Here is a 114755-nt window from a genome sequence, read left to right on the forward strand (position 1 = left end):
CAGCATCAGCCTGAATGCGCAGCACCGGCTGACCGTCCTGCTCGACCAGGGTCCTTACGGACGCTTTGAGTTTGGGAATATCCGCCAGGCGCCAGGGCACCGACCATTCGCCGCCGGGCGGGCCAGCCGTCCAGGGCGTCAGTTGGTTTTCGGCCTGGGCCAGCGGCGTCAGTACCAGCAGCGCCAGCAGTAACCCGCGCATCAGCTGCGGCGCCAGGTATGGAAACGCTCGACCAGGCGCAGCAGGCCTTGCGGCGCATGGGCGCGTTTCCATTCGCCGGCTGCGTATTTGTTGGCCTCGGCCATAGTCGGATAGGTGTGAATGGTGCCGAGAATCTTGTTCAGGCCCAGGCCATGCTTCATCGCCAGCACGTATTCGGCGAGCAGCTCCCCGGCGTGTTCGCCGACGATGGTCACCCCAAGAATCTGATCCTTGCCCGGTACGGTCAGTACTTTGACAAAGCCGTGGGCGGCCTCGTCAGCGATGGCTCGGTCGAGGTCATCGATGCCGTAGCGGGTCACCTCGTAGGCAATGTTCTGCGCCTTGGCTTCGCCTTCGGAGAGGCCGACGCGGGCGACTTCGGGGTCGGTAAAGGTGCAGGCAGGAATCACCCGGTAATCCACCTTGAAGCGCTTGAAACCTGAGAACAGCGCATTAACCGCCGCATACCAGGCCTGGTGCGCGGCGACGTGGGTGAACTGGTAGGGCCCGGTGACATCGCCCACCGCGTAGATATTGGGGAAGCGCGTAGCCAGGTATTCGTCGGTTTCCAGGGTGCCGTTAGGCCGCACCGTTAGGCCCAGTTCCTCGACGCCGTAACCCGTGACATTGGCCACCCTGCCGAGGGCCAGCAGCAGGCCATCGAAGGCGATGGTCACCTCCTCGCCGGTGTCCATGCGGCGGGCGACCATGCGCTGTTCACCATCCACCACTTCAAAACGTTCGGCGCGATGTTGCAGGCGCACATCCACACCGTCGGCACGCAGACTATTCAGTACCAACTCGCTGGCATCGGCATCCTCGCGCGGCAGCAGGCGCTCGGCCAGCTCCACCTGAATCACCTGGCTGCCGATGCGCTGGAAGGCCTGGGCCAGCTCGCAGCCAATCGGCCCGCCGCCGAGCACCAGCAGCCAGCGCGGCTGTTCGTGCAGGCTCCAGATGCTGTCCGAGGTGTAACTCTGCACCTGCTCCAGGCCAGGAATTTTCGGCACCAGTGGCCGCGCGCCGGCGGCGATAACCAGGTTGCGGCTGGTCAGGGTCTGGCCATTCACTTCCACGCTCCAGGGCGAGAGGATCTTCGCTTCGCCCTGAATCACCTCGACGCCCAGGCCGGTGTAACGCTCCACCGAATCATGCGGTTCGATGTCGGCAATCACCCGCTGGATGCGCTGCATCACGGCCGGGAAATCCACCGTGCCCTGCACGCCGGTAAAGCCCAATGCCGGGCCCTTTTTCAGTTCATTGGCCAGCTTGGCCGAACGCAGCAGCGCCTTGGATGGCACACAGCCGGTGTTCAGGCAGTCGCCGCCCATCTGGTGTTTTTCGATCAGGCTGACCTTGGCCTTCACCGCCGCCGCGATATAGGCGCTGACCAAGCCACCGGCACCCGCGCCGATCACCAGCAGGTTGCGGTCAAACGTCTTCGGTTTATGCCAGCCGGCGTACACCCGCCGCGCCTGGATCAGGCCCAGCAGCTTGCGCGCGATCAGCGGGAATACCCCGAGCAGCACAAAGGCACCGAGCAGCCCCGGCGAGAGAATGCCGGCCAGGGAGTCCAGCTGGCCCAGCTCGCGTCCGGCGTTCACATAAACCAGGGTGCCGGGCAGCATGCCGAGCTGGCTGACCCACCAGTAGGTGCGCGCCGGCAGGCGGGTCAGGCCCATGGCCAGGTTGATCAGAAAGAACGGGAACAACGGCACCAGACGCAGGGCAAACAGGTAGAACGCGCCTTCCCGCTCCACGCCCTTGTCGATGCCAGCCAGGCGCTGACCAAAGCGGCTTTGCACCCAATCGCGCAGCAGAAAGCGGCTGCTGAGCATGGCCAGAGTCGCGCCGAGGGTGGAAGCGAAGGACACCAGGACAAAACCTTCGAGCAGGCCGAACAACGCGCCGGCCAGCAGGGTCATCAGCGCCGCGCCGGGCAGCGACAGCGCCGTGACCGCGACGTAAGCGAGAAAGAACAGCCCTGCCGCTAGCCAGGGCTGCGCGGCCACTTGAGCATTCAGCGCGGCCTGCTGCGCCTTAAGCGTTTCCAGATTGAGGTACTGGCCGATGTCGAAGACAAAGAAGCTGCCCAGCAGCGCGAGGATCAGGCCCATCAGGGCGAGTTTGCGGCTATTCATCAGTCAGCGCCTCCAGGGCGCAAAGGCTTTGGCACAGGCTAAAACCGGCCAGCAGGGCAGTCTCGGGGCGGTCGGTCAGTTGGCCGAGCACCCGTGAACGATAGGACAACGCCGCCGGACTATCGGCGGGCCACTGGCGGTCGAAGTCGGCGAGAAAATCATCGTGGTTGTAGTTCAGCGGCAGGGCTTCGATAAACAGACCATCGCGCTGGCAGCGGTATAGCGCCGCCGGGTGTGGCGTGGTCGCGATACGGCTTAGCAGGCCATAGCGGCCGCCGGCAAAGTTTGGCAGCCCGGCCGCGCCGTTATTGATCAGCGCGCCGTGCTCAAGGTTCAAGGCCACCGCCGAGCAGGTATGGCTGGTGGCCAGAACCTGCACGTTGCTTTCGGCAAACCAGGCATCCAGTTGCTGCTGGCGCGCCGAGTCGCTGAGCGATTCCCTTGAGCAGCTCCAGCCAGCCAGGGACTGCTCATCCCCATGGCTGATCGCTACGCGCTGGCCGGCCACGCTGACCAGTGCGGTGCTCGGCCTTGCGGCCAGGCGTTCGGCCATGCCGGGCAAACCCTGCACGGTTTTATTCAATTCCTGCTGAATGGTATTGGAGCGCTCGACCACCGCCTCATCCACCGTCATCGGGTAGGCACAGCCGCAGCCGGCACCGCTGTCGTTGGCACGGCCCAGCTCGGTTTCGACATTGCCACGCAGGGCCACATGGGCGCTAAGGCCCTGCTCGATCTGCTGGAAAACCTGCGGGTCGCGGTCGAACCAGTGGGCATCGCCGTTAAACACCACGCGCGCTTTTGGCTCGGCGGCCAAGCGCCGTTGCAGCGCGGCCAGGGCCTGGCGATTGCCATAGAGTCCGCCGACTACATAGAGGGTTTCACACTCGAATGCGGGGTCACCGCCAAAGGCATCAGGGGCTAGGCGGTAGTCCAGCGGGCAGTCGCGTCCAGCACGCATCAGGCGTTATCTGCTTGGCGCTGCAGCAACCAACCGGGCAGCAGATAACCCAGCACACAGAGGCCCAGGCCATACAGGTTGGTGCCGAGCAGCAGCGCGTATTTACCGTCGCCGATGGCCCAGCTTTGCGGAATCCAGTTCAGGGTCAGGGCCACGCCGAGGCCCAGGCCGGTCCAGAAACTCAGGTGAAAGCCCAGCCTGGTTGGTGTGGTCAGGCCATGCAGAACAAATACCGGGGCCAGGCCGATGACCATGGTGCCGCTGATGGTGGTGGCCTTGAGGATATCGGTGCCGGCGATCATCGGCAGGTTACCGAGCAGGGCGAACACCACCATTACCGCCATGCCGATGCCAATGGCTTTCTGTCCGAGGTCTCGCCCGGCCAGCTTCGGCAACTCGCGTCCGGCCAGCTTGGCCAGGCTGGAGAAGGTCGAATCCAGGGTCGAGCCGGCAGCTGAGACCATCACCACGGTCATGATCAGCAGCGCGCCAATGCCCAGGCTCTTGGCCAGAGCGGCAGGCACGTTGTCCGAGGCGGCCAGGCCGGTAAGTTGGGCGTGCACGCCGATCAGGCTAAAGGCGAGGATGGCGATAAAGCCGAGAATGCCGGCGATCAGAAAGGAGCGGCGCATGGCCTTCTCCTCGCTGATAAAGCCCCGGTCGGTCAGCACCGGGTCATGGAAGCCATAGCTAAAGGCCTGCAAGCCGGCGACCAGGAGCAGGTCGACACCGGCATTCAGCGCCCAATTGCTGGTGCTGGCCAGCTCGCTGGGCGAATGCTGTGGCAGCACCAGGCCGAGCACCCAGACCAGGGCAATTACGAAGATTGCCGCTTGCGCCGCGTCGGTTAGGATCGAGCTGCGCAGCCCGCCGCGCAGGCTGTAGGCCAGGGTCACGGCGGTAAAGAGCAGGGCTGAGGCAATAAACTCGATGCTGCCGGAGTCACCGTAATAACCGCCGACCACCGCGGTGTTGCTCCACACCTCGTTAAACAGGCGAATCAGAATCGCCGCCGAGAACGCCAGTGCAGCGCCCCGGCCGTAATGGCTGCTCAAGAAGCTGACCAGGCCGGTGGCCGCAAAGCGTCGGCGCAGGCGGTAGATGACAAAGCCGGTGAGCGGAATCGACAGCCAGTACATGGCATAGGCCAAGCCGCCGACCAGGCCGTAAGTCGCGCCGAGATTGGCGGCGTTGGTCACTGATTTGGCGAAGATCCAGCTGATAAAGATGCTCGAGGTGATCAACCACGGGCTGGCGCTGCGGCCTTGGTTGTCCTCGCCATTAAAGAACCCGCCCAGGGTTACGGCGCGTGGCGACAAGGCCAGCATCAGCGCGCCGTAGACCACGAGAAAACCCCAGAAGAACAGCCCGGTGAGACTGGTTGGTTGCATGCTTCGATCCTTAAGAAGTGAGGCTGCCGCCGCAGCTGGAGCCCTGGCCGGCGGTGCAGGCATAACAATGATCACGGGTCACGATGGGGTTGCCGGCCAGTGTTGCACTAAGCAGATCGCGCAGGTGCGGCCGATCACGGCCGATCACCTCTGGCAGTTGCAGCGGCAAATCGAGCATCTGGTTGAAATCGCAGTCGTACAGGTAGCCCTGCCAATCGACGCTGACCAGGCTGCGGCACATCAAGGGTTCGAGGTTTTCCGGCCGATAGCTGTCGCGTAACAGCTGCATATAGCCGTTGAACTGGCCCTTGCTGACCAGTGTGCTGCCAAAGCGCGCAATCGGCTGGTTGGTGATGGTCAGCAGGTGGTTGAAGACGATGCCGAAGTCCTCGACCAGGTGGCGTTTGTAATCGGCTTCCAGCGCCGCTTGCGGTGGCGGCAGGCTCGGCCCTTGTGGGTTGTACACCAGGTTGAGGATCAGGCCGCTGCCCGGCTGGCCGTAGCCCAGGGCATTGAGTTGTTGCAGGCCTTTGATGCTGGCGTCGAACACACCATCGCCGCGCTGCTTGTCGACGTTATCGCGTGAGTAACAAGGCAGCGAAGCACTGATTTCCACGCCCTGGTCGGCGAGAAACTGCGCCAGGTCTTCATAACCCGGCTCACTGAGGATGGTCAGGTTGCAGCGATCGATCACCCGCAGGCCTTCACGCCGCGCGTGGCTGACGATCTCGCGAAAACGCGGGTGCATTTCCGGCGCGCCGCCGGTGAGATCGAGGGTGTGCACCGGGTGGGCGTCGATCACCTGATGCAGCAGGGCCAGGCTTTCATCGGTCATGGCCTCGGTGCGGGTCGGCCCGGCATTGACGTGGCAATGCAGGCAGCGCTGGTTGCAGCGGTAGGTCAGGTTGATCTGCAGCGCTTCCAATTGGCCACGGCGGATGGCGGGGAAGGCCAGTTGGTCGAGCAAGGGCAACATTGCATGCACGGTGTTGGGTTCCTTGATGCTGGGCGCCGGCTGATCATGCCTGCCGCTAAGTAGCCACTATAGAGAGTGCCCGCGAGGTTTTGTTACGCGGATGGGCAGAAGAATGTTGCGCAATTTATTATACAAATCTTGTACAAATAATGCAGAATCTGCAGATATTGCCCTGCCAGCTGCCGCGAGGATTCGCTTATGTTAGTTCGCCTTACCTATGCCAGCCGTGCCAGTCATTCGGTTTCAGCCGAGTTGATCCGCGAGATTCTCGACAGTTCACAGCGCAACAATCCAGGTAAAGGCCTGACCGGGATACTCTGTTGTAACGCTGATATCTTTCTGCAAGCACTGGAAGGCCCGCGTGCAGAAGTGAACGCCCTGTACAACCGATTGGCAGACGACAGCCGGCACAAGGACCTGACCATTCTCGATTACGCGGAAATCAGCATGCGCCGCTACAGCAGCTGGAGCATGGGCTGGGCCGGTGCCAAGCAGGCCAACCGCGAGTTGTTCCTGAAATATTCAGCCAGCGACCGTTTTGATCCATTCAGCATGAGCGCCGAGCAGATTACCGGTCTGCTGCTGGAGCTGAGTGAGACCGTCAGCGCAATCAAATCGCCAGTTCTCAGCTAGAATTCCCGGGCGTCAACTCGCCCAGGCGAGCTGTGTTCACCCTGAGCCTTGGCGCACCTCGCAGTTTATTGAGGCGCCAGGATGCACCGTCTGCTCAACCTTCCACTGCTGGCTGCCCTGCTCTGCTTTGCATTGGGCAGCGCCCAGGCGTTCGCTGAGCTGCCATTGCTGGTGCTCAGCAGCGAGCAGCTCAAGCAGCCGGTGGAGGTTCCCGCGAGCCTGGTGCTGGAAGACCCCAGCGGCAATCTGACCGCTGCCGAGGTGCAGCAGCGCATCGTCAGCGAGGGCCGGCGGATTGATGGTTTGCCGCGCCTGGGGTATTCGGCCAGCGCCTGGTGGCTGGCATTTCGTCTCGATGCGCCGGTGGCCGAACGCCTCGATCTAATGATCGACCGGCCTTTTCTCGACGATATCGAAGTCTGGCTGTATGACCGCGAACGGCTGATCGCACCCTTCTACAGCGGTGATCACCGCGACTTCCTCCAGCGTGGCGCGCCCTCGCCACATTTTCTGCTTAACCTGCCGCGCCTCGGCGAAGGGCCACATACCTTGTTGCTACGAGTGCAAAGCGGCTCAGCGGTGAGTGTGCCGATGCAGTTGGTGGCGGCCGAGCAAAGCCCACTGCTGCTGGCTGAGCACTGGATGCGCAGCGGTTTGCTATTGGGGGCGCTGCTTAGCCTGACCCTGTTCTTTCTGGTGAAATACAGCGCCCTGCGCGAGACGCAGCTGGTGTGGTTCTGCCTGACGGTGGCCAGTGTGGCGCTGTACAACGCCAGCCTGCATGGCGTGATCAGCCTGCTGGCGCCGCAGTGGGTGTGGTTGTCGGCTCAGATGGCCAATCTGGCCAACCCCGGCATGTTGATCTTCAGCAGCTTGTTCCTCGCCAGCTCGCTGAAACTTGACCTGGGCCGTGTGCGCCATCTACGCAACGTGCTGTTTGCTGTGACCCTGCTGGTGTGCGGCTGGACCATCGTCAGCTATGGCCACTTTCGCTCCTACCAGACGCTGAACGTGCTGATTCTGCTCAACGGAGCATTTCAGCTGTTGTTGCTGATTCTCGGTGTGCGCCAGCGCCGGCCTTACGCCATCGGCTACTTGCTGTGCTGGAGCTCGGCCCTGTTACTGATGCTGCTGGTGCCACTGGGGCGCAGCGGGGTGATTCCGCTGCCGCCGGGCTTCAATTACATGCACGCCTACCTGCCGGTGCTGAGCATGCTGCTGTTTGGCGGCATCCTCGATAAGCAACTGGAGCATATTCGCCGTGCGTTGTTGCAGAGCAAGGCTCAGGCGCTGGGTAACCTGGAGCAATACCAGGCACTGTTCAGCAGCAGCGGTGAGGGGATTTTTCGCTGCACCCGCAGTGGCACCCTGATTGAAGCCAACCCCAGTTTTACCGCGCTATTGGGGCTCTCCCAGGACAGCCGCGAGCTGTCCATGCAGCAGTTGCTGGGTGCTGAACAATGGGCCGAGCACGTGGCGCAACTGCACAACGAGCAGCCGGCAACCAGCCAGGAATGTCAGATTCATGGCCTCGACGGGCAGAGCCATTGGGTCTATCTATCACTGCATCTGCGCCCGACCCAGGATTGTATCGAAGGCATCGTGGTCGACCTCAGCGAACGCCGTGCTCTGGAAGAGCGCCTGCAATACCTGGCGGCACATGACTCGCTGACCGGTCTGCTCAATCGCCGCGAGCTGGAGCGCCTGCTGCGGGAAAGCCTCAAGGGCGAAGGTACGCGGCGTTTCAGTCACTTGCTGAGCCTGGACCTGGATCAGTTCAAGCAGGTCAACGACCTCTGCGGTCATTCGGCGGGCGACCAGCTGTTGCGTCAGCTGTCCAGCCACCTGCGCCACCACCTGCCCCGGCATGCCGAGCTGGCCCGTATTGGCGGGGATGAATTCGCCGTGCTGCTGCGTGAGATCAACACCGACGTGGCGATGGAGCATGCGGAAACCTTGCGCCATTGTGTCGAGCAGTTCGTCTTCAGCTGGCAGGGCCGGCCGTTCCGTGTGCAGGCCAGTATCGGCCTGCTGGAACTCGGCAGCGGCGTCAGCGACTGGGAAACCGCGCTGAACTGGGCCGACAGCGCCAGCCAGCTGGCCAAGCACCTGGGGCGCAACCGCGTGCAGCAGTTCAATCCGGATGACGGTGTACTGCTGGAGCATCAGCGTCAGCTGCAATGGATCACCCGCCTGCGCGAGGCCATCGACCAGGGCCATTTCGAGCTGTTCTATCAGCCGGTCATGGCCTTGCAGAGCAGCGATGACGGCCTGCGTTACGAGGTGCTGCTGCGCTACCACGACCCGCACAGTGGTGAGTGGATCAGCCCCGGGCAGTTCCTCGGAGCGGCAGAGCGCTATGGTTTTCTAGGCGCCATCGACCGCTGGGTGGTGATGCGCTTGCTGCAATGGCTGGCGGATAACCCACGGCATGTGCAGCAACTGGCCCAGGTGAACTTCAACCTCACCGCCAGTTCGCTGCTCAATGCGCACTTCCATGAAATGCTCCACGGCGAACTGCTGCGGCACAACCTGCCGGCGCACAAGCTGTGCATCGAAGTGACCGAGATGGTCGCGCTGGGCGAGCTGGGGGTGTCTGCGCAGTGGATCAAGCAGTTGCGCAGCCTGGGCCTGAAAGTGGCACTGGACGATTTCGGCAGCGGCTTCGCCTCCTATGCTTACCTGCGCCATCTGCCGCTGGATATCGTCAAGATCGACGGCAGCTTTATCCGCGGTCTGGAGAGCGACCCGATCAACCAGGCCATGGTTGGCTCGATGCAGCAGATCGCCAACCAGCTGGGCCTGAGCACAGTCGCCGAGTTTGTCGAAACTCAGGCCACCCTCGACTGCGTAAGCGCGCTTGGCCTCGACTACGCCCAGGGCTACTGCATCGGCCATCCGCAACCACTGACTCAGCTAAGCGACAGCACTCAGGGTGACGTGCAGATGCAGCTGGTGCTCGAGCGTCGCTGACAGCATTCGCATCGCATCGATGCCGGCCACACCAATGCTACTGGCGAGCAGGTTGCTGGTCGTCGCACCTGAAAATGATCATCTCCGAGCGTGTGCAGCTGGTGCCTACGGCGGTGCTTACGGCATCGAGCATCGGTACAGCGCGGACAATGGTGTATTGCCCTGCACCACAAATCCCGGCCACGGTTTTGAGGGCGTCGCTTCTGGCGGAACCACTCAGGGCGCCGGCATTGCAATAGGAGACATGGCCTGTTGGTTTGGCCGCTTTACCCGCCTGGCTAAAGTATTCCGGCAACTCGGACGGCGTCAGCATCGTGGCGATAGCGCCGTCTGCGGTCATCCCTGCCTGTTCTGCCGGCGTGTACAGGTGGACATTCTGGTTGCTGGCGCAGCCAGCAAGGGTGAAGGTTGCCAGTGCAACAGCAAGGCCTTGTCGTTTCATGTTTCTGTCCTGTTTTGTTGATGAATGAAGTCATGCGCAATAGCGGCGTTAAGTGATCCGTCTGGGTGGATAAACCCTCTTCCCAGCGCTGAGCTATTTCGCGCATTGCTGAAGTTGCTGAATAACAGGTGCGGCATCGGTCCACGCCAGGGCCATGAGCGGTTTACCGTCGATGGATAAGGTGAATTGCTGCCGGTCCCGCATACCGTTCAGCACTGCGCTCAGGTCAGGTACGGCAAACGCGATCGCGCCGATCGTTCGTTCATGGCGGTAGTTGAACACCTGTACGGTCTGCGCTGGCTCATCGTCTTGCTGCAGGGTGAGCTTGATTTTCTTTACGGTTTTCGGTGTAGGGAGGCCGGTGCCGTAAAAGATCAGCCAGGCATCTGGCTTGGGATGTTGAAAACCGAGAATGCTGACAACCCCTCCGCTTTTGCCATTGTCCGCTCGGCTGAATTTGGCAAAAGTCGCCACGCAAAGCGTGCCCTCCGGTGTGTCGCTGGACGTGGAGTACCAGACGCCTCGCGCGACTTCCTGCGCCATGGCCGCATCGCGCTGATCTTTTTCAGCCTGGAGTTTGTGCATCTCGGCCACTTCTTCGCGGCTCATGGGAACCACCGGCGCGCGGTTCTTAGGTCCCAGTGAATCCAGGTATTCGTTCTTCTCGCGAATCCAGTCGTCCATGCTGTATTGATAGGGCGGGCTGCAACCGTTGCCGTCGTACTGCATGCCAATCGGGCAGGCCAGCGTCGTGAGCGGCAGGGCGAGTGCGAACAGGATGGCGTGCGCTTTCAATGGCAGCCTTTGTTTCATGGCATCAACCTTTCTATGGACGACCGCGCCATTCCCGGCCGAGGCTGGCCGGGAAGTCCGGTGCACTCAGCAGCGTCCGGCCGCCTGCAGCAGGGCATTGCAGGTGCTGCCGGAAGTATTGCCACGTTGCCCGCTAGCGGCCGGCGTACCGGCCATGGCCGTGCAGATGGCGTCTGAATGTGGCGTCATGCCAAAGCTCATGGCCTTCTGGAAGCCGGTGGCCGAGTACATATAGCAGCGGTAGGTGCCGCCATCCTTGGTATTGACGTTGTAGTTGATGCGTCCGCCGGTTTCCTCGGTGCGCTCGGTGATGCTGAACTGTCCGACGGGTTGGCCGATGGCCTGGGCGGTGCGCTGTTCCAGGCCGCTTTGGTTGATGGTGGCGGCGCAGCCGGACAGTAGGAACGCGGTGGTCAGTGCGGTGATTGAGCGAAGGTACATGGCAAGCTCCAATGTTTTTTATGGGTGCAACAGAGGGACGGACCAGCAGGTCCGGGCGGTGAAAGTCGTTAGTTAGGGCGCGCTAGGCGGCGTTGTTCAGGCCGCTAACGGCGGGGCACCGGGCTTGCGCGCCACGATAAACACCCGCCAGTCTTTGCCCTTGCTGCCATGGCGCTCGACGGCCAGGATTTGCAGGCCTTGAGCGGTCATGGCCGCCTGTAACTGGTGGGCGTCGAAACACAGCACCGGCGGCGCTTTGCCGATGGCGCGCAGCAGCGGCAGGGCCAGCTTGGGGATCAGTGGGTTCATTTCATTCAGGCAGGGCGTCTTCGAGATCAGCAAGCCACCTGGTTTCAAGGCGTTGATGGCTGAATTCAGCGCCTGCGGCAGATCTGCCACGAGATGCAGCAGGTTGAACGCCAGCACCGCATCGTAGGCACCCTGTTCGGCCGTAGGCGCATCGGCGTCGGCTAGTTTGAAGTGCAGCTGTGGCATGGGCATGGGTTGGCTGACGAGTTTCTCGCCTGCAATGGCAATCATCTGTTCGGCGACATCGGTGGCCAGTAGCCGCCGCGTGGCGGGCGCCAGACGCAGGGCGGTAGTGCCCGTGCCACAGCCGATTTCCAGCACCTCATGCTCCCTAGACAGCAAGGCTTGTACGCGCTGCAACGTCCGCTCGTAACCGGCCTGATCTGCAATCGGATCATTCGCGTATTTGCGCGCAATCCGGTTCCAGAAGCGTGCCTTGTCGGCCATGGCCGACGGTGTTGCCGCTGCAGAGCAATGGTCGCTGGTAGAGGTAATGGGTGAGTGCATGGTGCGCGTCCTGTGCATGGATGTAAGGCAAAAGCCAACACAGTGCGGATGCTATCCTTGCGTATCATCACGGGGTATTGCGATAAATTGCAGACAACATATGCATTTACGTATGGATAAGGTCGACTGGAACCAGTTGCGCGCCTTTCTCGAGACGGCAGAGACCGGCTCGCTGTCGGCGGCCGCGCGTAAGCTCGGGCAGTCGCAACCGACCCTCAGTCGCCAGGTCGCCGCTCTGGAGCTGGCACTGGGGGTGACGCTGTTTGAGCGGGTCGGCAAAACCATGGCGCTGACCACCACCGGGCAGGAGCTGTTGGGCCATGCCCGCGTAATGGGCGCGGCGGCACATGAGCTGGGCCTGGCTGCGACCGGGCGTTCGGAAGAGGTGGCGGGCGTGGTGTCCGTTGCCACCAGCGACGCCGTGGCGGCGTACCTGATGCCGAAGATACTCCTGCAGATCCGCGAGGCGGCACCCGGCATCCAGGTCGAGGTGGTCGCTTCGGACGGTGTCAGCGACCTGCTGCGCCGCGAGGCCGACATCGCCATCCGCCATGTGCGTCCTGAACAACCGGAGCTGATTGGCCGCTTGGTTCGGCACAGTTCCGCCTGCTTCTACGCGTCCGCAAGCTGGGTGCGCGAACATGGTCTGCCGCGTACCGCCGAGGATGCGGTACAGCACGACTTTATTGGCATGGACCGCGCCGGCCATTACCTGCAGCACATGCGCTCTAAAGGCCTGCAGCTCAGCAGCGCGAACTTTCGCAGTTATGCCGACAACTCCGTGACCTACTGGGAAATGGTCCGCCAGGGCCTGGGCATTGGCGCAATCATGGAGGAGATCGCGCGGGAAACCCCGGGCATGGTTCGCGTGCTGGAGGATGTCAGCCCCTTCCAACTGCCGATCTGGCTGGTCACCCATCGCGAGCTGCGCACGGCACGGCGTATTCGCATTGTCTTTGATCTGTTGGCTGAGATCCTGGCCTGAGCAGTGTTCGCTGCGGCAGCTGTCAGGCAGCGGCAGCCAGTGGCATGCGTTCCAGCAGGTTTAGGTCCAGGCGCAGCATACGTACACAGCGCTCATCGCGTAGCTCTTTGGGCGACTGGTTGCTGCGCAGGCGCAGAACCTGGCAGACCAGGTTGAGCACCAGCGCCTCGCGGCTAAATACGCCACTGCCGAGGTTGTAGAACGCCGCGATCAGCTCGCGCAGGCCAAATGGCAGACGCCAGCGGATGCGCAGCGCCGAGCCGAAGCTGGCGGCGCGTTGCTGGAAACTCTGGTGAATATCCTCATCGCGCAATACGCCGCCGGCGTCCTGCCAATCCTGCAGGCTGCGCAGCAAAGCCAGCTCGCCAATGTTGTGCAGCAGCGCAGCGGTAAAGCACAGCTCGGCATCCAGGTTCAGTTCATTGGCCAGCCAGCGCGCCAGCTCTGCGCTGCGTTGGGCGCTGTCCCAGGCGCTGTTGGCCAGCTCGGCCAGACGCGAGTCACTGAGTAGCGCATTGCGCTGCACGGCCATGCCCAATACCAGGTTCAGCGTACGCGCCAGGCCCAGGCGTGGCAGCGCCTGGTTCAGGGTCTGGCAGGGTGCGCCTTGATGCTGCGCGGCGCTATTGGCGGCGGCGATCAGTCGCGCAGTGATCTGCGGGTCACGAGCAAACACCTCTTCCAGCTCGCGCAGATCGCTGTCATCACCGTTGAGGCACTGGCTCACCGAGTCGCGTACCGAGGCCAGCAACGGCGCGCCTTGGCCTTCTTCGCGCACCGCATTAAGGTAATCATCCAGGCTGTCGACCAGCAAGGGTGCCGTGACCGCTGTTGCGCTGGCGGTGGCGCTGCCGAGGATGCCAAGCAGGCGCTGGCGCAGTTGTTCGGCATTGAACGGCTTGGCCAGGTAGGCCGCCGGTGCCAGCGGCCGCGCGGCGCGTACGCTGCTGGCATCCAGGCGACTGCTGATCAGGATAAACGGCAGCGCCGGAGTCCGTGGATGGCGGCGCAACTGGCGCAGCAACTCCAGACCATCCAGGCCCGGCAGGTCGCCATCGGCAATCACCAGCGCCGGCAGACGGCGTTTGCATTTGGCCAGTGCAGCCTCGCCGTCGGTGACTCTTATAACCCGCGCATCGGCGCGTACATCGAGTACCAGTTGCACGAGTAGATCGGCAGTCCAGGGGTCTGCTTCGGCGATCAGAATCTCCGGAGCGTTGGCCAGGGCAGTCATGAAAACCTCAGGGAAAAGCGTGATGGCAAAATAATGGCGCCATCGATATGGCGGCGCGCAGTGTACGGGTTGGTTACTTTAAAACCAGCGTCGCCCGACGAAATGCTGAGTCTTTAGTCAACTTTGTAAGTTTGCCTGAAAATACCGCAATAGAGCGGTCTGGTTGTCCTACAAAGTGCCATTGAGGCGCTCTAGGCGCAGGGCTGGCGGGATGATGCCTGGGGTGCTTGCCTGCTGGCTAATAGCACATGGCTATCATTTGGATTGCCTGTGCCGGCGTAGAACGCAAAAGACCCGCCGAAGCGGGTCTTTTGTATTACCGGGAGCGCAGCGGGCTTACGCCAGCTCGTCGAAGCACTCGGCGATGATCGCCAGACCACGGTCGAGCAGGGCATCTTCCGCGGTCAACGGCACCAGCACGCGCAACACGTTGCCGTAAGTACCGCAGGACAGCAGGATCAAACCCTTCTCACGCGCCTTGGCAACAATCTGCCCGGTCAGCGCGGCATTGGGTTTGTGCACGTCGCCACCTTCGCACAGCTCCATGGCAATCATGGCGCCCAGGGCGCGCACTTCGCCGATGCTGTTGTGCTTGGCTTGAATGGCCTTGAGGCCAGTGACCAGCCGCTCGCCCACTGCTTTGCAGCGGTCCAGCAGCTTCTCTTCCTCGAACACTTCCATCACTGCCAGAGCTGCAGCGCAGGCAATCGGGCTGCCGGCGTAGGTGCCGCCCAAACCGCCTGGGGCGATGGCGTCCATGTATTCAGCCTTGCCGCACACGCCCGCCACCGGGAAACCGCCGGCGATGGATTTGGCGAAGGTGGTCAGGTCGGCGGCGACGCCCATCTGCTCCATGGCGAAGAAGGTGCCGGTGCGGCCTGCGCCGGTCTGCACTTCGTCAGCGATCAGCAGAATGCCGTGCTGATCACACAGCGCGCGCAGGCGCAGCATGAAATCTTTCGGCGCGACGTAGAAACCGCCCTCGCCCTGCACTGGCTCTATGATGATCGCGGCGATGTCGCGCGGCTCAGCATCGTTCTTGAAGATACGCTCGATGCTGGCGATCGCGTCATCGCTGCTTACGCCATGCAGTTCACACGGGTACTGAGCGCGGAAGATACCGCCCGGCATCAGGCCCATACCGGCTGAGTACGGTACGACCTTGCCGGTCAGACCCAGGGTCATCATGGTGCGGCCGTGGTAACCGCCAGTGAAGGCGATCACGCCAGCACGACCGGTGGCAGCGCGGGCGATTTTGATCGAGTTTTCCACGGCTTCGGAGCCGGTGGTGACCAGCAGGGTCTTCTTGGCGAAGTCGCCTGGCACGCGTGCGTTAACTTTCTCGCACAGTTCAACGTAAGGCTCATACGCCAGCACCTGGAAGCAGGTGTGGGTCAGTTTGGTCAGCTGCTCTTGCACCGCTGCCACCACTTTCGGGTGCAGGTGGCCGGTGTTGAGCACGGCGATGCCGCCGGCGAAGTCGATAAACTCGCGGCCTTCAACGTCGGTGACGGTGGCGTTTTTCGCCGACTCGGCAAAGATCGGGTGGATCTGGCCCACGCCACGTGGAACGGCAGCGGTGCGGCGTTGCATCAAAGATTCGTTGGTCTTGCTCATGATGTCCTCATTCGCCGGTTAATCTCGGCGTGGTTCAAGGATGTGTCACCGGCGGCGGTTTGGCAGTTTTCGATGATCGACTGCCACAACACGCCCGGCCACAGCTATGTCCATATAAAGCCGAAGGCGCAGCGCTCTCGTGCGTCTTCGGCGGGGTTATTGCTACTTCGCCAGGGTTAGATGCCCAGGCAGAGGTATTTGATTTCCAGGTAATCCTCAATGCCGTACTTCGAGCCTTCGCGGCCAAGGCCCGAGGCCTTCACACCGCCGAACGGCGCGACTTCATTGGAGATCAAGCCGGTGTTAACGCCGACCATACCGTATTCCAGGGCTTCCGCCACACGGAACACACGGCCTAGGTCACGAGCGTAGAAATACGAAGCCAGGCCGAACTCGGTGTCGTTGGACATGGCGATCACTTCGGCCTCGTCCTTGAAGCGGAACAGCGGCGCCAGTGGGCCGAAGGTTTCTTCCTTGGCCACCGCAGCGCTCGATGGCACGTCGACCAGAATGGTCGGCTCGAAGAAGCTGCCACCCAGGGCGTGCGGCTTGCCACCGGCGAGCAGGCGTGCGCCTTTGCTCAGGGCGTCGGCGATGTGTTCCTGCACTTTGGCCACGGCCTTGTCGTCGATCAGTGGGCCAGTGGTGGTGCCTTCATCCAGACCGTTGCCGATCTGCAGCTTGGCCACGGCGGCGGCCAGTTTCTCGGCGAAGGCGTCATACACGCCGTCCTGAATGTACAGGCGGTTGGCGCATACACAGGTCTGGCCGTTGTTGCGGTATTTGGAGATCAACGCGCCTTCGACGGCTTTATCCAGATCGGCATCGTCGAACACGATAAACGGCGCGTTGCCGCCCAGTTCCAGCGAGACCTTCTTGATGTCTTTGGCGCATTCGGCCATCAGCTGACGGCCGATTTCGGTGGAGCCGGTGAAGCTCAGCTTGCGCACGATCGGGTTGCTGGTCAGCTCGCCACCGACTTCGCCAGCGCTGCCAGTAACCACGCTCAGCACGCCTTTCGGAATACCGGCACGCTCAGCCAGAGCAACCAGAGCCAGGGCGGAGAACGGCGTCTGCGACGCGGGCTTGATCACCATGGTGCAACCGGCGGCCAGGGCCGGGCCGGCTTTACGGGTGATCATCGCCGCCGGGAAGTTCCACGGGGTGATGGCGGCAGTGACGCCGATCGGCTGCTTGATCACGATCAGGCGCTTGTCCGGTTGGTGGCCAGGGATCACGTCGCCGTACACACGCTTGGCTTCTTCGGCGAACCACTCAATAAAGGAGGCGGCGTAGGCAATCTCGCCCTTGGCTTCGGCCAGCGGCTTGCCCTGCTCCAGAGTCATCAGGCGGCCGAGGTCGTCCTGGTTCTCGATCAGCAGTTCAAACCAGCGGCGCAGCTTATTCGAGCGTTCTTTGGCGGTCAGGGCACGCCAGGCTGGCAGCGCACGGTCGGCGGCTTCGATGGCGCGACGGGTTTCAGCAGCGCCCATTTTCGGTACGGTACCGATGATTTCGCCGGTGGCCGGGTTATTGACCTTGATGGTCTGGCCGTTGTCGGCGTCCAGCCAAGTGCCGTCGATATAAGCCTGCTGACGGAACAGCTGGGTGTCTTTCAGTTGCATGGCAGTCTCCTAAATTCCGACACCCTGGCATCGGTACGTGTCATCGAATGTGCCGTACTGCAGCGCAGCTGGGCCTAATCTGTAGGGCTCATGCTGGTGCTTGGCAGGCGCAGGGGCACCGGGCGCAATTTCAGCAAGAGCGTTTGAAATCTCAAACGAATCCTAGGGTCAAGAGGGGTAAAGGGCAATAGCCTGTTCGAAAAAATTAACGGAATATTGCCCTTATTCAAGGGATTTATACGGATAGACAGCTGGCGGTCGCTTGCCGTGCAGAATCACGAACAAGGCAGCGGCATGGACGCCCGCCAGCGACATGCGTATGATTGCGCCCGCGCTGCACCAGTAGCTCAGCTGGATAGAGTACTGCCCTCCGAAGGCAGGGGTCGTGGGTTCGAATCCCGCCTGGTGCGCCATATAAAACAAGGGCTTAGGTGAAAACCTAGGCCTTTTTTTTGCCTGAATGATTATGCGCGCTGCCGTCTTTTGAGCTCTGCCAGTGATCCGGTGTTGAAAAATCGGTTCATTGTTTGGCCACATCGATCCGTCTGCTCAATCGCTGCATGCCATTGCCTGATGTGGCGCGCGTTCTGTCGATGTGCTGAACCAGGCACCGCAGGCGTTCAGTGCTTCAAGGGCTAAGCCCGTTTGCAGATGCTTGTTGGCAGGACCGCCCTGGGCCTGCCACTCAGTGCACGTTGGCCAATGCTTTGTTGATGTCGTCCGCCAGATCGGCCGCCACTTCATCAATGTTGCGGTTCAGTGCGCGACGTTCCAGCAGGAATTTTGCCGCTGCCAGCTGAGGGTTGCGTGTAACCAGCGCGCCCGGCAGGCGTTTGGAGCGGTCCTGGGCTGTCAGTTGCTGCTGTTCTTCGGCGGCAAGGTCACTGAGCCAGACGTGCGCTTCGACATTGCTGGCACCTGCGCCGAAGCCAACAACCGTGCGTACCAGGCGCCGACCGGCTTCGCTGGACACCTGCCCTTGCACTAACCAGCCGCGGGTCGGCAATGCCGCCTGCTGACTGACGGGCTTGACCTGAATCTGGCGAGCCTGCAGCGCCCGAAGGAGGGCCTCATCCAACTGCGCCGCACGCTCACGCTGCTGGTTGTCTGCCGGGTTGTCCACCGCGAAAGCTGTCAGGTAGATCACGTTGGCTGGTTCAGTGGCGGCCGTCATCGTCGACAGCAAGAGAGCGAACACAGCGAGCAGAATTGGGCGCATAAAAACCATTGGCATAGGGTGCAAGCTGCGACGCTAGAACAAGCGGGTATAACTGTCGAGCTGCAGGCGGTGAGTAGCTCAGTGGCTCAGATGAGTGACGCAGGGCGATACCTTGGCGACTCTCAGAGTGTGTTTGGGATCACCAAGCCTTTACGCCGGTATGCCTCTATATCAATGCCAAAGGCGCCGCTGCTGTGTACTTCGTGGATGCGGTAGGGTTTGCCGCTGGGGTCGCTGGTAGTTTTGCCCAGGTCGATGATGCTTTCCTTGCAGGGTTGCTTCTGCCCATCGAGTACGCGCAGCACCCTGGGTTTGAGTTTGTTGCCAGGTGGGCAGCTGATGATGATGCCCACCTCGCCATTGGTCAGCTCGACGATTTCCCCTGGCGGGTAAATGCCGACCATGCGGATAAAGCAGCCCACAATCTCTTCGTCGAAATGACTGTTGACCGCCTCCAACAGAATGCGCAGTGACTCCAGGCTGGATTTGCCCTTGCTGTACACGCGGTCGCTGTTGATGGCGTCATAGCTGTCGGCCACCGCGATGATCTTGGCGAAATAAGGGATCTTGCTGGCATTCAGGCCGCGCGGATAACCCTGGCCATCCAGGCGCTCATGGTGCGAGTAGGCCACGTCGACGGTGGCGGCGGTGACCTGCTGGTTGCTCATCAGCAGTTTGCGCCCTTCAGCGGCGTGGCTCTGCATGATGCACAGCTCTTCCGCGGTCAGCGCGCCGGGTTTGTTGAGGATTTCGTTGGGCACCTTGATCTTGCCGACATCGTGGAGCATGCCGCATACGCCAATTTGCTCAAGCTGATAGACCGGCAAGCCCAGCTCCTTGGCCAGGGCAATCGAGAGAATGGATACGCGCAGCGAATGTTCGGCGGTGTAGGCGTCGCTGTTCTTGATGCGCGCCAGCCAGAGCATCGCCGCAGGGTTGCGCAGGATGCTTTCGACACAGTCTTTGATGACGGCTTTGACCGCCTCGACATCCAGCTCCTGGCCCAGTTTGACTGCCTGCAGAATCCGTAACGACTCTTCGCGCGCGGCGGTCCAGGTGGGGGCGGCCTGGAGCATTTCTTGGTTGAAGTCGACCTTGGCGATGACGGGTTGCAGCGCCTCAGGTTGGGCGATATTGGCCGTGACCTGATCATGCACGGTGACGGATTGTCGAGCATCAACCCAGACGTAACTGCAGACTTCCTGGAGCAGGCGAATGTCCTGTTGCTGACGAATGCGAAAGCCTTGAAAGAGAAAGGTGGTGTCCGTCCATGGCCGGTCCAGTTCGACCACGTACATGCCGATGGTCAGGTTGGCTGCGTCGACTTTGATGCGGTCCGGTTTGGCTTCGTCGGCCATGGAGGCTCTCCAGAGGGAGCAGCAGGATGATGGCCATTAGCTACCTCTGTGGCGCAGGCAGCAAATTGCATTTGCCTATTGGTGGCGTGGGTTTTCAGCATTTCGCGCGAGCGAGTGTTTAGCCCGCTTTGAAGATTAGCTACGGAACCGCCGCTGTGTAGTGCCTCGCGGGCCTGTCGGTGGATTAATTTTGCAGCCCCAGGCGCTTGGCCAGGCGGATCAGGTTGGCGCGGTCGATGCCCAGTTCGCGGGCGGCGGCGGCCCATTTGTTTTGGTGGCGGGCAAGCGCCTGGCTGATCAGCTGTTTCTTGTAGGCGTCGAGGGCCTCGCGCAGCGGCAGCCCATTGTGTGGCTCGGTTGTATGTTGAGTAGCAAGTGCTGTTGCGGCTTGGCTGGTCGGCAAATCCAGATGGGTGCTATCGATGCTGAGGATGCGTGGTCGTTCGCTGCAACTGGCCAGGGCCTTGAGCGCAGCGCGGCCGATCAGGTGTTCGAGTTCGCGCACGTTGCCCGGCCAGTTGTAGGCCAGCAGGCTGGCTTGTGCGTCGGCGGTCAGGCGTAGGCTGCGCAGACCCAGGCGGGCGCGGTTTTCTTCGAGGAAGTAGCCGGCCAGCAGCAACACATCACGGCCGCGCTCGCGCAGCGGCGGGACTTTCAGCGGGTAGACGCTGAGACGGTGATAGAGGTCGGCGCGAAAGCGCCCGGCGCGCACTTCCTCGGCCAGGTCGCGGTTGCTGGCGGCCAGCACGCGCACGTTGACCCGCTGTTCCTGATCGGCACCAACCCGTTGCAGCTGGCCGCTCTGCAGCACCCGCAGCAGCTTGGCTTGTGCGGGCAGCGGCAGTTCGCCGATTTCATCGAGGAACAGGCTGCCGCCATCGGCCAGCTCGAACTTGCCGCGCCGCTCGTTGTGCGCGCCGGTAAAGGCCCCGCGCACGTGGCCGAACAGTTCGCTTTCCACCAGATTATCCGGCAGTGCCGCGCAGTTGAGGCTGATCAGCGGTTTGGCGGCGCGCGGTGAGGCGGCGTGCAGGGCTTCGGCGACCAACTCCTTGCCGACCCCGGTTTCCCCGCTGATCAGCACGCTTAGCTCGCTGTTGCCGACCAGCGCGATCTCCGCTGCCAGGCGTTTGTGCACGGCGCTCTGGCCGATCAGTTCACGCGGGCGTTGCTGGCCGGCGGCCTGTTTGTAGGCTTCGGCCAGCTGGTGCTGATCCTCGGCGCGTTGCAGCAGCGCGTTGATCCGCTCGCTGGCCATCACGGTGGCGGCGGCCAGGCTGGCAAAGGCCTGCAGGTTATCCAGATCGACCCGGCCGAAGCTCGCCGGATCCAGCGAGTCGAGGGTCAGCAGGCCCCAGGGCTGGTCCTGCACATACAGCGGACAGCCGAGGCAGTCATGCACGGGCAGGTGGCCGCGATGGCCGTCGACCAGGCCGTCATAGGGGTCGGGCATCTCGCAGTCGGTGGCAAAACGGGTCGGCCCACGTTGCGCCAGCAGTGCCTGCAGGCGCGGCTGTTCGTCGAGCTTGAAACGTCGGCCGAGGGTGTCGGCGCTCAGGCCCTCCACGGCCAGCGGAATCAGCACGTCGCCGTCGAGCTTGAGCAGCGCCACGGCGTCGCACGGCAGCAGTTGCCGCAAGGCTTGCAGCAGGCGGCGATAGCGTTCGGCTTCCGGCAACTCGCGGGACAGGTCGGCGACCAGGGGAATCAGCGCGGTAAGCAGTGGGTTTGCTGTCATAAGGACACGTCAGTAGTCATTAAGACTCGAAACATTTGTTGTCATAAAGACGCGTCAGATTATAAGTCTATGATTTATATCAATAAAATAATTGGCACGCTTCCTGTAATAGTCAGAGTGATATGAACCGGACCGCTGCGCAAGTGCAGCGTGTCGCCTGACGAGGAAGCCTGAATGTTGACCCCTGCCCAAACCGCCCTGATCAAAGCCACCGTGCCACTGCTGGAAAGCGGCGGTGAGGCCCTGACCCGGCACTTTTACCAGATGATGCTGAGCGACTACCCCGAGGTGCGTGCGCTGTTCAACCAGGCGCACCAGGCCAGTGGTGGCCAGCAACGTGCGCTGGCCAATGCGGTGCTGATGTATGCCCGGCATATCGACCGGCTTGATGCGCTGGGGCCTCTAGTAGGACAGATCGTCAACAAGCATGTGTCACTGCAGATCCTCCCCGAGCATTACCCGATTGTCGGCAGCTGCCTGCTGCGGGCGATTCGTGAAGTACTGGGTGCGGAGGTTGCCACCGATGCGGTGATCGAAGCCTGGGCCGTGGCGTATGGGCAGCTGGCGGACATCCTGATCGGTGCCGAAGAGGCGGCCTACAGCGCCAACGCCAATGCCGAGGGTGGCTGGCGCGGGGCGCGCAGTTTCCGCCTGAGCCGCAAGGTGCAGGAGAGCGAGGAGATCGTCTCGCTGTACCTGGTGCCGGCCGACGGTGGCGCGCTGGCGGCCTTCCAGCCGGGTCAGTACATCGGCCTGCGCCTGCTGCTGGACGGCGGTGAGCAGCGCCGCAACTACTCGCTGTCGGCTTTGAGCAATGGCCGCGAGTACCGCATCAGCGTCAAGCGCGAGATGGGCGGCAAGGTCTCTAATTACCTGCATGACCAGCTGCAAGTTGGCGACAGCCTGGAGCTGTTCGCCCCGGCCGGGGATTTTGTTCTGCGTGAATCGGCCAAGCCGCTGGTGCTGATCACCGCTGGTGTTGGCATCACCCCGGCGCTGAGCATGCTGGAAGCGGCGCGTGACAGTGGTCGCGATATCCACTTTATCCACTGCGCGCGTCACGCCGGGGTGCATGCCTTCCGTGACTGGGTGGAGGCGCAGCGCGCCGAGCGTCCGCAGCTGCGTCATTACGTGTGCTACAGCGAGCCTCGTGCGGGCGATCAGGGTGATGCCGAAGGTTTGCTTAGCCTGGAGCAGCTGGAGCAATGGCTGCCCGAGCAGCGCGATGTGGATGCCTACTTTCTCGGCCCCAAGCCGTTTATGGCGCAGGTCAAACGCCATCTGCACAGCCTCGGCGTGCCGGCGGCGCAGAGCCATTACGAGTTCTTTGGCCCGGCCAGTGCGCTGGATAGCTAAAACAGAGGCTTAGCAGCCTGGGAGGTGATTATGTTGGCGTATCTATCCTGCCCTTTGCGGGTGCTGCAACTGGCGAACCGTATGCTGCTGGCCGGCGTGCTGCTGTTGCTCAGCGGCTTGCTGGGTGCCTATGGCCTGGAGGCGCAGTTGAGCATGGGCAGCCTGGTCACGGCGCATTCGTTGACCATCATCGGCCCCGGTCTGCTCAAGCTCGGTTATGTGCTGCGCCTGGCCGCGCAGCAGCATCTGCGTAAGCAGCAGGAGCCTTGCTGTGCAATTGCGTGATCGCCAGCAGGAGCTGGCCATTGCACCACTGTGGCGGCTGGGCTTTCGGCCGTTCTTTCTCGGTGGAGCGTTGTTTGCCGTGTTGGCGATTGGCCTGTGGGCGGCGGTGCTGCTGGGCTATCTGCCGGGTTGGCAGCCGGTGGGCGGGAGTTTGGCCTGGCACCGGCATGAGCTGCCGTTCGGTTTTGCCGGGGCGATCATCGCCGGCTTTCTGCTCACAGCCGTACAGAACTGGACGGGGCGGCCGGGGCTGAGTGGCTGGCCGCTGGCGGCGTTATTCGCGCTCTGGTTGTTGGCGCGGCTGGCCTGGTTGGTCGGGGTGCCGTTGCCTGTGCTGCTGGTCGTGCAGCTGCCCTTTCTGCCGCTGTTGGCGTTGTTGCTGGGACGGCAGCTGTGGCAGGTACGCCAATGGCGCAATTACCCGCTGGTGGTTGTGCTGTTGCTGATGGCCGGCTGTGAGTGGTTGCTGTTGTATGGCCTGTGGCGTGGCGATGATGAATTGCAGCGGCGCGGGGCCTTGGCCGGTTTATGGCTGATCGCGGCGCTGGTGAGCATTATCGGCGGGCGGGTGATTCCGTTCTTTACCCAGCGCGGCCTCAACCAACTTGCGCCTGCTAGCCCAAGACCACGGCTGGATCTGCTGGTACTGGTGCTGTCGCTGAGCCTGGCGCTGCTGTTTGCCAGTGGCCTTGCCTTGCAACCATCGCTATGGATGTTGCCGCTGTTGCTGGCCCTGGCTGCGCTGCACGGTTTGCGTCTGCGGCACTGGTACAACGACGGAATCTGGCGCGTGCCGCTGCTGTGGTCATTGCACCTGGCCTACGCCTGGCTACCGCTGGCGTTGCTGGCTTTGGCAGCCTGGCATGCCGGTTGGCTGCACAACGCCAGCCTGGCCTATCACGCCCTGGCGCTTGGTACGGTCGGCGGGGCGATTCTGGCGATGTTGGCGCGGGTCAGCCTTGGGCATACGGGGCGGCCGTTGCAGCCGCCGGTCGCGATGGGCTGGGCGTTTGCCAGTCTGCAGTTGGCGGTTGTGGCGCGGGTGCTGCTGGTGCCGTTTGCCCCGGCCAGCGGGCTGGGCCTGTCCAGCTTGCTGTGGATCACGGCCTTTGCCCTGTTCGTGCGTCACTACGCGGTGATGTTCTGCACCGCGCGGGTGGATGGGCAGCCGGGTTAGCCGGTCACCTCAGAACTGGTACTGCGCACTCAGCCAACTGGTGGGCACCCGGTCACGGCTGTCGGACTCCGGCTTGCCACCTGCGGTGCGCCAGGCCACTGTGGCTTCGGCTTGCCAAGGCCCTTGGCTAAAGCGCAGCCCGGCACCTGCGCCGGACAGGCTGCGATGGTTGTCGCCGGCTTGCCAGGTGTCATGGGCAACGCTGACCCGGCCGCTGTCATGGAAGACGAATGGGCTGAATGCGCCCATGGCATAGCGCAGCTCCAGCTGGCTCAGCCAGCCTTCATCGCCATAGCCTTCGCCTGATGGGTAAGCGCGTACGCCCGTGGGGCCGCCCAGGCCGAAGTCTTCCGAGGAGTCGAGGTTGTCGTTGGCCAGTTGGCCGCTGAATCGCCCGTAAAGGCTGAAACCGGCCGGCAGCAATTGCAGGCGGGCAACGTCCAGGTTGAGTTTGTCGAAGCGCCCGGCGCTCTTCGCGCTGAGCCGGTCGGCGGCACGCAAACCACTGTCGAGGTGCAGTTCACCAGGGGTCCAGGTCAGTGCACCGAAGGTGATGCCACCCCCGCCCAGGCTGTCGCGTAGATCGAATTGCAAACTGACTGGCAGGCTGTCGCTGGACTTGTCCAGACGGGTATCGGTGCTGTGGTATTCGTCGCGCAATTGCTTGTGTTGGTAGGTGGCGCTCACTACCAGGTTGGCGCGTTGCGAGCGTAGCAACGGGTAGCTCAGGCCGGCACTGCTGACCTTGGCGGTGCCGCGAGCATCGAGGTCGGCGAACTCCTTGCCCAGCTCGTAGTAGGTATGGGCATAACCCACCTTGCCGCGCAGGCCGGAGCCGCCCAGCGGCAGGCTGTAATCGAGGCTGCCGTACCACATGCCTTCTTCGGTATAGAGGCTGCGCAGGCTGAGCTGATCGCCCAGCATAAAGGGGCTGTTGGCGCGCAGGTTGAAGAAGCCGCGATGCTCACCGGTGTAGCGGTTGCCATGGTTATCCAGACCCACCTCACCACTGAGCAAGGGCTCACGTTCGACTTGTACCTGCAGATCACCGCTACCGACCTCCTGGCCGGGACGCATGATCGGTGTGGTCTTGATGCCGGGCTGATCATCGAGAATCAGGGTGGCGCGCTCCAGCTGGTCACTGGCAATCACCGCGCCGGGTTGCAGGTCACTGAGGAAGGCATCGGCCTGCTCAGCCAGGCGCCCTTCACCCTGCGCACTGACCTGACCATAGCGGCCTTCAACCACCTGTAAATGCAGTATGCCGTCGGCCAGATTTTGCGCCGGGATGAAGACCCGGGCGAAAGGGTAGCCCGCAACGCGGTAGTGCTCGGTGAGTTGATTGGCCAGGCGGCGCAGGCCGCCCAGGTCATAGGACTGGCCGGTGGTTGCGCCAAGTACGGCGAGCAGTTCGGCCTCACTGAACAGGCTGTTGCCGCTGAGCTGGATGCCCTGTAGTTGCACCTGTGGACCACCGCTCTGGGGTGTGCTGCTGGATGGGGCGGAAAAATTAAAGTTGGGCGAGGCTTTGGGCTGCTCCAGCGTTGGTGCCTGCTCCTGCAGAATGCGCCCGGCGTCCGGGGGCGTCTGGGCCAGTACCGGAGTGGCCAGCAGTGCGGCGAGCGCGAATAGCGCCGAGCCGAGGGGTACAGATTTATCCATGGATCGAACGCTTCCTGAATGCTGAGCAGGGCGGTAGACGGGCGAGCCGGGCATCAGATGCCCTCCCCGTTTTCATCGTCGGTGCTTGCCTCGAAGTCGCTCGGCACATTGATACCGCCATTAACCACAAAGACCTGCATAAAGCCGGAAGGCTGTGCGCCGCCCTGGGTGGTTTGGTTGGGTGTATCGGCAGAGTCGGTTGCCACGAATTCCAGGCCCGTTTGTGCGCTGGCGGAAAGGCCATCCGCATTGCTCATGGCACGGCTGCCACTGCTCGGCGAGTTGGGCAGGGTGACTGAGGTCTGGGCGGTGCTGACGGCCGCCAACAAGGGTGGTTGCACGACCGGCTGCTCGCTGGTTGGGACGGTATTGCCGATGATCGAGTACTCGCCTGTGGAGGCGCTGTTGTCAGCAATGGCATAACCGAGGGTGTTGCTTAGCCCGCCGGTATAGCTGATCTGGTAGTTGCCGGCAGTGCTGCTGTCGGTCGCATCGGTGCTGTAACTGGCCGTGCCGCTGAGGCCGGCAAGGGTGGCGTCGTCACCATTGGCATAGCCGCTGATGGTGCTGCTGATACCGGCGAGGCTGATGGGGGCGCCCAGGGCGCTGCTGGCAGAACCGGGTGTCACCAGCAGCAGGGGTTGTTCCCGGTAGAGCGCATACAGCCCGCTGCCCAATGCGGCGTTCAGGGTGTCGTAACCGTTGCTGGTTTCATCCGTGTTATAGCGGAAGCGCCCGGAACCTGAACCGAGCAATGCCGCCAGGCCGCTGCTGCCCGCCACACTGCCGGTGAGCAAGGTGATGCGAGCGTTAGCGCCGCTGCTGAGGATGCCGCTGCTGTGGATGATATTGCCGCCAGCAGCGTTGCCCGCCAGCGCATTTTTTCCGGCATTCAGAACGATGGCGTCTGCTGCTGTGGAGGCTGATTGCAGGTTGCCGTTGAGCGTCAGGTTGCCAGTCAGCGTGGCAATATTCAGCGCACCGCTGGTGGTGATTGCACCCAGCTCCAGGGCATCGGCATCCACATAGGTGATGCTGCCGGTGTTACCAATCAGACGGCTGACATTGTTGGCGGTATTGGTCAGCGTGTAGCTCACGCCACTGCCCAGCAATTCCAGCTGATTGGCATTGATCGAGCCTTCATAGCTGATAAAGGTGTTGGAATTCAGGGTGATATTGCCGGTGTAGGCGTTGACACCGTCATAACCTAGACGGCTGCTGCTGTTGCCGGGTGAGACATTGATACCGGCCACATTGCTGTTGGTGGAGGTGCCTTGCAGCGAAATATTGCCGCTGCGCGAGACAATCATTTCCTGGCCGGAACCAAAGGCATAAATGCCGCCATATTGGCCGTCATAACCGCTGCTGTTGAGTGCGCCGACGATCTCGATCGCGCCGCTGTGCGAACCGATACTGACGGTGCTCAACAAGTTATTGAAGGAATACAGGCCCAGGCCGGCGCCAAAGGTGTTCTCACTGAAGTCGGTTGCAGCGTTGATGCGAATCGCCCCGCTGGTGGAGCTGATGCTGGATGCAGTGCCATCGTCCAGGGTGCCCATCAGCAGGCCGTAGTGCCAGGAGCCATCGTTGCTGGAGCCGGTAGAAATTGCGGAAATATCAATATCACCCGCGCCCGAGCTGATGCTCGACTGCTCCTGGTAAATGCCCATGTAGCCGTAGGCGCCGCTCTGGTTGGCCGACTTGCCATACAGGGCAATATCGCCTCCCGCGCTGTTCAGGCTGCTGCGGTACAGTGAAATACCATTTTTGAAATTCTGCGCACCGACTGCCTGTGCAGTGCCGCCCATGGCATAGCCATCACCAACCGTCAGGCCGTTCCAGGTTGTGCTGCCGCTACCTCCACCCAGCCACAGATGGCCGCCGTTGCTATTGATCGCCGCGCCATCCATCAGGTAGATCGAGCCGGCGCCGCTGCCATCAGCATCGGCCCAGAGCACCAGCGCGGCATTTTGCCCGTTGCTGCCGGTGATACTGGCTCCGGTATTCAGGGTGATGTCGCCGGCGCTTTTCAGGGTCAGGTTGTCGGCATAGCTGGTGCTGCCGGCAACATTGATATTGCCGGTGGTGGCACTGCCCAGAATGATGCTGGCAAAGCCATCGACGATATTGCTCGCCAGGTGTGTGTCGCTGACCTGCAGGGTGCCGCTGCCAGCGCCGACACCCAGCGTGGTGCCACTTGTCTCAGGCTTGATGGTCAAGGTACCAGTGCCGCTGAGTCTTGGGTTGGCATCCAGTTGCAGGGTATCGCCGACCAGGGTGATGTCGCCGGCGTTGGTGCTACGCACTGTGCCGCCAGCGGCATGGATGCCTTGGGCGTTGCTATTCAGCCCGGATGTGCCGTTGAGTGTCAGGGTGCCGGCTTCGGTGCGAATGTCACCGCTGTTGATGCGGATGCCATCGTTATCCAGGTTGTTTGCTTCCGTGCTGCCGCCGCCGCTGCCGGTGATCGTCAGATCAGCGCTGCCGGTAGCGGCAAGCGTGGAGTTACTGATGAATACGCCATGATTGCCGCCGCCGTTGGCATTCTGCCCGCCGCCGGTGCCGGTGATATTGAGCCCCGCAGTGGCATTCAGCGTGCTGTTTTCCAGGCCCACGCCCCAGTTGCCGCGGTCCAGATTGACGTCGGCATTGCGCAGGTTCTGCGAGCCATGGCCAAGCAGGGTCATACTGTTGCCCGCGATCTTCATGCCACTCAGGCGCAGGCCGATGCCGAAGCGATAACCGGTTTGGGTGCTGGTGCCGTTCAGGTAGATATCGCCGCTGCCAGTGTCGATATCGGTAAAGAGTGCATTGATCCCGGCATAGGTTTGCGTCACGCCGGTGGCGACTGCACTCAGGCCAATAGCGGCCGCATTGCCGACGGTGAGCCCATTCCAGGTTGTCGAACCACTGCCGCCGCCGATCCATAGATGGCCGCCGTTGGTGGTGAGGGTGTTGCGGTTGGCTGAACCGCCATCCAGCAGAACACCGCCGCTGTTATCGCCGTTGCTGTCTGCCCAGAAAATGGTGTCCAGCACGCCACCCCTGGAGATGATATGGCGGCCCTGGCCGAGGACGATATCGCCGGACGATTTCAGGGTCAGGGCTGAGCGGCCGAGTACCGACACACTGTCGATATTCTGGTTGAGCACCAGTGACGGGTTGCTCTCCAGGCTCAGGTTGCCGTTGAGCATAAAGGCATCGCTGCCTTTGGCCTTGAGCATGGGTGTAGCCAGCCCTTCCAGGATCGTCCAGTTATCGCTGAACGCGGTAAAACCGTAGCTGGCTTGCTGCGTCTGGTTGGCGCTGATGCGTGTGCCGCCGGCACTGGTGGCGAGACCATCGAGCCAGTAACTGGTGGTGATATTGCTGGCATCCCCCTGGGCATTTTTACCGATCAGCCCACCTTTGGGGTCGGCCACGCCAGTGGTGCTGACACTGCCGCGCGCATAGCTGTTGGCAACGCTGGCCTCAGCCGTACGTATTTCACCAACCAGTCCCCCGACCCCTGTAACACCTCCAGTGTTAGCCTGAGCACTGACATTGCCCCAGGCGTAGCTGTTGTTGATGTGGCTGTTACTGCGCAGGGCACCGACCAGCCCGCCTACATTGCCCTCGCTGCCACTGGTGGTGACATTACCGGTGGCGAACGCGTTGCTGATGCTGCTGCTTGAGGTCGCATCACCGACCAGGCCGCCGGCATTGCGGCCGATGGTTGTAACTGCGGCCGATGAGCTGCTCCAGGCGATCTGGCTGCCCACTGAATACCCCACCAGTCCACCAGCGTCTGCGGCTGAGCCGCTGGCTCGGGTCGAGGTGATCTGGCCGCTGCTGTGAGCATTGAAAATGCGGGTATTGGTGGCGTTGCCGACAAGTGCGCCGACACCGCCTGCCGAGTTGCGCACATCGACATCAACCAGACGGATATTGGCCAGGTTGGCACCATTGCTGCTGCCGAATAACCCAGCGCCAGACGCACTGTGATTGACGGAAAGTCCGGAGATGGCATTGCCCAGGCCATCGAGGGTGCCGCTGAAGGCGCTGATCGGTGTCCAGTTACCGCTGAAGTTCAGGTTGCCACCCAACACATACTTGCCGCCGAGGTTGCCACTGATGGCGGCCATGTCGGCCTGCGAGCGCAGGATGCTGTAGCTCTGGTCGTTGATACTGAGGCTGTTGACGCTGCTGTCTGCCAGGTCCACCCGGCCATGCACCACGAGTCGGCTGCCGTTGTTGGCATAACTCGGATTGAGCTGCGCGCCATCCCAACCGTGATTGAGTGCCAGCCCAGCATTGCCGCTGGCCCGCAGGGTCGAGTTGAGCAGCAGATCACCATGGGCGGTCAGGGTCAGGGTGTTGGCCTGCCAGTTGAGGTCGGCATTGACATGAATGTCGCCCGCTTCAGCGCCGGCACTGCTGGTTTGTATCTCCACGTTGTTGTTGGTCAGGGCGCTTTGCAGAGTCGACGCGCCAATACCCGAGGTACTTTGTGCGGCCGAGCCCGCGCTGACGGTGAAGTCAGTCGGGTCGATCAGCCACTTGCCCGTCTTGCCCGTGCTTGCAGCCGTGGTGACTTTTACCGCGCTGTCGATGGCCACGTGCGCTGCCGATGTTTCGATAAACCCGCCATCGCCACCCTTTGGTGCGCTGGCATCCAGCGTCCCGGCGACCTGAATGCGGTCATTGTGCATATCCCCCAGCAGCACAATCTCGCCTTTCTCGCCGGTGCTGAGGGTGTGTGCTTCGGTAATCCCGGTATGGTTGATCACGGTGCTGGCCAGGTCGCCAGCGGCCTTGGCCGTCAGATAGACACGGCCGCCATCGGCTTTGATGGCACCACCCTGTTCGATCAGCGCGTCAATGGCGGATTGCTCCACCTCCAGTTTTACCGGGCCACCGAGGTCGAGGGTCACGCGGCTACCGGCACCCAGCAGGACATTGCCGCCGTTGGCGGTCAGCTTGCCGGTATTGCTGATCGTGGCGGCGATCAGGGCGATGCTGCCACCATTGGCCGCCTGGATATTGCCCTGGTTGATGATGGCGTTGCTGGAGTTGCCTTCGAAGCGGTAGTTACCGGCCATAAAGTCGGCAGTGCTGATATTCAGGGTCGAAGCCACGATGCTGCCGACATTGACCTGGGCCGTGGGGCTGAACAGCACGCCATTCGGGTTGACCAGAAACACCTGGCCGTTGGCATTGAGCGCTCCCTGAATCACCGAGACGTCGCTGCCCAGTACCCGGTTGAGCGCTACCGAGCTGCTGCCCGGCTGATTGAACGTAACGCTGTTGCCGGCACCGATGGAGAAGCTCTGCCAGTTAATCGCCAGTTTGTCGCTGCCCTGATTGATGGTCATGGCGTTGCCGTTTTGGCTGATGCTGCCCGTGCCCGCTTCCACCGTGCCACCGGTGGGCAGTGTCGCCAGGGCTGGCAACGGCAGGCAGCTCAATAGCAGCGCAGTGGCGCCAGCTGTGCCGCCTTTGCGCTGCGAGCGGGCCAGTTCGGCAACCGCGACAAAGGCCCCCAATGTCTTATTCCAGACCAGGCGATAGCTGTGGTTGAGGGTGGCACGCTTCATCGGTATTCCTCTCTGCAACGAGGCTGTCGCAGGAGGCACAACGCGCAAGACAGCCTTTGACGCATGCTAGCCACTTGCCAGGTTGCGAACCTGACCAAAGCTGACATTTCAGGCGCTGTTATGCAGCCGGGCAGAGAAGCTATAACCCTTGTTGCGCCAGGCTTTCAGCGGGCATTCAGTGCCGCTGGCCTGACTGATCTTGCGGCGTAGACGGCTGATCATGGCCTCCAGGCGGCGCTCGTCATACTGATAGGGGTCTTCGCCGAGCGCGCGGATAAGTTCTTCACGGCTGGTCTGGTGCTCTGCGGCCTGTTGCAGGCAGTGCAGCAGCAGGCTTTCGTTATGGCTGAGGCTGATGGTTATGCCCTGTGGACACAACAGGCTGCTGTCGGCCCGGCGCAATTGCCAGGGTGGTGCGGCTTCATCAGGCAAACGTCGGCTCAGGCTGGTGATGACCGCCAGCAGCTCGGCCAGCTCCACTGGTTTGCACAGGTAGTGGTCAGCCCCTTGCTGATGGCCTTGCAGACGTTCATGCAGCTGGGTGCGAGCGGTGAGCATGACGATACCCAGCTGTGGGTGCTGCTGGCGCATGCGCGCCGCGATGCTCAGGCCGTCTTCGCCGGGCAGGCCCAGGTCGAGCAACAGCAACTGCGGGGCGAAGTTCGCCAGCGCCGTCTCCAGGGTGCTGCCGTCTGGCAGGCCGAGCACGTCATGTTGATGGTGGCGCAGCTGAAAGCACAGTTCTTCCAGCAGGTCCTGGTTGTCTTCGATAACCAGTATGCGGGTCACGGGTTGGCCTCCTCAGGGTAAGGCAGGAGTAATTTGAAGCACATGCCGCCGCCGTCACGAGGCTCGGCATTGATCTGCCCACCATGCAGTTCGGCGATGCGCCGCACCATATACAGGCCCAGTCCGGAACCGTCGACATCGCCGCCGCCAGGTACCCGATAGAAGCGCTGGAAGATATGTGGCAGGTGTGCGTCCGCAATGCCGCCGCCGCGATCGTTAACCTCGCAGCAGAACCAGTCGCCCTGGCGCGTTAGGTGCAGTTCGATAGGTTGGTCAGCGGCAGAGTATTTTCCGGCGTTGCTCAGCAGGTTACCCAGGGCAATCGCCGCGAGGTGTGAGTCGGCGTAGACGCTGGGCGTGGCTACGTGCAGTTGTACGCGCTGGGCAAGGTGCTGATCCTGGATAAGCTGGTTGCAGAACGCCTGACACTCCAGCCATTGCGGTGTGATGCGCAGGTCGGGCTCATCCAGCCGTTCGCTGTGCAGGAAGTGTTCGAGCAGGTCATTGATGCGGCGTACGCCGCGACGTATGCGCGAGTGGCGCTGCTGCACTTCGGGCTGGTGCGCATCGGCCATCAGCTGCAGCGACTGCACGGCACCGTCGATCATCGCCAAGGGCGTTCTGACTTCGTGCGAGAGCAGGCTGATAAAGTCGGCCTGGGAGCGCCGTGCCTGCTGCTCGATGCGCGATTGCCGCTCGAAGCCGAGGGCGCGCAGCTGTTCATCGCGCCATTGCCGCTCCATGGCGCGCACCCGCCAGACCATCACCTGGGCGCAGGCCAGAATGCTGGCCAGGCTGCCAATCTGGAAACCATGCACCAGCCACAGGTCGCCGGGTAACCAGCCAAGTAAAGCCAGGCCTGCCGACAGCGCACCCATCAGGCTGGCGAAGTGGGCCAGGATCAATAACCCGGCGGCGCGGTTGCCGGCCCGCCACAGGCCGATGCTGCGCACGGTGCCGAGGGCAATCATCAACAGTGTCAGGCTGACGGCGAGCCCTGCCGCTTCCACATACAGGCCCAGTGCCGGGGTCGGCAGGAGCAGCAGATGGCTGTACTGGATCAGCTTGTAGCAGCGATTCAGCCAGGGTGTACGGGTGTCGATCTGCAACACCAGGCGGTAGAAGTAAGCCCCGCTGGCGTACATCAGAAAGCTGCCGTACTGCGTCCAGTAGTGACCGACCCAGGGGTATTGAGGAAGGATGAACTGCGAGGCCAGGCCATTGGCCCCGAGCATAAACAGCATGATGCCGCCGGCATACAGCAGGAACGCCCGAAACAGCTGGTCCTTGCGCCACAGGCCTTGCCAGAGCATCAGCAGAATCAGGGTCAGTAGCAGGCCGTAGTACAGACCGAATGCGCCGTATTCACTGATCTTGGCGCTCTGGAAATCTTCCTGCTTCCAGAGTTTGGCGATCAGCAGGGAACTGCTGCTGGTGTGCAGGCGCAGGTATAACTCGCCACCTTGTAATGCCTCAGGAGGCAGGCGAAATACCGTGCTGCGGTAGGCGTAGGGGCGTTCGTTGAGGGGCAGTAAGTCACCGCCGCGCACTTCCTTGTAACCCCCGGGTGCCCGTGGGTCTGGAAGGTAAAGGCGCAGATCGTCCAGATACGGCGGTTGAATTTCCAGCAGCCAGTGATCGTCACGGGCATGCAACGTATCCGTCTGCGCCAGACTTAGCCGAAACCAGAAAACGCTGCGGCTATAACCACCAGAAAAGCCCTTGTCGAATGGCTTGAACAAAGCCTGGCGGTCTGGCTGTTGAATGCTTGCCAGGGTTTCACTGTGCTGGGCGTCTTCCAGTACGGCCATCTGCGGCACTGCGGGTGGCGCCGCCAGCGCCGATTGCAGGCCCAGTATCAGCAGCAGCCATAGGTAGCGTCGCACGTGGGGTGTCCTCGCCGGTTTTGCGCGGGTGGTTTGCCGGCAGAGATTACCCGAGAACGCCAAGCCTGTTGGTTAGATCACCACTCAGAGCACGCCCGCTTCACGCAGCGCCGCGATCTGCTCGGCGTTTAGCCCCAGGTGGCGGGTGAGTACCTGTTCGGTATGTTCGCCGAGCAGCGGCGGTGCGTTGCGGTATTGCACCGGGGTTTCCGAGAGGCGCAGGGGGCTGGCCACTTGCGGTGTGGTGCTGCCCAGGCTGTTGGGCAGGTCGATACGCAGACCACGGGCTTGTACTTGCGGGTCGGCAAATACCTGGGCCAGGTCGTTGATCGGCCCACAGGGCACGCCGGCAGCTTCCAGCAGCGTTACCCATTCGGCAGTGGTCTTGAACACCGTGGCTTGGCGCAGCAGCGGAATCAGCTCGGCGCGATGGGCGACGCGGGCCTTGTTTGAAGAAAAACGCGGGTCGTCGGCCAAAGCCGTAAGGCCGGCAACCTCGCAAAGTTTGCGGAACTGCCCGTCGTTACCCACGGCAATGATGAAGTTGCCGTCGGCCGAGGGGAAATCCTGGTAGGGCACGATATTCGGGTGAGCGTTGCCCAGGCGTTTGGGCGCGACGCCAGTGTTCAGGTAATTCATCGCCTGATTGGCCAGGCAGGCGACTTGCACGTCGAGCAGCGCCACGTCGATATGCTGGCCAATGCCGGATTGTTCGCGCTGGTTGAGTGCTGCGAGCACGCCGACCGTGGCGTACAGGCCGGTGAGAATATCGGTGAGGGCGACGCCAACTTTCACCGGGCCGGCACCCTCCTCGCCGTCGGGCTTGCCGGTCAGGCTCATCAGCCCACCGAGGCCCTGGATCATAAAGTCATAGCCTGCTCGCTTGGCGTAGGGCCCGTTTTGCCCGAAGCCGGTGATCGAGCAGTAGATCAGGCGCGGGTTAAGCGCCTTGAGGGATGCGTAATCGAGGCCATAGGCCGCCAGGCCACCGACCTTGAAGTTCTCCAGCAGCACGTCGCAGTTCTGTACCAGCTCGCGTACCAGGCGCTGGCCTTCGGGCTGGGTGAAATCCAGGGTCACCGATTGCTTGTTGCGGTTGGCGCTCTGGAAATACGCCGCCTCGCGCGAGTCGTTGCCCTCAGCGTCCTTCACGTAGGGCGGGCCCCAGTGACGGGTATCGTCGCCGCTGCCGGGACGTTCGACCTTGATCACCTCGGCACCCAGATCGCCGAGAATCTGCCCGGCCCAGGGCCCGGCGAGTACGCGGGACAGGTCAAGTACGCGGATATGCGATAGGGCGCCGGGCATAAGAACCTCACGAACAAGTTCCCTTTCCCGCTTGCGGGAGAGGGTTAGGGAGAGAGCAGAATCGCTGCCAACCGCTGCCCTCTCCCCCCATCAATAGCGAGGGGAGAAAAGCGTGCGGTGCAGAGCAGGCCTTAGAAGAACGCCTGCAAGCCGGTCTGCGCGCGACCCAGGATCAGTGCGTGGACGTCGTGGGTGCCTTCATAGGTGTTCACCACTTCCAGGTTGACCAGGTGGCGGGCCACACCGTACTCGTCACTGATGCCGTTGCCGCCGAGCATGTCGCGGGCCATACGGGCGATGTCCAGGGCCTTGCCGCAGCTGTTGCGCTTCATCATTGAGGTGATTTCCACCGCGGCGGTGCCTTCGTCTTTCATCCGGCCTAGGCGCAGGCAGCCTTGCAGGGCCATGGTGATTTCGGTCTGCATGTCGGCGAGTTTCTTCTGGATCAGCTGGGTTTGCGCCAGCGGGCGGCCGAACTGTTTGCGGTCGAGGGTGTACTGACGCGCGGTGTGCCAGCAGAACTCGGCCGCACCCAAGGCGCCCCAGCTGATGCCATAGCGGGCGGAGTTGAGGCAGGTGAACGGGCCTTTCAGGCCGCGCACATCGGGGAAGGCGTTTTCTTCCGGGCAGAACACGTTGTCCATGACGATTTCGCCGGTGATCGAAGCGCGCAGGCCGACTTTGCCGTGAATCGCCGGGGTGCTCAGACCCTGCCAGCCTTTTTCCAGGACAAAGCCGCGGATCTCGCCGGCGTCATCCTTGGCCCAGACCACAAATACATCGGCGATCGGGCTGTTGGTGATCCACATCTTCGCGCCGGTGAGGCGGTAGCCGCCGTCGACCTTCTTCGCGCGGGTGATCATCGAGCCTGGGTCGGAGCCGTGATCCGGCTCGGTCAGGCCAAAGCAGCCGATGTATTCGCCGCTGGCCAGTTTCGGCAGGTATTTCTGCTTGGTCGCTTCGTTGCCGAATTCATAGATCGGCACCATTACCAGGGAGGACTGCACACTCATCATCGAGCGGTAGCCGGAGTCGATGCGCTCGACTTCACGGGCAATCAGGCCGTAGCACACGTAGTTCAGGCCGCTGCCGCCATATTCGGCGGGGATGGTGGCGCCGAGCAGGCCGGTGTCGCCCATTTCGCGGAAGATTTTCGGGTCGGTCTGCTCATGGCGGAAGGCTTCGAGCACGCGCGGGGCCAGCTTGTCGGCGGCGAACTGCTGGGCGCTGTCACGCACCATGCGTTCTTCTTCGGTCAGTTGCTGGTCGAGCAGCAGCGGGTCGATCCAGTTAAAGCTTGCCTTGGCCATGCGGGAAACCTCGAATCAGGACAGTAAAGGTGCGGGGATAAACACCCGCGAAGCGTGGGATTGATCCTAGGCGGCTTGTGGCAGGCAGGCAAACGAGTATTGCGCACGCAATTGTGCGGTTTGCTCACTTCGAGATAGGCTTATTCGGCAGTTTTTACCGAATAAAGTGAGAGTGACGCACAGATGCGCCGCAAGATCCCTAGCACCGCCGCGCTTATCGCGTTCGAGTCCGCTGCTCGGCACCAGAGCTTTACCAAGGCGGCGCAGGAGCTGAGTCTGACCCAGGGCGCGGTGTGCCGGCAGATTGCCGCGCTGGAGGCTTTCCTCAATATCGAACTGTTCCGTCGCTCGCGGCGTGGCGTGCTGCTCACCGAAGCCGGGCAATCCTACGCGCGGCGTGTGGCCGGGCAGCTCGACGCGGTGGAGCGCGACACCCTGGCGGTGATGGGCCAGCAAGGCGCGATGAGTATCGAGCTGGCGGTGGTGCCGACCTTTGGCACGCAATGGCTGTTACCGCGTTTGAAGGATTTTCAGCGCCTGCATCCGCAGATTACGGTCAACCTGACCAACCGCACGCGGCCCTTTCTGTTTGCCGATACCGAGTTCGACGCGGCGTTGTACTTCGGCGATGGCGACTGGTCCGGGACCCAGGCGCATCTGCTGATGGGCGAGAACCCGATGCCGGTGTGCAGCCCGGCGCTGCTTGCCGGGCAGGCGCAATTGAGCGCGGAGCAGATCGCCAGCCTGCCGCTGTTGCAGCAGACCACGCGGCCTTACGCCTGGCGTCAGTGGTTCAATGCCCAGGGGCTGAACACTGCGCGGGATATGGCCGGGCCGCGTTATGAGCTGTTCTCCATGCTGGCCCAGGCGGCTATGCATGAGATGGGCGTGGCGCTGATTCCGCCGTTTCTGATTCGCCGTGAGCTGGATGAAGGTCGCTTGGTGATTGCCGCGCCGCTCAGCCTGCCGACCGACAAGGCGTATTACCTGATGATCCCCGAGCGCAGGCTGGAGTCGGCGGCGCTGTTGTTGCTGCGTGACTGGCTGGTGCGCGAGGCCCAGGCCTATGCCCTGGCTAATGGCTTGAAATAGACAACGGCCTGTCAGGTTGTTGGCGAAAAAGACCGTCAAAGCTTCGGCGGCAATTTGTCGGAAAATACTTTACCTAGCGAGACAGGCCGCCTAGAGTGCGCGCCGGAGTTATGTTGACCCCGTAGTCAGCTATCTGGATGGCTACACCTGCTCTGCATTTGATGGGCGTTGCGTGTTGCATTTTTTGCACACAATCGTCGCTGCAGCCCAATGAAACAGCGGTTTATCCCGTAAAAGCTGACGGCGCCGTTGATCTGATGGCGCTGTATTTGTCTCAGGAATGCACAAGCAGCATTTTGCTTCGGCGAATGCGCTACAGGCCTTGCCCCAAAAGGGCTGGCAGGAATTAGCTGCCTGTAAGGTCATGCAGTGACTTGTAGTTATCACAAGGTTTTACTTCATAACGCCTTGAAGGCTATGGCTATCGCCTGCAAAATGCCGCGCCCCGCCATCGTGCAACTGTAGCCTGAGCGGGTTTGTGCTGATCCTCCCCAATGCCCGCGTGCCACCCGCAGTGCGCCGGTTCACCAAAAAGATCACGCAGGAGAATTGAAGTGCACATCGGTGTTCCTCTCGAAACCCATGCTGGTGAGACGCGCGTTGCCGCAACTCCCGAAACCATCAAGAAGCTGATCGGCCAAGGCCATCAGGTGACTGTACAGACCGGTGCTGGCGTGAGCGCGAGCATTCCGGACAGCGCCTATGAAGCGGTTGGCGCGGCTATCGGTAACGATGCTGCTGCCTTTGGCGCCGATTTGGTGCTGAAAGTGGTCGCTCCGACCGATGCTGAGCTGGCCCATATGAAGGCCGGTGCTGTGTTGGTGGGCATGCTCAATCCGTTCAGCAACGAGACCATCGCGCGCATCAATGCTCGCGGCGTGACCGCCTTCGCCCTGGAAGCTGCCCCACGCACTTCCCGTGCGCAGAGTCTGGACGTGCTCAGCTCGCAAGCCAACATCGCCGGTTACAAGGCCGTGCTGCTGGCTGCGCATCACTACCCGCGCTTTATGCCGATGCTGATGACCGCAGCGGGTACCGTGAAGGCCGCGCGTATTCTGATCCTCGGCGCCGGTGTTGCCGGCCTGCAGGCCATCGCCACGGCCAAACGCCTGGGTGCGGTGATCGAGGCTTCGGACGTGCGTCCGGCAGTGAAAGAGCAGATCGAGTCGCTCGGCGCCAAGTTCGTCGACGTACCGTTCGAGACCGATGAAGAGCGCGAATGCGCCCAGGGCGTGGGCGGTTATGCCCGTCCGATGCCAGCGTCGTGGATGGAGCGTCAGGCCAAGGCGGTGCACGAGCGCGCCAAGCAGGCTGACATTGTCATCACCACTGCACTGATCCCGGGCCGCAAGGCACCGACCCTGCTGCATGAAGCCACTGTGGCGGAAATGAAGCCCGGTTCGGTGATCATCGACCTGGCTGCAGCGCAAGGCGGCAACTGCCCGCTGACCGAAGCCGAGCAGGTGGTGGTCAAGCACGGCGTAACCATCGTCGGCCACAGCAACCTGGCTGCCCTGGTGCCGGCCGATGCTTCGGCGCTTTACGCACGCAACCTGCTGGACTTCCTCAAGCTGGTCATCGACGGCGAAGGCAAGTTCCACCTCAACCTTGAAGACGACATCGTCGCCGCGTGCCTGATGTGCCGCGATGGCAACGTCGTGCGCACTAACGGCTAAGGGGAGCACCGCTCATGGATATGATTTCTGACGGCATCTACAACCTGATCATCTTCGTGCTGGCCATTTACGTGGGCTACCACGTGGTGTGGAACGTCACCCCGGCCCTGCACACCCCGCTGATGGCGGTAACCAACGCGATTTCCGCGATCGTTATCGTCGGCGCCATGCTGGCGGCTGCGCTGACCGTGACCCCGCTGGGCAAGGCCATGGGCACCCTGGCCGTGGCACTGGCTGCGGTTAACGTGTTCGGTGGTTTTCTGGTAACCCGGCGCATGCTGGAAATGTTCAAGAAGAAAGCGCCTAAGGCGCAGGTGGAGAAGCACTGATGAGCATGAATCTGATCACTGTTCTCTACCTCGTCGCCTCGATCTGCTTTATCCAGGCGCTCAAGGGCCTGTCGCACCCGACTACGTCGCGTCGCGGCAACCTGTTCGGCATGATCGGTATGGGCATTGCGGTGCTCACCACCGTCGGCCTGATCTACAAGCTGGGCGCTGAACTCGCTACCCAAGGTATCGGTTACGTGATCGTCGGCCTGCTGGTCGGTGGCACCGCCGGCTCGATCATGGCCAAGCGCGTTGAAATGACCAAGATGCCGGAACTGGTCGCCTTCATGCACAGCATGATCGGTCTGGCTGCCGTGTTCATTGCCATTGCTGCTGTAGTTGAGCCGCAATCGCTGGGCATCGTGGCTGCACTGGGCGACGCCATTCCGGTGGCCAACCGTGTTGAGCTGTTCCTCGGCTCGGCTATTGGTGCCATCACCTTCTCCGGTTCGGTTATCGCCTTCGGCAAGCTGTCGGGCAAGTACAAGTTCCGCCTGTTCCAGGGCGCACCTGTACAGTTCAAAGGTCAGCACATGCTGAACCTGGTATTTGGTCTGGCCATCGTTGGCCTGGGCATCTACTACAGCATCACTGGCGACGTGCGTGCCTTTGCCGCGCTGACCGTGCTGGCGTTCATCATCGGCGTGCTGATCATCATCCCGATCGGTGGTGCGGACATGCCTGTGGTGGTGTCGATGCTCAACAGCTACTCGGGCTGGGCGGCGGCCGGTATCGGCTTCTCGCTGAACAACTCGATGCTGATCATCGCCGGTTCGCTGGTGGGTTCGAGCGGTGCGATCCTTTCTTACATCATGTGCAAGGCGATGAACCGTTCGTTCTTCAACGTGATCCTCGGTGGTTTCGGTGGCGCGGCTGAAGAAGCGGGTCCTGCCGGTGCCAAGGAAGCTCGTCCGGTTAAGTCCGGCTCGAGCGACGATGCGGCCTTCCTGCTGACCAACGCCGACACCGTGATCATCGTTCCAGGCTACGGCCTGGCGGTAGCCCGTGCTCAGCACGCGCTGATGGAGCTGGCGGAAAAGCTGACCCACCGTGGCGTGACCGTGAAGTACGCGATCCACCCGGTTGCCGGTCGTATGCCTGGCCACATGAACGTACTGCTGGCTGAGGCTGAAGTGCCTTACGAGCAGGTGTTCGAGATGGAAGACATCAACTCCGAGTTCGGCCAGGCCGACGTGGTGCTGGTGCTCGGCGCCAACGACGTAGTCAACCCGGCGGCGAAGAACGATCCGAAGTCGCCGATCGCCGGCATGCCGATCCTCGAGGCTTATAAAGCCAAGACCGTGATCGTCAACAAGCGCTCGATGGCCAGCGGTTACGCCGGCCTGGACAACGAACTGTTCTACCTGGACAAGACCATGATGGTCTTCGGCGACGCCAAGAAAGTCATCGAAGACATGGTTAAAGCGGTCGACTAAACCTCGCCGCTGCGTTGTAGAAAAAGCCCGGCTCGCTAGCCGGGCTTTTTTCTGTCTGTTCGATCAGGAAAGTGTTTTTGCTAGAGGAAAATCTGAAAAACAGGTCAGCTGTCACATAAGTGCAATTTGAAACTGTACCTATATGGTTTCACTGAAACTAAGTGCTAACCGCAGGTCTTTCATCTGCTTTTGTACCGTTTTTAGGCTAAAGCACTTATAGCCAGTACAGTTGAGTGTAAAACAGGCAAAACAGTTACAAAGCAAACTATCTATTTGTGCTGCAATTTCATCCAGCTGTGGCTACAGCGAAGTGGGGGCAACGGCAATAATTCTCCCATCGCAACACACCACTGACCCGCCACAAGCGGAAGGATGACCACCATGGAACGTACCCTCAGTTCCGACCTGTTTTTCGATCACAGCCAATCCACCGGCTCCACCGCTCTGCCGCTGCGCATGCTGGCTTCTGTTCTGCAATGGCAGCGCCGCGTTGTTAGCCGCCGCCAGCTGGCTCGTCTGGACTCCCGTCTGCTCGCAGACGCCGGTATCAGCGAAGCACAGCGTCACGCTGAACTGAGCAAGCCCTTCTGGCGTTAACTGCTGCCAGACACCGATTTCTGCTCCTCCCTTAATGGGATTTTTGAAAGCTCCAGCGCCCTGCGTGCTGGGGCTTTCTTTTTATGTGCCGAGAAAAGTGCTCAGGCAGTTGCCTGGCTGCAACAGTCTGCAGTGTTGTTAAGCGGTACAGTTCATGTAAAAAGCTTACTGCGCCATAACAATTTTCAGGTGCTGTCTCTGACCCTGCTCTCTGCTTGCGCGCACCATAGGTTGCCCTCTTTCGTCTCTGACAAGGAATTGCGCCATGGAACGCACGCTCAAGCATCAGCCCTCGCAAAACACTCAGGTGGATCACCCGCTCTGGTTACGCGCCTATGCCGCGCTCTGTGGCTGGCAGCGTAATAGGCGTACTCGCCGGCAACTGGCGCGCCTCGATAGCCGTCAGCTTGCCGACGCAGGCATCACCGAGGCGCAGCGTCAGGCCGAGTTGGCCAAGCCGTTCTGGCGCTGAGCAGCCGGGCAACCAACCCGTACAAGCGGGGTCTACACTGAACCCAGCCTGTCTGTTGGGCCATTTTCAGGAGTGTGGATATGAATGTAATAAAGACTTTGAGCCTTGCTGCATTACTGGCGCTGGCAGGTACGGCAAGCGCCACCAGTTTTGTGGTCACCACCGATGCGGTGGTCGGGGCCGTCGGGGCAACGTCGGAAGCGAGCTCCGATGTGTCCTCGTCCTTTACCGATGACAAGATTGTGCTGGCCGCGCGCGATGACGCCGCCGCGTTTGTCGCCAGTCAGGGCGACATCCGTGGGGTGCGCCTGGAGGCCGCTCTGCAGCATATCCGTCAGCAGGTGCCGACCCTACAGGGCGACGATATGCAGTTGGCGACGGCCATCCTCAGCCTTTGAGCGCACACCGCCGGCGCTTAGCCAGAAGCGCTGGCGGAACTGTGTGGCACACTGCCCCGTCTAAGCCAGTCCAACCGACGTAATGGCCGATTATCGGAGATGCATATGCGCCCTATCTTGTTCAGTACCCTGGTCGCGATTGTTCTGCTCAGTGCCACCGCACAGGCGCAAACCCTGGTGGCGACCAGCAATATCATCGTGCGCGCGTTGGATCGTTCATTCGATTTCACTTCGGATACCACCACCTCCATACGTGATTCGAAAGTCGTGCTCGCAGCGCGCGACGATGCGGCCAGCTTCGTCGCCAGCCAAGGGCAAATCCGTGGTGCGCAGCTGGAGGCCGCCATCGGCGCCATCCGCAGCCAAGTGCCTGAGGCGCAAGGCGCTTCCGACCTGGTACTGGCCGAAGCCATCCTGGCACTGTGAGTTGGCCGCGTATCTGGCTGCTCGGGCTGGCGTTACTGGCCAGCACCTGCAGCCAGGCCGAGTTACGCCTGCAGCTCGCGGATGCCAAGCTCAGCCCTGTTGAACGCCAGGCGAGCCAGCAACTGCTGCAAGATGCCTTGGCCGCTTTGCCGCCACGCCTCAAACAACAACTCGATCGCCATGTCAGCGTGCGTTGGCGCAATCTGCCTACACAGGTGTATGGCCGCGCCGGACGTTTCAGCGGTATCGAACTGAATGCCGCGTTGCTGCCAGGGTTAAGCGACGGCAGTAGCGCGACCACCCTGACCAATCGACCCCATGGCAGCGTGCGCCAAGAGTTGTTGGCGACCGTGCTGCATGAAATCACTCATCTATATGACCGTGCCCAGCTTTGGCCGCAGGCGGACCGGCAGTTGCAACGCCAGTGTCGGCAGCGCGAGCAAAGCCTGGGCGCCGTTGGCCTGCCGGATCACTGCCGCGGGCAGACGGCGCGGCGCTTTACCCTGAGTGATGATCCGTTGCTGCTAGACCTGGCCGGCTGGCCACAGCAGGTCGGCCGGCGTGGTGCGCGCGAGCCGGACAATCATCAGGTCGCGCGCAGCCCGGACAGCTACGAGCTGAGCAACCCGCGCGAGTTTCTCGCGGTCAACATGGAGTACTTCCTTCTCGACCCCAGCTACGCCTGTCGTCGCCCCTCGCTGGCGCGCTACCTGAGCGCGCATTTCGCCTGGACGCCGGCCAATCAGCAGTCCTGCGCCGAAGGCCTGGCGTACCTGAATGCCGGGCGCAATTTTGCCCGCCAGCCACTGGGCAGCATCGACCCGCAGCGCGTCTATCAGGTGGATTACCTGCTGGCCGAAGCCAACGATGCGCTGGCCAGCCGTTGGGGCCACAGCATGCTGCGCCTGGTGATTTGTGCGCCTGGTCGGCCGCGTGGGCCGGATTGTCGACTGGATCTGCAGGAGCATCTGGTGCTGTCCTACCGCGCCTTTGTCGGCGACGTGCAGCTATCGAGTTGGGATGGTCTGACCGGTGTGTATCCGTCGCGGCTGTTCGTTCTGCCGCTGGAGCAGGTGATCGAGGAGTACACCAAGGTCGAGCTGCGCAGCCTGGCCTCGGTACCGCTCAAACTGGACCGTATGCAGCTGGAACAACTGGTGACCCGCGCTGCCGAGCAGCACTGGAGTTACGACGGCGACTACTGGTTTATCTCCAACAACTGCGCCGTGGAAACCCTCAAGCTGCTGCGCAGCGGCAGCCAGCACCCGCGTCTGCACGCGCTCGACAGCATCATGCCCAATGGCCTGCTCGACACCCTGGTGGCGCGCGATTTGGCCGACCGCAATGTGCTGAACGACTCCGCCGAAGCTCTGCGCCTGGGTTATCGCTTCGACTCGTTTCGTGACCGTTACCAGGCCATGTTCAGCGTGCTGCAGGCGCAGCTGCCGATTGAGCAAACGCAGGTTGAGGACTGGCTGACTCAGCCAGCGGAGCAGCGCCAACCCTGGTTTGACCGCGCCGATCTGCGCACCAGCGCGGCGCTGTTGCTGCTCGAACAGGCGGCACTGCGTCGGCAACTGTTATTGGCTCAGGATGAACTCAAGCGCCGCTACCTCAGCGGCCGTGATGGCGTTGATCCCACGCTGAACAAGGCCGGCGGCGCGCTGCAGCAGATCCTCGCCAGCAGCGGTTTCCTCAGTCGCCCGGCCGAGTTGCTCGAAGGTGGCTACGGCCTGCCACAGCGCGCCGAATGGCAGCGCCTGGAAACCGAAAGCCAGGCGCGCCAGCAGCAACTGCGCCAGCTCAGCGACAACCTCGACCAGGAAGTGCGCACCCTGTTGGAGCCGGCGCGCCTGGCCGAATTACAGGCCACTGAAGCCAACTTGACGCAACTGGGCAAGCATCTGCGTACGCTGCACAAAGCCGGCGGTGGCCTGCAGTTGCCCTAGTCCATGAGTTCCTGATCTTCCTCGGGCAGCTGCGGGTCGAGGTGCAGCCACGGCAGACGGCTTTGCACCCAGATATGCCGATCCGCCGGGGCCTGCTCCGGCTCGTCCAGCGTCGCCACGGTCACATCCAGGGTCTCCGGGCTGAGCTGGGTGAACAACGCCAGATGCGCGCCGCATTGCCCGCAGAAATAACGCGTGCAACTGGCTGACGAGGCGTACTCACGCGGTGTGCCGGCTAGCCAGCCAAAGCTCGCCAGCGGCACGCTGATCCAGGTGGTGACGATGCCCCCTGTACTGCGTCGGCAGATCGAGCAATGGCAGTGGGCAATGTCCTGCAGTGGCGCCGCGAACTGATAGCGCAATGCGCCGCACTGGCAGCCACCTTGATGAATAGCAGGCATGGCGTGTCCTCATCGCAAAGGGCAGGTAAGCCAGCCTAATCCCGACATCATCCTTGCGTCACCCCTGTTGGCTGCTCAAGATGGCGGCTTAGCTGTGGCTGGAGGTTGCCGTGCTGGAGTTGTTGTTGGCCTTGTGGCCGCTGTTTGCCTTGATCGTCGCCGGGTATTACCTGCGCCGCTGGGCGTTCCCCAATGAGGCGTTCTGGCCGGGTGCTGAGCGGCTGAACTATTTCATGTTGTTCCCGGCGCTGCTGTTCAGCAGCCTGGCGACGGCGCCGCTGGATAATCCGGCGTTGCCGCGCCTGGGGTTGGCCGTGCTGCTGGCGCTGGGCATCGCCTGGCTGGCGCTGTTACTGGTGCGGCGTTTGCGTGGCTGGCCGGCGGGGCGCTTTGGGGCATTTAGCCAGGGCATTCTGCGCTTCAACACTTACCTCGGCCTGGCAGCGGTGGGCAGCCTGTTTGGCCAGGAAGGCCTGACCCTGGCGGCCATCATGCTCGCCCTGATGGTGCCAACGGTGAATGTGCTCTCCGTCTGGTCGCTGACCGCCGAACGTGGCGTCAGTGCGCGCAGTCTGTTGCTGCCGATTCTGAAGAATCCGCTGATCCTCGCCTGCCTCGGCGGTGCGCTGGTCAACCTCAGTGGCCTTGGTCTGCCGGGCGGCAGTGATCGGCTGCTCAGTCTGTTGGCTGCCGCCAGCCTGCCGCTGGGCCTGCTTTGCGTGGGTGCTGCACTGAAACCTGAACAGTTGGGTGGTGAGATTCCGGCCCTGGGGTGGAACAGCCTGCTGCGTCTGCTGGGCATGCCGATGCTGGCTTGGGCGGTGGCCTATGGTCTGCACCTGCCGGCGATGGAGAGCACCGTGCTGGTGCTGTTCTTTGCCCTGCCAACTGCGCCAACGGCCTATGTCTTGACCCGCCAACTGGGCGGCGACAGCCAGCTGATGGCCGGCATCATCACTCTGCAGACGTTGCTGGCAGCGGCCAGTTTGCCGCTATTGTTGCTGCTGGTGGCTGGCTGACTCATATCCCAGGAAAGGTCGGGCGGACGGTCGGTGCTTGGTGATGTGTACAAATTACTGTATTTATATACAGTAATTTGTGGAGCCAGCCCATGTCCGTTTCTTTGCCGCCGCGCGGTCGCGGTACCGCCAGTAATCCGCATAACCGCTTTGCCCCGCAGCGCATTATCGCCACTGACGATGGCTGGTTGCAGGAGGTGCTGCCCAGCCGGGCGACCGAGGTGCGCTGCGAGACCGCAAAAAGCATCATCACCCGCAACCAGTCGCCGGATCTGCCCTTCGACCGCTCGCTCAATCCCTACCGTGGTTGTGAACATGGCTGCATTTATTGCTATGCCAGGCCCAGCCACGCCTACTGGGATCTGTCGCCGGGGCTGGATTTCGAAACCAAGCTGATCGCCAAGACCAATGCCGTGGCCCTGCTCGAACAGCAGCTGAGCAAGCCTGGCTATGTCTGCGCGCCGATCAACCTGGGTTCCAACACCGATCCCTATCAACCTATCGAGCGTCAGCACCTGCTGACCCGCAACAGCCTCAAGGTGCTGCTCGACTATCGCCATCCGGTGACCATCGTTACCAAGGGGGCGCTGATCCTGCGTGACCTCGATCTGCTCACTGAGCTGGCGCAGCAGCGGCTGGTAGCGGTGATGATCAGCCTGACCACCCTGGATGACGAACTCAAACGCATCATGGAGCCGCGCGCCGCTGCTCCGGCAGCTCGGCTGCGGGCGATCCGCGTGTTGCGTGACAACCGTATTCCGGTCGGTGTGCTGTGCTCGCCGATGATCCCGATGATCAACGATATGGAGCTGGAGCACTTGCTGGCAGCGGCCAAGGACGCTGGTGCGCAGAGCGCCAATTACATGTTGCTGCGCCTGCCGCGTGAAGTGGCGCCATTATTCGAGGAGTGGTTGCAGGCGCACTACCCGCAGCGCGCTGAGCATGTTCTTAGCCTTATCCGGCAGAGCCGTGGCGGTGCGCTGTACGACAGCCGCTTCGGTCAGCGTTTTCGTGGTGAAGGGGCGTTTGCCGAATTACTTGCGCAACGCTTTGCCCTGGCCAGCAAGCGCCTGGGCCTGACTCGACGCGAGGCGTTCAGCCTGGATTGCACGCGCTTCTGTCCGCCGGGTGGTCAGCTGGCGCTGCTCTAACGGGCAGGCACGGTTAGAGGTTGCCGTCAGGATTTGAGGCAGTAACACTTGGCATGTGACTTGCCAGCCTGCTTGGCTGTCGCTTTAGCAGGTTTTTTCAGGTTCAGAGGTCGCAAATATGCCATACAAGCATCAGTTGATCCCGCTGCAAGGGCGCACAGGCAGTGAGAGTGCCGAGGAGGCCCTGCAGACCATCGTCGATGGTTTCAAGCGCTTTCGCAGCGAAATCTTTCCGCAGCAGGAAGAGCTGTTCAAAAAGCTTGCCACTGCACAGAACCCGCGCGCGATGTTTATCACCTGCGCCGACTCGCGGGTGGTGCCGGAGTTGATCACGCAAAGCTCGCCGGGCGACCTGTTCGTCAACCGCAACGTTGGTAACGTGGTGCCGGCTTACGGCCAGATGATGGGGGGGGTGTCCACCGCCATCGAGTACGCGGTGCTGGCACTGGGCGTGCAGCACATCATCGTCTGCGGTCACTCTGACTGCGGTGCGATGAAGGCCGTGCTGGCCCCCGAGACTCTGGAGAGCATGCCGACGGTGAAGGCCTGGCTGCGCCACAGCGAAGTGGCACTCAAGGTCGTTGAGGCGAACTGCGGCTGTGAAGGCCATGACAGGCTGGGCATCCTCACCGAGGAGAACGTGGTGGCCCAGCTCAATCACCTGTGCACCCACCCGTCGGTGGCGGCACGGGTGGCCAGCGGCCAGCTGTTTATCCACGGCTGGGTGTATGACATCGAAACCAGCGAGATCAAGGCGTACGACGCGGAGAAGGGCGAGTTCCGCCTGATCGGCGAGGGCCCGCTGCCGATGGCCACCCCCCGCGCGCGCTACCTGCCGAGCAGCTAGCAGGCTGTTGAAAAACTACCTGCGTTGGCAATACTTCGTTAAAAACGGCCTCGGAATGCTCATTTACAGCCAGTAAACTCCGCATCCTCGGCCGTTTTTGCCTTGCCTTGTCTTGCCTGCCTCGCCTACATTTTTCAACGGCCTGCAAGTCAGCAACCGCGCGAGGGGTTAAGGCCTGCTAACCCGCCGCGCGGGTTTCATCCAGCTGCAGCTCAACCCCGAGCTGCCGCGACAGGCACGGCCAGCGCTGCCAGGCCGCGTCGGTCTGTGGATTGTGCAGGCGCTCACGGTAGGCCTGCACCGAGTCCTGGGCAAAGCTGGCATCGTCGAGCATACCGTCGACGGCATGATGCACAGCCTCATCTAGCTGGTTGGCGAAGGCTTCGCCGATCAGCTGGTGGGCAATCAGGTTGGCCACCGTGGTATCCAGCGGAATCAATGGTGCGCCCAGATGGGCGATATAGCGATCATTCACTTCCTCGACCAAGCGATGGGCCAGATAGGCCTCATCCAGCAACCCCTCCAGCCCTTCATGACCGGCCATCAGCGCAGGCGGCTGTAGGAAAAACTGCTCGGCAACCTTGAGTACCGGCTTGATCTGCGCCTCGATCCCCGCTTCCTGCGACACCTGATGAGCGGCCTGCAACAGTTCCGGCACCTGCTCGATATAGGCGCTGACAAAACGCTGCAGCACGCCTTGAGTGTCTTCGTTGGGTAGGCGGATGGAGGGGTGCAACTGGCCCAGGTGGGCTTGCATCTGATTGGCCAGCTGACCCGTGCTGGCTTCGTGTTGGTGCGCACGCTGAATCAGTGCGTGCAAAGCGGCGATGTTCATGACTGCTCCTGAAATGAGGACATGGGCGAGAACCTTAGCTGGCTGAGCGTCTCGGCTAAGACCCGATTGTCATAATTATTAAACAGTTATGCGAGTCGGCTATATGCCGCACTCACCACACCTGCCTATCCCGCGCCAGCCGCGGTCTCTAGCGCGTGCCTTGCAGTCTGTTGCTCATTTCGGCTTTCGAATTGCCAGGTGCAAGTCCGTGTCTATACTCGAATTCGAAAGGCAGTACCTGATAACTCCGAATCGACTGCGGCATGGACAGTCTTCGCAGGCATTTTCACCGTGAAATGTGCGAAGGCTTAGCCACTGAGCGATTCGGCGGGATAACAAGAACAATTAAGGGGAACCCGCAATGATGCGACATCCACGAGTCTGGATGGGCCTCCTGTTGTGGTTGGTATTCAGCTCGGCGCACGCCAGCTGGGGCGTCAATATGACGCCGGGTGCCACCGAGGTCAGCCGCTCAGTATTTGACTTGCACATGACCATCTTCTGGATCTGCGTCGTGATCGGCGTGATCGTGTTCGGCGCGATGTTCTGGTCGATGCTCGTTCACCGTCGCTCGACGGGCCAGGAGCCGGCACACTTCCACGAAAGCACCACGGTCGAGATTCTCTGGACGGTCGTGCCGTTGGTGATTCTGGTGCTGATGGCGATACCGGCGACCAAGACCCTGATCGAGATCTATGACTCCAGCGAATCCGAGCTGGATATTCAGGTCACGGGTTATCAATGGAAATGGCATTACAAATACCTGGGTGAAGACGTCGAGTTCTTCAGCAACCTCACCACGCCCAAGGATCAGATCAACAACAAGGCGACCAAAGGCGAGCACTACCTGCTCGAGGTGGACGAGCCGCTGGTGGTGCCGGTCGGTACCAAAGTGCGCTTTCTGATCACTGCCGCCGACGTGATTCACTCCTGGTGGGTGCCGGCACTTGCGGTGAAGAAGGACGCCATCCCTGGTTTTATCAACGAATCCTGGACGCGTATCGACGAGCCCGGCATCTACCGTGGCCAGTGCACCGAGTTGTGCGGCAAGGATCACGGTTTTATGCCTGTGGTGGTAGAAGCCAAGTCGAAAGAGGACTACGCCGCCTGGCTGGCCGAGCGCAAGGTTGCAGCGGCTGCCGAACGTGAGCTGACCACTAAAGAGTGGACCATGGACGAGCTGATGGCGCGTGGCGAGAAGTCCTACCAGACCAACTGCGCATCCTGCCACCAGCCAACCGGTGAAGGCCTGCCGCCGATGTTCCCGGCACTCAAAGGCTCGGCGATTGCCAAGGGTGAGGCCAAAGGGCATATCGATATCGTGGTCAACGGCAAGTCGGGTACTTCGATGGCCGCTTTTGGCAAGCAACTCTCGGAAGTCGATATCGCCGCGATCATTACCTACGAACGCAATGCCTGGGGCAATGCGGTAGGCGACATGGTCACGCCGAAAGACATCCTCGCGTTCAAACAGGCTCAGGAGTAAGGACATGAGTGCAGTGATCGATCCGGGCCACGCTGGCCACGGTCATGCCGGACATGACCATCACCATGGCCCGGCCAAAGGCCTGATGCGCTGGGTGTTGACCACCAACCACAAAGACATCGGCACCATGTACCTGTGGTTCAGCTTCGCCATGTTCCTGCTGGGTGGCAGCATGGCCATGGTGATTCGTGCCGAGCTGTTCCAGCCGGGCCTGCAGATTGTGCAGCCGGAATTCTTCAACCAAATGACCACCATGCACGGTCTGATCATGGTGTTTGGCGCGGTAATGCCGGCCTTCGTCGGCCTGGCCAACTGGATGATTCCGCTGATGGTCGGCGCGCCGGATATGGCTCTGCCGCGGATGAACAACTTCAGTTTCTGGCTGCTGCCTGCTGCGTTTGGCATGTTGATCAGTACGCTGTTTATGGAGGGTGGCGGACCGAACTTCGGTTGGACCTTCTATGCGCCGCTGTCGACTACCTACGCGCCGGAGTCGGTCACCTTCTTTATCTTCGCCGTGCACCTGATGGGCATCAGTTCGATCATGGGCGCGATCAACGTTGTCGCCACCATCCTCAACCTGCGCGCGCCCGGCATGACCCTGATGAAGATGCCGCTGTTCGTCTGGACCTGGCTGATCACCGCCTTCCTGCTGATCGCGGTCATGCCGGTACTGGCCGGTTGCGTAACCATGATGCTGATGGACATCCACTTCGGCACCAGCTTCTTCAGTGCCGCCGGTGGTGGTGATCCGGTGTTGTTCCAGCACGTGTTCTGGTTCTTCGGGCATCCCGAGGTGTACATCATGATCCTGCCGGCATTCGGCGCGGTCAGTGCAATCATCCCGGCGTTCGCCCGTAAGCCGCTTTTCGGTTACACCTCGATGGTCTATGCGACGGCGAGCATCGCTTTTCTGTCGTTTATCGTCTGGGCGCACCATATGTTTACCGTCGGCATTCCGCTGACCGGTGAGCTGTTCTTTATGTACGCGACCATGCTGATCGCCGTGCCGACTGGGGTGAAGGTGTTCAACTGGGCCAGCACCATGTGGCGCGGCTCGATGACCTTCGAAACGCCGATGCTGTTCTCCGTGGCCTTCGTCATCCTGTTCACTATTGGTGGCTTTTCCGGGCTGATGCTGGCCATCGCCCCGGCGGACTTCCAATACCACGACACCTACTTCGTGGTGGCGCATTTCCACTATGTGCTGGTGCCTGGTGCGATCTTCGGCATCTTCGCCTCGGCCTACTACTGGTTGCCGAAGTGGACCGGGCACATGTATGACGAAACCCTCGGCAAGCTGCATTTCTGGATGAGCTTTATCGGTATGAACCTGGCGTTCTTCCCGATGCACTTTGTCGGCCTGGCCGGCATGCCGCGGCGTATCCCGGACTACAACATGATGTTCGCCAACTTCAACATGGTGTCGAGCATCGGTGCCTTTATGTTCGGTGCCACTCAGTTGCTGTTCCTGTTTATCGTCATCAAGTGCATCCGTGGCGGCAAACCCGCTGCGGCCAAGCCTTGGGACGGTGCCGAGGGGTTGGAATGGACGGTGCCGTCGCCGGCGCCTTATCACACCTTCTCCACACCACCTGAAGTGAAATAGGGAGCCGACCGATGAGTGAAGCCCTGTCGACTCGCCGCCTGGTTATCCGCCTGTCACTGGTGGTGGTCGGCATGTTCGGCTTCGGCTTCGCTCTGGTGCCGATCTATGACGTGATGTGCCAGGCCTTTGGCATCAACGGTAAAACCGCCGGTGCCTATGAGGCTGGGTTGCAAAGCACCGATGAGTCGCGCCAGGTACGGGTGCAGTTTCTCGCCACCAATGCCGCTGAGATGGTCTGGGAGTTCGGTCCTCAGGCCGACGAGGTTCTGGTGCATCCGGGCGAAAGCACGCAGATGATGTTTGTCGCCTACAACCCCACCGACAAGCCGATGACCGCTCAGGCGATTCCCAGCGTGGCACCGTCCAAAGCCGCTGCCTACTTTCATAAGACTGAGTGTTTTTGCTTTACCCAGCAGGTACTGCAACCCGGTGAGCGTATCGAAATGCCGGTGCGCTTTATCGTTGATAGAGACTTACCGGCAGATGTTCGCCACCTGACCCTGGCTTACACCTTGTTTGATATCACCGTGCGCAAACCGCCGGTGGCACAAGCGACTCCATAAGGAGAACAATAAATGTCGAGTCACGAAAGTCACGAAAGCTATTACGTCCCGGCCCAGAGCAAGTGGCCGATCATCGCCACTCTGGGCATGCTGTTCTCGGTGTACGGCGTAGGCACCTGGTTTAACGATATGAAGGCCGATCGCGCCGATTCCAACGGCCCGCTGATCTTCTTTATCGGCGGCCTGTTTCTCGCCTATATGTTGTTCGGCTGGTTTGGCAATGTGATCAAGGAAAGCCGCTCCGGCATGTACAGCCCACAGATGGATCGCTCATTCCGCTGGGGCATGAGCTGGTTTATTTTCTCCGAGGTGATGTTCTTTGCGGCGTTCTTCGGCGTGCTGTTCTATGTGCGTACCTGGGCCGGCCCCTGGCTTGGTGGGGAAGGCGACAAGGGCATCGCCAACATGCTTTGGCCGGGCTTCGAGTACAGCTGGCCGATGCTCAACACGCCTGATCCGAAGCTCTACCCGGCACCGAGTGGCACCATCAGCGCCTGGGGCCTGCCGCTGATCAACACCATTCTGCTGGTCACTTCCAGCTTCACCCTGACCTTTGCCCACCACGCGTTACGCAAGAACCATCGCAAACCGCTGACCCTCTGGTTGGCGCTGACAGTGATTCTCGGCATCGCCTTTCTGGTGCTGCAGGTCGAGGAGTACATCCACGCCTACACCGAACTGGGCCTGACCCTGGGCTCGGGCATCTATGGCGCGACCTTCTTTATGCTCACCGGCTTTCACGGCGCCCACGTGACCTTGGGTGCACTGATGCTGAGCATTATGTTGATTCGGGTGATCCGCGGCCATTTTAGCCCTGAGCAGCACTTCGGCTTCGAGGCGGCAGCCTGGTACTGGCACTTTGTCGACGTGGTGTGGATTGGTTTGTTTGTCTTCGTTTATGTGCTGTGACGAGCCTTACCAGGTGACATGCGAGACCAGTTGGCCACTGTAGAAACCCCAGGCAATAAGGGCGACGGTCAAGGCAGTGAGGCTCACGCGTACTGTCAGCGCGTTGACCACACGGGAGGTTCTACCTTCGTCCTTGACCAGAAAGAACAGGCCACTGAATAGGCTGACCAGAGTAGCCAGTAGTAACAGGACGATCGCGGCTTTGAGCATGCGTGACTCCCAAGCGGAACTTCGGGGGAAGGGAAATGCGCTTCAGCTGCAGTATAGCCAGCTTGTTCAGGGCTTTAGGAAGGTTGCCATGAGCGCCTTCCGTCCTGGCTGGCTGCCCAGCGTACTGGTGCTGCTGCTATTTCCCTGCCTGGTCGCTCTAGGCTTCTGGCAGCTGGCGCGGGCCGAAGAAAAGCGCGAGCTGTTGGCCGCACATCAGGCTCAGCAACTGGCCGCACCGATCAGCATCGATGAGCTGGAGCGCCAGCCCAATCCGGCTTACCAGCGCGTACAGTTGCAGGGTTTCTTCGACGCGCGGCATACCTTGCTGCTAGATAACCGCACCCGCGACGGCAAGGTTGGCGTGGAAGTGCTGCAACCCTTCTATGACCAAACCAGCGGCCTGTGGCTGTTGCTCAATCGCGGCTGGCTGCCCTGGCCGGATCGGCGCATCAGCCCAGCCTTCGCCACCCCGGATACACCGCTGCGTCTGCAGGCCACGGTGTATGTGCCGCTGGGCGAAGCGTTTCAGCTGCAGGATGCGCAACCGACTGCAGGCTGGCCGCAGGTGATCAGTGAGGTCAAGCCGGACGAACTCTGGCAGCAACTGGGGCGTGGTGGCCTGAGCTATGAGGTGCGCCTCGAGCCTGGCCCCGCCTCATTTCAAAGCGATTGGCCGGTTATCGCCATGAGCCCCGACAAACATCTCGCTTATGCCGTGCAATGGTTCGCCCTGGCCGCGGTCTTGCTTTGCCTGTTTATCTATTTAGGTCTATCTAACGCGCGGGAGACTCGCCATGAACCCAGCCATCGCCCTGCCTGAAGTGTCGCCCAGCCAGCGTCGCCGTGGGCGGCTGCAGCTGATCCTGATTCTGGCCGTGGTTATTGGCCCGATGATCCTCGCCAGTGCCATGTATCAGTGGCGTTTCTGGGTGCCGGAAACCCGCAGCTACCACGGCGAACTGATTGGCACCGGACAGACCCGCGCCGACCTCGGCGTAGTCGGTGCCGATGAGCAGCGCTGGCAACTGCTGGTGACCGTGCCGGACGCCTGCGATGCCGCCTGCAAGGAACTGGTGTTCCTCGCGCGTCAGGTGCATATCGGCCTCAACCGGGATGTCGCCCGTGCCGCCCATGGTTTGGCCAGTGCCCAGCCCATCGTCGGCGACTATGACGCCCAGCTGCGGCGTGAATATCCACAGCTGGCGCGTTATCAGCTGCAACTGGATGCCTACGGCAAGACCGCCGGCTCCGCTTCCGGCGCGCAGCTGTGGATCGTCGATCCGCACGGCAATCTGGTGCTGCGTTATGACGCCACCAGCAAGGGCAAGGCGATTCTCAATGACCTGCGGCACCTGCTGAAAATCTCGCAAATTGGTTAATGCTGCCCACGGCTAAGGACTGATGATGAGCAAGCCTGGTTACCGTTTTGCCCTGTTCGCCACGCTGCTGGCGGTCGTGGTGGTGCTGCTCGGTGCCTATACCCGCTTGACCCACGCCGGCCTCGGTTGCCCGGACTGGCCAGGTTGCTACGGCTTTATCGGTGTGCCGATGAGCGAGCACAAACAGACCCTGGCCGAGGCGCGTTTTCCGGAAGCGCCGGTCGAAGTCGCCAAGGGCTGGTACGAGATGATCCACCGCTATTTTGCCGGCGCCCTGGGCTTGGTGATTCTCGGCCTATCGGTACAGGCGCTGCGCCGCCGTGGCGGGGCGGGTCAGCCACTCAAACTGCCGCTGTTTTTGCTGGGCCTGGTGACATTGCAGGCAGCCTTCGGCATGTGGACGGTGACCCTGAAACTCTGGCCGCAAGTCGTTACCGCACATCTGCTCGGCGGTTTCGCCACCCTCAGTCTGTTATTTCTTTTAACCCTGCGCCTATCCGGCAAGGTGGCCGCCTTGGCCAATCTACCCGCACGACTGCGTAGCCTGGCCGCGCTCGGCCTGCTGCTGGTGATCGGGCAGATCGCCCTTGGCGGTTGGGTCAGCAGCAACTATGCCGCCGTTGCCTGTGTTGACCTGCCCACCTGTCATGGCGAATGGTGGCCGGCGATGGACTTCGCCAATGGCTTTCACCTGACTCAGCATATTGGCCCCAACTACCTCGGCGGCCAGCTCGACAGCGACGCACGCACCGCCATTCATATGACCCACCGCATCGGCGCGCTGCTAGTGGCTCTGGTGCTGCTGCTTCTGGCCTGGCAACTGCAACGCAATGGTCTGGCGCGCCTGGCCGGGCTGCTGGTGCTGGCGCTGGCGGTGCAGATCAGCCTGGGCATCAGCAACGTGGTGTTTCACCTGCCGTTGCTGGTGGCGGTGGCGCATAACCTTGGCGGCGCGGCGCTGCTGCTGACCCTGGTATTGATCAATTACCGGTTGCGCAGCCCTGCACGGCTGGCATCCCCCGCTACAGATACGCCCGTCGGCTTCACTGCGCTGCCCGGCAAATAACCAGAACAATCGAGGAGAGACCTTATGGCTACTCTAGTGCGCGAACAGCAAACCCACGCCACGTGGCGCGATTATCTGGAGCTGACCAAACCCCGGGTGGTGGTGCTGATGCTGATCACCTCCTTGGTCGGCATGTTTCTCGCCACCCGCGCCGGGGTCGCCTGGCAGGTGCTGATTTTCGGCAACCTGGGTATCGGCCTGTGCGCGGGAGCTGCGGCAGCGGTCAACCATGTGGTCGACCGGCGTATCGATTCGATTATGGCGCGCACCCACAAGCGGCCAGTTACGGCCGGGCGTTTATCGCCGACTGCGGCGCTGGGCTTCGCTTTGCTGCTGGCGGTGGCCGGCATGGCCTTGCTGCTGACCTTTACCAACGAACTGGCGGCCTGGCTGACCCTGGCTTCCCTGCTCGGTTACGCGGTGCTCTACACCGGCTTTCTCAAGCGCGCCACGCCGCAGAACATTGTCATCGGCGGGTTGGCCGGTGCAGCGCCACCGCTGCTCGGCTGGGTCGCGGTTACCGGGCATATCAGCGCCGAACCGCTGCTGCTGGTACTGATCATCTTCGCCTGGACGCCGCCGCATTTCTGGGCCCTGGCCATCCACCGCAAGGAGGAATACGCCAAGGCCGATATCCCCATGCTGCCGGTGACGCATGGCGAGCACTACACCAAGGTGCATATCCTGCTCTACACCCTGGTCATGTTTGCCGTGACCCTGCTGCCTTACGCCATTCATATGAGCGGGCTGCTCTATCTCGCCTGTGCGGTGCTGCTGGGTGGGCGCTTCCTGCATTGGGCGGTGGTGCTGTACCGTGACAGCAAACCGCATGCGGCGATCAACACCTTCAAATACAGCATCTGGTATCTTTTCGCGCTGTTTATCGCCCTGCTGGTCGACCACTATCTGCTGTTAAACCTGTAATCGTTGGTGCCATGACCCGAACCCAGATCACCGTTTTTGTTCTCGTTGCTATCGTCGCCCTGGTGCTGGGCCTGACCGTCAACAAGGTGCTGACCAGCAAGGGCCAGGGTGATCCCACCGTGCTGCTGGATGCCGGCATCGTCCTGCTGCCACAGAGCCGTAGTCTGCCAGAGCTGAGCCTGACCAATCAGGACGGGCAGACCGTGGCGGTTGATCAGCTCAAGGATCAGTGGAGCCTGCTGTTCTTCGGTTACACCTTCTGCCCGGACATTTGCCCGGCCACCCTTGCCCAGCTGCGCCAGCTGCAGGGCCAGCTACCGCCGGAAACCCTGGCCAAGCTGCGCATCGTGCTGGTCACAGTGGATCCGCACCGCGACACCCCGGAGCAGTTGAAGAAGTACCTGGATTATTTCGATGCCGGTTTTATCGGCCTGACCGGCGAAGAGGCGATCATCCAGAAGCTGGCCAACGGTGTCAGCATTCCGTTTATTCCGGCCGATACCAGCAAGGAAAACTACACCGTCGATCACAGCGGCAACCTGGTGCTGATCGGCCCCGACGGTAAGCAGCGTGGCTTTATCCGCGCGCCGATCAACAATACCAAGCTGGCCGCGCAGCTGCCCGGCCTGCTTGATCGCCCGTAACCTGCTATTTGGCGAATAGCTGGCTGATGTCCTTGAACGCCTTGAACTCCAGGGCGTTACCGCACGGGTCGAGCAGGAACAACGTGGCCTGCTCGCCAACCTGGCCGGCGAAGCGCACATAGGGCTCGATCACAAATCGCGTGCCCTTGGCCTGCAGCCGCGACGCCAGCGTTTGCCAATCATCCCAGCCTAATACCACACCGAAATGCGGCACCGGCACGTCGTGGCCGTCCACCGGGTTGCTGTGCGCGGCTTCCTGATAGGCCATCTTCGGCGCCTGGTGGATCACCAGTTGGTGGCCGAAGAAGTCGAAATCCACCCAGTGGTCGCTACTACGGCCCTCGGCACAGCCGAACACCTCGCCGTAGAAGTGCCGTGCAGCTGCCAGGTCGTAAACGGGAATTGCCAGGTGAAAGGGTGCGAGCGCCATGCTGGAGTTCCTTGAAAGGGCGGTCTGCTGATTCTCAGCAACAGCGATTCTGATTAAAAGCGAATATCCTTGCTCGCAAGCACAAACAAAATTGATCAGTCGAGGCGTCGATGCTGCGCGAATTGAAAACCTTTGTGGCGGTGGCGCGGCATGGCACCTTCGCGGCGGCGGGTCAGCAGGTTGGCCTGACTCAGTCGGCGGTGAGCGCGCAGATGCGTGTGCTGGAGCAGGGGCTGGGCGTCCGCCTGTTCGAGCGCAGTGGACGTGCGGCGGTGCTCAATGCTGCCGGTCGGCATGCCTTGCCGCTGGCGGAGCAGATGCTCGGGCTCTATGCGCAGATGGCCCTGCCGACCAGCGCGGCTGAGTGGCAGGGTGAGCTCAAGGTCGGCGCGATTGCTACGTTGCAGACCGGCCTGCTGCCCGAGGCCCTGCCGCGATTTCGTGCAGCCGCGCCACGGGTCGAGCTGAAGCTGGTGCCGGGCGTGTCGCTGAACCTGCTGAGCCAGATCGATGCCGGCGAACTGGACCTGGCGCTGTTGATCAAACCGCCGTTTGAGCTGCCCAAGGAGCTGCTGCAGATCAGCTTGGCGCGCGAGCCGTTTGTGCTGATCACCCCGCTCGGCGTAACGGCGGATGATCCGTTGCAGATCCTTGTCGAGCAGCCGTTCGTGCGTTACGACCGACGCTCGTTTGGCGGGCGACGGGTCAACCAGTTCCTCCGCGAGCAGCGTCTGACGGTGCAGGAAGCGCTGGAGCTGGATGAGCTGGAAGCCATCGTACGCATGGTCGAGTGCGGCCTTGGCGTCTCGCTGATTCCGCGTGCTGGTCTGTGGCTGCAGCGGCCAACCCAGTTGCGAGTGATTGAGCTGGGCGCGCTGACCTTTTACCGCGAACTGGTGGCGATATTGCGCCGCGCTCAGCGTCAGCCGGCTCTGGACTGCCTGCTGGACTGTCTGCGCGAGGCCGCTCTAAACGACAAACCCCGCACGGGGCGGGGTTTGGCAGAGGGTGCAGCTAACGCGGCGTCTTAGAACGCCGGAACCACAGCGCCCTGATACTTCTCAGCGATAAAGGCTTTCACTTCGGCGCTGTTCAGTGTCTTGGCCAGCTTCTGCAGGGCGGCGTTGTCCTTGTTGTCGGCACGCGCCACCAGGATGTTGACGTACGGCGAGTCACTGCCTTCGATGGCCAGAGCATCCTTGGTTGGGTTGAGCTTGGCTTCCAGGGCGTAGTTGGTGTTGATCAGCGCCAGGTCGACCTGAGTCAGCACGCGCGGCAGGGTGGCCGCTTCCAGTTCACGCACCTTGATGGCTTTCGGGTTCTCGACGATGTCTTTCGGCGTGGCGAGGATGCCCGCTTCCGGCTTCAGGGTAATCACCCCGGCCTTTTGCAGCAGCAACAGGGCGCGGCCGCCGTTGGTGGCGTCGTTGGGGATAACCACGTTGGCGCCTTGCGGCAGGTCGGCGAGGCTTTTGTGCTTGCTGGAGTAAGCGCCGAAAGGCTCTACGTGAACACCGGCAACGCTGACCAGCTCGGTGCCGCGGCTCTTGTTGAACTCATCCAGGTACGGCTGGTGCTGGAAGAAATTGGCATCCAGGCGCTTCTCGGCGACTTGTACGTTTGGCTGCACGTAGTCGGTGAACACTTTGATGTTCAGTTCAACGCCTTCTTTGGCCAGGGCAGGCTTAACGAATTCGAGGATTTCCGCGTGCGGTACGGCGGTGGCGGCGACGCTCAGGCTTTCGGCCTGGGCAGAGAACGCGGCCAGGGCAGCGACTGCGGCGATCAGTTTTTTCATGACTAACTCCTTGTGGGATCGGGGTTGGCGACGGGTAGTCGCCGGCTGTTTATTTGCGGGAAAAATGCACCACCAGCTTGTCGCCGACGGTTTGTAGAATCTGGACCAGCACCAGCAGCAGGATTACCGTCACCGCCATCACGTCCGGCTGATAACGCTGATAGCCATAGCGCACGGCGAGGTCGCCCAGGCCGCCGCCGCCAATCAGGCCGCTCATGGCGGTGTAGGACACCAGGGTAATTGCCGTCACCGTGATGGCGGCGATGATGCCGGGCAGCGCTTCGGGCAGCAGCGCATTGACCACGATCTGCCGGGTGGTGGCGCCCATGGCCTGGGTCGCTTCAATAATCCCGCGATCCACTTCACGCAGTGCGGTTTCCACCAGGCGCGCGAAGAACGGCGTGGCCCCGACTACCAGCGGTGGGATGGCCCCGGCGACGCCCAGCGAGGTGCCGGTGACGATCACCGTGAAGGGGATCATCACGATCAGCAGGATCACGAACGGCACCGAGCGCAGAATGTTCACCAGCAGCGAAAGGAAGCCGTAGAAGGCTTTCTGTTCGAAAATCTGCCGCGGGCTGGTGAGAAACAGCAGCACGCCCAGCGGCAGGCCGAGCAGCACGGTAAACAGCATGGAGCCGCCGAGCATGCTCAGGGTGTCCAGGCTGGCGTAGCCGATTTCCGCCCAATCAACGTTGGGTAGCAGACGAGTCAGTAGGGCTTCCATTAGCGCAGCACCTCCAGATGAACGTCGGCGGCTTCGAAACGCGCCAGCGCGGCGTCGAGATCTCCGCCGGTCAGGGCCAGGGTCAGCTGGCCGTAGGGGGTGTCCTTGATGCGGTCGATACGCCCCGCGAGGATGCTGTAATCCACTCCGGTTTCGCGGGCCACGGTGCCAAGCAGCGGCGCGTAGGTTGCCTCGCCCTGGAAGGTCAGGCGCAGGATGCGCCCGGTGACATGGGCGAAATCGTCATGCTGTTCGTTCTCGTCGATCTGCTCGGCTTCCTGCACAAAGCGCTTGGTGGTGGCGTGTTGCGGGTGCAGAAACACCTCGGCCACCGGGCCGGATTCGACAATCACGCCGGCATCCATGACAGCAACGCGGTCACACACGCGGCGGATCACGTCCATCTCGTGGGTGATCAGTACGATGGTCAGGTTCAGCTCGCGGTTGATCTCGGCCAGCAGCTGCAACACCGAGGCGGTGGTCTGCGGGTCGAGGGCGCTGGTGGCCTCGTCGCACAGCAGAATCTTCGGCTCGGTGGCCAGGGCGCGGGCAATGCCGACGCGCTGTTTCTGTCCGCCGGAGAGCTGCGCCGGGTACTTGTTGGCGTGATCCTGCAGACCGACGCGGGCCAGCAACTCCGTCACGCGGGCATTGATCGCACTGCGCGGCAGCTCGCCGGCCAGTTTCAGCGGCAGAGCGACGTTATCGGCAACGGTCTTCGATGAGAGCAGATTGAAGTGCTGGAAGATCATTCCGACCTGCTGGCGAAAGCGCCGCAGACCTGTGGCATCGAGCGCGGTGACGTCTTCGCCGTCGATCTCGATACGCCCGCCGGAAGGCTGCTCCAGACGGTTGATCAGACGCAGCAGGGTGCTTTTGCCAGCGCCGGAATGGCCGATGATGCCGAACACTTCGCCCCGGGCAATCTGCAGATCGCTCGGTTGCAACGCGGGGATGTCCTGACCACTGACGCGATACGCCTTGTGGACCTGGTGAAAATTGATCACGGAATAAACCTTTTGGGTTTTTCGGGCTGCCGGGTAGGCCGAAACGGCGGCTAGTCTACCCGGCGCTGTTTAGGTCGCAAAAATCTTTGTAGACCTATGGTTATAGCTAAATTGCATTAGATGGCTGACTGCTCTGGGCAGTGTAGCCAGCGCCAATGCAAACGACCGGGCAAGCCCGGTCGTGATCGCAGCGCAACCTGGTTAACGCTGCGGGCTAAGCACCAGCTGCGGCACTTGAGCGGGCTTGATTACCTGGCTCATGCGCGGGCTGAAACTCGGGTCCAGGCGCTTGATCCGTGCATTGAGCAGGGAGGCGACCCAGGGGAAATCCTTGGCCTGGCGCACTTCGATGCGCACCGCGCAGTTGAACGCGACCATATCTGCCGCCACACCGTCGAGCAGGCTGCGCAGGCGCTCGTTGTCCTGGTTATCCAGCATCGGCATGCCAATCACGCTGCTGGCGGCAGCAGGGTTGATCAGCCTCGCCTGCGGCTTGGCTGGTGCGGGCTCTTCGGCTGGCGGGGTATTCGGCAGCTGAGTGGCCTGAATCGCGGCGGCCTGCCGTTCGGCCGCCAGACGCAACTGGCGCGCTTGCTCCAGACGGGCGGCTTCGGCCTGGGCAGCCGCTTGCTCGGCGGCACGGCGACGTTGTTCGGTAGCGGCCAGTTCGGCTTCACGGGCCTTGGCGATGGCGCCATCCAGGCCGGTGGTCAGTGCCGGTGCCTGCGGCATCAGGCTGCGAGCGCGGCTCAGGGCTTTGGTGGCGTTATCCAGATCACCGCTTTGCAGGGCTTTCTGGCCCTGTTGCAGATGAGCTTCGGCGAGCTGGCGCTGGTATTGCTCCAGGCGGGTATCGCCGGCGGCGCGTTGCTGCAGGCTGCCGAGCTGGCTTTCGGCGCTGCTCAGGTCGCCACTGGCCAGGCTCTGGTCGAGCTGGCGAAAAGCGCTGACCAGGTCATCCACCGGCAGGTTGGCCGGTTGCTGCGGCGCACTTTGGCAGCCGGCCAGCAGCAGAACCAGGCTCAGGGCAAAACCACGGAAAACGAACGATTTCATGACTGCGCGTCTCGAATTGTGCAAAAAACGCGCAAGTTTACACTGCGCCGCCTGACACAACCAATTTTTCAGGCGGTGCGTCTGGGAAGGGCAAAACTCAGTAGAAACAATGCTGCGGCGCTGACCACGATGGACGGCCCGGCCGGCGTGTCCTGAAACCAGGACAGGCTCAGCCCACCGCATACCGCGACGATGCCCAGTAGGCTGGCGCCGAACGCCATCTGTTCCGGGGTGCGCGCATGACGCTGGGCGGCAGCGGCCGGAATGATCAGCAGGGAGGTGATCAGCAGCACGCCGACGATCTTCATCGCCACGGCGATCACCACCGCGATCAACAGCATCAGGCTCAGACGAATTGCCGCCACCGGCAGGCCTTCGACCTTGGCCAGCTCTTCATGCACGGTAATCGCCAGCAACGGCCGCCACAGTAGGGCCAGCAGCACCAGCACCAGGGCGCTGCCGCCGATGATCCAGGCCAAATCGGTTGGGCCGACGGCCAGCAAGTCGCCGAACAAATAGCCCATCAGGTCGATGCGCACATCCTGCATAAAGCTCAGCACCACCAGGCCCAGCGACAAGGTGCTGTGGGCGAGGATCCCGAGCAGGGTGTCGGAGGCCAGCGGCTGGCGGCTTTGCAGGGTCACCAGCAATACCGCCAGGAGCACGCAGCCGACGGTCACCGCCAGGGTCGGGCTGACATCCAGCATCAGGCCCAGGGCCACGCCGAGCAACGCGGCATGCGACAGGGTGTCGCCGAAATAAGCCATGCGCCGCCACACCACAAAGGAACCCAGCGGGCCGGCGACTAACGCCAGGGCGAGGCCTGCGAGCAGGGCGTTGAGCAGAAAATCAGCCATGCTTGCAGCCATCTCCGTGGATATGCGGTTTTACCGGGCCTTTGATGCTCAGGCCCGTAGGTGTTTCAGTGACCACCGCGCCATGCAAATCATGCTCATGGTCATGGTGGTGGGTGTAGACGGCCAGGCTCTTGGCGTCCTCGCCGAACAGCTCGACAAAGGCCGGATCGAAGCTGACCTGCTCCGGGTGCCCAGAACAGCAGACGTGACGGTTGAGGCAGACCACCTGATCGGTGGTGCTCATCACCAGATGCAGGTCATGCGAGACCATCAGCACGCCGCAGCCATGACGGTCACGCAGCTGGGTGATCAGGCGGTACAACTCGGCCTGGCCGGCCACGTCGACGCCCTGTACCGGCTCATCCAGCACCAGTAGTTCCGGCTTGCGCAGCAGGGCGCGGGCCAGCAGCACGCGCTGCAGTTCGCCGCCGGAGATGCTTTGCAGCGGGCTGTCGATGACCTGTTCCGCGCCCACTTCGGCCAACGCATCCTGCACATCCGCGCGGCTGACGCCCGGCACCAGGCGTAGAAAGCGCAGCACCGAGAGCGGCAGGGTGGCATCCACATGCAGCTTCTGCGGCATATAGCCGACGCGCAGTTTGGGCTTGCGCCAGACGCTGCCGCTGTCCGGCTTGAGCAGGCCGAGTACAGCGCGCACCAGCGTGGTTTTACCGGCGCCGTTGGGGCCGATCAGTGTGACGATTTCCCCCGGCTTTACGCTGAGCTGTACATCCTGCAGCACATTCTGCCCGGCGAAGGTCACGCCCACTCCGGTGAGGCGGATCAGGGTGTCGCTCATGTCGGCTCCTGGCAGCCTGCGCAGAGTCCGACAACTTCCACCGTCTGGCTTTCCACGGCAAAGCCGACCCCGGCCGCGCTGCTGATAATGGCGTCGCTGATCGTGGCCTGCTCCAGCTCGATGGCCGCATTGCAGCTTCGGCAAATCAGGAACTGGCCTTGATGAGCGTGTTCCGGGTGGCTGCAGCCGACAAAGGCGTTAAGCGAGGCGATGCGGTGCACCAGGCCGTTTTCCAAGAGGAAATCCAGGGCGCGGTACACCGTGGGCGGGGCGGCGCGGCGGCCGTCTTCGTCGCTCAGTACGCCGAGAATGTCATAGGCCCCCAGCGGCTTGTGGCTGGCCCAGACCAGTTCCAGCACGCGTTTGCGCAGGGCTGTCAGGCGCAGGCCCTGACGCACGCAGATGGCTTCAGCCTCGGCCAGGGCATGGCTGACGCAGTGGGAGTGGTCGTGTGGGCGTGAGGCCAACGGAGCTTGAGTCATGGGCAACGACGAATAAGGTGAGAGACGTTATTATATTACCCGTTCCTTTCCGCTTGAGTGCTCCCCGTGTTGCGTCTTTTTCCAGCTTTTGCCCTGTTGTTTATCACTTTTCCCCTGAGTTTCGCGGTTCACGCCGATGTGCACGTGCTGACCAGCATCAAGCCGCTGCAGCTGATTGCCGCTGCTGTGCAGGATGGCGTTGGCCAGCCCGATGTACTGCTGCCGCCGGGCGCTTCACCGCACCACTATGCGCTGCGCCCCTCCGATGTGCGCCGGGTGCGCGATGCCGATCTGCTGTACTGGATCGGCCCGGATCTGGAAAGCTTTCTGCCGCGTGTGCTGGCCGGGCGTGATAAGCCGAGTGTGGCGGTGCAGGATGTTCCGGGTATGTCCTTGCGTCATTTTGGCGACAGCCATGCGCAACACGCCGAGCATCAGGATGATCACGCAGATCACGCAGATCACGCAGATCACGCAGATCACGCAGATCACGCAGATCATGCCGACGCCGACCAGCATGACCACGCCCACCGCCCCGGCAGCCTGGATGCGCACCTCTGGTTGCTGCCGGCCAATGCCCGGGTGATTGCCGGCAAGATCGCCACCGACCTGGCGCAAGCCGATCCGGCCAATGCCGCGCGTTATCAGGCCAATGCCAAGGCATTCGGCGCGCGTCTGGATGCGCTGGATCAGCGCCTGAAAACCCGCCTGAATGGCCTGGCGGGCAAGCCCTACTTCGTTTTCCACGAAGCCTATGACTACTTCGAGGCCGCCTATGGCCTCAAGCATGCCGGCGTGTTCAGCGTACTGGGTGAAGTACAGCCGGGCGCCCGGCATGTGGCCGCCATGCGCGAGCGCTTGCAGCAGGCTGGGCCGAGTTGTGTGTTCAGTGAGCCGCCATTCCGCCCACGTCTGGCGCAAACCCTGACCGCCGGCCTGCCGGTCACTCTGGCTGAGTTGGACGCCATGGGCGGCGCTTTACCAGTGGATGCTGGCGGCTACGAAGCCCTGCTGGAAAACATGGCGGGCGAATTGGCAGGGTGTCTCGAAGCGCTGTAGTCAGCGCTCGGGGCTAAGAATCTGCCTACGATCTCGCGAGCTAGAGCCATGCAAGGCAAAAACAGGCGAGGAGGCGGAGTGTACGAGCTGTACATGAGCATTACTCGTTTCACTCGCCCTTCGGATCGCGCTGAAGCGCGTTAGCCGCAAGCGGCTTGCCGAGCCTGTTTTTAACGCAGCAGGGCCGACGCGCAGCAGATAGTAGACAGGTTCTAGAAAGCGAACGGCAGCGCTAGATCCACCTGCTGACGCTGTGCCAGGCGACGCTGGAATTCTGCCGGGTCGTGGATCAGCACTTCCTGGCCGGCGAAGGATTCGGCGGCGATCAGGCGTGACAGCCAGAAGCGCACACAGGCGATACGCAGCATGGCCGGCCACAGTTCGGCTTCGGCCGCAGTAAATGCCCGCAAGCCGGCGTAGGCACCGAGCAGTGCCTGCGCGCGCTTGCTGTCCAGGCTGCCGTCATCCCGCGAGCACCAGTCGTTCAGGGCAATCGCCAGGTCATAGAGCATCGGGCCCGAGCAGGCGTTGTAGAAGTCGATCACCCCGGCCAGGTGGTTACCATCGAATAGCACGTTGTCGCGGAACAGGTCGGCATGCAGGTTGGCCAGCGGCAGCGCAAGAATGCGCGGCTTGAGCGTGTGGATCTCCGCCAGTGCATCGCGCAGCAGTGGCAAGTGTTCATCAGGCAACGTCAGGGCCAGGCTTGGGCCTTCGGCGAGCATCCAGTCCAGTCCCCGATCACTCTTGCGCGGCAGTGGCTGATTGCGCGTGGCCAGGTGGATGCGCGCCAGCAGTGCACCGACTTCCTGGCAGTGATGCGGGTTGGCCTCATGTACATGCTTGCCGGCCAGGCGCGGCTGCAGCAGCGCCGGCTTTTCTGCCAGGCTGCGCAGCGCCTCGCCGCTGGTCGTGCGCAGGGCGTAAGGAACGGGCAGGCCAGCGTCGTGCAATACGTCGAGCAATTCGATAAAGAACGGCAGGTCGGCGCTTGGGCCGCGCTCGATCAGGGTCAGAACGAATTCGCCCTGCTCCAGGCTGACGAAGAAATTGCTGTTCTCGCTACCCGCAGCAATGCCCTGGAAGTCGCGCAAGCGACCCAGACCATAGGGGGCGAGAAACACCTCGAGCTCGTGGCGCTCAAGCGGGGTAAACACCGACATTGCAGAACTGCCTTCTTACCAGCTGAAAATTTCCCAGGCCGGAATCAACATATCCGGGCTGTCCGAGCGGACGAAGTTGCCATCGCTGCCATCGGCGCGTACCAGGAAGTACGGCTTGCCGCCTTTAGGGATGACCTTGACCGCGTAGAGAAAACCGTTGACCCGGTATTCATGGATGGTGCGGTCGCCGTCCTGGCGAATGGTTACATCCGGGTTGGCCGAAACCGGATCCTCGGCATGGGCGACCAGGGTGGTGAATGCCAGCAGGCTGGCGAGCAACAGGCGATTGAGTGCGCGCATGATAACCTTGTCCCTTTGATTCCAATGGTGCGGCCATTCTACCGCTGCCCCCGCCGAAAAGGTTGATCCTGCTCATGAGCCAAGCTCCTCTCGTTCTGGTTGACGGTTCGTCTTACCTTTACCGTGCCTTTCACGCCCTGCCGCCGCTGACCACCTCCAAGGGCTTGCCCACCGGTGCGGTGAAGGGCGTGCTGAACATGCTCAAGAGCCTGCGCAAGCAGTACCCGAAAAGCCCGTTTGCCGTGGTGTTTGACGCCAAGGGCGGGACCTTCCGCGATGAAATGTTCGCCGAGTACAAGGCCAATCGCCCGTCCATGCCCGATGAGCTGCGTGTGCAGGTCGAGCCGCTGCATGCCAGCGTCAGGGCCATGGGCTACCCGCTGTTGTGTGTCGAGGGCGTCGAGGCCGATGATGTGATCGGCACCCTGGCCCGCCAGTGCGCGGCCGAGGGCCGTGACGTGGTGATCTCCACCGGCGACAAGGACATGGCTCAGCTGGTTTGTCCGCACGTTACGCTGGTCAACACCATGACCGGTAGCGTCTATGACATCGATGGCGTGAAAGCGAAATTCGGTGTCGGTCCTGAGCTGATCATCGATTACCTGGCGCTGATGGGTGACAAGGTCGACAACATTCCCGGCGTGCCGGGCGTCGGCGAAAAGACCGCGCTGGGCTTGCTGGTCGGTGTCGGCGGCGGTCTGGATGTGCTCTACGCCAATCTCGACAAGGTGTCGGAATTGCCGATTCGTGGGGCCAAGACCCTGCCGGCCAAACTCGCCGAGCACAAGGACATGGCCTACCTGTCCTACGCCCTGGCGACCATCAAACTGGATGTGCCGCTGAATATCGCCATCGACTCGCTGCACCCCGGCGAGATGGATGTACCTGCACTGGTCGAGTTGTACGCCGAGCTGGAATTCAAAACCTGGCGTGATGAACTGCTGCGCAGCAATCCGGCCCCGGCGGTCCAGGCCCCGGTCGCAGCGCCGGCCGATGACCTGTTTGCTCTTGCGCCCAGCGCCAGTGCCGCTGCTGTCCTTACGCCGGCCAATTCGGCCGCTGATGCTCCGACTGTCGAGGCCGAGGTTGCCGAGTTGCCCGCAGCGGCTGCGTTGGGCGATTACCAGTGCATTCTCGAGCAGGCGCAGTTCGACGTCTGGCTAGAGAAATTGCGCAATGCTGAGTTGATTGCCTTTGACACCGAAACCACTGGCCTGGATGCACAAAAGGCTCAGTTGGTTGGCCTGTCGTTTGCGGTCAAGGCCGGCGAAGCGGCGTATATCCCGGTGGCTCACAGCTATATGGGCGTGCCGACCCAGCTGGATCGCGATGAGGTGCTCAAGGCGCTGAAGCCGATTCTCGAAGACCCGAGCAAAGCCAAGGTCGGTCAGCACGCCAAGTACGACATCAATATTCTTGCCAATGCCTCGACGCCGATCCACGTGCAGGGCGTGGCCTTCGACACCATGCTCGAATCCTATGTGCTGGATTCCACCGCAACCCGTCACGATATGGACAGCCTGGCGCTTAAGTACCTGGATCACAGCAATATCCGTTTCGAGGACATCGCTGGCAAAGGCGCCAAGCAGCTGACCTTCGACCAGATTGACCTGGCCCAGGCCGCGCCCTATGCCGCCGAAGATGCCGATGTGACCCTGCGTCTGCACCAGCACCTGTGGAGCAAACTGTCGGCCGAGCCGAGCCTGGCCAAGGTGCTGCAGGAAATCGAAATGCCACTGGTGCCGGTGCTGGCGCGTATCGAACGCCAGGGGGCGTTGGTGGATGCCAACCTGCTCGGCCTGCAAAGCAACGAATTGGGCGAAAAGCTGGTGGCCCTGGAGCGTCAGGCCTTCGACATTGCCGGTGAAGAGTTCAACCTGGCGTCACCCAAGCAGCTCGGTGTGATTCTTTACGAGAAACTCGGTCTGCCGGTCATTAGCAAAACCGCTAAGGGCCAGGCGTCGACTGCCGAAGCGGTGCTCGCCGAACTGGCCGAACAGGACTTCGAGCTGCCCAAGGTGCTGATGCAGTACCGCTCCCTGAGCAAACTGAAAAGCACCTACACCGACCGCCTGCCAGAGCAGATCAACCCGCGCACCGGGCGCATCCACACCAGTTATCACCAGGCGGTGGCGGCGACCGGACGCTTGTCGTCCACCGACCCGAACCTGCAGAACATCCCGATCCGCACCGCCGAGGGCCGGCGTATTCGCCAGGCGTTTGTCGCGCCCAAGGGCTACAAGCTGCTGGCGGCGGACTATTCGCAAATCGAGCTACGCATCATGGCCCATCTGGCCAAGGATGAGAGCCTGCTGGATGCCTTCCGCCATGGCCGCGATGTGCACAAAGCCACCGCTGCCGAAGTGTTCGGCGTGCCGTTGGAGGAGGTCACCAGTGATCAGCGCCGCAGCGCCAAGGCGATCAACTTCGGTCTGATCTACGGCATGAGCGCGTTCGGCCTGGCTAAGCAGATTGGCTGCGACCGCAAGCAGGCGCAGGCCTATATCGATGTGTATTTTGCCCGTTACCCCGGCGTGCTGGCCTATATGGAGCGCACCCGCGAGCAGGCTTCCGAGCAGGGTTTTGTCGAAACCTTGTTCGGCCGTCGCCTGTACCTGCCGGATATCCACGCGAAGAACCAGGCGCTGCGCAAAGGCGCCGAGCGCACCGCGATCAACGCGCCGATGCAGGGCACGGCGGCGGACATCATCAAGCGCGCCATGGTCACCGTGGACAACTGGCTGAGCGAATCCGGCCTGGATGCCAAAGTCATCCTGCAGGTGCACGACGAACTGGTGCTGGAAGTGCGTGAGGATCTGGTCGAGCAGGTCAGCGAGCAGATCAAGCCGCTGATGGGCAATGCCGCCGCGCTGGATGTGCCGTTGCTGGTGGAAGTGGGTGTGGGCGATAACTGGGATGAAGCCCATTGATTCGCGCGCCGCAATTTGGCTGCAGCGCCCGCATGGCGGGCGCTAAAGGCGTATGAGTATCAATACGGACGCGCTTATAACTAATTAATTACGCCACGATCCTGAACTTTGCCTCGGCCTGCCCACTCAGAGCTTATGAATGGCCTAGACAACCATTCGATGCTCCTTTGTTGTGTTAAGTGTTGGCAGATTCTGGACCCCGCCCTAGCGGTTCAGATGTTGAACCCCGAAACTTCCCTCCCCCATAAGAAGTTTCGGGGTTTTTTTATGCCAGCCAACCAGCGCGTCAGTCAGGCGTCGACTTCTTCGTCATCCGGCAGGGCAAATTCGCCCAGCTGCATCCATTGCGCCAGTACCTCTTGAGCGTCTTCGATGCCGATGCGCTTAGGCGCAGAGAACAGCTGGATGCTCACGCGATCACCCCAGCCCTTGTGAATATCCTGACGCACTTTCAGTAAGGTGTTCTTCGCTGCGCCAAAGGCCAGCTTGTCAGCCTTGGTCAGCAGGATATGCATGGGCATTTCGCTGGCAACCGACCAATCCAGCATGAGGATATCGAACTCGGTCAGCGGCTTGCGGATGTCCATCATCAGCATCAGCCCACGCAGGCATTCGCGACTGCCCAAGTAGGCTTCCAGGTGTTTCTGCCAGTGCAGTTTCAGCGGAATTGGCACCTTGGCGTAGCCATAACCCGGCAGGTCGACCAGACGGCGCTCTTCATCCAGCTTGAAGAAGTTGAGCAGCTGGGTGCGTCCTGGCGTCTTCGAGGTACGTGCCAGGCTAGCGTGGGTCAGGGTATTCAGGGCGCTGGATTTACCGGCGTTGGAGCGCCCGGCAAAGGCCACTTCATGGCCGAAATCCTCCGGGCACTGGTCAACTTTGGCCGCGCTAATAAGGAAAGTAGCCTGTTGGCACAGGCCGATAATGGGGTTCTTGGCTTGCATCTGGATATCCGTGAGGGCGAGCGTAGGGTGGCGTTACAGGCGCGATGCCCTTGCGACATTTGCGCGCAGCCTGCCTGTTGGTGCATGGCGCGGCAAGCTGCGTCGTTTCCGTTTCAATGACGCCAGTATATAATGGCGCAGATTTTGTGTGCGCTTTCTCCCGCTGTTGGATAAGTGTTCACGGGAACGATTTAGATCATCTGCCCCTAGAAAGCAGTACGTTCCCCTCCCTGATGAGGTTGATCTGATGAAAAACTTGCTGATTGCAGCCAGTGTATTGATGCTGTCGTTGAGTGCTCAGGCTGCACAGGACCCAGAGGCCGTCTACGCGCGGGCTTGTGGTGTGTGCCACAACGGGGCGATCCCAACCGCGCCGCTGAAAGGCGACAAGGCTGCCTGGGAACCGCGCCTGGCCAAAGGCACCGATGCACTGGTACAGAGCGTCACCAATGGTTTGGGTGCCATGCCGCCACGTGGGTTGTGCATGGACTGCTCGGCCGAGGATTACCAAGCCGTCATCAAGTTGATGACCGAGTAAGCCCGGCTTATAAACTCTTTCTCTTAGCCGTAAATTGGATTAGCTGATGAACAAAGTACTCGTGAGTCTGCTGTTGACCCTGGGCATCACCGGCCTGGCACATGCCGCAGGCAATGCTGAAGCCGGTCAGGGTAAGGTTGTTGTGTGTGGTGCTTGCCATGCTGCCGATGGTAATAGCGCTGCGCCGAACTTCCCGAAACTAGCTGGTCAAGGCGAGCGTTACTTGCTCAAGCAGCTGAAGGACATCAAGTCCGGCGCCCGCCCTGTTGTGGAAATGACCGGTTTGCTGGATAACCTCAGCGATCAGGATCTGGAAGACATCTCCGCCTATTTCGCCAGCCAGCAGATGAGCGTTGGCGCAGCCGACCCAAAATTGGTCGAGCGTGGCGGCGAGCTGTTCCGCGGCGGCAAACTGGCTGAAGGCATGCCTGCTTGCACCGGTTGCCATTCGCCGAATGGCGCTGGCCTGGATGCCGCCGGTTACCCGCAACTGGGTGGTCAGCACGCAACCTATATTGCCAAGCAGCTGACCGACTTCCGCGAAGGCAACCGCACCAATGATGGCGACAGCATGATCATGCGTTCGATCGCAGCCAAGCTGAGCAACAAGGACATCGAAGCGGTATCCAGCTTTATCCAGGGTCTGCATTGATCCGCTAACACCGCGACATGTCGTAATGAAATAGGGTGGCTCAGGCCACCCTTTTTCGTTGTGGGCATCGCTACAATGCATGGAACCCCAGTTTGCCTCGCGGGTCGAACTTCGGTTCGTCATCACGCACCGTTTATAGCCAAGGAGTAACGCATGCGTAACCTGATTCTCAGTGCCACTCTCGTCACCGCCAGCCTGTTTGGCCTGAGCGCCCACGCCGAGCCAATCGAAGTAGGCAAACAGTATGTCGAGCTGAATAACCCTGTTGCGGTTGCCAAGCCCGGCAAGATCGAAGTGGTAGAGCTGTTCTGGTACGGCTGTGGCCATTGCTACAAGTTTGAAGAAACCATCAACCCGTGGATCGACACCCTGCCGGAAGATGTCAATTTCGTACGTATCCCAGCCATGTTCGGCGGCATGTGGAACGTCCACGGCCAGTTGTTTATCACCCTTGAGGCGATGAAGGCTGAGCACAAGGTGCATGCTGCAGTGTTCGACGCCATCCACGTGCAGGGCAAGAAGCTCGCCACCCCGGAAGAGATGGCCGACTTCCTGGCTGCCGAAGGCATCGACAAGGACGCCTTCCTCAAGACCTACAACTCCTTCGGCGTGAAGAGCCAGCTGGAAAAGGCCAAGAAACTGGCCATGGCTTACCAGATCACCGGCGTGCCGGTGATGATCGTCAACGGCAAATACCGTTTCGACATCAGCAGCTCGGGCGGCCCGCAGCAAACGCTGCAAGTGGCCGATCACCTGATCGCCAAAGAACGCGCCGCGCAGTAACTGGCGTGCGCGGATAACGCGTAATGCTCAGGCGCTGGCCGGCCAGACGGGCGATTGACCTGTGTGATCCACAGGTCAATCCACGTTGCGCGCCTGCCGGCGACTGGCCGCAGAATGGCAGCCTGCGGCTGCTCAGTTTCAACATTCAGGTCGGCATCAGCACCCAGCGTTATCACCACTACCTGACACGCAGCTGGCAGCATTTGCTGCCGCATGCTGGGCGCAGCGGCAATCTGCAACGGATTGGCGATCTGCTCGGTGATTTCGATCTGGTCGCCCTGCAGGAGGTCGATGGCGGCAGCCTGCGTTCGGGCTACGTCAATCAGGTCGAACACCTCGCGCACCTCGGCGCCTTCCCTTACTGGTACCAGCAACTCAACCGCAACCTTGGCCGTTTGGCCCAGCACAGCAATGGCGTACTCAGCCGTTTACGTCCCAGTTTGCTGGAAGATCACCCGCTGCCCGGCCCGCCGGGCCGTGGCGCGATGTTGCTGCGCATTGGTGAGGGGCCGGACGCGGTTGTCGTGGTGATGATGCACCTGTCCCTTGGTGCCCGTACGCGTACCCGTCAGCTGGCCTATATCCGCGAACTACTCAGTGACTATCGGCACATGGTGCTGATGGGCGATATGAATACGCATGCCAATGATCTGCTGCAGCATTCGCCGTTGCGCGACCTTGACCTGGTTGCTCCGCAGATAGAGGCGACCTTCCCCAGCTGGCGGCCGCAGCGCTGCCTTGACCACATTCTGCTCAGTCCAGGCCTGCCGCTGGAGCGCTGTGAGGTGTTGTCGCAGCCGATCTCCGATCACTTGCCGGTGGCGGTGCAAATTCGTCTGCCCACTTCACTGTATGGCCCCGCAGCGCCTATGCTGATTGAGCCCTGAACGTGGACTGTAATCATGACCGATGATGCCCAGCGCTGGAAAAGCAAGTACCTGGAAAGCCTGGAACAGCAAGAGAAACTCGAACGCAGCTGGGATGCCCGACTCGACCTGCTAAGACGCGGCTTGGTGCGCAGCTCGCTGGCTGCTGAAGGCAGTGACAAGTCGGTTGACCAGTGCATGCAGGAGCTGCGCGATATTCTGCGTCGCGACGATATCGATAGCGGTCTTTCGGCGCTGATACCGCGCCTGGAAAAGGCCGTGCTGGACTCGGAAAAGCGCCGGCAGGATCGCGTCGAGCAGAACATCTCTGGGGTCACCAGCCTGACCGATCAACTGCTTGCTCTGGAGCCGCCGCGCGAGGTGCGCAAGGCGCTCAAGCAATTTGCCAAACGCATTGAGGAACGTGCCAGCCAGCCGCGCGAGCTGCCGGCGCTGCTCAGTGAATTAAGTAGTCTGCAACAGCAAGCCCTGGCGGCGCTTGAGGCTGAACCCAGCCAGGCACGTCCGGGTTTTCTCCAGCGTCTGTTTGGCGGCAAGGAGGCTGCGAGTGGCAGCCCTGAGCCGGGCGAGCCGGTTTCGGCCGAAATGCTGCAACCAGCCACGTCTGCCCCAACTGTTATCGCTCAACCTGAAACCGCGCCACAGATTGCTGAAGTTTCGATAAGTCCGAGCAGTGCGGCGCCTGTGCCCGTAGCCGCTGCCACGCCATCCATCGAGCCAGAGCTGCAGCCGGCAGCGGCGACAGCAGTGCCCCGCCCCGTACTGGCGCCTGAAGCTGCTGCGTCAATCCAGGGCTCGGGAGATCCCGCCTACGCCCTGCCAGAGATACCCGAGCCGGGTTATAGCGCGGTTGCCCCGCATATCGGCGATAGTCTGATGGGGCTGCTCGATGAGCTGGAGTTGCCGGAGCGCCATCAGCCCCAGGGCGAGGCGTTGCGTCAACGCGTGCAGGGTGGCCTGAACTGGTATGAGCTGGTGTCGGTGCTGGATGATCTAGCGGTGCTGGTGCTGGCCGTTACCGACAGCGGTCAGCGCGAGTTTGCCAGTTACCTGAAGCAGCTCAACGAACGCCTGGCGTCGTTTCTTACCACCCTCAGCGAGGCCCATGAGGGCTATAGCGAATCGGTAGAAAGCGCGCGGACCTTTAATCAGGAATTGCGCGACCAGGTCAGTGGTCTGCAGGCCAGCGTGCAGGATGCGATTGATCTGCCGACCCTCAAGCAATCACTGGAGGCGCGCCTGGAGGGTTTGCTCAGCACGGTCAGCGAGCACCAGAAGCACCGTGACGGCCACGAGGAAGAAGTGGCGCAGCGCCTGCAAAGCTTGACCCAGAAGGTCGCGGAGATGGAGCAGGAAGCGCAGAGTTTCCGCGATAACCTCGAAGAGCAGCGCCAGAAGGCCCTGATCGACCCACTGACCGGCCTGCCCAATCGTGCGGGCTGGACTGAACGCCTGGAGCTGGAGATGGCGCGCTGGAAGCGCTACGGCGGTGAGTTGCTGCTGGCGGTGCTGGATATCGATCACTTCAAGCGGATCAATGACGGCTACGGCCACCTGGCCGGTGACAAGGTGTTGAAGATCATTGCCGGCGAGCTGGCCAAACGTTTGCGCAAGACTGACTTTATTGCCCGTTTTGGTGGTGAGGAATTTGTTCTGCTGATTCCTTCGACGCCCCTTGAGGGGGGGCGTCAGCTGCTGCAGACCTTGCTTGATGGTGTCGAGCAGTGCCCGTTTCACTTTCGCGGTGAGCGCGTGACCATCACCCTGTCGGCTGGCCTGACCGCCTTTGTTGGTGATGAGGGCAGCGACAAGGTGTTCGAGCGTGCCGATCAGGCGCTGTATCGTGCCAAGAGCGGCGGCCGCAATCGGGTCGAGCTGAGCTAGCTCGGCTCAGGCCACTGCATGCAGGTAGGGCGTCCAGCTCTCTGGAATGCTGTTCAGTTGCGGGTAACCGAGAGTACGCAGATGCCCGCCCGCGAGCAGAAAGGGCGTATGCCGCAGCGCTTGTGGCACATCACGCAGCTCCGGTAGCCAGAGGCTGACGTACTGCGCCTCGGGGTCGTATTCACGGGCCTGGCGCAGGGCATTGAACACCCGGTTGTGCCGTGGGTCGTTGCCTACGCCAGCCAGGTAAGCCCAGTTGCCCCAGTTGCTAGCCGGGTCGTAATCAATCAGATGCTCTTCGAACCAGGCCGCACCATGGCGCCAGTCCTGTTGCAGATCATTGATCAGGTAGCTGGCGACCACCTGCCTGCCGCGGTTGGACATAAATCCGGTAGCAGCCAGTTCGCGCATATTGGCATCCACCAGCGGCATTCCGGTGCGCCCGCGTGACCAATCCTGAAAGCGTTGATCCAGTTGCTGCGGCGCGCGTTCGGTGGCCTTCAGGCCGCCGGCCTTGAACAGTGCGCTGCCGTGGCGAAGCAGGGTCCAGCGGAAGAAATCACGCCAGAGCATTTCCACCCACAACCACTGGGTCGAGTCGTTGCGTTTGTACTGTGCCTCGTGGCGGCGTAGCTCGGCCACCACGCGCCGCGCGGACAGGCTGCCGTTGGCCAGCCAGGGCGAGAATTTCGATGAGTATTCGCTGCCGATCATGCCGTTGCGGGTGTCCTTGTACTGCCGCACGCCCTGGGTTTTCCACAGGTAGTCACGCAGCCGACCCAGCGCAGCAGGTTCGCCACCGGAGAATGGAAAGGCACTGGCCGGCACGCTGAGCGGTTCGCCCAGGCCCAGTTGTGACAGCGTCGGCAACGGTTGCATCAGCGCCAGTGCGCCATCCGGCAGCACTGGTAGACGATCCGGTGCATGGCGTGGCTGGAACACCTGCAGGCGTTCTTCCACCAGGCTACGAAAGCGGCTGAATACATGCGGCAGTTGCTCGATGCTGAACGGCAGTTCATCCGGGCGCAGCAGATTGTTGGCTGGCGCCTGTTGCAGGGGAATATCACCGAGGCGCCGAGCTACACGGGCCACCTGGGCGCGTTCATCGGGAGCGATTTCTTCCAGGGTCAGCACCTGGTTGAGGTTGAACTGGGTGACCAGTTGAGCAATTGCCTGTTCCGCCGAGCCGATCACCACCAGCAAGTGCGAGCCGCGCTGGCGCAATTCACCTTCCAGCGCCAACAGGCTTTCCAGCAGGAAGCGCGCGCGGTGTACGCCCATGCGGCGCATGCCGAATTCGTTGAGCTGCAGCAGCGCAGGGTCCAGTACATACACCGGCAGCAGGCATTCGGCCGTCAGGCCCGCCTGCAGGGCGGGGTGGTCATCAAGGCGTAAATCCTGTTTGAACCACAGTAGTGCGCGCATGGTGCTGATCTCCTAATCGATACAGAAGCTGTACAAAAATTCCATATTTGTACAGCTGTTAGTCTAGCAGCGCCAATTCGGTCTTGCCCAGGCAATAGACCAGCGTGGTTGTTCTGCCGGATCAAAGGCGTTTTCTACTGCCAGAGGCACTAAACTCTGCCGATCTGTTGAGGAGTAGCTATGGATATTTTCGGCATCGCCGCGTTGATCTTTCTGGTCACCGACCCCTTCGGCAATATCGCCATCTTTATCGCCGCACTGAAGAACGTGCCGGCCAAGCGTCGCCTGTGGGTTGCCGCGCGTGAGCTGGTGTTTGCTCTGGCACTGTTGCTGCTGTTTCTTACCTTTGGTGACAAAGTGCTCAGCGCCCTGGGCCTGTCGCGGGAGGCAACTGCGATTGCCGGCGGTATCATCCTGTTCGTGATCGCCATGCGCCTGATCTTCCCCGGCCCGCAAGGGGTGTTGGGTGATGTGCCGGATGGCGAGCCGATGCTGGTGCCATTGGCTACCCCAGCGGTGGCCGGCCCCTCAGCCCTGGCGGTGTTGATGACCTTGCGCAATACCCACGATGGGCCGCTCTGGGAACTCTATGCTGCCGTGTTCCTGGCCTGGGCGGCGACCGCATTTATTCTGTTGCAGGCCTCGTTGCTGCAGCGGTTTCTCGGACCTCGCGGGTTGACCGCAGTGGAGCGGCTGATGGGCATGCTGTTGATCATGCTCAGCGTCGATATGCTGCTGGATAACCTGCAAAGCGTGTTGCATATCAGCCCATGAAAGTTCTTTGCCTCAGTTTTTTACTTCTAGCGCTGGCCGGTTGCAGCAGCGGTTTACGCATCGACGACAGCCATACCGCCACTGGGCAGAACAGCCGCGTGCAGTACATCGTGCTGCACTACACCTCCACCGACATGGCGCGCTCGCTGCAATTGCTGACCGAGACCGACGTCAGCAGCCATTACCTGATCGGCGAAGCCCCGCCGACCATCTACCGCCTGGTCGATGAAAACCGTCGTGCCTGGCATGCCGGTGACAGCCAGTGGCAGGGACGTACCTGGCTTAATGGCACCACGATAGGCATCGAATTGGTTAACCAGGGCTTCTATGACACCCCCGCAGGCCGCTACTGGCAGCCGTTTGCCCCAGCGCAGATCGAGGCACTGATTGTGCTGCTCAAAGACATCATGCAGCGCCACCAGCTGCCGCCCGGCAGCATCCTGGCGCACAGCGATGTCGCGCCGCAGCGCAAGGTTGATCCCGGCCCGCTGTTCCCCTGGAAGCGTCTGGCTGACGCTGGCCTGATGCCTTGGCCGGATGCCACCGAGGTGGCGCGCGAGCAGGCACTGTTCAATGCCAGCCTGCCGAGCGTGCAGTGGTTCCAGGAGCAATTGATGCGACAGGGTTATGCCGTGCCGCTGCACGGTGAGCTGGATCAGGCCACGCGCAATGTCATCGCGGCTTTTCAGATGAAATACCGCCCGGCCCGCTATGACGGCGAACCGGATGCCCAGACGGCGGCGCTGCTGGTGGTACTGGCCGCAATGCTCTAAACCGAGGCCTGCAGCGTTGGTAATAAACAACCGCCGAAACAACGTATGTTTCGGCGGTTTTTTATGTGCGCATGTTCGTTTCTAGACTGTGTATTCGAGAATCGTTCTGGCGATGCTCTTTTGTCTGAAAATGTATACAAAGTTGTAGCCAAGACGCTTTTTGTTTGTCTACATTGCTCGCACAAGAACAAACAGCGAGTACCCCAGCATGACGACTTCACCTGTTACGCCGTCTTCCGCACAGCGCCCGGAAGACGAAAACCTTGGTATCGGTGCCAACCTCGCCTATGGCCTGCAACATGTACTGACCATGTATGGCGGCATCGTTGCGGTGCCCCTGATCATTGGTCAGGCCGCCGGTCTGTCACCCGCCGATATCGGCTTGCTGATTGCCGCCTCGCTGTTTGCCGGCGGCCTGGCGACCTTGCTGCAAACCCTCGGGCTTCCGTTCTTCGGCTCACAGCTGCCGCTGGTACAAGGTGTGTCCTTTGCCGGGGTGGCGACCATGATTGCGATCCTCGGCAGTGACGGTGCCGGCGGTCTGCCGGCGGTGTTCGGCGCGGTGATCGCGGCCTCGATTATCGGGCTGTTGATCACCCCGGTATTCTCGCGAATCACCAAATTCTTCCCGCCGCTGGTCAATGGCATTGTCATCACCGTCATCGGCCTGACCCTGATGCCGGTGGCGGCGCGCTGGGCCATGGGCGGCAACAGCGCCGCGGCGGATTTCGGCAGCATGGCCAATATCGGCCTGGCCGCGCTGACCCTGGTCACCGTGCTGCTGTTGAGCAAACTGGGCAGTTCGAGCATCTCGCGCCTGTCGATCCTGCTGGCCATGGTCATCGGCACCCTGGTAGCCGTGGCCCTGGGCATGGCGGATTTTTCCAAGGTGACTGAGGGGCCGATGGTGGCAATGCCCAGCCCGTTCCATTTCGGCATGCCGACCTTCCACGTCGCGGCCATTATTTCGATGCTGATCGTGATCATCGTCACCCTGGTGGAAACCTCGGCGGACATCCTCGCGGTCGGTGACATCATCGAAACCAAGGTCGACTCCAAACGCCTGGGCAATGGTCTGCGTGCGGACATGATCTCCAGCGTGTTTGCGCCGATCTTCGGCTCCTTCACCCAGAGCGCCTTTGCCCAGAACGTCGGCCTGGTGGCCGTGACCGGGGTGAAGAGCCGCTATGTGGTGGCCTCGGCCGGTCTGATTCTGGTGACCCTCGGCCTGCTGCCGGTGATGGGCCGTCTGGTTGCTGCCGTGCCCACGGCGGTGCTCGGCGGTGCGGGCGTGGTGCTGTTCGGCACCGTGGCGGCCAGCGGCATTCGCACCCTGTCCAAGGTGGATTACCGCAACAATATGAACCTGATCATCGTCGCCACTTCGATCGGTTTCGGCATGATCCCGATTGCTGCGCCGACCTTCTATCACCAATTCCCGGCCTGGTTCGAGACCATTTTCCATTCGGGTATCAGCTCGGCGGCGATCATGGCGATTCTGCTCAACCTGGCCTTCAACCACTTCAAGACGGGTAACTCGGACCAGCAGTCGGTATTCGTTGCCGGCCACGAGCGCACCCTGCGTTACCAGGACATTGCCGCACTCAACGATGGTGATTACTTCAAGGGCGGCAAGCTGTTCGACGCCGAGGGCAAGGAAGTGCCGCTGATCAAGGAAGCGTCAGGGCACTAGCCGGGCTGGTCACCACGTCATTAACGCGGCGTGGTGGCGATCAGGCGTGAGTCGGCCAGGGCGGCCGTGCGGTGTTCGGTGGCCGCGCGGTACTCCGGGTCGGCCAGCATGCTGAGAAAGGCCGCCTTGGAGGGGTAGCGCACCAATAGCAGCTCATCCCACTGCTCATCGGCCGGGGCAATCAGGGCCGCCTGCGCGGCGGCCATGACCTGCACCTCGCCGCCCACACCACGAACTTTACGCAGCGCCGTCTGGCTGTAGCGTGCATAGGCTTCGCGGCCGCTGCAGGGGGGGTGGCTGCTGCCGCTGGCATAGCTGGCCAGGGCCTGAAAGCGCAGCAGGTTGAGCATCAGCAGCGGTGTGTCATCCGCTACCTTGGCGGTGAATGCAGCCAGTTGGTCAGGACTGGGGTTGATGCTGGGCATGGCGGCGCTCCTCGTGAGTGGAACCCCCAGTGTCGGCATGCAGTGCTCAACAGGCAATCTGCATCAGCCTGGCTGATTGCATGCAATCGATGCGTTAGAGCCTGTGTTTAACCCAGCCGCTTGTGAGCAGATTTTTATACTGGCAGCGCCACATAAAACTGCGCACCTTGCCCTGCGCGTGAATGCACGCCGATCTGTCCGCCATGCAGCTGGATGATTTCCTTGCACAGCGCCAGGCCGAGGCCGGCGCCGCCTTTCTTGCGGCTGACCTGCACGAAGGGCTCGAAGATTCGCGCCTGCTGGCGATAGGGAATGCCCTCGCCGTTATCTTCCACACTGAGCACCACCCGATCATCCTGCTGCCGTGCCTGCAGGCGGATATGCCCGCCAGGGTGGCTGTGGCGCAGGGCGTTGCCAATCAGGTTGTCGAGCACCCGCTCGATCTGCAGCGGGTCGATCTGCACGTCCGGCAGTTCGCCGTGCACTTCACAAGCCATGCTGATCTGCAGGTCGGCGGCCTGGGCGGTAAAGCGTTGCTGGGTCTGTTGCAGCAGCGTGCCGAGGGCGCAGGCAGAGAGCTCCAGCGCCTGCAGGCCATTCTGGTAGCGCGAGAAATTCAGCAGGTCGTTGATCAGGCGCAGCAGGCGATGCATTTCCTCATCCACGGTAGTGAGCAGGTCGGCCTCACGGGATTCTGCGGCAAACTGCAGGCGCTCCTGCAGCAGGCCGAACGCCATCAGCATGCCGGTCACCGGTGTGCGCAGTTCGTGCGAGGCGCGCAGCACAAACTCGCTGCGCACCCGTTCGAAGGCGCGCTGCTCGGTGACATCGCGCAGCACCATCACCGCGCACATAAAGCGCCCTTCACTGTGATGGACGCCAGACAGGCTGTAAGCCAGCACACGCTGCTCGCCATCGACCTCGGTCTGCACATCGTCCAGTACCTCATCCAGGCTTTCGCCTTGCAGCACCTTGTGCAACTGCTCGGCCAGATCGGCGCGATTCAGGGCCACGTCGAGGGTCTGCCCGAGCTGCTCGGCACCCCAGCCCAGCTGGCGCAGGGCCACCGGATTGACGTGCTCGACCCGGCCGGCGCAATCGAAGATCAGCAGGCCGTCATCGATGCTGTCGAGCACCGCCTGCAGGCGTTGCTGCTCGGCCTGCAGGGCTTCGACATCACTGTTCTTGAACTCGCGCAGGGCCTCGGCCATCAGGCCGAAACGCTGGCTCAGGGCGGACATTTCTGCCACCGGGGTCAACGGCAGGGTGACCTGAAAATCGCCCTGGCCGATCTGATCGGCGGCCCGCGCCAATGCCTCGATGGGCCGGCCGAAGCGCTGGGCGATGTTGTGCGCGGTGACAAAGCCGATCACCAGCACCGCCAGACAGATCATGCCGAGCAGGCCGGCGATCAACCAGGCGCGCTCGCGTGCGCGGGCTTCTTCGTATGCGGCGGCGTCGACGTAGCGCGTTTGTACCGCATTGATGCGGTCACGCAGGGCTTCGATGGCGCGACCGAAGCTGTCATTGCGCAGCAACTCGCGGCGCACCGTCAGGGGTTTGGCCAGCAGGTCATCGAAGTTGGCGTAGGCGCGTTCGATCTCGGCTACCGCCTGACGGTCGCTGTCATCGGTGGCGCTTGCGGCGGCGCGCTGTAGCCAGAGCTTGAATTGCTCATCAGAGGCTTTCAGTGCCTCACGGTCGAGGTCCTCGGCGAGCAGCAAAATCACCTGTTTGCCGAGCTCCTGACGCAGGCCCAGGCTGGCATCGATGATCTGCAGGTTGCGGGTCATCGCCTGGCTCTGCACCTGGGTCAGTTGCAGCACGCTGAACATCCCCAGCAGCAGCCCGACGATGGCCACAGTGAGCAGCGCGCTGCTGCTGATAAACAGCCGGCTGCGCAAGTTCACAGGCTGAGCTGCTTACGTTTGCGGTACAGGGTCGAGGCGTCGATGCCGAGGGTTTTTGCCGCCTGGTCGAGGCTGTCGCTGTTGGCCATCACGGCGCTGATGTGGGCTTTTTCCAGGGCTTCCAGGCTTAGCTGGTCACCGATCTGCGGTGCGCACTGGCTGCTCGACGCGTTCAGCCCGAGGTGGCTGACCTGCACCAGTTCTTCGCTGCAGATGATGCTGGCGCGCTCAATCACGTTGCGCAGCTCGCGGATATTGCCCGGCCAGGCGTAGGTCAGCAGCGCCTCGCGGGCCTCGTCACTGAAGTTGCGGGCGGGGCGCGCATAGTCGACGACAAAGCGCGCGAGAAAACGCTCGGCCAGGTCGAGAATGTCCTCGCGCCGGTCGCGCAGCGGCGGCAGGGTCAGGGTGATGACGTTGAGGCGATACAGCAGGTCTTCGCGGAAACGGCCCTGCTGGACCATTTCATCGAGGTTGAGGTTGGTGGCCGCGAGAATCCGCACATCGGCCTGGCGAGTCACCGGGTCGCCGATGCGCTCGTATTGTTTGTCCTGAATAAAGCGCAGCAGCTTGGGCTGCAGCGCCAATGGGAAGTCACCGATCTCGTCGAGGAACAGGCTGCCGCCATCGGCCTGGTTGACCCGCCCCAGGGTGCTTTCGCTGGCACCGGTAAAGGCGCCGCGGTTATGCCCGAACAGCTCGCTTTCCATCAGCTCGGCGCTCAGCGACGGGCAGTTGATGGTGATGCAGGATTTCTTCGCGCGCTTGCTCCAGCGGTGAATGGCTTGCGCCAGCTCACCCTTGCCGGTGCCGGACTCGCCGAGAATCAGAATGTTGGCGTCGGTATCAGCCACCTGCTTGGCCGTCTGCAGCACCGCCATCAGCGCCGGGCTCTGCGAGTCGAGGCCATCGCCGGGCTTGCGCACATAGCCTTCCAGACGCTCCAGGCGTTCAACCAGTTGGCGCGCTTCCAGCTGTTTGGCGGCGGCCAGGCGCAGCTGCTCCGGGCTGCACGGCTTGACCAGATAATCCGCCGCACCGGCCTGGATGGCATCCACCGCAGTGTCCACCGCCGAGTGCGCGGTGACGATCACCACACGCATCCAGGGCGCCTGCAGACGCATCTGCGCCAGCACCTCCAGGCCGTCGTCGGCGCCCAGGCGCAGGTCGAGAAAGCACAGATCGAACACCTGACGCAGCAGCAGGGCATCGGCCTGTGCCGCGCTGCTCGCGGTACTCACCTGGTAACCCTGGTCTTCCAGGCAATAGCGGAAGGTGCGCAGGATGGCGCTCTCGTCATCCACCAGCAGAATGCGCCCCAGGCTGTGTTCTTCCGTGCTTGCGTGCATAGCCATCTCCTTCTTGTCTCGCACACAGTCATTGCGTGCACAGGGTTAGTCCGCGGCACGTCGTGCAAGTTGCACGGCTGTTCTGCGGTGATCATGCAAGCTGCAAGCTTTTCGCGTGCGGCAATCAATATTAAGTGACTGATTTATATAAGTTTATTGAGATATGAAAAGCTGGCATGCGGCTTGCGATCTATCAGTAACGACGGCGACAAACGGCCGTCTGCTTGATCGTTATCCATTGGAGGAACTGCCATGCATCAATTGAAAACTCTGGCCCTGGCCACTGCGACCGCCGGCCTGATCGGTCTGGCTCCTTTCGCTGCCTATGCTGCCGAGGGCGATGCCAGCCGCGAGCTGAGCGAGGCGCGCCAGGAAGGCTCGATCTGGACCGCGTTTGCCCTCAACCGCCACCTCAACCCCTTCACCATCGATGTGGATGTGGAGAACGGCAGCGCCAAGCTGACCGGTAAGGTGGAAACCGATGTTGAGCGCGACCTGGCCGAGCAGATTGCCCTGGGTATCGAAGGGGTGAAGAAGGTCGACAACCAGCTGACTCTGGACCCGGCCTTCGAAGCCAAGGCCAGCGCCGAGCCAAACCTGTCGCAGCGGTTTGACGACGCGACCCTGGTGGCCACGGTGAAATCCAAGTTGCTGTGGAACAGCAACACCGAAGGTCTGGACATCAACGTCAATGCGGCCAACGGCAAAGTCAGCCTGACCGGTAACGCGCAGAGCGCTGAAGCCAAGGAGCTGGCTGGTCGCTTGGCGGCCAACACCGATGGTGTGCGTGAAGTGAACAACCAGCTGAGCATCAGCGCCACCGACAGCACCGCTGCCAAGGCGCAGAACGCGGCTGATGACACCGCTGCAGTGATCAGCGATGCGTGGATCACCAGCAAGGTGAAATCCAGCTTTATCTACAGCCGCAACCTCGACGGTCTGGATATTTCAGTCGACACCCAGAAGGGCATGGTCAGCCTCAGCGGCAGCGTGCTGAGCAACGCCGAGAAGCAACTGGCGATTGAAACCGCGCGCAACATCCGTGGCGTGCGCGGTGTCGACGCCGATGCCCTGCGCATCGATAGCTAATTCATCCGGGCCGTGGCCATGCCGGTCGCGGCCTGTTGTTTGAGGCTGCCTTGCCAACGCGGCAGCCGCTACAACTCACAGGAGATCCACCATGACTGATAAAACAGAGCAACTTAACGAACTGATCGAAATCACCCGTGACGGCCAGCGCTTCTACCAGCACGCCCACGACGAAGTGAAGGACGTGCGCCTGCAGGTGCTGTTCCGCGACATGTCACAGAGCAAGAACGAGCTGATCCGCGCGTTGTCGGTAAAAGTTGCAGCCAATCAGGAAGTCCCGGCCAGCGGCGGCACCTTTGTCGGCAAGCTGCGTCAGGTTTACGCCGATACCAAGGCGACCCTGGCCAGCGACACCGAAGCCACCTACGTGGGTCAGCTGGAAGAAGCCGAAGACCGCATCCTGCATGCCTTCGAGGATGCGCTGGAAAGTGCCGAGCCGGACGTGCAGGCCCTGCTGACTGCAGAAATGCCGAAAGTGCGCGCCAACCATGACCGCATGCGCACCCTGAAACAGTCCATGCAGTAAGCCCGGTCCGGTGTGGTTTGCGCCACACCGGGTCATACCGCGCCGCGGCGCACACTGAGTAAACAAGGAGTATCGCCATGCTGAGTTGGGCCATTACCTTTCTGATTATCGCCATCATCGCTGCAGTTCTGGGCTTCGGTGGTATCGCCGGCACCGCCACGGGTATCGCGAAAATTCTCTTCGTGGTGTTTCTGGTGATGTTTATCGTCTCGTTCATCATGGGCCGCCGCCCACGTGGATAGCCGGTCGTTGAAAAACTACCTGCGTTGGCAATACCGCGTTAAAAGCGCCCTAGAAATGCTCATTTACAGCCGTAAACTCCGCTTTCTAGGTCGCTTTTGCCTTGTCTTGCCTGCCTCGCCTACGTTTTTCCAACGACCTTCTAGAGGAACCACCATGACCATCAAGACGCTGCTTGCCGCCCTGTTGCTGGGCGGCAGTGCGGCGGCTTTGGCCGCGGACACCGACGGCCAATTCCGCCTCAACGAACTGCTCGCCAGTGACCCTGCCTATCAAGAAAGCTGGCAGGAACTGGTGGAAGAGGAAAGCCGTCTGCCAGAGTGGGTGATCAATCTCAGCGGCATCGCCAGCCCCATGCAGGGCCTGGATGACGACGGCGACAAGTACCTGGTCGGCCAGCTGTGTGAGGAGAATAACTGCTTCAACCAGCGTCTCTACGTGGCCTTCAGCTGGGACAAGGACGACGCCTACGCCCTCTATGTGCAACTGCCCGAAGGCCTGCCGACGGACAAGGCACCCAGCCAGCACGCCACCCTGCGCTGGCTTGGCGAGCCGGACGAAGCGACTCAGCAGTTGCTGCAAGAGCAGCTGAGAAGTGACCCGAACTGGTACTAAGAGTCTATTTACGATCTGCTGCGCGTCGGCCCTGCTGCGTTAAAAACAGGCTCGGTAAGCCGCTTGCGGCTAACGCGCTTTAGCGCGGCCCGGAGGGCGAGTAGAACGAGTAATGCTCATGTACAACAGTACACTCCGCTTGATTCGCTGCGCTCACCCTACGGGCCAGCCGTTGGCTGTTACTCCGCTGCGCTTCGTTTCTCGCCTGTTTTTGCCTTGCAGGACTCTAGCTCGCAAGCTCGTAAAAAGACTCTCTCCATCTCCTTTGTATAAGCCGCTGTATAAGCCGCGCTATCATCCCGCCCATTGATCTGGGGGAGAGACGGCATGCTCAATTGGCTGTGGCTGGGGTTTTTCGTGGTGGCGGCCATTGCCGGCCTGTCGCGCTGGTTGCTCGGTGACGACCCGGCGGTGTTCGCTGCCATGGTCGAAAGCCTGTTTGCCATGGCCAAGTTGTCGGTCGAGGTCATGGTGCTGCTGTTCGGCACCCTGACCCTCTGGCTCGGGCTGTTGCGCATTGGCGAGAAAGCCGGCCTGGTCGATGCCTTGGCGCGCATGCTCGGCCCGCTGTTTGCGCGGTTGATGCCGGAAGTGCCGCGCGGCCATCCGGCCCTCGGCCTGATCACCATGAACTTCGCCGCCAATGGCCTGGGCCTGGATAACGCCGCCACGCCGATTGGCCTGAAAGCCATGCGCGCGCTGCAAACGCTCAACCCCAGTAGCACCATGGCGACTAATGCGCAGATTCTGTTTCTGGTGCTCAACGCCTCGTCGCTGACCCTGCTGCCGGTGACCATCTTTATGTACCGCGCCCAGCAAGGGGCGCCTGATCCCACTCTAGTGTTTCTGCCGATTTTGCTGGCCACCAGCGCGTCGACCCTGGTCGGTTTACTGTCAGTGGCGCTGATGCAGCGCCTGCGCCTGTGGGACCCGGTGGTGCTGGCGTACCTGATCCCCGGCGCGCTGCTGCTGGGCAGCTTTATGGCTGTGCTGGCGACCATGTCCGCCACGGCGCTGGCGGCCCTGTCGTCGCTGGCCGGCAACCTCACCCTGTTCGGCATCATCATGCTGTTTCTGCTGCTCGGCGCGCTGAAGAAGGTGGCGGTGTACGAGGAGTTTGTCGAAGGCGCGAAAGAAGGCTTCGACGTGGCCAAAAGCCTGCTGCCCTACTTGGTGGCGATGCTCTGTGCGATTGGCGTATTGCGTGCATCTGGTGCGCTGGAGTTCGGTCTGGATGGCATTCGCTGGCTGATTGAAGCGCTTGGCTGGGATACGCGTTTTGTCGAGGCGCTGCCCACCGCGCTGGTCAAGCCGTTTTCCGGCAGCGCGGCGCGCGCCATGCTGATCGAAACCATGCAGACCCACGGCGTCGACAGCTTTGCCGCGCTGGTGGCGGCGACCATCCAGGGCAGCACGGAAACCACCTTCTATGTACTGGCGGTGTATTTTGGCGCGGTCGGCATCCAGCGCGTGCGCCACGCCGTGGGTTGCGCGCTGCTGGCCGAGTTGGCCGGTGTGGTGGCGGCAATCTTCGTCTGCTACTGGTTCTTCGGCTAAGCATTTAGCTCCCCTCTCCCACATGTGGGAGAGGGGCTGGGGGAGAGGGTGAAAAAACACCAAGCCCTCTCCCTAACCCTCTCCCGTAAACGGGAGAGGGAATAAAAGGCACCCACCGCTAAGCCGCTACTCCACCACCTTAAAGCGCAGCACCCCAATCATCTGCCCCGCTTCGGTCAGCACCTGCACCTGCCAGCGGCCTATGGCGTCGGCGGGGAAGTTCTGTTTGTGGGTCCAAGCGCGGTAGCCTTCCTTGCGCCCGCCTTGAATATCCAGGGCAATGCGCTCGACTTCGCCGCCATCGCGGCGCCAGACGTGATAAATCCGCTCATTCAGCCCGCGCGGCGCACTGATCGAGGTATAGGCGAACAGGCCCTGGCTGCGCAGTTGCGCCACGCTCAATTCCTTGATGCTCTCGCCCGGCGCGCGGTTCTGGTTATCGAATTCACTGGTCACCGCCACCTCGGTCAGCCACAAGGTCGCCGGTGGCACCCAGGTGCGCGCCAGCCAGCCGCCTGCGCCGATGGCCAGGGTCATGCCGACCAAGAGCAGGCCGCGCCACCAGCGCTGCACGGTGATGATCGCGAACAGCGAAGGGAACGACAGCAATACCGCCGCCGCCAGGGCCAGCTGATAGCTCTGCGGGGTGGTCAGCTTGAAGATGATCGGCAGGGCGGTGAGCAGCACCGCGAACAGCGCCAGGGTGTGATAGGCGAGAAACAGCCAGCGCTTGGGCGCCAGCCAGCGGTAGTACAGCGGGTCGATGATCGAAATCAGCGCGGCGCTGGCCAGTAGGCCGCTGAACAGCAACTGGCCGCTGTTCCAGGTGGTGGTGATAAAGAAGAACGGCAAAACGAAAAACAGGCTCTCCTGGTGGATCATCTGCGTCGCATAGCGCAGCAGCGGCGGCGGCAACTCAAAGCCAAACCACTGGGCGATGCGCTCGCGCAGGATGTTTTCCAGAATCAGCCACAACCAGCTGACCAGCATCACCAGTGCCAACACCTGCGCCAGCCCGGCATGCCGCTCGACCAGCAGAAAGCTCGCCAACCCCGAGGCAAAGCCAAAGATCGCCACCATCCCCGGATTGCGCTGAATCAGGGCGATCAGTTTGAACACCTGTTGTTTCACTGCTTGCATGGGACGTCCGATTACTCCGACCACACGGCCAGACGATTACCACTGGGATCGCTGAACTCGAAGCGTCGCCCGCCAGGGAAACTGAAAATCGCTTGAGTGATCTGCCCACCGGCGGCAGCCACCTGGGCACACACGGCTTCCAGGTCCGCGGCATAGATCACCACCAGTGGCCCGCTACCCGCTGCACTGTCAGTGGTAAAGCCACCCGTCATGCGCCCATCGGTAAAGCTGCTGTAGTGCGGGCCGTAGTCGGTAAAGCGCCAGCCGAACACCTGTTGGTAAAACTGCTTGAGCAGCGGCAGGTCGACGGCGGCGAACTCGATGTAGTCGATACGCAGATTCTGTTCGGCTTGGCTCATGGCGGCATACCTGGGCGAATGGCGGGGCGCAGAGCATAGCGCGCCCCGCCGGCCAGGGCACACGCATCTGTCGCCTTTCGCCACGCAGTTTGGCCAGCCTTGCCACTGTCTCCCCGCAACGCGCTGGATAGCCTGCAATGGGTAAACACAGTCGGTGAAAACGCAGCGCCCGCTCCATGGGGCCGTGCTGCGTTATGGAGAGCTACATGCGCGTCTTGATCACAGGTGCAGCCGGTTATATCGGTCAGCAGCTGCTTAACCAGCTGGCTATTCAGCACCCGCAGTGGCTGCTGATTGCCGCCGATATTCGCCCGCAGAACCGCGCGGGGATGAAGCTGAATATCGAACCGGTGCTGCTCGATATCAGCCAGCCGGCGGCCGTGGAGGACTGCGTAGCGACCTGGCAGCCGCAGGCGATTGTTCACCTGGCTTCGGTGGTCACACCGCCGCCAGGCATGAGCGAAGCACAGCTGCATGCCATCGATGTTGGCGGCACCCAATCGCTGATCCAGGCAGCTGCGGCCCATGGCGTCGAACAGTTGATCGTCACCAGCTCCGGCGCCGCCTATGGCTATGACCCGCAGAATGCCGAGTGGCTGGATGAAGACCAGCCGCTACGCGGCCATGCACAGTTCGCCTATGCCAAGCACAAACTTGAAGTGGAGGTGCTGTTGGCCGAAGCCCGCGCGCAGCACCCGCACCTCAAGCAGCTGGTGCTGCGCCCCGGCACCATCCTCGGCAAACAGGTGAACAACCAGATCACCGAGCTGTTCAAAAAGCCGTCAGTGCTGGGTATTCGCGGCAGCGACAGCCGCTTCGTATTTATCTGGGATCAGGATGTGGTGGACATCATCAGCCGTGGCCTGCGCCAGCAGAGCGCCGGCATCTTCAACCTGGCCGGCGACGGCGCCCTGTCACTCAAGGAAATCGCCGAGCTGCTGGGCAAACCCTACCGGCCCTTGCCAGCCTGGCTGATCCGCGCCGCGTTGCGCGTGCTCAAACCCCTCGGCCTCAGCCCCTACGGCCCGGAGCAGGTGGATTTTCTGCGTTATCGCCCGGTGCTAAGCAATCGCCGGCTAAAACAGGACTTCGGCTTTAGCCCACGCTATAGCTCGCGCGAAGCGTTTCTGGCGTTTTTACGGGCGCAGGGGATTGAAGGGCAGGCTTGATTCTCGCTAGCGACTTGAACACACGTTAGGTTTCTTGAACACATTGGTTGGTATGCAGCGAGCTGTCTTTGCTTAAGCCACCGCCAACCACAAGGGCCGCGCTCAAGATCACGCAATTTTTAATTATGTATTGCCCTTCAAGAGTTAAGGCGTAAGGGAATTTTATAAAGCAGATTTCAGGCAATACAAATAACGGCAGGATAGTTCCGAACAACTGTAAGAACAGTAGGGTCAGGGCAATTCTCAGGAGTGGTCTAAAAAGCAGGCATATACCGATGGCAATCTCCCAGTACCCCAGGATAGGGATAAAGATGTCGGGAGGAAGCCAGGTTATTGTGTTGGTTATCAGATCATTTACTGGGCTCAAGCCAAGCGGTTTCAGCGCGCCGAGCCAAATAAATATGATTGATAAAGAATACTTCAGTAAAACTTGGCCGTGTTGATGCATCCATTCTGCAGCAATTTTGTCGCACCTTCCGAAGGTGAAGTTTCCTACTTTAAGTTCCATGTTGCTCCCTTGAAGATACTTAATAGATAGTTACTGGGCTTTCTGCTGCGCCCGATATTCACCCGGCGTTAGCCCGGTCCATTGGCGAAACGCGCGAAAGAACACGCTGGGTTCCGAATAGCCCAGCAGCAGGGCGATTTCTGCGGCGGGTAAATCGCCGGTGCTCAGGTGTTGTTCGGCCAGTTGCTGGCGGGTGTCGTTCAGCAGTTGCTGGTAGTTGCAGCCTTCATCGGCCAGGCGACGTTGCAGGGTGCGTTCGCTTAGGTGCAGGTGTCGCGCCAGCTCGCTGCGGTCCGGTTCGCCGCGCGCCAGTTGTTCGCCGAGCAAAGCCACCACGCGGGCGCTTAGCCCTTCGCTGGGCAGGCGCGCGAGCAGGGCTTCAGCATGCTGGCGCAGCAGGTTTTGCAGCGGCGGGTTGGCCTGGATCAGCGGCGCGCTGGCCAGGCTGCGCGGCAGGACGATGCCGTAATCACTGGCGGCAAACTGCAGCGGGCAGGCGAAGGTGGCGCGGTAGCTGTCCAGCGTCGGCGGTTCTGGGTGAACAAACTGCGCGCGCAGCAGCTGCCAGTTATCCAGCAGCGGATGCAGCATCTGTACCCAGCAGGCCATCAGCGCCAGCACGCGGGTGCGAGTGGCCGGCAGCTCGGGGTGCAGCGGGCGATACAGCAGTTGCAGCTCCTCGCCTTGTTCGCGCAGTTGTACTTCGCCGCCCTCGCCGACCAGACGCTGATAGCGCAGCCCGGCCGCCAGCGCGTCGCCCAAGGTCGGGCTACTCTGCAACAGGTAACCAAGTACGCTGAACGGCCCAGGGGCGAGGTTGCAACCCAGGGCCAGGCCGGGTTCGGCATGTTCGATGCGGCTGAGGTATTGCCACAATTGTTCCTGCGTGGCGAAAGGCACGCGGGCATCAGGATCGCTGAGCTGGCTGTCGTGCAGTTCGCAGGCGCTCATCAATTGGGCGCGATCAACGCCCAGGCGGCTGGCGGCATGCAGCACCGCGAGGGTGATGCTGGCGCTGACGGAGGTGTGTTGCGAGTCGAGTGTGTGCTTGGGCATGGCCTGATTCTGCCCAAAGCTGTGGCTTGGCGGTAGCGTTAAGACGTCTAGCTAAACACTTGGTTACTGGTGCAGCCGGGATTACTCCGTGCAACCTGTGGCTGAGCGGTTAGACTCTTGTCCTTCCGGGCGCACTCAAAAGGTGCGACCGGTTCAAAAATAAACAGAAAAGGAGAACTCCCATGAAAGGTAAATCCCTGGCATGGGCCCTGTCGGCTGCACTCGCAGGTATTACCCTGAGCAGCGCCGTACAGGCCGAAGAGAAATTCGTCACCATCGGCACCGGTGGTCAAACCGGCGTTTATTACGTCGCTGGTCAATCGATCTGCCGCTTCCTCAATCGCGGTGCTGCTGAACACGGCATCAAGTGCAACGCCCCAGCCAGTGGCGGTGGCGTGGCTAACGTCAACGGCATCCGCAGTGGCGAATTCAATTTCGGCATCATGCAGTCGGACCACCAGTTCAAGGCCATGAAGGGCGTTGCGCCGTTCGAGAAAGAAGGCGCCATGGAGGACATCCGTGCGGTGTTCTCGCTGCAGAGTGAGGTGTTCACCATCCTCGCCCGCCGTGATGCCAACATCGCCAGCTTCGATGACCTCAAAGGCAAGCGCGTAAACATCGGCAACCCAGGTTCCGGTCAGCGCGACACCCTGGAAGAGATCATGCAGGTCAAAGGCTGGGACCGTTCTGCGTTCTCCCTGGCGGCCGAGTTGAAGCCAGCTGAGCAGGCTTCTGCCCTGGGCGACAACAATATCGACGCGATGACCTACTTCGTTGGCCACCCTAACGGCGCCATCCAGGAAGCCACCACCACCACCGACGCGGTACTGGTACCGGTGACCGGTGCGGAAATCGACAAGCTGCTGGCTGCGAAGAGCTACTACACCAAGGCTGATATTCCAGGCGGCGTGTACAAGGGCAACGATGCGCCAACTCCGTCGATCGGCGGCAAAGCGGTGCTTTCCACCTCTGCCAAGGCCAGCCCGGACGTGGTTTACCAGCTGGTTAAGTCGGTATTCGACAACATTGATCGCTTCAAGCGCCTGCACCCTGCATTTGCCGACCTGAAAGAAGAAGACATGATCAAAGTCGGCCTCAGCGCTCCGCTGCACGAAGGCGCAGTGCGTTACTACAAAGAGCGTGGCTGGCTGTAAAAACCTGCTGACGATCTGCTGCGCGTCGGTCCTGCTGCGTTGAAAACAGGCTCGGAATGCTCATGTACAGCTCGTACACTCGGCTCCCTCGCCTGCTTGACCAGCCGGAGGCTGTTACTAACGTAGCGCCTTGCATGGCTCTAGCTCGCGAGATCGTAAACAGGTTTAAGACGGCCCACGCTGCCCGCCCAAACGGGCTAGTGTCTCTAGATAAGCAAACCCGCAGCTGCAAGGCTGCGGGTTTTGCCGTTTCCGTACTCTCGAATGCAGGTTCAACCCATGCATGACAAGCAACTGTCCACCGAAGAACTGATCGCCCAGGATGTCGGTGCGCGTACCCCGCTGGGGGCCATGGCGCAGGTGATCACCGGCCTGGCTCTGCTCTGGTCGCTGTTTCAACTGTGGATCGCCTCGCCGCTGCCGTTCGTGTTCGGCATTGGTGTATTCAATGACACCGAAACCCGCTCTATCCACCTGGCGTTTGCCCTGTTGCTGGCGTTTCTCGCCTACCCGGCTTTTCGCAAGTCACCGCGTGACCGCGTGCCGCTGCTGGATATCGCTCTAGGTCTGGTCGCTGCCGCCAGCGCCGCCTACCTGTTTATCTTCTACCAGCAGTTGGCCTTACGCCCCGGTAGCCTGACCACCGCAGACATGCTGACCGCGTGCATCGGCATCCCGTTGCTGCTGGAAGCTACCCGCCGAGTGCTCGGCCCGCCACTGGCGATCATCGCCCTGCTGTTCCTCGTCTACAGCCTGGCCGGGCCGTATATGCCGGGGATGCTGGCGCACCGTGGGGTCAGCTTCAATGCCATGGCCAACCACCAGTGGATCACCACCGAAGGGGTGTTCGGCATCGCCCTCGGCGTATCCACCAGTTTCGTGTTTCTCTTCGTGCTGTTTGGCGCCTTGCTCGAACGTGCGGGCGCGGGGCATTACTTTATTCAGCTGGCCTTCAGCATGCTCGGCCACTTCCGCGGTGGCCCGGCCAAGGCGGCCGTGGTGGCGTCGGGGCAATCTCCGGCTCGTCGATTGCCAACGTGGTGACCACCGGCACTTTCACCATTCCGATGATGAAGCGCACCGGCTTCTCGGCCGAGAAGGCCGGCGCGGTGGAAGTGGCGTCGTCGGTCAATGGCCAGATCATGCCGCCGGTGATGGGGGCAGCGGCCTTTCTGATGGTTGAGTACATCGGCATGCCCTATGTCGAGATCATCAAGCACGCCTTCCTGCCAGCGGCGATTTCCTATATCGCCCTGCTGTATATCGTCCATCTGGAAGCGCTGAAGCTCGGCCTGCAGCCAGTGGGCGGGCATCAGCCAAAGCCCTGGCTGCGCCGCCTGACCGGCTTCGCCTTTGGTGCGGCGCTGATCAGCGGCCTGTCGCTGGCGGTGTATTACGGCCTTGGCTGGCTCAAGCCGGCGCTGGGTGAATACGCCCTGCCGGGTATCGGCGCGCTGCTGGCGCTGGTCTACCTGGGGCTGTTGAAAATCGCCGCCAGCGTGCCGGTGCTGCCGGCTGAAGACCCTGACGCGCCGCTCGACAAACTGCCGCAAACCCGTGCCGTGTTGCTCTCCGGTCTGCACTTTCTGCTGCCGGTGGTGGTGCTGGTCTGGTGCCTGATGATCGAGCGTCTGTCCCCCGGCCTGTCGGCCTTCTGGGGCAGCGTGATGCTGGTGATCATCCTGCTGACCCAGCGCCCGTTGCTGACCTGGCTGCGCACCGATGGCATGCATGCCCACGGCTCGTTTATGGACGGTGTGATCGACCTGCGTGAAGGGCTGATTGCCGGTGCGCGCAATATGATTGGCATCGGTATTGCCACGGCGGCGGCGGGCATCATCGTCGGCGCGGTGTCGCAAACCGGGGTTGGCCTGGTGCTGGCCGATCTGGTCGAGCTGTTGTCGATGGGCAACCTGCTGCTGATGCTGGTGCTGACGGCGATCTTCAGCCTGGTGCTGGGCATGGGCCTGCCAACCACGGCCAACTACATCGTGGTATCCAGCCTGCTGGTGCCGGTGATCGTCACCCTCGGCCAGCAGAACGGCCTGATCGTGCCGCTGATCGCGGTGCACCTGTTCGTCTTCTACTTCGGCATCATGGCCGACGTAACACCGCCGGTAGGCCTGGCTTCGTTCGCGGCAGCGGCAGTGTCCAAGGGCGACCCGATCAGTACCGGGATTCAGGCCTTCTACTACAGCCTGCGCACAGCGGTGTTGCCGTTCCTGTTTATCTTCAACACCGACCTGCTGCTGATCGACGTGGATTTCTGGCATGGGGTGCTGATCTTTATCATCGCCACCGTTGCCATGCTGATCTTCGCGGCCGGCAGTCAGGGTTACTTCCTGGTGCGCAGCCGCTGGTACGAGAACGTGCTGCTGCTGCTGGTGGCCTTCACCCTGTTCCGTCCGGGTTTCTGGATGGACATCGTGCACGACCCTTACCGCGATATTCCGCCGGCACAACTGGCCCAGGCCCTGGGTGATGTAGCCGATGGCAGCCAGCTGCGTTTACGTATTAAAGGTGAGGATGCGGTCGGCGATGCCCGCGAATTCAGCCTGCTGCTGCCGGTGCCGGAAGGCGCTACGGGTGAAGAGCGCCTGGAGAAGCTCGGCCTGCTGACCTATGAAGAGGGCGGCAAGGTGCTGGTCGACAGCGTCACCTTCGGCAGCCCGGCGGCTGAAGCGGGCCTGGAGTTCGATCAGGAAATTCTCAAGGTCCGCGCGCCAACGGATCGCTGGACCAAGGAGCTGATGTGGATTCCAGGCTTCCTGCTGTTCGCCCTGGTGGTCTGGTTGCAGCGTCGCCGGCGGGCTAACGGTACGGCTTGAGTTGAGCCTGACGCCCCTCCCGCTGCGCAGCTTGTTGCGCAGCGGGCTGTTGATAAGTCTCTGGGGATCAGGCTGTAGGCCTTGTAGCCATTGGCTTTGAGCGTGCTGCGCAGAAAACTGCGCAGCCCTGCGCAACAAGTTGCTCAGCTTTTAGTGATCTGGCGCACAGTGGGTTTGAGTTCTCGCTTTAAATAATCACAAAGCATTGATTTATAAGGTTTTTATTTAATTGGCATGCTTGTCGCTATAGGGAGGGTTCCCGGATCACTGCAGATCCATGACCCAAGGCAAGGAAAGCACTCATGCCAACACCCGCGTATCTGTCCCTCGAAGGCACCAAACAAGGCCTGATCACTGCCGGCACCTTCACCGAAGATTCCGTCGGTAACATCTTCCAGGAAGGTCATGAAGACCAGATCCTGGTTCAAGCCTTCAACCACCAGGTCATCATCCCGCGTGATCCGCAGTCCGGTCAGCCGACTGGCCAGCGCGTTCACAAGCCGCTGATGATCACCAAAGTCTTCGACAAATCCTCGCCGCTGATCTTCAACTCCCTGACCTCCGGTGAGCGTCTGTCCAAGTGCCGTCTGGAGTGGTACCGCACTTCCTCCACCGGTACTCAAGAGCACTACTTCACCATCGAGCTGGAAGATGCCGTGATCGTTGACGTGCAGTCGCGTATGCCGAACTGCCAGGATCCAGGCATGGCTCACTTCACCCACCTCGAAGACGTGTACTTCACCTACCGCAAAATCGTCTGGACCCACGAAGTCTCCGGTACTTCCGGCTCCGACGACTGGCGTACCCCGATCTCCGCCTAAGCATTGGCTGAGTTCGCGTAATACCGCTTCGGCCAGGCTTGTCCTGGCCGAAGCGTTTCTAGTGAGACCTGCGTCGCCAAACGCTGGCAGGCATCGCGCAAAATCGCGAACAGGCACGGCTTCCATGCCAAGCCTGGTTTAGAAATGCGCAGTGGTTTGATTCATGGAACGAAACGAGAGGAACAACGAATGTTCGCCGCCGCCAACCAGACTCACTTCAGCCTGACGATCGAAGGCGTTAGCCACGATCTGCAGGTACTCGAATTCAACGGTCGCGAGGCGATCAGTCAGCCCTTCGAGTTCGAACTGGAGCTGGTCAGCGAACGTCCTGACCTGGATCTGGAAAGCCTGCTGCATCAGGCCGCCTTTCTCGCCTTCGATCAGGCCGGCCACGGCATTCACGGGCAGATCTACCGCGCCGCCCAGGGCGAATCCGGCAAGCGCCTGACCCGCTACCACGTGACCTTGCGCCCGCAACTGGCGTACCTGGCACACCGCACCAACCAACGCATCTTCCAGCACCTGACGGTGGAGAAGATCATCAGCCAAGTACTGCAAGAGCACGGCATTCAGGCCAACGCCTACCAATTCCAACTCGGCTCGATCTACCCCGAGCGTGAGTACTGCGTGCAGTACGACGAATCCGATCTGCACTTTGTCCAGCGCCTGTGCGAGGAAGAGGGTATTCACTACCACTTCCAGCACAGCGAACAAGGCCACGTACTGACTTTTGGCGACGACCAAACGGCCTTCCCCAAACTCGCGCCAACCGCCTATCAGCAAGACAGCGGCCTGGTCGCTGACAAACCGGTGATCAAGCGCTTCGGCGTGCGAGTGGAAACCCGCTCGAGCCGGGTCACCCGCCGTGACTATGACTTCGAAAAACCCAAGCTGCTGATGGAGGCGGACGCCAAGAGCGCGTTCAAACCCGATCTTGAGGATTACGACTACCCCGGCCGTTTTGTCGACCGCGAGCGCGGCAAACACCTCAGCCAGCGCATTCTCGAACGCCATCGCCACGACTTCGAACGGGCGCAGGGCGACGGCGATCAGCCGCTGCTGGTCAGCGGCCACTTCCTGGCGCTGACCGAGCACCCGCGCGCCAGCTGGAACGACCTCTGGCTGCTCACTGAAATCCACCACGAAGGCAAACAGCCGCAGGTGCTGGAAGAGTCGGTGACCAGTCACGCCGAAGTCAGCGATGGCTTCCAGCAGGGCTACCGCAACCGCTTTACCGCCACGCCCTGGACCGTGCTGTATCGGCCGCCGCTCCACCACCCGAAACCGCGCATTCTCGGCAGCCAAAGCGCGGTGGTCACCGGGCCTGCGGGTGAAGAAATCCACTGCGACCAATATGGTCGGGTCAAGGTGCAATTCTTTTGGGACCGCATCGGTGCGGCCGACGACAAAACCAGCTGCTGGCTGCGCGTGAGCTCAAGCTGGGCCGGCGACCGTTACGGCGGCATCGCCATTCCACGGGTCGGCATGGAGGTGCTGGTCACCTTCCTCGAAGGCGACCCCGATCAACCGCTGGTCACTGGCTGCCTGTACCACGCCGAACACGTGGTGCCCTACGACCTGCCGGCGAACAAAACCCGCAGCCTGTTTAAAACCCTCAGCAGCCCTGGCGGTGGTGGCTACAACGAACTGCGTATCGAAGATAAAAAAGGTGCCGAACAGATCTACATCCACGCCGAGCGCGACTGGGATGAAAACATCGAGCACGACCAGAAAATCCGCATCGGCAACGAACGCCACGACACGGTCGAGGCCAACAGCTACAGCGAATTCAAAGCCGAAGAACACCGCACCACTCACCTGGACCGCAAGAGCGAAGTCAAAGCCAACGACCACCTTACCGTCGGCAACAACCAGCACATCAAGATCGGCACCGGCCAATTTATCAACGCCGGCCAAGAGATCCACCTGTCCAGCGGTCAGAAAGTCGTACTCGAAGCCGGCAGTGAACTCACCTTCAAAGCCGCCGGCAGCTTTATCAAGCTGGATGCCAGCGGCATCACCCTGGTCGGCCCGATCATCAAAATCAACTCCGGCGGCGCGCCGGGGAGCGGGTCGGGGGCGGCGCCTATTCTGCCGGGGATGGTTAAACCCGCGGATGCGGATGTGCCCGGCGCCGTGCTTGAACACAGGCTCAAGCAGGCGCGCTTGGCCAACAACCCGCTGGTCGAGCTTTGCCAGAAGCCTAAAGGCGGTACGCCATTGCAATGCCCATTGGCCAACTGTCCGTGTCGTGCCGCGCTTCAGGTGGGATCACAAGGATGAAAATGCATATTCAGCAGGGCTTCCCAGGCGTGACCGACAGGGCCTATTTGCTGCTGGAAAACGGCGATGAAAAGCTAGAGCGCGTCTATGTCCTGGAGCACGCACCAGAGCCCATTTATCTGTTCGCCGATACCGAACTGGCGGCTCATCAGGAGCAAGGTCCACTGCTCCTATGTTTGTCCGGCAGTGCTCTACTTGATGAATACCGCAATGCACCCAACGAATGGCGCGGCCTGCTTCTGAGCAGCCCGCAACCCCTCGAAGAGCTATTGGCGCATTTGAGGCGCATGCTGATTGTTAGCTTCGACGGCAATCGTAAAGCCCTGCTGCGCTACTACGACCCACGCGTCGCCAGTTACTTTTTTCCCGCTTGCGATGCGGACAGCGTTACGCCCTGGCTAGGGCCTATTCAGCAATTGATCTGGCATGGTGGCACCTGGGCCGACAGCGCCCAAGGCCTGAGCCACTGGCACAGCCTGAGCAATTTCAATGGCACCGCTGTGACCGAACAACCGCTACCGATGCCGCTCAACCAGCAGCAGACCAACGCGTTAGAGCGCCAGCAGCTCGAACACTTCACCTACGAGTGGCTACAAGGCCAATCCGGAGTGCCCTTTAGCTTGGCCTGGGATTACCTGCAGCAGGGACTGGCCGCCAGCTTCGATGAAGCTGACGCTCTGCAGGCTTATTTCGATTTGCGCACCCAATATCCTGACCACGCCACCCACCCCATCCCCCCTGCCGGCGACACGCAGCAGCGACTGCAGCAGTTGCGTGCCTACTTGGAAGTATCGCCGACACTCAAGGAGCCCCACGCATGACTGCAAAAGTTGGAAGTCTGAGCGGCGGTCCGGCCTGCGAGGCCGGCAAGCTGATCGTCGAAGTCATCGGCAAGGATCACCCGCCAGGACAGCGAATTGTCATCTACGATGAAACCGACAACCAGCAGCAGGAGGCGCTGACCAAACGCCGCAAGTTGGAACCGCTGGTCGACCCGGCCTTTAGCAGTACCCTGCATATTTGGCCCTGGGACAATCAACCAACCCGCCACCTTTGGCTGGAAGTTGAAACGGAAAAAGGTGGCCCCCTATTCCTGCCACTGATGAACGATGCCAAGGCCACGCCAAGGCAAGTCGATCAGCAATGGAACCAGATCGTACCGATTGTGCCTCTAACGCCTATGCGTAGTAGCACAAACGAAAAGGATCAAGGCATCCCTGTCCTAGCCAGGCCCGGCTACCTCTATGTTTTTTACCGCGGCAAGCTCTGGCGCGAACTCGAAATCCGTCAGAGCGAAGGTAAGAACACCTATCACGACATAGACGTAAAAGCCTTTCGCCAACAGGACGGGTTCTGTATCGGCCCACGTGATGCTTGCGGTAAAGGCTTGCAAGAAATCTGGCTGCCGGCCCGCTGGAATCGCAATCAAGTGAGCGACGTAGAACTTGCCTTTGCCGAGGTACAACTGCCTGCCGCTCGCCTGCACCGCCTGGAACAGGACACTAAGCTGCGCGCCCAACGTTGCCAGCGTTTCAATATGCAGGCATCCGCTCAGCAGTTTAAAAAGCTCGGTGCTGGCCCTGACGGGCGTTCCTTGGCTCAGGGATTACTGTTGGCCATTCTCAGTCAGAATGCATCTGCCATGCAGCCTGCCGCAGAAGCCGAAGCGCGCCGCCGTAGCTTGAACAATCGAATCTTTCCCCTGAATCTGACAGAACCGCAGCGCCTGCGTGAACCTCTGTACGAACCGCAATTTGATCATCCCACGTACTATCTGCATGATCTTGCCGGCGGCTATCCGGCGAAGTGCCACCAGGCAGCGCAGAAGCTTGTCGACGGTTACGAAGCCGGACACGCTCCCCATCTGCGCAAAGCACCGGAGCTTGACCCGCTGGCGATTTGCCTGGAGCGCAAACTGCTGGCGATGCGTCCACCGCAAGACAAAACCCAGCAAACAAAGCAGAAAGAAAAGCTCGAAGAAAGCGTCAAGAACTGGCAGGCACAACCTGCTGTTGCCGATGCGCTAGCCGATGCTCGCACCCGGCAAATCGCCGGTTTGTTGGTGGAGGACGCGGTATACCGCATGCGTCAATTGCGCGACCGCATTGAAGCCGCCCAAGCAGCGGTGAGCCTGGCCGCCGAACGCGCCAGCCTTCAGCCCCACTATGCGAGTGCACTGCTCGTGAGCAATTTCGTGCTGCCGTTGCGGATCGACGGCAAAACCAACCCGCTGAGCAGCAGCGCCAAGGCGCTGGATGCGGAGGGTCATGAACGCATCAGGCATATTCTTGCCGAGCCGCTTGGTCACCATGCTCAAATCGCTCATGGTCAGGCGCGTAGGTGTCTGGCGAGTTGCCTCAAAGAGCCTTCCAACCAACAGACCCTGGGTGATCTGTTTTGCCTGGACGGTTTCGACTACTTGGGCGCTTTCGCCCTGACCGGGCAATGCATGGCCAGCATGGCCAAGCGACTGAATGACCCGCTGAACCTCAGCTTTCGACGCAAGGCCACCGATCAGGAAAAGCTCCTTCTCGATATCGCCGACAACAATCGTCATCCCTTAAATGCGATGCTCTGGCCAACAGCTGACCAACAGATCTGCATGGCGTCCTACCAAAGCCCAGCGGGCAAGGAAGAGAACCTGGGCGATGGTCGTTTGCGTCCAAAGGCACTTGCTGCACTGGAAAACGCCGCACTGCCCAAGCCAGGCAAGGTGCAACTACTGGAAGCCGCTGTTCTGATCTCTGCCGCCCAGCGGGGCGACTTCAAGAGCTTGCTCGGCTTCAAGAGCTCGATTAACGCACTTATGAGCGTACTGGGTGTATTGCAGGGTACCTTGAAGGCAGCGGAAAACGCCGTCACCACTGCCCAAGGCCGAGTCAATCAGGCGACGGCAGAAGTGGACACCTCCGGCCGTCGTGTAGGCCAGAGCCAGGAGGTGCTGCGCAATGACGCCCGCTTGGCCCGATTGAACATATATGAAGCCAGAAGCTTTCAACTGGCTCGCACCATGCTTCCCGAAACCCTGGGCGCAATGCGCTTCGAGCGCAGTGGCCGAGTCAATACCCGTGACCACTACATAGTGCGCCCCGACCTGTTGGGCATGACAACAACCGGTCCAGGAACGCGCATGAATGGCACCGTGCGCGACGGGCAGGGCGGTGTAACCGCTACCAGCAATGCCAGCGAGGCCAGAGCCGCGGGCCTTCCCGCCGGTAAACAGGAACATTTACTGGTGGTATTACCGGTTCGTCATGAAACCACCCAGCGCTTGGAGCGGCTCTACCAGCAGTTGCGCGAACTCTTCCAAGCGCAAGAGAACCTTAACCGGCAGCGAACGAGCCTTGGCGAGGCAGACCGCGCTTACCAGGCGCGACTACGCAGCGGGGTATATCGCACGCTTAACTCGCCGATCATGCCTCCACTGATGATGGGATTTGAGTTGTTTAATGTGCGCGCGGAGTGGCAGGCATATGAATCGACAATTAGGTATCGCAGTAACGCGAGAGCAAATTTTGGATATGGAAGTGCCGTATATGATGCAGCTTTAGCCCTCGAACTTCTTGCCGAACGTGTGGCCCACGATACGAGAGTTATACGAATGCTAAGTGCAAGCTTGGATCGCACCCTGCTTCGTAACCGGCTTGCGGGGGGCAGGCTCTTTGCCGCCAATGTCACCACGCGGATGACCTTAGGGGCGGTGGGCGCGGTTCTGTTTACCGGGTTGAATATCTCCGATTCGATCAATGAGTTCGCCTTGGGCGACGATGCGGGCTGGGGCTATACTCTGATGGCCGCCGGCGGTGTCGCTACCTTCGCCAGCGCCTTTATGGTTGGTCCTGCGGCCGGCGCCCCCTTGCTGGCACTGGGGCCTGCGGGCTGGATGATCGCCATCGGCCTGGCTCTGACCCTAGCGGGGGCAGCCCTGGTCTGGTGGCTGGACGATACCCCAGTCGAGGAGTGGCTTAAGCTTGGGCCGTTCGGTAAGGATCAGCCCGGCATTTTTATAGACACGGTGCGCCCAGCCCATCTACTGGATGAGAAAGAGGCCTTCTATCGCCTGGTCGGTTTGTTTGCTGGCATGCATATACAGGTTGAAGCCAACCCCGAGCAAGCCAAAGCTCGTAGCAGCTACCCCATGCCCGGCCAGGAGGCCAGGCACCAAGCCATGCGCGAAGCCAATATACGTATCCAGATTGCCAGCAACTTACCGGGACTAATCAGCTCCCTGGGGGCCAGTCAGATGCGTGTTGGCATTTGGCAGCGCTTACACCGCAGCTCTCCCAGCCCGAGGGGGGATCGCATGGTGGAAACTGTAGAGTTGCTGCCCGGCCAGAACTTCTATCTGGATACCAGCCTACCTGCGGATAAGGCAAAGCCCAAACCCGCTTATTTGTTGTATCAAGAGCAGACTCCGGCGGGGCTCGATCTGTATCTACGGCAACCGCCAACCCCACCCGCCCAGCGCAGTGGCATTAGCATTACCATGCACCGCTACAGCTGGGCCGTACGTGCGCAGGTAATTGCAGATGATGGCAAGCAGCAGTGGCATTTTCCTGCCCCGCCACCGGTAGACCCCCTGCGTTTCAATGCCAGTGAGCATGGCAAACCTAATTACACGGCAACTCAACAGGCTTTCTGGGCCGATGAACAAAGTAATCAGAACTAAGAGGCTGCACCTGCTATGAATACGGCTGTTACAACCCACTATGCCGAAGGTGCCTATGACTCCCGGCATATCCCTAATCAGTCGCCGCAAATCCGTAAGCATGCAGGATTACTGACAACAACTTTGCCTTGGGGTGATACGGAAGATATAGCGCCGTTCAGTTTTATCGATGACTACTCACCAGAACGGTTACGGGATTTGGAAGAGGATGAGCGAAAGAACCCCGGCATTCGTCAGCGCAATGAAGCTATTTTTCATAATGCCTGCAACCATCTTTGTTACCGGCGGGCACATGCGTCGCTTTGGACGCAAATATGGCTGTATATGTGGGGGGTAGGTCGTGCGCTATTTTATATAGGGGTTGGGATTTTGTTGGTTACTCAACTTCCTTTGGCAATTTTTAAATCAACTTCTATTGAAGAATTCAACTCTCACATGCTTGAGATGAGTTTATGGATTTTGCCAATACCTTTAACCTGCTGGGTCGTTGGTCATATTGCTCTCTATCGTTTACCAACAAGTTGGATATTAAAACCTTCAAAAGGCCCGCTCTGGGAGCTTAATCGGCAAACCGGCCAGGTCACTGTTTTTGCGCGTAAGCCCGGACAGTTTTCACATCTGGGTATTGACGGTGATTTCGTTCGGCCATTTTATGAGTTCGACGCCTGCGTACATATTCTGCCAAGTCGCCAAGGCCTGCCGCAGTACTCCCTGCACTTGGTGCATCGCTATCAGCCCGTAGCCATCGACTTCAAGTCAGTCATCGGTTTGCAGAGTTCGGAACAGGCCTGTTTTGCGCTCTGGGATATGTGGCAGAACTATATGGATATCAGCCATCCGTTGCCGGAAATACCCACCTGGGAGGAATTCCGCCCGCTTGACCCAACAACCGCCGAACATGACCGTTTGACGGGTCGCAATCCCAGATATTGGCGCGATATGGATAAGGAAACTTATAAGAACGTCATCGATGAGTTGCTAATCAGCATCCAAAAACTCGACGCATTCTCCCGCCCTAATCTGATGAGTCAGCATGTGCGGTATCTGTGACAATATCTTGTATATGACAAGTAAAGGGGCAGATTTGTTTGTTGGCTTGCACCATTAGTCGAAAATAAATCCGCCCTATTGTCGAGGGCTCGGTGGTTGCTTTCTTGTCGGGGAGAAAGTTGAGAGCGGGTCGGTAGAGTTTTTTAATGAGCTGTTGATGTGCAGGCTACTTTAGTTGAAGTAAGCTCCAGCACGGAAGGATCTAAGTATTTCCTCAGCAACCACAACATGGATGATATAGATGCGTACAAAATCATTACTTGCGATTCTTTCTTTGGCGCTGTTCAGCCAGTTTTCCTATTCAGCTGTTTTATACGATGCTCGCTTTGCCTCGCCGCCAAATATCGAAGGGCAGTCCATCGTTGTTGACGGTACCCCGCAAACGCCAAGCCGAGTCACCATGGGTGCAGTGGAGATGCGTTCGGGTTTCGCTGGCCAGCCGGGTAATTGGGCGGTTTTCAATGCGCCAGGCTGCAGCTACGACCAGATTCAGTTCAACCTACCGGCGGGGCTGTCCAAAGCCTATGTTAGTTGGGACATGTTTCCGAGCATGCTTAATAACAGCGACAGTGCTTTCAACGTGCATCTGGACAGTACCGGTTATGGCGCCCGTAGCCTGTTGATGCATGGCGGGCTGAATAACATTCAGCTATTTAATTTCGGCAAATCGGCAACTCTTGCCAGCCTTACCAACCTGAAGAAATATCGCATGCTGGCTCGGGTGGATGCGGCCAGCGATCTGCTTGAAATTTCGATTGATGGTACTCCGGTGTATAGCGGGACGTTTGGTAGCCCCGACCTTACTAGCGTGCGTATGACTCTCTCGCCTTGGAAGGGTGGGGCGACTCAATGCAATGATGCCGCCGCCGCGATCAGCAATATCTTGATTTACGAGCAGCCAAGCGACATCGAGGTGCTTCCTCCACAGAACATCGGGGTGACCTTTAATCTGGCGCCTGGTTATCCGGCCTCAGTATCGGCCAATGGGGGCTACCTCAGTTACCGTCGGGGTATTCAAAACCGTGGTGCTGTACCGTTGAATCTCTACACCTGGATCACTGTCGACTTACCTGACGGCACCGGTTTTCCGTTGCAACAGGCTCACTCCGTAAACCTGCAGCCGGGAGCCAGTGTGGCCACAGTGCAGAGTTCCTTTTACATCACCAAATGGTTCCCCGCTGGTGACTACAAAGCACGAATGGTGGTGGTCAACCAAGTGACTGGGGAGCAGTTTAATCACGATATCCCTTTCACTAAGCGACCCTAATCGACGCTTAGCACTTCTGAACAAACGCCCCGATAATGGGGCGTTTGTCTGTGAGTCGTATGCAGGGCATAACCCTGCGAGATTTCCACCTCAGTTCTGTGTTCAGGCCAAGTACCATCAGGGTAATTCTGTTGAAGCCGGCATTAACTCCGGCCTCTCCCTTTGCAGTTTGCTCTGCAGCATTTCCAGTTGCTCCAGCACGGCGCGGGCTTCGTCGAGTTCGGTTTGGTTGCGTTCGCCGGATTGCGCGGCCTGTTCGATGCGTTCGCGGATGGCGGGGATCTGCTGCACGCCGCTGGCGTAGGCCATGATCTGGTCGCGGGTTTGCTGGTCTTCGAAGGCGCTGTACTGCGCCGGGTCGGCCAGCTGTGCGGCGGATGCGGGTTGGCGGGGTTTGAGTTGGCCGAGGGCCGGGCTGCGAGGGTCGCCTTGGTCGGCCATTAGCTGAATCAGCATTTGCGCTTCCTGGGCATTCAGTTGCGGCTCGCTTGGCGGTTCTTCCACCGATTTTTCTGCAGGCGCTGGGATTGCTACAGGTTGCTGTGCCGGCAGGGCGGCGGGCATCTCTGGCAAGCGGATGGGCGGGCTGATCGGCGTTGCGGCCTGCGCTGCAACAGTTGGCGCGGTGCCGGCCAAGGGCGTGCGCACAACGACGATGGTCACCGCCGTGATCACGCCGAGCAGGCCGATGCCGAGCCAGGCCTTCATAGTCCTTCCACCTTGGCGTTGGCCAGCAGAACGTCGACGCGAGCCTGGAAGGCTTGGGTCAGCTGTTCCTTGGCGACCGCCTGGTTGACCTCATAGCGCACGCTGGGGTCGCTGAGTGGCAATTGCTTATCCTCACGGCTGCGTACCTGGACGATCTCGAACGCGCCGTCGATCAGCATCGGCTGGGAAACGCTGTTCGCCTTCTGCAACAGGGCGGTCTTGCGCAGAAAATCCAGCTGCGCATCCTGTGGGCGAATCAGGCCAAGGTCGCCGGGCGGCGTTTGATTCTTGCTTTCGGCCAGTGAGTAGCGGCGCACGGCATCATCGAAACTCAGGCCCTTTTGCAGTTCGGCATACACCTGGTCGGCGCTGGCTTGATCGGCCAGGCGGATATGGCTGGCCTGCACTTGGGCAACGTTGAGGTAGAGCTGCAGGTTGCGCTGGTAGTAGGCCTCGGCGTCCGCATCGCTGACTCGGCTGGCGCGTTCGCGCAGGCTGGCGGTTTCATGGTGGAAGTCGCTGTGCAGGCCAAGTTGATGCAGGTACTTGTGGCGGACCAGTTTGTCGCGCACCAGCTGGCGGATGCCGGCCTGTTCGTCCGCGCTGAAGCCTTTCTCTCCGAGCTGATACCAGAGGTAGTCACGCAGCGCCTGCTGACGCACCTGTTCGGCCAGGTACACCAGGTTGCCCTGCTGCAGCTCCACCCGGCCTTGTACGTTGTCGCCTTGATACAGCTCCAGCAGGTTCAGGCGTTGTTCGGCCTGGCCGGGGAATTGCCAGCTGATCAGTTGCACCTGGGCGGCATCGACTTGTTGCTGGGGGCTCAACTGTAGGCTATCGAGCACCACGCCTTGGGTTGGCGCGGTTAGTACTTGGCGCAGGCGGGCGCTGCTCAGCGCCTGTGGCTGGCGCAGAAAGGGCCGTACATCGTGATCGAACTGGCGGCCGTAGACCTGCTCGATCAGGTTGGCGGCTTCGCGTTCGACCAGCGCATCCAGATCACTGCGGTATTTGCTGCTCAGCTCGGTTTCAACCTCACGGGCCAGCAGGTGGTTCTCCGCCAGGCCGGTGCGCAGCAGACGCAGGTCGGTGTTGAATTTGATCCGGGTCATGGCCTGCTCCAGCAGGCCGATGCTTTTACCGGGCAGGCGTTCACCGTTGATGTGCATGTCCTGGCTGCCAAGGGCTGACAGGCAGATGCCGGCCAGCCCCAGTACCAGCAAACTGCGCTGGATAAGCCCGCGCACCTTACAGGCCACCCTGGCCGTAGAAGGTGTTGGCACCCTTGGTCAGCACGCTGACGGTGAGGGCGATGGACTCCGGAATCAACTCCTTGGCCACTCGCAGGCGCGTGGCGTAGCTGGTGTCATACAGCGGCTCGGGACGCTGGTAGGCGACCTGGGCGGTCTGGGTCAGCAGATCGCGGATCGGCTTCTGCGCGTCATAGCTGCCGACCCGGTTGGCCACTGCCGCCATATTGTTCAGGCCTTCGCTGAAGTAGTGATCGTCCACCCAGCCTTCCCAGCCGGAGTGGCCATTGCCCGACGTAACCCAGGCATGGTGCGGCTGCGCGACATCGCCGGTGGTGTGCAGCGAGTAACCGATGGTTTGCAGCGAGGGCGCGTTCTTGAACTGATCGAACCAGTACTTGGCCAGGTTATCGATGGGCTGGAAGGCCGCCGTCTGGAAGTCGCCGTAGTGCGTCTGCCAGTTGGAGGAAGTGCCCTGGCGGTAATGCGCTTCGGTGGTGTCGAAGTCGCTTTTCTTCAGCTCGCGGTTGTACAGGTAAACCATGGCGTACCAGTCAACGTCGCCGCTCCAGCTGCCATCCACCTTGCGGTAGCGGTAGTCGTAGCCACCGTGGTCGTTGCCGTGGGCGTCACCCTGGCGGGCCATGTTGATAAAGTGCCAGTACGAGGTGTAGTTGACCAGCGAAGCGGCGGCACCATAAACCGGCGCGTGCTCATAGCCGACCCACCAGCCGCCCAGGCGGGTGTCCTGGAAATCGTCAACGTCATAGGCCGCCTGGCCGAGGATTTCCCCCGCACGGGCTTCGCTGCCGGCTGCGCCGACGTAGAACTGGTAGGCGCGTCTCATCTCGGGCGTGGCATGGGCCGAGTTGAGGAAGGCCAGGGCGTCTTTGACGATGTTCTTGTGCGTCGGTTGCGACCAGGCGCTGGCGTGGCTGGCGCTGAATGCCAGGCCTAGACCAACGACCAGGGAGGTGAGGTTTTTCATAGGGAAGGCGCTCTTTTGTTGTTGGAGTTGAGCAGTATTAGCGGTCATTGATGGCAGAACTGTTGCAATGCCGCACGCCAACTTAAAGCTGATGCGCTGTGTTGCCTCAACCCAACTAAGGTTTGGTGGTATAGACCAATTTTCTCGTGCGTCTTAATCCGCGCCGTTGTCTTCCTGATGCAAGGCCCCTGTCTCGCTGCTTTCCAACACCACATAGGCGCTGGCGCAGAACAGTGAGTTGAGGCGTTTCATGTCGGCGATCAGCTCCATGTGCAGGGCGCTGGTTTCGATGCTTTGCACCACCTGATGGTGCAGACGGCTGACATGAGCGTGTGCCAGTCGTCGCTCCTGGGCGCGGAAGCGGCGTTTTTCGCGCAGCAGCTGGCGCGCGCTTTCTTTGTCGGCAGAGAGAAACACCGAGAGGCCAAGGCGCAGGTTGGCCAGCAGTTGGGCGTGCAGGGTGGTGAGTTCCTCCAGGCCGCTGTCTGAAAACGAATGGCGCTGCGCGGTTTTCTGATCCTGCACTTTGCCGAGCATGCGTTCGATGATGTCGCCGGCCTGCTCCAGGTTGACGGCCAGCTCGATGATCTCCGCCCAGCGCCGGCTGTCGTGCTCACTCAACACCTCGCGTGGCACCTGCGCCAGATAGAGTTTGACCGCGCTATAGAGCGCATCGACATCGTCATCCAGGCGGCGCAGTTCCTTGCCCAGAGCGGTTTGCCCACCGCGCAAAACTTCCAGCAGGTGGCTGAGCATGGTTTCGATCAGGTCGCCGATGCGCAGGGTTTCGCGCACCGCATTGGCCAGGGCCAGGCTCGGTGTGGCCAGCGCGGTGGGGTCGAGATGGCGTGGGCGGGCGACGCCGTTTTCATCCGGGCGATCCGGCAGCAGCCAATTACAGAAGCGCGCCATCAGCCCGACCGTGGGCAGCATCAGCACGCAGCGCAGTCCGTTGTAGAGCAGGTGAAAGCCGATCACCAGCTCCTCGGGGCGCCACTTCAGGCTGTCCAGCCAGTTGGCCAGCGGGTCGAGGAACGGCATCACCAGTAGCAGGCCGATCAGTTTGTACAGCAGGCTGCCCAAAGCCACACGCCGTCCGGCTGGGGTTTGCAGGCTGCTGGTGAGAAAGGCCAGCACGCCGCTGCCGATGTTCGCGCCAATCACCAGGCCGATGGCCACTGGCAGGCTGATCAGGCCGGCACTGGTCAGGGTGGCGGTGAGCAGCACGGCGGCCAGGCTGGAATAGGAAATCAGCGCGAACAGCGCGCCGACCAAGGCATCCAGCAGCAGATCGCCGGTCAGTGAGGCGAACAGCACGCGGATGCCCTGCTCCTGGGTGATCGGCGTAGCGGCGGCAACGATCAGCTCAAGCGCCAGCAGCATCAGCCCCAGGCCGATGGCCACACGGCCGAGCTGACCGGCGCGGGTCTGCTTGCGCGAGAGAAAGAACACCACGCCGAGAAAGATCAGCAGTGGGCTCAACCAGCTCAGGTCGAGGGTCAGCACGCGGGCCATCAGCGCCGTGCCGACGTCTGCACCGAGCATGATTGCCAGCGCGGGAGTCAGCGCCATCAGTCCCTGAGCGACAAACGAAGTGACCAGCAGCGCGGTGGCATTGCTGCTCTGCACCAGCGCGGTCACGCCGATGCCGGCAGCAAAGGCCAGTGGGCGCTTGCTGACGTTATGGCTAAGCACCTTGCGCAGGTGCGAGCCATACACCCGCAGGATGCCGGTACGGACGATATGGGTGCCCCAGATCAGCAAGGCGACGGCAGACAGAAGATTCAGCAGGGTGAGCATGGTGCTGCTCCCTGGCGCGCCCGCCCGGTTGCAGCGTGACGCGTGGTTTTTACTTGTTATAAAGGCTAAAGCCCTATGTTTAGCTTTAGCTGGGGTTGGCGCTGCGCGCCAGCGAGCGACACAGGCTGTCGCGTAATCCCGCCAGACTGCGTGAGCTGATAACCTTGCTCGCTACTGAACGGATGCCCATCGATGCTGACGCTTTATCACGCCCCTGACCTGGAAACCCTTGGCGAGCTGGCCACCACCCTGCTCGCCACGCCGATGCGTGATCCCTTTGCGCCGGCGCTGGTGGTGGTGCCGAGCCAGGGCATGGGGCGCTGGCTGACCCTGGAGCTGGCGCGCAAGCAGGGCATTGCCATGCAGCTGGAGGTGCAGCTGCCGGCCAAGTTCGTTTGGGACGTCTCGCGCCTGTGCCTGGGGCAACTGCCGGAACAATCGGCGTTTAGCCCCAGCAGCCTGAGCTGGCGCCTGTATGACTGGCTGTGCGAGCCGGCCCACCTGAGTGAGGCGCCGCGCCTGGCGCATTATCTGGATGGTGGCGATGAGCGCCGCAGGCTGTCATTGGCCGTGAAGATCGCCGACGTATTCGACCAATATCTGTTGTATCGCGACGACTGGCTCGCCGCCTGGGAACGCAACGAGCTGCTCGATCTCGGCCCGGATGAAGGCTGGCAGGCGCTGCTCTGGCGCGAGCTGACCAAAGACGGCCACCCACACCGCGCGCGTCTGCTGGAAGAGCTGCTCACCCGCCTGTATGACGCCACACCCATCGCCGGGCTGCCCGAGCGCGTGCTGGTGTTTGGCATCAGTTCGCTGCCGCCGCACCATATGCGGGTATTGGAAGGCCTGGCGCGGCACACTCAGGTGATTGTTTTCGCCCTCAACCCATGCCGCGAAGCCTGGGGCGAGATTCGCGATATTCGAGAGTTGGCCAGGCAGCCTGAACTCAGTCCGGACGATTGGTATCTGGATGTCGGCCACCCGTTGTTGGCCAGCCTGGGCAAGCAGGGGCGCGACTTTTTCGACAGCCTGTTCAGCCTGGCCTCCAGCGAGGGCAGTCAGGAAATCGGCCTGTATTCCGAAGATGAAGACCTGCACGATGCCAGCCTGTTGCAGGCCTTGCAGAACGACATCCTGCGCCTGCGCACCCGCACTGCCGATGAACGTTTGCTGCTGCGTGAGGACGATCGCTCGCTGGAACTGCACGTCGCTCACTCGCCGCTGCGCGAAGTGGAAATCCTGCATGACCAACTGCTCGCCCGCTTTGCCGCCGACCCCGCGCTGACCCCGGATCAGGTGGTGGTGCTGACCCCGGACATCGAGCGCTATGCGCCCTATATCGAAGCGGTGTTCGCCCCGCGTGAAGGTGTGCCGCGCGTGCCGTTCAGCTTGGCCGACCGCAGCCTGCGCGCGGAAATCCCGCTGATCGAAGCCTTCCTCAATCTGCTGGCGCTGCCGGACAGTCGCTTTGCCGCCGAGGAAATCCTCGCCTGGCTGGAACAGCCGGCCATCGCCCGCCGCGTTGGCATCGAGGCAGAGGATTTACCGCCGCTGCGCGACTGGTTGCGCGACGCCGGCGTGCGCTGGGGCCGTGATGCAACGCACCGCGAGCAACTGGGCCTGCCGGCGGATGCGGCGTTTACCTGGCGGCAAGGGCTGGATCGCCTGCTGCTGGGCTTTGCCGCGCCGCCGCAGCTGGCCGGTCTGGCTGCGCCACTGTTGGGTAGCAACTGGCCGCTGGATGCACTGGAAGGCGGCCGCGCACAACTGCTCGGTCGCCTGGCCGGTTTTGTCGAGCGCTTGGCCACGCTGGCGCAGAGCCTGCAACGGCCGCGCGCCCTGGGCGAATGGGCCGAATCCCTACAAGGGCTGATCGATCAGCTGTTTGATGAGCGTGAAGCCGGTGACACCCTGTTGCTGCTGTCCAAAGCCTGCGCCGCGCTCAAGGAGCAGGGCGAGGCTTCGGGGGTCGAGCGGCCGATTGAGCTGGCGCTGATCCGCCAGCAACTCACCGCCGCCCTGGAGCAGGGCAGCGCCGCCTCTGGCTTTCTCACCGGCGCGGTGACCTTCTGCACCATGGTGCCGATGCGCAGCCTGCCGTTTCAGCTGGTCTGCCTGCTGGGGCTGGATGATGGCGCCTTGCCGCGCCGCACCCCGGCAGCGGGCTTTGACCTGATCAGCCAGAAACCCCGCCGTGGCGATCGCGCGCGACGTCTGGATGACCGCTACCTGCTGCTGGAAACTCTGCTTTCGGCCCGTGGCGGCCTATATCTGAGTTACGTCGGCCGCGACCCGCGCAGTAACGCCGAGCTGCCGCCTTCGGTATTGGTCAGCGAATTGCTGGATGTGGTCGACCTGACGGCTATCGCGCCAACCTGTAGGAGCCAGCTTGCTGGCGATCTAAGCGACAGAGAAGCATCGCGAGCAAGCTCGCTCCCACAAGAGCAAAGAGCCAGCGCCCATATCACCCATCACCACCCGCTGCAGCCTTTCGCCCCCGGCAACTTTGCTGGCAACCGCCATGCCGGCTTTGCCGCGCCCTGGTTCCACGCTGCGCAGCGCTTGAGTCAGGCGGTGCAAGCCCCCGCGCCCTTTGCCAGCCCATTAGATAAGCCGGGTGAAGATTTATCGGGCGGCGTTCCGCTCACTATCGAACCCAGCCAGCTGATCCACTGCTTCAAGCACCCGGCGCGCTACC

The 114755-nt window shown here is 61.4% G+C and carries 99 protein-coding genes, 1 tRNA gene and 1 pseudogene (2 of these 101 cut by a window edge); 54 read left to right on the top strand and 47 right to left on the bottom strand.

Translation table 11 applies throughout. The annotated features are described in order from the left end of the window. The 5 genes in view from RHP75_RS00265 to arsS are tightly spaced (at most 10 nt apart) and all read right to left on the bottom strand, a layout consistent with a single transcriptional unit that may run on beyond the window. Window positions 1–202: the beginning of a DUF3047 domain-containing protein gene (locus tag RHP75_RS00265; RefSeq protein ID WP_311089954.1), read on the bottom strand. Its footprint begins 509 nt before the window's first position; only the first 202 of its 711 coding nucleotides appear in the window; it begins with the start codon at window positions 200–202; its stop codon lies beyond the left edge, outside the window. Next, window positions 202–2343 (bottom strand): FAD-dependent oxidoreductase, encoded by a 2142-nt coding sequence (locus tag RHP75_RS00270; RefSeq protein WP_311089955.1) that lies wholly within the window; start codon window positions 2341–2343, stop codon window positions 202–204. The genes RHP75_RS00265 and RHP75_RS00270 overlap by 1 nt, the downstream gene beginning before the upstream one ends. Beyond that, window positions 2336–3304: a hypothetical protein gene (locus tag RHP75_RS00275; RefSeq protein WP_311089956.1), complete on the bottom strand. Its 969-nt coding sequence runs from the start codon at window positions 3302–3304 to the stop codon at window positions 2336–2338. Before RHP75_RS00275 ends, RHP75_RS00270 begins: the two co-directional genes overlap by 8 nt. Next, window positions 3304–4695, bottom strand: a complete 1392-nt coding sequence (locus tag RHP75_RS00280; protein ID WP_311089957.1) for a sodium:solute symporter family transporter — start codon at window positions 4693–4695, stop codon at window positions 3304–3306. The genes RHP75_RS00275 and RHP75_RS00280 overlap by 1 nt, the downstream gene beginning before the upstream one ends. 10 nt (window positions 4696–4705) lie before the next feature. Next, a complete protein-coding gene (arsS, locus tag RHP75_RS00285) occupies window positions 4706–5671 on the bottom strand; it encodes an arsenosugar biosynthesis radical SAM (seleno)protein ArsS (protein WP_282876828.1) in 966 nt (321 codons plus the stop codon). A 198-nt stretch (window positions 5672–5869) separates the two neighbouring features. On the opposite strand from arsS, the gene RHP75_RS00290 reads away from it, so the two are divergent. Both RHP75_RS00290 and RHP75_RS00295 read left to right on the top strand, forming a co-directional pair. Then, window positions 5870–6304 carry a BLUF domain-containing protein gene (locus tag RHP75_RS00290; RefSeq protein WP_311089958.1) on the top strand — a complete coding sequence of 145 codons (435 nt, stop codon included), beginning with the start codon at window positions 5870–5872 and terminating at the stop codon, window positions 6302–6304. 81 nt (window positions 6305–6385) lie between these two features. Next, window positions 6386–9277 carry an EAL domain-containing protein gene (locus RHP75_RS00295; RefSeq protein WP_311089959.1) on the top strand — a complete coding sequence of 964 codons (2892 nt, stop codon included), beginning with the start codon at window positions 6386–6388 and terminating at the stop codon, window positions 9275–9277. Between the two features lie 37 nt (window positions 9278–9314). Here the strand turns inward: RHP75_RS00295 and RHP75_RS00300 are convergent, their stop codons facing one another. The 4 genes from RHP75_RS00300 to RHP75_RS00315 form a co-directional block, all read right to left on the bottom strand. Next, complete coding sequence (locus tag RHP75_RS00300) at window positions 9315–9719, bottom strand: hypothetical protein (protein ID WP_311089960.1); 405 nt, start codon at window positions 9717–9719, stop codon at window positions 9315–9317. 93 nt (window positions 9720–9812) lie between these two features. Continuing rightward, entirely contained in the window at window positions 9813–10532 is a 720-nt protein-coding gene (locus tag RHP75_RS00305; RefSeq protein WP_311089961.1) for a hypothetical protein, read from the bottom strand. 66 nt (window positions 10533–10598) lie between these two features. Then, window positions 10599–10973, bottom strand: a complete 375-nt coding sequence (locus tag RHP75_RS00310) for a hypothetical protein (RefSeq protein WP_311089962.1) — start codon at window positions 10971–10973, stop codon at window positions 10599–10601. A 96-nt stretch (window positions 10974–11069) separates the two neighbouring features. Further along, window positions 11070–11789, bottom strand: a complete 720-nt coding sequence (locus tag RHP75_RS00315; protein WP_311089963.1) for a class I SAM-dependent methyltransferase — start codon at window positions 11787–11789, stop codon at window positions 11070–11072. Between the two features lie 100 nt (window positions 11790–11889). Between RHP75_RS00315 and RHP75_RS00320 the strand changes: the two genes are divergently transcribed. Then, window positions 11890–12774: a LysR family transcriptional regulator gene (locus RHP75_RS00320; RefSeq protein WP_311089964.1), complete on the top strand. Its 885-nt coding sequence runs from the start codon at window positions 11890–11892 to the stop codon at window positions 12772–12774. Window positions 12775–12796: 22 nt separating this feature from the next. Here RHP75_RS00320 and RHP75_RS00325 read toward each other — a convergent pair whose 3' ends face one another. The 3 genes from RHP75_RS00325 to gabD all read right to left on the bottom strand — a co-directional run bounded on the left by RHP75_RS00325 (window position 12797) and on the right by gabD (window position 17250). Beyond that, entirely contained in the window at window positions 12797–14008 is a 1212-nt protein-coding gene (locus RHP75_RS00325; RefSeq protein WP_311089965.1) for an HDOD domain-containing protein, read from the bottom strand. A 336-nt stretch (window positions 14009–14344) separates the two neighbouring features. Next, entirely contained in the window at window positions 14345–15625 is a 1281-nt protein-coding gene (gene gabT / locus RHP75_RS00330) for a 4-aminobutyrate--2-oxoglutarate transaminase (protein ID WP_311089966.1), read from the bottom strand. 176 nt (window positions 15626–15801) lie between these two features. Next, window positions 15802–17250, bottom strand: a complete 1449-nt coding sequence (gene gabD, locus RHP75_RS00335; protein WP_311089967.1) for an NADP-dependent succinate-semialdehyde dehydrogenase — start codon at window positions 17248–17250, stop codon at window positions 15802–15804. Window positions 17251–17586: 336 nt separating this feature from the next. Between gabD and RHP75_RS00340 the strand changes: the two genes are divergently transcribed. Continuing rightward, window positions 17587–17663, top strand: a tRNA-Arg gene (locus RHP75_RS00340). A 272-nt stretch (window positions 17664–17935) separates the two neighbouring features. Here RHP75_RS00340 and RHP75_RS00345 read toward each other — a convergent pair. The 3 genes from RHP75_RS00345 to norR all read right to left on the bottom strand — a co-directional run bounded on the left by RHP75_RS00345 (window position 17936) and on the right by norR (window position 21565). Then, entirely contained in the window at window positions 17936–18469 is a 534-nt protein-coding gene (locus tag RHP75_RS00345) for a DUF4410 domain-containing protein (protein WP_311089968.1), read from the bottom strand. A gap of 122 nt (window positions 18470–18591) precedes the next feature. Then, entirely contained in the window at window positions 18592–19827 is a 1236-nt protein-coding gene (locus RHP75_RS00350; RefSeq protein WP_311089969.1) for an HD-GYP domain-containing protein, read from the bottom strand. A 184-nt stretch (window positions 19828–20011) separates the two neighbouring features. Further along, window positions 20012–21565 (bottom strand): nitric oxide reductase transcriptional regulator NorR, encoded by a 1554-nt coding sequence (gene norR, locus RHP75_RS00355; protein WP_311089970.1) that lies wholly within the window; start codon window positions 21563–21565, stop codon window positions 20012–20014. A gap of 174 nt (window positions 21566–21739) precedes the next feature. Here norR and hmpA point away from each other — a divergent pair, with 174 nt between their 5' ends. The 3 genes from hmpA to RHP75_RS00370 are packed head-to-tail and all read left to right on the top strand — an operon-like array spanning window position 21740 to window position 24383. After that, entirely contained in the window at window positions 21740–22921 is a 1182-nt protein-coding gene (gene hmpA, locus RHP75_RS00360) for an NO-inducible flavohemoprotein (protein WP_311089971.1), read from the top strand. Window positions 22922–22951: 30 nt separating this feature from the next. Next, complete coding sequence (locus RHP75_RS00365; protein WP_311089972.1) at window positions 22952–23206, top strand: transmembrane sensor/regulator PpyR; 255 nt, start codon at window positions 22952–22954, stop codon at window positions 23204–23206. Then, window positions 23193–24383 (top strand): NnrS family protein, encoded by a 1191-nt coding sequence (locus RHP75_RS00370; protein ID WP_311089973.1) that lies wholly within the window; start codon window positions 23193–23195, stop codon window positions 24381–24383. Before RHP75_RS00365 ends, RHP75_RS00370 begins: the two co-directional genes overlap by 14 nt. A 9-nt stretch (window positions 24384–24392) precedes the next feature. Here RHP75_RS00370 and RHP75_RS00375 read toward each other — a convergent pair whose 3' ends face one another. From RHP75_RS00375 to RHP75_RS00400, 6 genes are all read right to left on the bottom strand, one after another. Then, window positions 24393–26045 carry a ShlB/FhaC/HecB family hemolysin secretion/activation protein gene (locus tag RHP75_RS00375; RefSeq protein WP_311089974.1) on the bottom strand — a complete coding sequence of 551 codons (1653 nt, stop codon included), beginning with the start codon at window positions 26043–26045 and terminating at the stop codon, window positions 24393–24395. 53 nt (window positions 26046–26098) lie between these two features. Next, window positions 26099–31621, bottom strand: a complete 5523-nt coding sequence (locus RHP75_RS00380; RefSeq protein WP_311089975.1) for a filamentous hemagglutinin N-terminal domain-containing protein — start codon at window positions 31619–31621, stop codon at window positions 26099–26101. A 108-nt stretch (window positions 31622–31729) separates the two neighbouring features. Continuing rightward, window positions 31730–32410 (bottom strand): response regulator transcription factor, encoded by a 681-nt coding sequence (locus RHP75_RS00385; RefSeq protein ID WP_311089976.1) that lies wholly within the window; start codon window positions 32408–32410, stop codon window positions 31730–31732. Continuing rightward, window positions 32407–34296 carry a sensor histidine kinase gene (locus RHP75_RS00390; RefSeq protein WP_311089977.1) on the bottom strand — a complete coding sequence of 630 codons (1890 nt, stop codon included), beginning with the start codon at window positions 34294–34296 and terminating at the stop codon, window positions 32407–32409. The genes RHP75_RS00385 and RHP75_RS00390 overlap by 4 nt, the downstream gene beginning before the upstream one ends. Before the next feature lie 84 nt (window positions 34297–34380). Beyond that, window positions 34381–35604 carry a CaiB/BaiF CoA-transferase family protein gene (locus tag RHP75_RS00395; protein ID WP_311089978.1) on the bottom strand — a complete coding sequence of 408 codons (1224 nt, stop codon included), beginning with the start codon at window positions 35602–35604 and terminating at the stop codon, window positions 34381–34383. Window positions 35605–35735: 131 nt separating this feature from the next. Beyond that, window positions 35736–36914 carry an acyl-CoA dehydrogenase gene (locus tag RHP75_RS00400; protein WP_257776320.1) on the bottom strand — a complete coding sequence of 393 codons (1179 nt, stop codon included), beginning with the start codon at window positions 36912–36914 and terminating at the stop codon, window positions 35736–35738. Between the two features lie 183 nt (window positions 36915–37097). On the opposite strand from RHP75_RS00400, the gene RHP75_RS00405 reads away from it, so the two are divergent. The 9 genes from RHP75_RS00405 to RHP75_RS00445 all read left to right on the top strand — a co-directional run bounded on the left by RHP75_RS00405 (window position 37098) and on the right by RHP75_RS00445 (window position 45289). Beyond that, window positions 37098–38006: a LysR family transcriptional regulator gene (locus RHP75_RS00405; RefSeq protein ID WP_311089979.1), complete on the top strand. Its 909-nt coding sequence runs from the start codon at window positions 37098–37100 to the stop codon at window positions 38004–38006. 554 nt (window positions 38007–38560) lie between these two features. Beyond that, a complete protein-coding gene (locus RHP75_RS00410) occupies window positions 38561–39682 on the top strand; it encodes a Re/Si-specific NAD(P)(+) transhydrogenase subunit alpha (protein WP_311089980.1) in 1122 nt (373 codons plus the stop codon). A 14-nt stretch (window positions 39683–39696) separates the two neighbouring features. Then, window positions 39697–40011: an NAD(P) transhydrogenase subunit alpha gene (locus tag RHP75_RS00415; RefSeq protein ID WP_257776317.1), complete on the top strand. Its 315-nt coding sequence runs from the start codon at window positions 39697–39699 to the stop codon at window positions 40009–40011. Further along, window positions 40011–41447 carry an NAD(P)(+) transhydrogenase (Re/Si-specific) subunit beta gene (locus tag RHP75_RS00420; RefSeq protein WP_311089981.1) on the top strand — a complete coding sequence of 479 codons (1437 nt, stop codon included), beginning with the start codon at window positions 40011–40013 and terminating at the stop codon, window positions 41445–41447. Before RHP75_RS00415 ends, RHP75_RS00420 begins: the two co-directional genes overlap by 1 nt. 381 nt (window positions 41448–41828) lie before the next feature. Next, window positions 41829–42044: a DUF1127 domain-containing protein gene (locus RHP75_RS00425; protein ID WP_311089982.1), complete on the top strand. Its 216-nt coding sequence runs from the start codon at window positions 41829–41831 to the stop codon at window positions 42042–42044. Between the two features lie 265 nt (window positions 42045–42309). Further along, window positions 42310–42516: a DUF1127 domain-containing protein gene (locus RHP75_RS00430; protein WP_311089983.1), complete on the top strand. Its 207-nt coding sequence runs from the start codon at window positions 42310–42312 to the stop codon at window positions 42514–42516. 80 nt (window positions 42517–42596) lie between these two features. Further along, a complete protein-coding gene (locus RHP75_RS00435) occupies window positions 42597–42914 on the top strand; it encodes a DUF2388 domain-containing protein (protein ID WP_160014014.1) in 318 nt (105 codons plus the stop codon). Between the two features lie 105 nt (window positions 42915–43019). Further along, complete coding sequence (locus RHP75_RS00440) at window positions 43020–43340, top strand: DUF2388 domain-containing protein (protein ID WP_311089984.1); 321 nt, start codon at window positions 43020–43022, stop codon at window positions 43338–43340. After that, window positions 43337–45289, top strand: coding sequence for a DUF4105 domain-containing protein (locus RHP75_RS00445; protein WP_311089985.1), 1953 nt, complete (start codon window positions 43337–43339; stop codon window positions 45287–45289). Before RHP75_RS00440 ends, RHP75_RS00445 begins: the two co-directional genes overlap by 4 nt. On the opposite strand, the gene RHP75_RS00450 is transcribed toward RHP75_RS00445, so the two are convergent. Then, window positions 45286–45690 carry a GFA family protein gene (locus RHP75_RS00450; protein WP_311089986.1) on the bottom strand — a complete coding sequence of 135 codons (405 nt, stop codon included), beginning with the start codon at window positions 45688–45690 and terminating at the stop codon, window positions 45286–45288. The genes RHP75_RS00445 and RHP75_RS00450 overlap by 4 nt on opposite strands. Before the next feature lie 92 nt (window positions 45691–45782). Between RHP75_RS00450 and RHP75_RS00455 the strand changes: the two genes are divergently transcribed. The 3 genes from RHP75_RS00455 (at window position 45783) to RHP75_RS00465 (ending at window position 48707) form a co-directional block, all read left to right on the top strand. Then, entirely contained in the window at window positions 45783–46709 is a 927-nt protein-coding gene (locus RHP75_RS00455; protein WP_311092009.1) for an AEC family transporter, read from the top strand. 92 nt (window positions 46710–46801) lie between these two features. Then, window positions 46802–47860 carry a PA0069 family radical SAM protein gene (locus tag RHP75_RS00460; protein ID WP_311089987.1) on the top strand — a complete coding sequence of 353 codons (1059 nt, stop codon included), beginning with the start codon at window positions 46802–46804 and terminating at the stop codon, window positions 47858–47860. A gap of 118 nt (window positions 47861–47978) precedes the next feature. Continuing rightward, entirely contained in the window at window positions 47979–48707 is a 729-nt protein-coding gene (locus RHP75_RS00465) for a carbonic anhydrase (protein WP_311089988.1), read from the top strand. A 178-nt stretch (window positions 48708–48885) separates the two neighbouring features. Here RHP75_RS00465 and RHP75_RS00470 read toward each other — a convergent pair whose 3' ends face one another. Then, window positions 48886–49542: a hypothetical protein gene (locus tag RHP75_RS00470; protein WP_311089989.1), complete on the bottom strand. Its 657-nt coding sequence runs from the start codon at window positions 49540–49542 to the stop codon at window positions 48886–48888. A gap of 361 nt (window positions 49543–49903) precedes the next feature. Here RHP75_RS00470 and coxB point away from each other — a divergent pair, with 361 nt between their 5' ends. From coxB to RHP75_RS00490, 4 genes are read left to right on the top strand one after another with little or no spacing between them, the layout of a single operon-like run. Continuing rightward, window positions 49904–51028, top strand: coding sequence for a cytochrome c oxidase subunit II (coxB, locus tag RHP75_RS00475; protein ID WP_311089990.1), 1125 nt, complete (start codon window positions 49904–49906; stop codon window positions 51026–51028). A 4-nt stretch (window positions 51029–51032) separates the two neighbouring features. Then, entirely contained in the window at window positions 51033–52637 is a 1605-nt protein-coding gene (gene ctaD, locus RHP75_RS00480; protein ID WP_311089991.1) for a cytochrome c oxidase subunit I, read from the top strand. A gap of 11 nt (window positions 52638–52648) precedes the next feature. After that, window positions 52649–53200, top strand: a complete 552-nt coding sequence (locus RHP75_RS00485; protein WP_311089992.1) for a cytochrome c oxidase assembly protein — start codon at window positions 52649–52651, stop codon at window positions 53198–53200. A gap of 12 nt (window positions 53201–53212) precedes the next feature. Next, on the top strand, window positions 53213–54109 hold the full coding sequence (locus tag RHP75_RS00490) for a cytochrome c oxidase subunit 3 (RefSeq protein ID WP_311089993.1): 897 nt from the start codon (window positions 53213–53215) through the stop codon (window positions 54107–54109). Window positions 54110–54115: 6 nt separating this feature from the next. On the opposite strand, the gene RHP75_RS00495 is transcribed toward RHP75_RS00490, so the two are convergent. Further along, on the bottom strand, window positions 54116–54319 hold the full coding sequence (locus RHP75_RS00495) for a twin transmembrane helix small protein (RefSeq protein WP_090254385.1): 204 nt from the start codon (window positions 54317–54319) through the stop codon (window positions 54116–54118). Window positions 54320–54407: 88 nt separating this feature from the next. Here RHP75_RS00495 and RHP75_RS00500 point away from each other — a divergent pair, with 88 nt between their 5' ends. The 5 genes from RHP75_RS00500 to RHP75_RS00520 are packed head-to-tail and all read left to right on the top strand — an operon-like array spanning window position 54408 to window position 58332. Continuing rightward, window positions 54408–55139 carry an SURF1 family protein gene (locus tag RHP75_RS00500; RefSeq protein ID WP_311089994.1) on the top strand — a complete coding sequence of 244 codons (732 nt, stop codon included), beginning with the start codon at window positions 54408–54410 and terminating at the stop codon, window positions 55137–55139. Continuing rightward, window positions 55114–55698 (top strand): hypothetical protein, encoded by a 585-nt coding sequence (locus RHP75_RS00505; RefSeq protein WP_311089995.1) that lies wholly within the window; start codon window positions 55114–55116, stop codon window positions 55696–55698. The genes RHP75_RS00500 and RHP75_RS00505 overlap by 26 nt, the downstream gene beginning before the upstream one ends. A 25-nt stretch (window positions 55699–55723) precedes the next feature. Further along, window positions 55724–56764: a COX15/CtaA family protein gene (locus RHP75_RS00510; protein WP_311089996.1), complete on the top strand. Its 1041-nt coding sequence runs from the start codon at window positions 55724–55726 to the stop codon at window positions 56762–56764. A 24-nt stretch (window positions 56765–56788) separates the two neighbouring features. Next, window positions 56789–57688 carry a heme o synthase gene (cyoE, locus tag RHP75_RS00515; RefSeq protein ID WP_311089997.1) on the top strand — a complete coding sequence of 300 codons (900 nt, stop codon included), beginning with the start codon at window positions 56789–56791 and terminating at the stop codon, window positions 57686–57688. 11 nt (window positions 57689–57699) lie between these two features. Then, window positions 57700–58332, top strand: a complete 633-nt coding sequence (locus RHP75_RS00520; protein WP_311089998.1) for an SCO family protein — start codon at window positions 57700–57702, stop codon at window positions 58330–58332. A 4-nt stretch (window positions 58333–58336) separates the two neighbouring features. On the opposite strand, the gene RHP75_RS00525 is transcribed toward RHP75_RS00520, so the two are convergent. Beyond that, the gene (locus RHP75_RS00525; protein WP_311089999.1) at window positions 58337–58762 is read right to left on the bottom strand and encodes a VOC family protein; all 426 of its coding nucleotides are present in this window, start codon (window positions 58760–58762) and stop codon (window positions 58337–58339) included. A gap of 110 nt (window positions 58763–58872) precedes the next feature. Here RHP75_RS00525 and RHP75_RS00530 point away from each other — a divergent pair, with 110 nt between their 5' ends. Further along, complete coding sequence (locus tag RHP75_RS00530; protein WP_311090000.1) at window positions 58873–59793, top strand: LysR substrate-binding domain-containing protein; 921 nt, start codon at window positions 58873–58875, stop codon at window positions 59791–59793. Here RHP75_RS00530 and RHP75_RS00535 read toward each other — a convergent pair. From RHP75_RS00535 to RHP75_RS00565, 7 genes are all read right to left on the bottom strand, one after another. After that, complete coding sequence (locus tag RHP75_RS00535; protein WP_311090001.1) at window positions 59790–60560, bottom strand: MetQ/NlpA family ABC transporter substrate-binding protein; 771 nt, start codon at window positions 60558–60560, stop codon at window positions 59790–59792. The two genes, RHP75_RS00530 and RHP75_RS00535, sit on opposite strands and share 4 nt — an antisense overlap. Before the next feature lie 49 nt (window positions 60561–60609). Next, window positions 60610–61287 carry a methionine ABC transporter permease gene (locus tag RHP75_RS00540; RefSeq protein ID WP_311090002.1) on the bottom strand — a complete coding sequence of 226 codons (678 nt, stop codon included), beginning with the start codon at window positions 61285–61287 and terminating at the stop codon, window positions 60610–60612. Then, on the bottom strand, window positions 61287–62294 hold the full coding sequence (locus tag RHP75_RS00545; RefSeq protein ID WP_311090003.1) for a methionine ABC transporter ATP-binding protein: 1008 nt from the start codon (window positions 62292–62294) through the stop codon (window positions 61287–61289). Before RHP75_RS00545 ends, RHP75_RS00540 begins: the two co-directional genes overlap by 1 nt. Window positions 62295–62495: 201 nt before the next feature. Further along, on the bottom strand, window positions 62496–63350 hold the full coding sequence (locus tag RHP75_RS00550; RefSeq protein ID WP_311090004.1) for a PA5502 family lipoprotein: 855 nt from the start codon (window positions 63348–63350) through the stop codon (window positions 62496–62498). 68 nt (window positions 63351–63418) lie between these two features. After that, window positions 63419–64207, bottom strand: coding sequence for a zinc ABC transporter permease subunit ZnuB (znuB, locus tag RHP75_RS00555; RefSeq protein WP_090378972.1), 789 nt, complete (start codon window positions 64205–64207; stop codon window positions 63419–63421). After that, entirely contained in the window at window positions 64200–65006 is an 807-nt protein-coding gene (znuC, locus tag RHP75_RS00560; RefSeq protein ID WP_311090005.1) for a zinc ABC transporter ATP-binding protein ZnuC, read from the bottom strand. The genes znuB and znuC overlap by 8 nt, the downstream gene beginning before the upstream one ends. Next, window positions 65003–65488, bottom strand: a complete 486-nt coding sequence (locus RHP75_RS00565; RefSeq protein WP_311090006.1) for a Fur family transcriptional regulator — start codon at window positions 65486–65488, stop codon at window positions 65003–65005. Before RHP75_RS00565 ends, znuC begins: the two co-directional genes overlap by 4 nt. A gap of 66 nt (window positions 65489–65554) precedes the next feature. On the opposite strand from RHP75_RS00565, the gene znuA reads away from it, so the two are divergent. Then, complete coding sequence (gene znuA / locus RHP75_RS00570; protein ID WP_311090007.1) at window positions 65555–66547, top strand: zinc ABC transporter substrate-binding protein ZnuA; 993 nt, start codon at window positions 65555–65557, stop codon at window positions 66545–66547. Between the two features lie 212 nt (window positions 66548–66759). On the opposite strand, the gene RHP75_RS00575 is transcribed toward znuA, so the two are convergent. Both RHP75_RS00575 and RHP75_RS00580 read right to left on the bottom strand, forming a co-directional pair. Next, the gene (locus tag RHP75_RS00575) at window positions 66760–67710 is read right to left on the bottom strand and encodes a homoserine kinase (protein ID WP_311090008.1); all 951 of its coding nucleotides are present in this window, start codon (window positions 67708–67710) and stop codon (window positions 66760–66762) included. A 15-nt stretch (window positions 67711–67725) separates the two neighbouring features. After that, window positions 67726–68010 carry a DUF2782 domain-containing protein gene (locus RHP75_RS00580; RefSeq protein WP_311090009.1) on the bottom strand — a complete coding sequence of 95 codons (285 nt, stop codon included), beginning with the start codon at window positions 68008–68010 and terminating at the stop codon, window positions 67726–67728. Window positions 68011–68084: 74 nt separating this feature from the next. Here RHP75_RS00580 and polA point away from each other — a divergent pair, with 74 nt between their 5' ends. Further along, a complete protein-coding gene (gene polA, locus RHP75_RS00585) occupies window positions 68085–70940 on the top strand; it encodes a DNA polymerase I (RefSeq protein WP_311090010.1) in 2856 nt (951 codons plus the stop codon). 290 nt (window positions 70941–71230) lie between these two features. On the opposite strand, the gene yihA is transcribed toward polA, so the two are convergent. Further along, the gene (gene yihA / locus RHP75_RS00590; RefSeq protein ID WP_170050115.1) at window positions 71231–71884 is read right to left on the bottom strand and encodes a ribosome biogenesis GTP-binding protein YihA/YsxC; all 654 of its coding nucleotides are present in this window, start codon (window positions 71882–71884) and stop codon (window positions 71231–71233) included. A gap of 247 nt (window positions 71885–72131) precedes the next feature. Between yihA and RHP75_RS00595 the strand changes: the two genes are divergently transcribed. The 5 genes from RHP75_RS00595 to RHP75_RS00615 all read left to right on the top strand — a co-directional run bounded on the left by RHP75_RS00595 (window position 72132) and on the right by RHP75_RS00615 (window position 76628). Beyond that, on the top strand, window positions 72132–72422 hold the full coding sequence (locus RHP75_RS00595; RefSeq protein ID WP_304865831.1) for a cytochrome c5 family protein: 291 nt from the start codon (window positions 72132–72134) through the stop codon (window positions 72420–72422). A gap of 46 nt (window positions 72423–72468) precedes the next feature. Beyond that, a complete protein-coding gene (locus tag RHP75_RS00600) occupies window positions 72469–73074 on the top strand; it encodes a cytochrome c (protein ID WP_090378999.1) in 606 nt (201 codons plus the stop codon). Between the two features lie 153 nt (window positions 73075–73227). After that, the gene (locus RHP75_RS00605; protein WP_311090011.1) at window positions 73228–73857 is read left to right on the top strand and encodes a thiol:disulfide interchange protein DsbA/DsbL; all 630 of its coding nucleotides are present in this window, start codon (window positions 73228–73230) and stop codon (window positions 73855–73857) included. 23 nt (window positions 73858–73880) lie between these two features. Then, the gene (locus tag RHP75_RS00610) at window positions 73881–74744 is read left to right on the top strand and encodes an endonuclease/exonuclease/phosphatase family protein (RefSeq protein ID WP_311090012.1); all 864 of its coding nucleotides are present in this window, start codon (window positions 73881–73883) and stop codon (window positions 74742–74744) included. Between the two features lie 15 nt (window positions 74745–74759). Continuing rightward, window positions 74760–76628, top strand: coding sequence for a diguanylate cyclase (locus tag RHP75_RS00615; RefSeq protein ID WP_311090013.1), 1869 nt, complete (start codon window positions 74760–74762; stop codon window positions 76626–76628). A gap of 6 nt (window positions 76629–76634) precedes the next feature. On the opposite strand, the gene RHP75_RS00620 is transcribed toward RHP75_RS00615, so the two are convergent. Continuing rightward, window positions 76635–78053, bottom strand: coding sequence for a DASH family cryptochrome (locus tag RHP75_RS00620; protein WP_311090014.1), 1419 nt, complete (start codon window positions 78051–78053; stop codon window positions 76635–76637). Between the two features lie 180 nt (window positions 78054–78233). Here RHP75_RS00620 and RHP75_RS00625 point away from each other — a divergent pair, with 180 nt between their 5' ends. The 3 genes from RHP75_RS00625 to RHP75_RS00635 all read left to right on the top strand — a co-directional run bounded on the left by RHP75_RS00625 (window position 78234) and on the right by RHP75_RS00635 (window position 81293). Then, complete coding sequence (locus RHP75_RS00625; protein WP_311090015.1) at window positions 78234–78827, top strand: MarC family protein; 594 nt, start codon at window positions 78234–78236, stop codon at window positions 78825–78827. Further along, window positions 78824–79600, top strand: a complete 777-nt coding sequence (locus tag RHP75_RS00630; protein ID WP_311090016.1) for an N-acetylmuramoyl-L-alanine amidase — start codon at window positions 78824–78826, stop codon at window positions 79598–79600. The genes RHP75_RS00625 and RHP75_RS00630 overlap by 4 nt, the downstream gene beginning before the upstream one ends. A 208-nt stretch (window positions 79601–79808) precedes the next feature. Next, window positions 79809–81293, top strand: coding sequence for a nucleobase:cation symporter-2 family protein (locus tag RHP75_RS00635; RefSeq protein ID WP_311090017.1), 1485 nt, complete (start codon window positions 79809–79811; stop codon window positions 81291–81293). A 20-nt stretch (window positions 81294–81313) separates the two neighbouring features. On the opposite strand, the gene RHP75_RS00640 is transcribed toward RHP75_RS00635, so the two are convergent. From RHP75_RS00640 to algB, 3 genes are all read right to left on the bottom strand, one after another. Next, window positions 81314–81718 (bottom strand): DUF1330 domain-containing protein, encoded by a 405-nt coding sequence (locus tag RHP75_RS00640; RefSeq protein WP_311090018.1) that lies wholly within the window; start codon window positions 81716–81718, stop codon window positions 81314–81316. A gap of 134 nt (window positions 81719–81852) precedes the next feature. Beyond that, complete coding sequence (locus tag RHP75_RS00645) at window positions 81853–83628, bottom strand: KinB sensor domain-containing domain (RefSeq protein WP_311090019.1); 1776 nt, start codon at window positions 83626–83628, stop codon at window positions 81853–81855. Further along, window positions 83625–84977: a sigma-54-dependent response regulator transcription factor AlgB gene (gene algB, locus RHP75_RS00650; protein WP_311090020.1), complete on the bottom strand. Its 1353-nt coding sequence runs from the start codon at window positions 84975–84977 to the stop codon at window positions 83625–83627. The genes RHP75_RS00645 and algB overlap by 4 nt, the downstream gene beginning before the upstream one ends. 252 nt (window positions 84978–85229) lie before the next feature. On the opposite strand from algB, the gene RHP75_RS00655 reads away from it, so the two are divergent. The 5 genes from RHP75_RS00655 (at window position 85230) to RHP75_RS00675 (ending at window position 89004) form a co-directional block, all read left to right on the top strand. After that, a complete protein-coding gene (locus RHP75_RS00655) occupies window positions 85230–86066 on the top strand; it encodes a BON domain-containing protein (protein WP_311090021.1) in 837 nt (278 codons plus the stop codon). A 91-nt stretch (window positions 86067–86157) separates the two neighbouring features. Continuing rightward, window positions 86158–86592, top strand: a complete 435-nt coding sequence (locus tag RHP75_RS00660) for a PA2169 family four-helix-bundle protein (RefSeq protein WP_311090022.1) — start codon at window positions 86158–86160, stop codon at window positions 86590–86592. A 77-nt stretch (window positions 86593–86669) separates the two neighbouring features. Further along, on the top strand, window positions 86670–86834 hold the full coding sequence (locus RHP75_RS00665) for a DUF1328 domain-containing protein (protein ID WP_090379030.1): 165 nt from the start codon (window positions 86670–86672) through the stop codon (window positions 86832–86834). 154 nt (window positions 86835–86988) lie between these two features. After that, window positions 86989–87447 (top strand): inhibitor of vertebrate lysozyme family protein, encoded by a 459-nt coding sequence (locus RHP75_RS00670; protein WP_311090023.1) that lies wholly within the window; start codon window positions 86989–86991, stop codon window positions 87445–87447. 327 nt (window positions 87448–87774) lie between these two features. Next, the gene (locus RHP75_RS00675) at window positions 87775–89004 is read left to right on the top strand and encodes a nucleoside recognition domain-containing protein (RefSeq protein WP_311090024.1); all 1230 of its coding nucleotides are present in this window, start codon (window positions 87775–87777) and stop codon (window positions 89002–89004) included. Between the two features lie 126 nt (window positions 89005–89130). On the opposite strand, the gene RHP75_RS00680 is transcribed toward RHP75_RS00675, so the two are convergent. Both RHP75_RS00680 and RHP75_RS00685 read right to left on the bottom strand, forming a co-directional pair. Further along, the gene (locus RHP75_RS00680) at window positions 89131–90144 is read right to left on the bottom strand and encodes a DUF5924 family protein (protein WP_311090025.1); all 1014 of its coding nucleotides are present in this window, start codon (window positions 90142–90144) and stop codon (window positions 89131–89133) included. Between the two features lie 11 nt (window positions 90145–90155). Beyond that, the gene (locus tag RHP75_RS00685) at window positions 90156–90503 is read right to left on the bottom strand and encodes a VOC family protein (RefSeq protein WP_311090026.1); all 348 of its coding nucleotides are present in this window, start codon (window positions 90501–90503) and stop codon (window positions 90156–90158) included. Window positions 90504–90709: 206 nt separating this feature from the next. Between RHP75_RS00685 and RHP75_RS00690 the strand changes: the two genes are divergently transcribed. Next, window positions 90710–91672, top strand: a complete 963-nt coding sequence (locus RHP75_RS00690; protein WP_311090027.1) for an SDR family oxidoreductase — start codon at window positions 90710–90712, stop codon at window positions 91670–91672. Between the two features lie 25 nt (window positions 91673–91697). On the opposite strand, the gene RHP75_RS00695 is transcribed toward RHP75_RS00690, so the two are convergent. Then, entirely contained in the window at window positions 91698–92180 is a 483-nt protein-coding gene (locus tag RHP75_RS00695; protein WP_311090028.1) for a hypothetical protein, read from the bottom strand. A gap of 30 nt (window positions 92181–92210) precedes the next feature. Next, window positions 92211–93236 (bottom strand): AraC family transcriptional regulator, encoded by a 1026-nt coding sequence (locus tag RHP75_RS00700; protein ID WP_311090029.1) that lies wholly within the window; start codon window positions 93234–93236, stop codon window positions 92211–92213. 182 nt (window positions 93237–93418) lie between these two features. Between RHP75_RS00700 and RHP75_RS00705 the strand changes: the two genes are divergently transcribed. The 8 genes and pseudogenes from RHP75_RS00705 (at window position 93419) to RHP75_RS00740 (ending at window position 107308) form a co-directional block, all read left to right on the top strand. After that, window positions 93419–94390, top strand: a complete 972-nt coding sequence (locus tag RHP75_RS00705) for a TAXI family TRAP transporter solute-binding subunit (protein WP_311090030.1) — start codon at window positions 93419–93421, stop codon at window positions 94388–94390. 279 nt (window positions 94391–94669) lie between these two features. Continuing rightward, window positions 94670–97218: pseudogene (locus tag RHP75_RS00710) on the top strand (TRAP transporter permease). Between the two features lie 302 nt (window positions 97219–97520). Continuing rightward, window positions 97521–98039, top strand: a complete 519-nt coding sequence (locus RHP75_RS00715) for an Hcp family type VI secretion system effector (RefSeq protein WP_090443843.1) — start codon at window positions 97521–97523, stop codon at window positions 98037–98039. Between the two features lie 189 nt (window positions 98040–98228). Beyond that, window positions 98229–100322, top strand: coding sequence for a type VI secretion system tip protein TssI/VgrG (tssI, locus tag RHP75_RS00720; RefSeq protein ID WP_311090031.1), 2094 nt, complete (start codon window positions 98229–98231; stop codon window positions 100320–100322). Continuing rightward, the gene (locus tag RHP75_RS00725; protein ID WP_311090032.1) at window positions 100319–101143 is read left to right on the top strand and encodes a DUF4123 domain-containing protein; all 825 of its coding nucleotides are present in this window, start codon (window positions 100319–100321) and stop codon (window positions 101141–101143) included. The genes tssI and RHP75_RS00725 overlap by 4 nt, the downstream gene beginning before the upstream one ends. Beyond that, window positions 101140–104991, top strand: a complete 3852-nt coding sequence (locus RHP75_RS00730) for a toxin VasX (RefSeq protein WP_311090033.1) — start codon at window positions 101140–101142, stop codon at window positions 104989–104991. The genes RHP75_RS00725 and RHP75_RS00730 overlap by 4 nt, the downstream gene beginning before the upstream one ends. A 15-nt stretch (window positions 104992–105006) precedes the next feature. Next, a complete protein-coding gene (locus tag RHP75_RS00735) occupies window positions 105007–106041 on the top strand; it encodes a hypothetical protein (protein ID WP_311090034.1) in 1035 nt (344 codons plus the stop codon). 241 nt (window positions 106042–106282) lie between these two features. Next, entirely contained in the window at window positions 106283–107308 is a 1026-nt protein-coding gene (locus tag RHP75_RS00740; protein ID WP_311090035.1) for an RbmA family biofilm matrix protein, read from the top strand. A 117-nt stretch (window positions 107309–107425) separates the two neighbouring features. On the opposite strand, the gene RHP75_RS00745 is transcribed toward RHP75_RS00740, so the two are convergent. From RHP75_RS00745 to RHP75_RS00760, 4 genes are all read right to left on the bottom strand, one after another. Beyond that, the gene (locus tag RHP75_RS00745; RefSeq protein ID WP_311090036.1) at window positions 107426–108016 is read right to left on the bottom strand and encodes a hypothetical protein; all 591 of its coding nucleotides are present in this window, start codon (window positions 108014–108016) and stop codon (window positions 107426–107428) included. Beyond that, entirely contained in the window at window positions 108013–109263 is a 1251-nt protein-coding gene (locus tag RHP75_RS00750) for a peptidyl-prolyl cis-trans isomerase (RefSeq protein WP_311090037.1), read from the bottom strand. Before RHP75_RS00750 ends, RHP75_RS00745 begins: the two co-directional genes overlap by 4 nt. Window position 109264: 1 nt before the next feature. Then, window positions 109265–110254 (bottom strand): hypothetical protein, encoded by a 990-nt coding sequence (locus tag RHP75_RS00755; protein WP_311090038.1) that lies wholly within the window; start codon window positions 110252–110254, stop codon window positions 109265–109267. Between the two features lie 153 nt (window positions 110255–110407). After that, the gene (locus RHP75_RS00760) at window positions 110408–112054 is read right to left on the bottom strand and encodes a Na/Pi cotransporter family protein (RefSeq protein ID WP_311090039.1); all 1647 of its coding nucleotides are present in this window, start codon (window positions 112052–112054) and stop codon (window positions 110408–110410) included. A 192-nt stretch (window positions 112055–112246) separates the two neighbouring features. Between RHP75_RS00760 and recC the strand changes: the two genes are divergently transcribed. Next, window positions 112247–114755, top strand: the 5' portion of a protein-coding gene (gene recC / locus RHP75_RS00765) for an exodeoxyribonuclease V subunit gamma (protein ID WP_311090040.1). The gene runs 830 nt beyond the window's last position; the window shows 2509 of its 3339 coding nt (coding positions 1–2509); its start codon is at window positions 112247–112249; its stop codon lies beyond the right edge, outside the window.

This window comes from Pseudomonas sp. SG20056 (assembly GCF_031764535.1).
Lineage (GTDB): Bacteria > Pseudomonadota > Gammaproteobacteria > Pseudomonadales > Pseudomonadaceae > Aquipseudomonas.

Excerpts from the sequence above, each read along its gene's own strand:
- RHP75_RS00540 (WP_311090002.1), bottom strand. The coding sequence starts at position 61,287 with ATGGAAGCCCTACTGACTCGTCTGCTACCCAACGTTGATTGGGCGGAA.
- RHP75_RS00280 (WP_311089957.1), bottom strand. The coding sequence starts at position 4,695 with ATGCAACCAACCAGTCTCACCGGGCTGTTCTTCTGGGGTTTTCTCGTG.
- RHP75_RS00300 (WP_311089960.1), bottom strand. The coding sequence starts at position 9,719 with ATGAAACGACAAGGCCTTGCTGTTGCACTGGCAACCTTCACCCTTGCT.
- RHP75_RS00520 (WP_311089998.1), top strand. The coding sequence starts at position 57,700 with ATGACCCGAACCCAGATCACCGTTTTTGTTCTCGTTGCTATCGTCGCC.
- RHP75_RS00740 (WP_311090035.1), top strand. The coding sequence starts at position 106,283 with ATGCGTACAAAATCATTACTTGCGATTCTTTCTTTGGCGCTGTTCAGC.
- RHP75_RS00525 (WP_311089999.1), bottom strand. The coding sequence starts at position 58,762 with ATGGCGCTCGCACCCTTTCACCTGGCAATTCCCGTTTACGACCTGGCA.
- RHP75_RS00670 (WP_311090023.1), top strand. The coding sequence starts at position 86,989 with ATGACCATCAAGACGCTGCTTGCCGCCCTGTTGCTGGGCGGCAGTGCG.
- RHP75_RS00625 (WP_311090015.1), top strand. The coding sequence starts at position 78,234 with ATGGATATTTTCGGCATCGCCGCGTTGATCTTTCTGGTCACCGACCCC.
- cyoE (WP_311089997.1), top strand. The coding sequence starts at position 56,789 with ATGGCTACTCTAGTGCGCGAACAGCAAACCCACGCCACGTGGCGCGAT.
- RHP75_RS00290 (WP_311089958.1), top strand. The coding sequence starts at position 5,870 with ATGTTAGTTCGCCTTACCTATGCCAGCCGTGCCAGTCATTCGGTTTCA.
- RHP75_RS00755 (WP_311090038.1), bottom strand. The coding sequence starts at position 110,254 with ATGAAAAACCTCACCTCCCTGGTCGTTGGTCTAGGCCTGGCATTCAGC.
- RHP75_RS00470 (WP_311089989.1), bottom strand. The coding sequence starts at position 49,542 with ATGAACATCGCCGCTTTGCACGCACTGATTCAGCGTGCGCACCAACAC.
- hmpA (WP_311089971.1), top strand. The coding sequence starts at position 21,740 with ATGTTGACCCCTGCCCAAACCGCCCTGATCAAAGCCACCGTGCCACTG.
- RHP75_RS00325 (WP_311089965.1), bottom strand. The coding sequence starts at position 14,008 with ATGACTGCCCTGGCCAACGCTCCGGAGATTCTGATCGCCGAAGCAGAC.
- algB (WP_311090020.1), bottom strand. The coding sequence starts at position 84,977 with ATGCACGCAAGCACGGAAGAACACAGCCTGGGGCGCATTCTGCTGGTG.
- RHP75_RS00610 (WP_311090012.1), top strand. The coding sequence starts at position 73,881 with ATGCTCAGGCGCTGGCCGGCCAGACGGGCGATTGACCTGTGTGATCCA.
- RHP75_RS00695 (WP_311090028.1), bottom strand. The coding sequence starts at position 92,180 with ATGGAACTTAAAGTAGGAAACTTCACCTTCGGAAGGTGCGACAAAATT.
- RHP75_RS00295 (WP_311089959.1), top strand. The coding sequence starts at position 6,386 with ATGCACCGTCTGCTCAACCTTCCACTGCTGGCTGCCCTGCTCTGCTTT.
- RHP75_RS00675 (WP_311090024.1), top strand. The coding sequence starts at position 87,775 with ATGCTCAATTGGCTGTGGCTGGGGTTTTTCGTGGTGGCGGCCATTGCC.
- RHP75_RS00395 (WP_311089978.1), bottom strand. The coding sequence starts at position 35,604 with ATGCCCGGCGCCCTATCGCATATCCGCGTACTTGACCTGTCCCGCGTA.
- coxB (WP_311089990.1), top strand. The coding sequence starts at position 49,904 with ATGATGCGACATCCACGAGTCTGGATGGGCCTCCTGTTGTGGTTGGTA.
- RHP75_RS00380 (WP_311089975.1), bottom strand. The coding sequence starts at position 31,621 with ATGAAGCGTGCCACCCTCAACCACAGCTATCGCCTGGTCTGGAATAAG.
- polA (WP_311090010.1), top strand. The coding sequence starts at position 68,085 with ATGAGCCAAGCTCCTCTCGTTCTGGTTGACGGTTCGTCTTACCTTTAC.
- RHP75_RS00460 (WP_311089987.1), top strand. The coding sequence starts at position 46,802 with ATGTCCGTTTCTTTGCCGCCGCGCGGTCGCGGTACCGCCAGTAATCCG.
- RHP75_RS00655 (WP_311090021.1), top strand. The coding sequence starts at position 85,230 with ATGCATCAATTGAAAACTCTGGCCCTGGCCACTGCGACCGCCGGCCTG.
- RHP75_RS00430 (WP_311089983.1), top strand. The coding sequence starts at position 42,310 with ATGGAACGCACGCTCAAGCATCAGCCCTCGCAAAACACTCAGGTGGAT.
- RHP75_RS00730 (WP_311090033.1), top strand. The coding sequence starts at position 101,140 with ATGACTGCAAAAGTTGGAAGTCTGAGCGGCGGTCCGGCCTGCGAGGCC.
- RHP75_RS00705 (WP_311090030.1), top strand. The coding sequence starts at position 93,419 with ATGAAAGGTAAATCCCTGGCATGGGCCCTGTCGGCTGCACTCGCAGGT.
- RHP75_RS00530 (WP_311090000.1), top strand. The coding sequence starts at position 58,873 with ATGCTGCGCGAATTGAAAACCTTTGTGGCGGTGGCGCGGCATGGCACC.
- RHP75_RS00760 (WP_311090039.1), bottom strand. The coding sequence starts at position 112,054 with ATGCTCACCCTGCTGAATCTTCTGTCTGCCGTCGCCTTGCTGATCTGG.
- RHP75_RS00620 (WP_311090014.1), bottom strand. The coding sequence starts at position 78,053 with ATGCGCGCACTACTGTGGTTCAAACAGGATTTACGCCTTGATGACCAC.
- RHP75_RS00565 (WP_311090006.1), bottom strand. The coding sequence starts at position 65,488 with ATGACTCAAGCTCCGTTGGCCTCACGCCCACACGACCACTCCCACTGC.
- RHP75_RS00505 (WP_311089995.1), top strand. The coding sequence starts at position 55,114 with ATGAACCCAGCCATCGCCCTGCCTGAAGTGTCGCCCAGCCAGCGTCGC.
- RHP75_RS00305 (WP_311089961.1), bottom strand. The coding sequence starts at position 10,532 with ATGAAACAAAGGCTGCCATTGAAAGCGCACGCCATCCTGTTCGCACTC.
- RHP75_RS00450 (WP_311089986.1), bottom strand. The coding sequence starts at position 45,690 with ATGCCTGCTATTCATCAAGGTGGCTGCCAGTGCGGCGCATTGCGCTAT.
- RHP75_RS00420 (WP_311089981.1), top strand. The coding sequence starts at position 40,011 with ATGAGCATGAATCTGATCACTGTTCTCTACCTCGTCGCCTCGATCTGC.
- RHP75_RS00495 (WP_090254385.1), bottom strand. The coding sequence starts at position 54,319 with ATGCTCAAAGCCGCGATCGTCCTGTTACTACTGGCTACTCTGGTCAGC.
- RHP75_RS00490 (WP_311089993.1), top strand. The coding sequence starts at position 53,213 with ATGTCGAGTCACGAAAGTCACGAAAGCTATTACGTCCCGGCCCAGAGC.
- RHP75_RS00365 (WP_311089972.1), top strand. The coding sequence starts at position 22,952 with ATGTTGGCGTATCTATCCTGCCCTTTGCGGGTGCTGCAACTGGCGAAC.
- RHP75_RS00635 (WP_311090017.1), top strand. The coding sequence starts at position 79,809 with ATGACGACTTCACCTGTTACGCCGTCTTCCGCACAGCGCCCGGAAGAC.
- RHP75_RS00660 (WP_311090022.1), top strand. The coding sequence starts at position 86,158 with ATGACTGATAAAACAGAGCAACTTAACGAACTGATCGAAATCACCCGT.
- RHP75_RS00415 (WP_257776317.1), top strand. The coding sequence starts at position 39,697 with ATGGATATGATTTCTGACGGCATCTACAACCTGATCATCTTCGTGCTG.
- RHP75_RS00735 (WP_311090034.1), top strand. The coding sequence starts at position 105,007 with ATGAATACGGCTGTTACAACCCACTATGCCGAAGGTGCCTATGACTCC.
- znuC (WP_311090005.1), bottom strand. The coding sequence starts at position 65,006 with ATGAGCGACACCCTGATCCGCCTCACCGGAGTGGGCGTGACCTTCGCC.
- RHP75_RS00405 (WP_311089979.1), top strand. The coding sequence starts at position 37,098 with ATGCGCCGCAAGATCCCTAGCACCGCCGCGCTTATCGCGTTCGAGTCC.
- RHP75_RS00600 (WP_090378999.1), top strand. The coding sequence starts at position 72,469 with ATGAACAAAGTACTCGTGAGTCTGCTGTTGACCCTGGGCATCACCGGC.
- RHP75_RS00320 (WP_311089964.1), top strand. The coding sequence starts at position 11,890 with ATGCATTTACGTATGGATAAGGTCGACTGGAACCAGTTGCGCGCCTTT.
- RHP75_RS00510 (WP_311089996.1), top strand. The coding sequence starts at position 55,724 with ATGAGCAAGCCTGGTTACCGTTTTGCCCTGTTCGCCACGCTGCTGGCG.
- RHP75_RS00425 (WP_311089982.1), top strand. The coding sequence starts at position 41,829 with ATGGAACGTACCCTCAGTTCCGACCTGTTTTTCGATCACAGCCAATCC.
- RHP75_RS00715 (WP_090443843.1), top strand. The coding sequence starts at position 97,521 with ATGCCAACACCCGCGTATCTGTCCCTCGAAGGCACCAAACAAGGCCTG.
- RHP75_RS00725 (WP_311090032.1), top strand. The coding sequence starts at position 100,319 with ATGAAAATGCATATTCAGCAGGGCTTCCCAGGCGTGACCGACAGGGCC.
- RHP75_RS00350 (WP_311089969.1), bottom strand. The coding sequence starts at position 19,827 with ATGGCCGACGAAGCCAAACCGGACCGCATCAAAGTCGACGCAGCCAAC.
- RHP75_RS00440 (WP_311089984.1), top strand. The coding sequence starts at position 43,020 with ATGCGCCCTATCTTGTTCAGTACCCTGGTCGCGATTGTTCTGCTCAGT.
- ctaD (WP_311089991.1), top strand. The coding sequence starts at position 51,033 with ATGAGTGCAGTGATCGATCCGGGCCACGCTGGCCACGGTCATGCCGGA.
- RHP75_RS00500 (WP_311089994.1), top strand. The coding sequence starts at position 54,408 with ATGAGCGCCTTCCGTCCTGGCTGGCTGCCCAGCGTACTGGTGCTGCTG.
- RHP75_RS00275 (WP_311089956.1), bottom strand. The coding sequence starts at position 3,304 with ATGCGTGCTGGACGCGACTGCCCGCTGGACTACCGCCTAGCCCCTGAT.
- gabD (WP_311089967.1), bottom strand. The coding sequence starts at position 17,250 with ATGCAACTGAAAGACACCCAGCTGTTCCGTCAGCAGGCTTATATCGAC.
- RHP75_RS00665 (WP_090379030.1), top strand. The coding sequence starts at position 86,670 with ATGCTGAGTTGGGCCATTACCTTTCTGATTATCGCCATCATCGCTGCA.
- RHP75_RS00605 (WP_311090011.1), top strand. The coding sequence starts at position 73,228 with ATGCGTAACCTGATTCTCAGTGCCACTCTCGTCACCGCCAGCCTGTTT.
- yihA (WP_170050115.1), bottom strand. The coding sequence starts at position 71,884 with ATGCAAGCCAAGAACCCCATTATCGGCCTGTGCCAACAGGCTACTTTC.
- RHP75_RS00685 (WP_311090026.1), bottom strand. The coding sequence starts at position 90,503 with ATGAGCCAAGCCGAACAGAATCTGCGTATCGACTACATCGAGTTCGCC.
- RHP75_RS00400 (WP_257776320.1), bottom strand. The coding sequence starts at position 36,914 with ATGGCCAAGGCAAGCTTTAACTGGATCGACCCGCTGCTGCTCGACCAG.
- gabT (WP_311089966.1), bottom strand. The coding sequence starts at position 15,625 with ATGAGCAAGACCAACGAATCTTTGATGCAACGCCGCACCGCTGCCGTT.
- RHP75_RS00680 (WP_311090025.1), bottom strand. The coding sequence starts at position 90,144 with ATGCAAGCAGTGAAACAACAGGTGTTCAAACTGATCGCCCTGATTCAG.
- RHP75_RS00375 (WP_311089974.1), bottom strand. The coding sequence starts at position 26,045 with ATGGATAAATCTGTACCCCTCGGCTCGGCGCTATTCGCGCTCGCCGCA.
- RHP75_RS00700 (WP_311090029.1), bottom strand. The coding sequence starts at position 93,236 with ATGCCCAAGCACACACTCGACTCGCAACACACCTCCGTCAGCGCCAGC.
- RHP75_RS00485 (WP_311089992.1), top strand. The coding sequence starts at position 52,649 with ATGAGTGAAGCCCTGTCGACTCGCCGCCTGGTTATCCGCCTGTCACTG.
- tssI (WP_311090031.1), top strand. The coding sequence starts at position 98,229 with ATGTTCGCCGCCGCCAACCAGACTCACTTCAGCCTGACGATCGAAGGC.
- RHP75_RS00345 (WP_311089968.1), bottom strand. The coding sequence starts at position 18,469 with ATGCGCCCAATTCTGCTCGCTGTGTTCGCTCTCTTGCTGTCGACGATG.
- RHP75_RS00575 (WP_311090008.1), bottom strand. The coding sequence starts at position 67,710 with ATGTCGGTGTTTACCCCGCTTGAGCGCCACGAGCTCGAGGTGTTTCTC.
- RHP75_RS00595 (WP_304865831.1), top strand. The coding sequence starts at position 72,132 with ATGAAAAACTTGCTGATTGCAGCCAGTGTATTGATGCTGTCGTTGAGT.
- RHP75_RS00550 (WP_311090004.1), bottom strand. The coding sequence starts at position 63,350 with ATGAAATCGTTCGTTTTCCGTGGTTTTGCCCTGAGCCTGGTTCTGCTG.
- norR (WP_311089970.1), bottom strand. The coding sequence starts at position 21,565 with ATGACAGCAAACCCACTGCTTACCGCGCTGATTCCCCTGGTCGCCGAC.
- RHP75_RS00535 (WP_311090001.1), bottom strand. The coding sequence starts at position 60,560 with ATGAAAAAACTGATCGCCGCAGTCGCTGCCCTGGCCGCGTTCTCTGCC.
- RHP75_RS00580 (WP_311090009.1), bottom strand. The coding sequence starts at position 68,010 with ATGCGCGCACTCAATCGCCTGTTGCTCGCCAGCCTGCTGGCATTCACC.
- znuB (WP_090378972.1), bottom strand. The coding sequence starts at position 64,207 with ATGGCTGATTTTCTGCTCAACGCCCTGCTCGCAGGCCTCGCCCTGGCG.
- RHP75_RS00745 (WP_311090036.1), bottom strand. The coding sequence starts at position 108,016 with ATGAAGGCCTGGCTCGGCATCGGCCTGCTCGGCGTGATCACGGCGGTG.
- RHP75_RS00630 (WP_311090016.1), top strand. The coding sequence starts at position 78,824 with ATGAAAGTTCTTTGCCTCAGTTTTTTACTTCTAGCGCTGGCCGGTTGC.
- RHP75_RS00465 (WP_311089988.1), top strand. The coding sequence starts at position 47,979 with ATGCCATACAAGCATCAGTTGATCCCGCTGCAAGGGCGCACAGGCAGT.
- RHP75_RS00435 (WP_160014014.1), top strand. The coding sequence starts at position 42,597 with ATGAATGTAATAAAGACTTTGAGCCTTGCTGCATTACTGGCGCTGGCA.
- RHP75_RS00315 (WP_311089963.1), bottom strand. The coding sequence starts at position 11,789 with ATGCACTCACCCATTACCTCTACCAGCGACCATTGCTCTGCAGCGGCA.
- RHP75_RS00615 (WP_311090013.1), top strand. The coding sequence starts at position 74,760 with ATGACCGATGATGCCCAGCGCTGGAAAAGCAAGTACCTGGAAAGCCTG.
- RHP75_RS00310 (WP_311089962.1), bottom strand. The coding sequence starts at position 10,973 with ATGTACCTTCGCTCAATCACCGCACTGACCACCGCGTTCCTACTGTCC.
- RHP75_RS00640 (WP_311090018.1), bottom strand. The coding sequence starts at position 81,718 with ATGCCCAGCATCAACCCCAGTCCTGACCAACTGGCTGCATTCACCGCC.
- arsS (WP_282876828.1), bottom strand. The coding sequence starts at position 5,671 with ATGTTGCCCTTGCTCGACCAACTGGCCTTCCCCGCCATCCGCCGTGGC.
- RHP75_RS00270 (WP_311089955.1), bottom strand. The coding sequence starts at position 2,343 with ATGAATAGCCGCAAACTCGCCCTGATGGGCCTGATCCTCGCGCTGCTG.
- RHP75_RS00690 (WP_311090027.1), top strand. The coding sequence starts at position 90,710 with ATGCGCGTCTTGATCACAGGTGCAGCCGGTTATATCGGTCAGCAGCTG.